The sequence below is a fragment of the Mycobacterium syngnathidarum genome (genome assembly GCF_001942625.1).
GTDB classification, from domain to species: Bacteria; Actinomycetota; Actinomycetes; order Mycobacteriales; family Mycobacteriaceae; genus Mycobacterium; species Mycobacterium syngnathidarum.
On sequence record NZ_MLCL01000086.1, the window covers coordinates 227,811 to 328,331 of the forward strand.

Here is a 100,521-nt window from a genome sequence, read left to right on the forward strand (position 1 = left end):
ACTCAGCGTCGAAACGCATGCCGAACAACAGGGCCGCCCGCGCCACCTGTGGGCCGACGCCTCTCTGCAACATCCACGTCGCACCGCCGCCGGGATGAATGCCCAGCTTCTGGAACCGCGGGTCGAACAGTGCATTCGGGCCGGCGATGCGGATGTCGGCGGCCAGCGCCAGGTTCAGGCCCGCGCCTACGGCGGCGCCGTTGACCGCAGCGATCGTCGGCAGCGTGCAGTCGGCGACCGCGAGGAACCCGTCGTAGATCTTGCGCAGTCCGTCCTCGGTGGCCTCGCCGAGCGCGGTGAGGTCGGCACCGGCGCAGAACGCCTTGCCGGCACCGGTGACGATCACCGCGTGCACATCGGGGTTGGCCTCGGCGGCCTCGACCGCGGCACGGAGGGCCGCCGACATCTCGAACGTCACCGCATTGCGGCGTTCGGGATCGTTGACGGTGATGACTGCGATGTGATCGTCGACGCTGACCAACACTGAATCTGCCACCAGGTCACCCTAGCTGTTTCGGCATCCCGCCGATGGGTGTCACGCCGGAGTGGCCGCCGAGCGCGGGCGCCACTTTGGCGTGACACTCGAGGGTGTGGCGGAAGTGGGCGCAGGCGCTGTCTCGGGGCTGGGCTTCAGGAATTCGAGCCCTCGTCCGGGCACTGCACGTCCACATACACCGTCACCGAGGATTTCGGCAGGGGCGGGACTCCACGGTTGGGGTTGTGGATCGAATTGACCCGACAGCGGTCCAGCGACAATGTGCTGGTTCCGCCGACCCAGTTGATCGCCACGTTGTAGCCCTCGGAGCTCAGCGCTGAGATGGTCTGATCGGCCGGCTGTCCGCTGCCCGCGGTCGGCTCCGCAATGGCCAACGGTGCGCATCCGATGGCGATGGCCGACATGGTCATGACAAATCCGGTGAGCTTTGGATATCGCATGTACGCCGGCATCCCGACCCTCCTGGCGGTCGGATCTCATGTTGTCGCACTCACGGAAAGCGCCGCCCGCCATCCGTCAGTGTATTCCAGGTGGACATCAAGTGAACGGAAAGTTGCCAGAGTCTGTCTGGCTGATGCGGAGGGCAGAAAAAATCGGGCAGCGTCCGGGGTGGACGCTGCCCGACGGGCTCGGTGTTACGGAGCGGGGGGTGCGGGGACGGGAGGTAACGGAGCTCCCGGCGCCGGCGACGCTGCTGCCGGATCCGGGAGATTCTCACCGAGGCCCTGCGGAATATTCGTTCCCGGCGGTGGCACGGTTCCCGGAAGTGGTTCGCCGAGTTGCTCTTTGGGTACCTGGCCCAGCAGCGAGCCGCGCAGGTTTCCATTGCGGTACAACGTGTGCATCTGTCGCACCCAGTCGAGCCCGGAGATATCCGCGTTCTCCTGGCCCGGTGCGACGCCGACGATGGTGCCCTCACCGGGCGCCGACGGTTTCTCGTTCTGCGGGAAGAAGTTTCCGTTGTTGAACGCCCTGAGGTTGGGTGCCTCCGTCGGTGGTGGCACACCCGGCGCGGACGGATTTTCGTACTGCCCGAGCAGGGCGCCGGGACTCATGTCGACCCCGTTCGGGACGCCGAGCCTGCCCGGCGCGGTCTCGGTGCCGGTCTGTCCCAGAACCGACAGCCCGCCGGGACCGAGTGGTGCGCCCACCAGCGGTACCTCGGGCCCGGGTGGCGGTGGCGGCTCCGGTGCCGGTGCGGCGACCGCGGGTGCACCCGGAACCTCTGGCGGTGCCGGATCGGCGGCGGCGGTTGCCGAGCAGGCAACCGCCGCGCCGATCACGAACAGCCCGGCGGCGGCGAGGGTGGCCATCGCATTCCTGCCTGCGAATGGACTGTCCGAGTTCTCGCTCATACCTTCGTGTTTCGCTGTCACAGCCAGTCCGTCAGACTGCCTTGGTGACGCCATAGTAGGCCACCACATCGTCGGTGTCGGTGGTGGAGCTGGTCAGCGTCGCATAGGACCGCAGGAAGGACTGGCCGACGCAGCCGTCGATCTTGATGTGAACATCCTTCACGGTGACGCGCACGGGCGCGGCCTTGAACGACTTCTTGTTCACCGAGACATTGGTGACGGTTCCGGGCTTTGCGTGGATCTCGATGGTGCCCGAGATCGGCATGCTCACCCCGGTGGGGATGATGCCGGCCAGGGTCGAGCCCGAGGTGCTCAGACCGATCGACCCGATCAGGCGGACCTGTCCCAGCTCGATGCCGCAACCGATCTGGTAGCCGGTATCCAATGTGCCACCGGTCAGTGACGTGGCTCCGCTGCCGGTGACGGTGCCGGTGAAGGTGGCTCCCACCATGTACTCGCGTGACGAGGCAGCGGTGGTCAGAGGTGCCACCGGCAGCTGGCTCTCGTCTTTCGCCGAGACGGTGAGCGTCCAGCCGTCCGGGGTGGTGACGACGCCCGGCTCGGCGGATGCGACGAGTCCGTTGTCCGGTGGGGGGGGCCGGCATCGACAGGTTGTGCGGCCGGTTCCACCGGTGGCGGTGGTGGATCCGCCGACGCGAGGGGCGGCAACGCAACCGGGGCGAGCAGGCAGGCAGCAGCCAAGATGGCGAAACGATTCAACATGTGGGAACTTGTGCCTCTCGTGGGGTTCGAATCCGAGGGATCGGCGTGGTGATCAGTGCGGATCATGGTCGGTGTGTTTTCGGAGGAGGGTCAGACGACCTTGGTGACACCGAGGTAGGTGATGACGTCATCGGTGTTGTCGGTTGAGCTGGTCAGCGTCGCGTAGGTGCGGATGAACGACTGGCCGGCGCACTGATCGAACTTGATGCGGACACCCGTGATGGTGACGCGGGTGCCGGTGCCCTTGAACGACTTCTTGTCGATCGGAACGATGGTGACGGTGCCCGGCTTCAGGTACACCTTGCCCTGCAAGCTGATTCCGGTGCCGAGGCTGGCGTCGCCGGCGGAGCCGGTGAACGGAATCTTGATGCCCGGCGAGAAGCTGAGGCCGGGGTTTATCTCGGTTTCGTCGCTGACGATGCCGCAGCCGATCTGGGCGCCGGCCTCCAGTGTGCCGCCGGTGAGCTTGGTCTTGCCGCCGCCCGAGACTTTCCCGGTGAAGGTGCCGCCGACAAGGTATTCCCGGGATGACACCGCGGTGGTCAGCGGCGCGACCGGCAGCAGGGTCTCGTTGGAGCCTGCCACTGTCACGTGCCAGCCATCCGGGGTGTCCAAGACGCCGGGAGGAGAAGACGGCACCGCGCCGGTATCCGGTGGGGGCGGTGCCGGCGCGGCGGCCGCTGCAGCTGCGGCCGGGTCCGGCGGCGGATCTGCGGATGCAAGGGGCGCAATCCCTACGGGGGCCAACATGCAGACTGCAGCCAGGGGGGCAAAACGACTGAACATGCGTGAACTTGCGCCTCTCGTGGGACTGGCCCCTGTCGTCCTGCGACACGTCGTGGTCGCCAGAACCCAACGGGGCCAAGGAATCTGTCGCGACGAATCATGAACCTATTGCGTTTCGGTTCGGTGAACAATGCCCCAACAGTCGCCGCCGCATTCCCGTCCGGCTGGGGGTTCGCTCAGCTGTGAAGTTGCTGGGAAATCCCCTGTGCTGCAGCGCATTCCACAATTGAGGAAAGCGGGGCGCCAGCGGCACGCGATGGACGACGTGTGGAGGGGGCAGATTGGCAGGCTGTTCACTTTCTGGACATGTGAACCCTCAACGGTGTGGTGACTCGGAGGTACGGCGAAAGCGCCGGAACTGCCACCGACTGAAGGAGGAATCGTTGAGGTCGTTTCAGGTGTACCAGCGAGGGCTGGTATCGCTGATCGTTGCCTTCAGCATCGGTTTCGCTGCCACGCCGATGGCTGTCGCCGAACCTGGTGATGAGGCCGGTGCTCCCGGCCCCGTGCTGCCCGAGTTGCCCCCGGTGCCGGCCGCCGGTCCGGTACCGGTGCCGGTCGCCGGCACCGATGACCCCGGTGTACCTGCGGTTGCGGCCTGCTCGACGTTCGCCGACGCGCTCGATTCGGCGTCGACGTTCTACGGCGACTTCGCTGATTCGATCGAGGGTGTGGAGCGGCCCGACTACCGGGATCCGACCATCAGCACGACGAACACGAGCGGTCGGACCGCGCTGCGCGAAGCGGCCGCGTCGGCACTGAACGCTGCCGGCACGCCGGGACTGCCGCCCGATATCGCAAACCCCATGCGGGCATGGTCCTTCGGCGCCACCAAGCTGCTCTTGAAGATGGGGCTGCGCAGCGGCGGTCAGTCGCTCAATGACACCGCCACCCAACTCAACAACGATGCCACCAATGCGCAGATGGCTTGCGCCGCAGCGGGAACCCACGCCTGATGCGCGTGGTCACACCGTGCTGTAAGCAGAGGACTACCATGCTCCGCGTTGTGTTTTCGTTGATCATGCTCGTGCTGCCGGCCACCAGCTGTGCCGACAACGGCGACAAGGCTCAGGGGCCGCCGGAAGAAGTGCCCAAGTCGGCCCTCGAGAGGCTGCTGCTCACCACCGGTCAGGTCAACGCCATGATGACGACCGTTGGGATGGTGGCACATCCGCCGGTCACCGAGATGAGCGACCATCGCAACCTGCTGCCCAATCTGAACTGCCTGGGCGCGTGGCAGGTGAACGAGTCCGCCATCTACGGCGACCGTTGGACCGCCATGCGCCAGGTGCTGCTACGCGGCCCCGACAGGGACAACTGGGACAACCTGCTGGTGCAGTCGGTGGTGATCTTCCCTTCGACACAAGAAGCCGCCGGCTTTCTCGATCAGTCGGCCGATCGCTGGTCGAACTGCACCAACCACAATGTGAACATCACGCTCAACGGGAGGCCGCTGCCCAGGTGGCGCAGCGGCGATCTGACCGAGACGGATTCGGAACTCATCTTGCCGTTCACCCGTACTGACGGGGACCAGACCCGCGCCTGCCAGCGTGCGCTGGCGGTGGCCGCCAACCTTGTGATGGATATACAAGCGTGTAAGCCGGGAGGGTCCTCGGTGACCCAGGCCGCTGAGGTGGTGGACAAGATCAAGGCCGCGATGGCGCGCTGACCGGTACCCGCGGCAGTGCGGCGGGTAGTCTGAGGCGCGCAGCTGGTTTGTCGGTACCGGGGTGTTTGCAGTGCCGACATCGAGCGCCGCAGGCTGACTGAGATGCGACGTGAGAGGGAACCCGGTGAGAATCCGGGACTGTCCCGCAGCGGTATGCAGGAACGACCGCCGTCATCAGCACTGGCACGCAGGGATCTGCGGCTGGGAAGCGACGGCCAGTAGGTGCACGGTCCACGTGCGTGCCTGTGAGTCCGAAGACCTGCCAGCCGTACCGGGCGCGCCGCGCCCGGTGGTTCATCGCCTCGCGGAATGGGCAGTGGCCGAATGCGGTTCACTCGTGGTGGATGGCTGCGTTCGGTTCGATGTCTCCTGGCGGTGGCCATCCCCGTATGTCGAAGGACGTCGTCATGAGCACAACCGCAGTACCCTTCACCTCCACCATCCTCGGATCGCCCCGGATCGGACCGAATCGCGAACTCAAACGCGCCGTAGAGAAGTACTGGGCCGGCCGCATCGATCGCGACGAACTCGAATCCGTGGCCGCCGGCCTGCGTCGCGACACGTGGGCGTCGCTGGTCGCAGCCGGGCTGGACTCGGTCCCGGTCAACACCTTCTCGTACTACGACCAGATGCTCGACACCGCAGTTCTTGTCGGCGCACTGCCGCCCAGGGTGGCCGATGTGCCCGACGACTTGGACCGCTATTTTGCCGCGGCGCGAGGCAACGATGACATCGCGCCGCTGGAGATGACCAAGTGGTTCGACACGAACTACCACTACATCGTGCCGGAGATCGGGCCAGAGGCCACCTTTACCCTCAACCCGGACAAGGTGTTGGGGGAGTTGGAAGAGGCACGTGCACAGGGGATTACGGCGCGACCGGTGGTTGTCGGCCCCATCACCTTTCTGACGCTGTCGAAGGCCGTCGACGGTGCGGACGCGCCACTGGCTCGCCTCGATGATCTCATCGATGTCTATTCCGAACTGCTGGGATTGCTGGCAGATAGGGGAATCGAGTGGGTCCAGCTCGACGAGCCGGTGTTGGTGACCGACATCGTCGACAATGCGGCCGAACTCGCCGAGCGGACCTACAACCGTCTCGGTGGACTGGCCAAGAGACCTTCCGTCTTCGTCGCAACCTACTTCGGTGAGCTGAGCGATGCGCTGCCCGCGCTGGCGCGCACGCCGGTCGAGGCCATCGGCGTCGATCTGGTTGCGGGAACTGGTGCTGCCCTGGGCGCAGTGCCGGAGCTCGCGGACAAGCTCCTGGTGGCGGGTGTGGTCGACGGGCGCAACATCTGGCGCACCGACCTGGAGGCCGCTCTGGGCACCTTGTCCGCGCTGCGGGAAGCGGCCGCGGCGATCGTCGTTTCTACGTCGTGCTCGACACTGCATGTGCCCTACGCCCTCGATGCCGAGGACGACCTCGACCCGGCGCTGCGCAGCTGGCTGGCCTTCGGTTTCGAGAAGGTCACTGAAGTGGTGGCGCTGGCACGTGGTCTCAAGGACGGACGCGACGCCATCTCGGCGGAGATCGCTGCGTCCCATGCGGCCATCGAGTCGCGCAAATCCGATCCGCGACTGAACAACAGCCGAGTCCGGGAACGGATCTCGGCGATCGTCGCCTCGGGCGCCAAGCGTGGATCGGCCGATCACCGTCGCGCTGCACAGCAGGACCGGCTGAAGCTGCCTGCTCTGCCCACCACCACGATCGGGTCATACCCGCAAACCTCGGCCATTCGCATCGCCCGTGCCGACCTCAGGTCGGGCAAGATCGCCGCCGCGGAGTACGAGCGCAGGATGAAGGCCGAGATCGCCGAGGTGATCAAGCTGCAGGAGCAGCTGGGCCTGGACGTGCTGGTGCACGGTGAACCCGAGCGCAACGACATGGTGCAGTACTTCGCCGAGCAGCTCGACGGGTTCTTCGCCACACAGAACGGCTGGGTGCAGTCCTATGGCAGCCGCTGCGTGCGACCGCCGATCCTCTACGGGGACGTGACGCGGCCGAAGCCGATGACGGTGGAGTGGATCATGTACGCGCAGTCACTCACGGACAAGCCCGTCAAGGGCATGCTCACCGGTCCTGTCACCATCCTGGCCTGGTCGTTCGTCCGCGATGATCAGCCGTTGGCGGATACGGCTGCGCAGGTGGCCCTGGCGATTCGGGACGAGACCGTCGATCTGCAGTCTGCCGGCATCGCGATCATCCAGGTCGACGAGCCGGCTCTGCGCGAGCTGCTGCCGTTGCGCTCGAAAGACAAAGCGGCATACCTGAACTGGGCGGTGGACGCGTTCCGGTTGTCCACCTCCGGAGTGGAGGATTCGACGCAGATCCACACCCATCTCTGTTATTCGGAGTTCGGCGAGGTGATCGGCGCGATCGCGGATCTCGATGCCGACGTCACCTCGATCGAAGCGGCTAGGTCGCACATGGAAGTGCTCGGCGATCTGAACGCTGTGGGGTTCTCCAACAGCGTCGGCCCGGGTGTGTACGACATCCACTCGCCGAGGGTCCCCGGAGTCGAGGAGATCGCCACATCGTTGCGGGAGGCACTCGATGCGGTTCCGGCCGAACGACTCTGGGTCAACCCGGATTGCGGCTTGAAGACCCGTACCACCGACGAGGTGACCGAGTCGCTCAAGCACCTGGTCGCCGCGGCCGCCGAGGTTCGCGGGCGATAGCGGTCAGCTCGTGGCGGCCTGAGCATCCAGCCAGGCCGCCAACGAGCGCCCGGCCTCCAGGACGTGGCGTTCGGCGATGGCCCGGGCAGCCTCGGCGTTCTTGGCCTCCAAGGCATCCAGCAGCTCCTCATGTTCGTCGAGCGAGTGCTCCTCATGCTCGGGAAACACGGTCAGGAAGTTGGACGGCACCACCCGCGCGGCCTGCCTGATCTGGGTCAGCAACCGGGGGGAGTGCGCGGCCCGGTGGATCTCCTGATGGAACAGCCAGTTGGCCTCGCCGATGCTGTCCTCGCCTGACCGCTGCGCGACATCGGCTGCGAGTTCGCGCAACCGGCCGAGTTCGTCGGCGGTGATCCGCTCGGCAGCCCAGGCGGCGGCCTGGCCGGTGAGGACGCCGAGGATGGTGAAGCTGTCGGTGACGTCGTCCGAGTTGACGCCGATGACGGTGATCCCGCTGCGGGGAGCGACCCGCACCAGCCCTTCGAACGAGAGTTCCAGGAGAGCTTCGCGGACCGGTGTGCGACTGGTCGCGAACTCTTCGGTGATGGCGTCCAGGTCGATGCGGCTTCCCGGGGCCAAAGTGCCGGTGATGATGCGGTCGCGCAGTTCGCGCGCCGCGCGTTCGCGCACGGTGCCCGCGATGTCCAACGGCGACGTCATCCGTGCAGCGTACCTGTATGACGTACGGTATCCTTGATATCTAATATATCAGATGTTAGATTCCAATCATGCGTACCGATCAGATGTCTCTCGTGGCGTTCATGCAGGCAGGAAGCACTTCGGTGTACGCCGGCTCGTGGCGCCACCCCGCGACCGAACACAGCTACCTCGACGCGTCGTACTACGCGAAGATCGGCCGCCAGCTCGAGGAGGGTTGCTTCGACCTGATGTTCTTCGATGACCGGCTGGCCATGCCTGGGATCTACGGGGGTTCGGTGGCGGAGGCCGTGCGTTACGGGGCCCGCCCGGTCAAGCTCGACCTGAGCGTCATCCTCGGAGTGCTGGCGCAGACCACCTCGCACATCGGCCTCGGCGCCACGTACTCGACCACCTACTACGCGCCGTTCCATGTGGCCCGAACCTTCGCGACCCTGGATCACCTTTCCCGCGGCCGCGCGGCCTGGAACGTGGTCACTTCGGTCAACGACAGCGAGGCGCAGAATTTCGGCCTGGACACCCACCTTGGACATGACGAGCGCTACAACCGCGCCGATGAGTTTCTCGACGTGGTCGCCGGCCTCTGGGACACCTGGGAGGACGACGCGATTCAGCACAATCGAGCTTCCGGGCAGTACGCCGACCCCAGCAAGGTTCATGAGCTCGGCCATGTCGGTCAATACTTCTCGTCGCGTGGCCCGCTGACCGTGCCGCGCACGCCGCAGGGCCGACCCGTCATTCTCCAGGCCGGATCGTCGGGGCGTGGCCGTGAATTCGCCTCGCGTTGGGCTGATCTCATCTTCACCGGTGATCCCGGCATCGATGTGGCACGGTCGCACTATCTGGATCAGAAGGCGCGCATCGCCGATGCCGGCCGCGATCCGGCTTCGGTGCGGATCTGCCCGATGGCCTATGCCGTGGTGGGGGAGAGCGAGTCTCATGCCAAAGAACGCGAAGACATGTTCCTCAACGATCTGGTGGACCCGATGGCCTCCCTGACCCTGCTCTCGGAGCTGATGAACTACGACTTCGCTCAGCACGACCTCGACGATCCGGTCACCGATGAGCTCATCGCCTCGGTTTCGGGAATCCGGGGACTGGTGCAGAACCTGCGCAGCCATATCGGTGGGGACACGGTGACAGTGCGCGACCTGGCGGGGCACCGTGCCACTCTGCTGCAAGGCCCCCGCTTCGTCGGTACCGGCAGGCAGGTGGCCGACCAGATGGAGGAGTGGTTCACCAGCGGTGCCTGTGACGGATTTGTCATGGCTGCAACGCATTCCCCGGGGGCCTACGAGGACTTCGTGCGGATGGTGGTGCCTGAGTTGCAGCACCGTGGTTTGTTCCGTACCTCCTACACCGGAACCACTTTGCGCGATCATCTCGGGCTGGACCGCCCGGCTCCCAGCTTCGCCAGTTCGGCCTCGTAGATGGTCGGCATGCTCAGCGGCATCCGGGTGCTCGACCTGGCCACGCTGGCCGCAGCGCCCTTGGCCGCCACCTATCTCGGTGAGTTCGGCGCCGACGTCATCAAGGTCGAGCAGCCTGGTCAGGGGGATCCGATCCGAACCTGGGGCAACCAGCGCGACGGCGTCGGGCTGATGTGGAAGTCGGTGTCCCGCAACAAGAAATCCGTCACTGCGAACCTGCGGGTGGCCGAAGGGCAGGACCTGGTTCGGCGGCTGGTCGAGAAGTCGGATGTCGTCATCGTCAACACCCGGCCGCAGACGCTGGCCAAATGGGGCTTGGACTACGAGTCGTTGCGGGCCCTCAACGACCGCATCGTGATGCTGCACATCACCGGTTACGGGCTGACCGGACCCAAGAGTGCGCGGCCAGGGTTCGGGACGCTGGGTGAGGCGATGAGCGGGTTCGCCCACGTGACAGGCGATGCGGAGGGGCCGCCGACGCTGCCACCGTTCATGCTGGCCGATGGGGTGGCCTCGCTCAACGCCGCCTATGCCGTGATGATGGCGCTCTATCACCGCGACGTGCACGGGGCCGGCGGGCAGTTGATCGACATCAATCTGATCGACCCGTTGGCGCGATTACTGGAACAGAACCTGCTGGGGTATGACCAGCTGGGTATCGTTGCGCGCCGGGCCGGCAATCGCTGGGACATCTCAGCTCCCCGCAACACCTATCAAACCTCCGACGGACGCTGGCTGGCGATGTCCGGCAGCTCACCGGCGTTGGCGCTGAGGGTGTTTCGGGCCATTGGACGCGACGATCTGGTGTCCGATGCCGATTTCTCCGATCCGCAACGCCGGCTGGCGCGTGCGGCCGAGGTCGATGCGGTGGTGGCGGAATGGGTTGCCGCGCACACCTTGTCGGAGGCGATGGCGGTGCTCGATGCCGCCGAGGTGGCCGCGGCACCTGTCTACGACATCACTCAACTGGTGGACGACGAACAACTGCGCCACCGCGAAGTGTTCGTCTCGGTGTCCGACAGCGAGCTCGGCGCGATGACGGTGCAGGCACCGGTCCCGCGGTTCTCGGGCGACGCCGGGAAGGTGGACTCGCTGGGCCCCCGCCTCGGTGAACACAACGCCGAGGTCTACCACCAGCTGCTTGGCCTCACAGCTGAGGAAATCGATGATCTGCGCGCCAGTGGCGTGCTGTAACACTCAGTGATGCAAAGGAATACAAATACGATGACAAACCTCGTTCGCCGCTCTGAGCTCGCCCTCCCCGCCTGCAACGACCACATGTTCGTCAAGGGAGTCACCTGCGGTGCTGACCTGGTGTTCCTCGACCTCGAGGACGCCACCCCGGTAGGGCTCAAGGTGGAATCCCGTGCCAAGGCCATTCGGGCGCTGACCGAACTCGACTGGGGACGGACTGCGCGGGCAGTCCGGATCAACGGTCTCGACACGCCGTGGTGCCACGACGACATCATCGACGTCGTCACCCACGCTGGTTCCCGACTCGACACCGTCGTGATCCCCAAAGCGCGCACCGCCAAAGATGTCTGGTGGGTCGACGTGCTGCTTACCCAGCTGGAAGAAAAACTCGGACTCGACCGCAAGATTCGGCTGGAGGTGCTGATCGAGGAGGTCGAGGGGCTGGCCAACGCCGAGGAGATCGTGCGGGCAAGTCCGCGCTTGGACGCGGTGATCTTCGGCGTCGGAGACTTCTCGTTGTCCCAGGGGGCGCGGGTGGACACCAACTTCGTGCCGATGGGTGAGTATCCGGGTGACTTCTGGGCATACGCCCGCAACAAGATCATGGTCGCGGCGCGGATCGCCGGCATCGACGCCATCGACTCGCCCTACCCGGACTACGCGGATGTCGCGGGCTACGAGGCAGAAGCGCGCCGATCATCGCTGTACGGGTATACCGGCAAATGGGCCATCCATCCCAGTCAGGTCCCGATTGCCAATGAGGTCTTCGCGCCTACCGCCGAGGAGATCGCGCTTGCACAACGCAACGTCGCGGCGTACCGGGAGGCCGAGGCGGCGGGCCGCGGCGCTGTCGGCGTCGAGGGGGTACTCGTCGACGCCGCACACGTGAAGAAAGCCGAAGAGGTGTTGGCGCGGGCCGCGCTGATCGGTGTCGGCTAAGGCGGCTGTGGTTCCTGGGCGTCAGCCGAAGTCGACGACGTTGGTCGGTGCGCGGAAACGTTGTAGCGAAGGCGACCGATACACGAGTGCGGCTACACGCGACAAGACCCGGCCCCTGCCCGTCGGCATGTCAAGTTCGTGCACCGCGAGAACCCCTGGAATAGCGCGCAACTCGTCGTAGCGGTCGGCAGTGAACGAAAACGGCATCGGCGGTGCGGTGTAGTGCCTGCTGAGCCGGATGCCGCGGCGTTGCGAGTACCAGCTCAGAATGCGCGGGACGCTGTCGAAGATCAGCTGCCCGCCGGGGAACCTGGCGGCGCAGGCGGCAATGAGGTCCAACACCGCGTCGTGCTCCAGATACTGAAACAGACCCTCGGCGGTGATCAGCACACCGTTGGTGGCATCTACCTCATCCATCCACGAGTGATCCAGTGCCGACTGCGCCAGGTGGCGCAGTCGGCCCGAGGTCGGAAGCAACTGCTCGCGAATCTGTACGACAGGCTCCAGATCAACTGAAAGCCAGTTGATCTCGCCGTTGTCAAGGCGCCAGAAGCTGGTCTGCAATCCCTCGGCCAGGGCGACCACGCTGGCCCGCGGCTGCATCTGCAGATAGCGGCCGGTGGCATTGTCGAACGCGACGGCCCGCAGGGCGGTGGCCTGGTGGGTCCGGCCGAAACGGCGGTAGTCGTAGCCGAGGCTGTCGCGCAACGTGACCGCCAGCGGGTCCTCGATGATTCCGTCGGGCCGGGCCGCCTCGGTGGCTCTCTGGTGCAGAGTCAACAGCGCGGTTTCGGATATCGCGGTCAGATGACGGGCGTCGACGACTGGCATGGCACGACCGTACCTGTCAGCCGATTCCCGCCGCACCCGCACGCCGGCACCGAGAGTCGTTGCCCCGGTTCAGGCATCACCTTGGCCACACCGGGAACTTTCTGGCGACCGTGACCGACCAGCACTAAGACAGGGCGACGTATGCCCGTCCGCGCGGTGCCCGTCGATGCTCATGCGAGGAGGTGATGACGTGACCGTCCCGTACTGGCTGGCGGTACCCCCAGAGGTACATTCTGCGCAGCTGAGCACGGGGCCGGGGCCTGGATCTCTTCTTGCCGCAGCCGCTCAGTGGGAAGCGCTGAGTATTCAATACAGTTCGGTGGCAGCCGAACTCACACAGATCCTGACTGACGTGCAGGCAAGCAGCTGGGAAGGGCCCAGCGCAGCACAGTACGTGGCTGCCCATGGCCCCTACCTGGCTTGGCTGGAAAAGGCGTCAGCCGACAGTGCCGTCACAGCCGCACAGCACGAGACCGTCGCAGCCGCATATGTCAGTGCTCTGGCGAGCATGCCCACCCTGGTCGAACTCGCCGCCAACCACGTCACTCACGGTGTGCTCGTGGCCACCAACTTCTTCGGTGTCAACACCATACCGATCGCGCTCAACGAAGCCGACTACGTGCGGATGTGGCTGCAAGCCGCCGAGGTGATGATGGCCTACCAGGGGGCCGCGGTGAGTGCCTCCGCGGCGACGCCGACGCCACAGCCGGCGCCCTCGATCCTGGCGCCGGGAGGCGAAGGGCAAAGCGGGCAACAGAACACGTCGAGCTCAACCCCGGGCAGTCAACCACCCAGCGATATCTGGCGGCTGATCTCCGACCTCATATCGGGTGCCGGCAATCCAGCACAACTCCTCGAGACGTTTCAACAGCTGTTCGGGCAACTGGGGTTCAACCCGGCGGAGGCCGCCATACTCGCCGCCATCGCGCTGGTGCTGTACGACATGCTCTGGTACCCGTACTACGCCTCGTATTCGCTGCTCCTGTTGCCATTCTTGGCGCCTGCGCTCAGTGCCCTCAGCGCGCTGAGCGCATTGGCGCTCCTGCAGCCCAAGGGGCCACCGTCGGGTATGGCAGCCGTTCCCGTCCAGGTCGACACCGACCACCGCGTCGCCTCGACTTTCGGCACCGGCACGGCATTGGGCCCGTCGGGAGTATCCAGCCCGGTGTCACAGGCCGGGGGTTTGGGCTCTGGCACGCCCGCGGGCAGTAGTGCAACGAGCTCGGCTTCCTCACCGTCGGCCGGCTACGCCGTCCCCGGTCTGGATCCGCCCGCGGTGGCATCGGGACCGAGATCGGACGCGAAAACCCCTGATGGCATGGCAGATATCCTCGGCACCGTTGCCGCGGCAAGAGCGGCTGTTGTCGCTCGCAACCGTCGAAGAAAGACGGGCCGCAGACCAGACCATGCCCGAAGCTACCGGTACGAGTTTCTGGTCTCTACCGACGGCGCGGACGCCACCATCGACGACGCGGACCTGAATCGATCCCCGTCGCCGAGCGACACGGGGGCCACCACCATCCTTGGTTTCTCCGGGGCTGCGCCGGTCGCCACGAGTGCGTCTGCCGCTGGAATGGTCCGGCATGGGCGTGCCGGTGCCGGGGAATCAGTCCCGATGCTTCCCGGTACCTGGATGTGCGATTCAGATGAGCGACGTGGATAGCGGGAACTTTCAACCAATTTGAATCGACCAATGCTTCAGTCGCACAACGGCGCAGCGCAGTGCCGCACGAGGAGAGGTCATGACGCTGAATGTGAAAGGGGAGGGGCTCGGGGCGCAAGTCACGGGAATCGACCCCAAGAATCTCGACGACATCACGCGGAAAGAGATCCGGGAGATCGTCTATCAGCACAAGCTGGTCGTTCTGAAAGACGTCCATCCGGCTCCCGACGAATTTCTCCGGCTGGGGCGCATCGTCGGCGATGTTGTGACGTACTACGAGCCGATCTACCACCACAAAGACCACCCGGAAATCTTCGTCTCTTCGACAGAGGAAGGGCACGGCGTGCCTCGTACCGGGGCCTTCTGGCACATCGACTACATGTTCATGCCGGAACCGTTCGCATTTTCGATGGTGGTACCGCTGGCAGTGCCCGGAAGCGACCGCGGGACATACTTCATCGACCTCAACAAGGTGTGGGAGGCCCTTCCAGAGACCGTACGGGAGCCGGTCCGGGGTACGTTCGCGACCCATGACCCGCGGCGTCACATCAAGATTCGCCCACACGACGTCTACAAGCCGATCGGTGAGGTCTGGGACGAGGTATCCAGGACCACGCCTCCGATCAAATGGCCGACGGTGATCAGGCACCCGAAGACCGGTCAGGAAATCCTCTACATCTGCGCGTCAGGCACCACCAAGATCGAGGACGGGCGCGGGAACGCGCTGGATCCTGCCGTGCTGCGACAACTCATGACTGCCACCGGACAACTCGACCCGGATTTCACATCGCCGTTCATCCACACCCAACACTATGAGGTCGGCGATGTTGTGTTGTGGGACAACCGGGTTCTGATGCACCGGGCGAAACACGGCACCACGCCGGGCACGTTGACGACTCATCGGCTGACCATGCTGGACGGCCTCACGACACCGGGATATGGGGTATGACCATGAGCACCGCCGAGATGCTGTCTGTCGCGACCAGTGGGGACGGCGTCACACAGATGGCGCCGATTCCCGAAGATCTGCTGGTGAAGGTGCTGGAGCCGTACTCCTACAAAGGGTGCCGCTATCTGCTCGACGCGGAGTACGAGGCCACCGCGAACTCTGTGTCGGCGCTCGGGAACTTCAGCATCAAAGAGCCCGCATACATTCGCGACACCGGGCACTTCAACGCCGCCGAATGGGTCCTGTGCTTCAACCAACTCGCCTACAGCGCGTTCGCACCGGCGATCCTCAACGAGGTGATACCCGAATTCCGGGGCTGGTCGATCGAGGACTACTTCAATTATCAACTCCCCAGCATGCTGATCAAGACCACGACATCACGGTTCAAGCGCCCGATCAAGTCCCACAAGTTCTCGGCACGATTGCTGTGCAAGGACTTCGAGGTCATCGATCGGACGATTCGGTATCTCAAGATTCCCTGCACGGTCGAATTCTGGGATGAGGACGGTGGGTCCGCATCCGGTGAAGTCGAACTGGCAGCACTCAACATCCCCTGACATCGGTAGAAGAGAACGGCTTCACACCTATGGCACACCCGCCATTCACAGTGCTGGAACGCATCGGCGCGACCGCGAGGCAGCGTCCCGGGGCGATCGCTCTACGTCGCTGTGACGGATCCAGCGTCGTTCTGTACCGAGATCTCATGGCCGAAGCGGACAGGCTGGCAGCCGATCTCGGCTCCCAGTCGGTCACTCGAGGAAGCCGTGTCCTCGTCATATCGGACAACGGTCCCGAGACCTATCTGGCGGTGTTGGCCTGCGCGAGAGTCGGGGCCATCGCAGTCATGGTCGACGGCGGGATGCCCGCTGCGACCATGAACCGCTTCGGGGAGATCACCACTCCCGCTGCAATTCTGGTGGCACCGACTTGCCGGCTGCACACCGCTGAGCTCTCGGAGGCGCTCCGGTCGATTCCTGCCTTCACGGTTGAGATCGGTGATGGCTCTGCCGACCGCACCGGCGATTCGACATCAGATCCATTGCCCGCCTTACCTGTTGGGGGTGCGGACGATCCGCTGGCGATGATCTTCACCAGCGGCACCACAGGCCAGCCGAAAGCTGTCCTGCTGCCCAATCGAACGTTCTACTCGGTTGCCGACATTCTTCAGCACGAGAAATTGACCTGGGTCGATTGGGTCGTCGGCGAGACAACCTACTCACCGCTGCCCGCGACCCACATCGGCGGACTGTGGTGGATCCTCAACTGCCTGATGCAAGGCGGATTGTGCATCACCGGCGGCGAGACGACATCGTCCGTCGCGGAGATCCTCAGTGCCAATGACGTCGCGACGACATGCCTGGTCCCCACTCTGCTGACCCGGGTGGTGAACGAACTTCAGTCGACTGGAAAGCCGGTCCCGCCGTCTCTGCGCATGGTGGGTTATGGCGGATCCCGCGCAGTCGCCGCCGATGTCAGATTTGTCGAGTCCGCGGGTGTCCGTACTGCGCAGGTCTATGGACTCAGCGAAACGGGCTGTACCGCACTGTGTCTGCCCACAGACTCCGGGTCGATCTCGAGAATCGAAGCCGGTGCGGTGGGCCGGCCGTATCCCGGCGTGGAGGTCCATCTGGATGGCAACGGCAGCGGCCCACCAACACGTTCCGGTGCGAATTCAGCCGCGTCAGGCACACTGTGGATAAAATCGCCGGCGAACATGCTCGGGTATTGGGGAAATCCCGAGCGGACTGCCGAAGTCCTGGTGGATGGATGGGTGAACACCGGAGACCTTCTCGACCGTCATGACGACGGCTTCTTCTACATCCGGGGCAGGTCGTCAGAGATGATCATTTCCGGTGGTGTGAACATCGCGCCCGACGAGGTCGACCGAATCGCTGAGGGCGTGGTCGGTGTACGGGAAGCCGCCTGCTACGAGATCCCCGACGAGGAGTTCGGTGCGCTGGTGGGGCTGGCCGTGGTCGCCTCGACCACGCTGGATGAATCAGCAGCCAGGAAGCTCCAACACGCGATTGCCGCGCGCTTCCGGCAAGAGTCGGAGCCGATGGCCAGGCCGTCGACCATCGGGTTCGTGCAGCAGATCCCACGAACCCGGTCCGGCAAGATCATGCGGACGTCGCTGGGTGCAGCAACCAGTGGCTGAGACGCTGCGGAACCGAATCCTGGCTGCGCTCTCGGAGGTGCTCTATGTCGACGAGTCGGATTTCCTCGACGGAGATGCGACAGACCTGAGGGACCTCGGGCTGGATTCGGTTCGATTCGTGCTGCTAATGAAGCAACTCGGCATCGATCGGGAATCGGAATTGCCGCGGCGGTTGGCGGACAACTTGTCCGTCGCGGGCTGGGTCCGGGAGTTGGAAGAGGTGGGTCATTCTGCCTGAAGCCCCTGATACCCAAACTATTACGCTGAGCCGGTCACAGCAGAACATCTACAACGGCGTGTCTGCACACGACGACCCCCAGTTGTATCTGATCGGCAGGCGCTACCGGTTCCGGCCGCTGGCGCAGACAGAATTCCTGGCCGCTTTGCGGAAGACCATCCTCGCCACGCCCATTCAATTGTGCGTTCTGGAGGCGCCGTCGGAGCCCGGTGGTCGCCCCGGTCTGGTAGCCCGACTCGACATCGATGACATCGTGCAGCTGTTCGGTGACGAGGACCGGGCAGAGCTGGCCGAGGAGTGGGAATCAGGGCTTCTCGCAAAACCGTTGGTGCGCTACACCGTTTATGTCGACGCCGGTGGCCTGGTGTGTGGCCTCGACGCCCAAGCCCACCACATCCTGCTCGACGGGGGCGCGATCAGTGTCATCGAAGCCCATTTGGGTCGGTTCCTCGTGGGCGGTGGCTCGGGCGAGACCCCCTGTGCCCACGACGGCCTGGCCGCCGTCGCGACCGCGCACCGTCGCGAGGCGTACCGCGTCGACGAATCACTCGAGCGGCTCGCCTCTGTGGTGCAGACAGAACTCACCGCGGCGGCCGAGGAGGGCGGACACGGACATCCCGCCGCCGACGCGCAGCCGACGGTCGCACAGGGCACTCTCATCGAGTCCGCCGTGATCCTCGGCGAAGATTACGAACAGATCGTAGATCTGGCCGGCCGCGAGAACGTCCCGCTCAACGTGCTCGTCGCGGCGGCGGCATTGGCGGTGGACGCGAGCATTCATCGCACCACCGAGCGCCTGCTGGTACATGCGGTCGACAACCGCTTCGGTGACCCCGACCTCGGCGCCGCGACGTGCCTGGTCAATTCGATGGCGCAGCCGGTCCGGTTCTCACCGTACGCATCAGTGGCAGAGGTGGTGCGCGGGGTGGATCGGGGTTATGTCAAGGCCGGTCGTCGCCGCTGGTTGCGTGAAGAGCGTTACCGCCGAATGTATCTGGCGATCAATCGGACCACCTCCGTGCAGACCTTGACGCTCAATTTTCTGCGTGAACCCTGTGCGCCCGAGCTCGTGCCGTTCTTGGACGAGGCGCCCGTGACGTCGAATATCGGCCCGGTCGAGGGTACGACCGTGGCGGCTGTGCTCGACGGGCAACGGCGCGCGCTCACCGTAAACATCTGGAACCGACCTGATCTGTCGCGGCAGAACAGCACCGGCATGGCGGGCCGCGTCGCGGGGGCCCTGAAATCCATGGTGAGCATGTGGGATTCCCCGATCGCGATGACCGTCGGTGAATGGTGCGCGATCGCCGATGACGGTTCCTTGGGCGCTGTTCCGGTGAAGCGCGACCCCGAGGACCCAGTGGCTCGCGCGTGGTTTGTCGATCGGCCCGAATCCGTCGCGCAATGTCGTCGCCGTCCTCACGTCGATTCCTGGATCGCGTGGCTCGTTGAAATCAACGTGGCACCAGGCGATGTGGTGGTGTTCACCGACGACGGCTCCGACAAGACGATCGCGCTCTTGATCGCCTGCCATCTGGCGGGCTGTGGCTACAGCGTCTGCGACCGCGATGATCAGGTGACGGTGCGGGCCCAACGAATCAAGGAACCCGACAACGGCATCTCAGTACACACCGTCGATGTCGAGTCGGCGAACATCCCGCGAAGCCTCGGCGCGCACCATCGGCGTCTGGTGGATGTTCGTGTCGAACAAACGGTGGCTGACCCGCAGCTTCGGGGCAGGACCGCCTACGTGATGCCCACGTCCGGATCGACCGGAGAACCAAAACTCGTGCACGTCACCCATGGCTCGCTTGCGGCGTTCTGTGTCGGCATGGTCCGGGCCTATGGCTGGGGACCGGACGACACCGTCCTTCAATGCGCGCCGCTGACATCCGACATCAGCGTCGAAGAAGTCTTCGGCGCCGCCTTCAGCGGGGCCGCGCTGACCCGCTCGACGGCAGTGAAAACCGGTGATCTGCAGGCGCTTGCCGGGGACCTGGTGGCATCCGGCGCGACTGTGGTGGATCTGCCCACCGCGGTGTGGCATCTGTGGTGCGAGGACGTCGACGCGGTCACCCGCGTCGGGCGCTCTCAGGTGCGGCAGATCGTGATCGGTGGAGAGCCCGTGCGTCCCGGTGCCGTCGACAAGTGGGTCGATACCGTTGGCACCGAGAACATCTCGTTGGTGTCGAGCTATGGCCCGACAGAGACCACTGTCGTGGTGACCTACCTACCGATCATCGATCGCGGACGGGTGGTGGAACACGGTGCGCGCCTTCGGCTGGGCAGGCCGCTGGTGCCGGACACGGTGGTGATCGCATTCGGCGAAGTCGTGGTGGTGGGGGACATGGTGTCCGACGGCTACCTGGATGCGGACAGTACCGGTTTCGGGCTGGTCACCACAGCCGACGGTCGACGGCAGCGCGCGTTTGCGACTGCCGACCGGGTGACGATGGACGGTGCCGGGCACCCGATCTTCGCGGGCCGTAAGGACGCCATCGTCAAGATCGCCGGCAAGCGGGTAGACACCGCCGCGATCACTCGACGCGCGGCAGCAGACCCGGCTGTGGTCGACGTCGCCGTCGAGCTGCACAACGGCGGATTGGGGGTCTGGTTCGAGACCCAGCGGACTCGTGGTGGTCACGAAGATCTCGATACGGCAGCACGCATCAGCAATGTCCTGGTGGATTCGCGGGTCCCGTCGTTCGTCGTTTCGGGTGTGGCGAACATCCCCAGAAAGCCCAATGGGAAGACCGACACCGCAAGACTGACAACATCGCTCGGTTCCGGGCCGGGACAAAGGACGGGCCCCGGAGGCGAAGATCGCGCGGCCGGCCTCGCCGGAATGTGGAGCACCCACCTCGGCCGGGTGATCACACCGGCCACGTCTCTGCTGCACGAAGGTATCGGCTCGCTGGACCTCGTCCGAATCCTGCCCGATACGCGCAGATATCTCGGCCGGCAGGTGTCGATTCTGGACCTGATCGGTGCCGATACCGCGGCGAACCTCGTGGATGACGTGGCGACGAGCGACGGGTGGATGGACAACGGCACCGCAGCGGAGATCGAACGTGACGTCAGCGTGCTGACCACGCCGAGCCCACGCGCGGCGGTGACCCCGAAGCGACCCTTGGCTACCCGAGATGCCGGACCGATTCTGGTGGTAGGTGCGTCGGGGGTCCTGGGATCCGGGTTCGCGGAGGCGATCCTGACCGGTGATGGTGCACAACGCCCGGATGTGGTGTTGGCCATGAGGTCGGTGCCGCCCGTCGACCCGGTCTGGACGGAGCTCCGGAACACGCCGGGGGTGCGGATCGAGCGTCTCGTCCCCGGGTTCGGGCCGGTCGAGCTGAGCGCGCTGATCCGGGAAACCGGAGCCCGGACCCTCGTCAACTGCATCGGCAACACCAACGTGGTGGTCCCGTATCGCGAAATCCGTTCAGCCAATGTGGAAATGGTGGCCGCCATGGCGCAGGCGTGCGCGGCTTCCGGCACCAGGATGGTGCACCTCTCGACGTATGTCGTCAGTGGGGATGTCATCGCGCCAGAAGTGGTCGACCCACGTCAGGCCCCATACCCGTATGCGGCCTCCAAAGCCCTCGGCGAATTGGCGGTGTGCCGTGCCGACCGGGAGCTCGACTTCACGGTCGTACGCCTGCCCCGGGTCCTGGGCACCCCCGACCAGCTACGGCGGTCTGCCGACATCTTGGTGTCGATTGTCGATGCCTGCCGGTCGCTGAATTGCTGTCCGGCAGTGGAACTGACCGAAGAGGTGACCATCGGACGCGCGGCGGCCGACAGCATTCTGCGCCGATTGCCGGAGTTCGGCGGCCCCGGCGAACTCGGTTGCGGGATCGAGGTGTTGCGGGGCCGGACAGTGGCGTATCAGGAAGTGCTCGGCGCGGTCGCCGACAACCGGGTCGGCATCGAGGACTGGAAGCGCCGTCTGGATGAGAGTGATTGGGCGAAGGCCAATGCGCGGCGGTGGTCGGTGATCGACGCCTGGATCGGTTTGGGACGTCGGCTCGGGGGACGCTCCTATGCGGAATACCTGGCCGAGTTTCCAGTCCTCCCGCTTCCGGTGCGCGCCGTCGGCGAGCTCGTCGCGCCTCCGCCGTCGTTGTCGGCGCTGATCTGTCCGGAACAGGCGGGAACTGGATGTGGTCGCACGACGACCAATCAACAAGACAGCACCAGACAGTGAGGTATGGCAGTGACAGACCTAACGGCACACAGTGCCAGGCAGATCCGACTCGACGTGACCGGTATGTCCTGCGGAGCGTGTTCACGCCGGGTCGAGAGCAAGCTGAACAAAATCGACGGAGTACACGCTTCGGTCGACATTTCCAGCAAGATCGCGACCATCGAAGCCCGCCAGGACATCACCGTCGCCGACCTCTGTGAGGCCGTTGAGCAGGCCGGCTACCACGCCGAAGAGCGCGCCGCCGGCAACGACGACCAATCCTCACCGGACTCGCCGGCCCAGAAAAGCCCGTCGATGGTGGCGAGGGCGATCCGCTGGATCACCGTCGGGCACATGGGCGGCTGAAACAGCCGAACATCTTTCGGGAACCGTCGAGGCGGCGCGAACGACCACTCTTATCGAGGACCGTTCGATCACTGAGGAGCCATGGGCGAGAACCCGTCGACAGCCACCGATGCGAGCGCGACGCCGGAGTCGCCGCCTTCGCCCCCGGTGGCAGCCACGCACTACCGCGCATTCCTGCAGCGGCTGCATTTCTATGCAGGGCTCTTCGTCGGGCCGTTCCTGCTGATCGCTGCGATCAGCGGTGGCCTGTACGCCATCGCACCCACCATCGAGCAATTCGCCTATCGAGATCAGCTTCAGACCCACAGCACCGGCGACATGCTGGCGGTCACCGAACAGGTTCGGGCCGCCCAGGCACAGCGTCCCGACCTGACGGTCACCGCGGTGCGTCCCGCGACCGGTCCCGGTGAAACCACCCGGGTGATGTTCGACGATCCGTCGTTGGGTGAGTCCGAACGCCACACCGTGTTCATCAATCCCGTGACGGCGTCCGCACAAGGCGAGCTGACGGTGTACGGCAGCAGCGGTGCGCTCCCACTGCGAACCTGGGTCGATCAGTTGCACCGCAGCCTGCATCTCGGTGAGCCCGGGCGCCTGTACAGCGAACTCGCGGCGTCGTGGCTGTGGGTGATCGCGCTGGCCGGGGTGTTCCTGTGGTGGGGAAGATTCCGGCGCGCCGCACGGCACGAAAATGCGAACGCCAGACTGCTGACGCTCGACCGCTCGAGCCGGGGCCGGGCCCGGACCGTGAACTGGCATGGGGCGGTGGGGATGTGGATCGCCGTCGGGCTCCTGTTCCTGTCGGCGACCGGACTCACGTGGTCACGGTTCGCCGGTGACAACATCACCGATCTGCGGACGGCGTTGGACTGGACGACCCCGACCGTGTCGACCGCGATCGACAGCACACCTGGAGCCGGCAAGGCCGGCCCCACGCCCGGCCACCACGGGCATCACAGCGCCGTGGATGCGACTGCGGCCGGTACGGGCGAGGCCTCGTCGGTGCTCGACATCGATCGGGTGCTGAAGGCAGCTCGCGATGCCGGTGTCGCAGGCAAGGTCGAGGTCAGCATTCCCGCGCGCGCCGGCACTGCGTTCGTGGTGGCGCAGACCCGCCAACCGTGGGTGATGTCGAACAACGCGGTGGCCGTCGACGGGGCCACGGCCACGGTGACCGATACCTCGTGGTTCGCCGATTGGCCTTTGGCGGCAAAGCTTTCCGCGTGGGGCATCCAGCTGCATATGGGGCTGCTGTTCGGGTTGGCCAACCAGCTCCTGCTGCTGGGGCTGGCGCTGGCGTTGGCCACGGTGATCGTGCGTGGGTACCGGATGTGGTGGCAGCGTCGGCCCACCGTCGGCCGGCGCCCGGTGGGCAGGGCGCCGCGTCGCGGGGTCCTCACCGATCTGCCACCGGCCCTCGCGGTGGCAGTGGTCGTCGTGGCGGCCGCCGTCGGCTGGTTCGTTCCGTTGCTGGGAGCCAGCCTGGTCATCTTCGTCGCGGTCGACGTCGCCCTGGGATGGCGGCAAGACCGCCGGCAGCAGCGGCTGCGCTAACCGGTCAGATCGTCGCGCTCGGTTGCGGCAATCAGATCCTCGCGGGCGCGTGCCACCCGGGAACGGATCGTGCCGACCGGGCAGCCGCACACCTCGGCCGCCTCGGCATAGGACAAGCCCAGCACCTGGGTCAGCAGCAGGGCATGCCGCCGGTCGGGGTCCAGGCCGTCCAGCAGGAGGCGGATCTCCACCATCTTCTCGAACCCACCGACCGGGCGGTAGCTCTCGAGGACCTGCTCGACATCCACTCCGTGCTGGGTCCGCGGCCGGCTCTGCTTGTGCCGGATCTGGTCCACCACCACACGCCGGGCGATCGACAGCAGCCAGGTGCGGGCGGACGATCGGCCACTGAACCGGGGCAGCGCCGTGATGGCGCGCATGAACGTCTCTTGTGTGAGGTCATCGGCGGAACCGGCATCACCGAGGTAGGCGACGGTTCGCCAGACGTCGGTCTGGGTGGCCCGGACGAATTGCTCGAGCGCCGCTGAATCACCGCGGCCGGCGGCGAAGGCCAGCCGCGTAACGTGGTCCTCGCCGCGTTCGGTAGTCACGGTCCTCGACATTATTCGATGCCGCCCGGGAACTCGGCATCGGGCCGGAGCGACTATCTCTTCGGTGACGTATGCCACCGACGTGGTGAGCGAGCAATTGGAGTAGTGGTGACCACAGCAACTGTCCCCGACAACGCGGCGACCCAGCGCATTGCGCTCGACGTCACAGGGATGTCGTGTGGGGCCTGCGCTGCCCGCGTGGAGAACAAGCTCAACAAGGTCGACGGGGTGCGCGCGTCAGTGAACTTCGCCACACGCGTCGCCACCGTGGAAGCCACCCCGGACGTCGGCGTCGAGCAGCTGTGTGCGGTCATCGAGCGGGCCGGCTACCAGGCGGCACCACGAGTCGAGCGTGCCACGACCGACGTCGACCCCGATGCCGACCACGCCCGCAGCCTGCTGCTGCGCCTCGCGATCGCCGCCGTGTTGTTCATCCCCCTGGCCGATCTGTCGGTGATGTTTGCCGTGGTACCCGACACCAGATTCACCGGATGGCAGTGGGTGCTCACCGCGCTGGCCGCACCGATCGTCACCTGGGCCGCCTGGCCGTTCCATCGCGCGGCCCTGCGCAATGCCCGGCACGGAACCTCCACCATGGAGACCCTGATCTCCATCGGCGTCACCGCTGCCACCGTCTGGTCGATGTACACGATCTTCTTCGATCACCAGACCTACCACGCCGCGGGCGTGTGGCAGGCGCTGCTGGGCAGCGACGCCATCTATCTTGAGGTCGCTGCCGGGGTAACGGTTTTCGTGCTTGCCGGCCGGTACTTCGAGGCTCGGGCCCGCTCGCGCGCCGGGGGAGCCCTGCGGGCCCTTGCGGCGCTCGGGGCCAAATCGGTGACCGTGCTGCTGGCCGACGGCGGCGAACTCGTGCTTCCCGCCGACGAACTCAAAGAAGGACAGCGATTCGTCGTTCGCCCGGGTGAGGCCATCGCCGCCGACGGCCTTGTGGTCTCCGGATCGGCCGCCGTCGACGTCAGCGCGATGACCGGGGAATCGAAACCGGTACAGACGCACGAAGGTTCGAGCGTGGTGGGCGGTACCGTCGTTCTCGACGGCAGGTTGATCGTCGAGGCAGCCGCGGTGGGCTCCGACACCCGGTTCGCCGGGATGGTCCGCCTCGTCGAGCAGGCGCAGGCACAAAAGGCTGACGCACAACGCCTCGCCGACCGCATCGCCTCGGTGTTCGTGCCATGTGTGCTCGTGATCGCGGCGGCAACCGCGATCGGTTGGCTGCTGTTCGACGGCGACATCAATCGAGCCGTCTCGGCCGCGCTGGCGGTCCTGGTGATCGCCTGCCCGTGCGCGCTGGGGCTGGCGACCCCGACGGCGATGATGGTGGCCTCGGGGCGCGGTGCCCAGCTGGGGATCTTCCTCAAGGGGCACCGGGCCTTGGAGGCGATCCGCGCGGTCGACACCGTGGTGTTCGACAAGACCGGCACCCTGACCACCGGCCAGCCTCAGGTCATCACCGTCACCTCGGCCGACGGATGGACCGAGGACGACGTTCTCGCACACGCGGCGGCCGTCGAGTCGGCATCCGAACATCCCGTCGCGCACGCGATCGTCACTGCTCGCGCCGGACGTGAGGGCACCGCCGTCGAGGACTTCCAGGCGTTCGCGGGGCACGGGGTGTCCGGCTCGGTGGACGGCGTGGCCGTGGTGGTCGGACGGCCGGCCTGGGTGACCCGCGACCGCGTGGTGCCGGCCGGCCTGGCTGCCGCCCGCAAGGCGGGTGAGTCACAGGGCCAGACAGTCGTGTTCGTCGCGTACGGTGACACCGTCTGCGGCGCCATCTGCATCGCTGACGCCGTCAAGGAGTCGGCTGCCGGTGCCATCGCACGACTTCACGCCGAGGGCATGAAAACCATGCTGTTGACCGGTGACAACGCCGCGACGGCCGCCGCGATCGGGGCGGCCGTGGGCATCGACGACGTGGTTGCCGAGGTGCTGCCCGAGGACAAGGTCGGCGCGATCGAGAAACTGCGGGATCAGGGCCGGGTGGTGGCCATGGTCGGTGACGGGATCAATGACGGTCCCGCCCTGGCGTGCGCTGACCTGGGCCTCGCCATCGGCCGCGGGACCGACGTCGCCATCGGCGCAGCCGACATCATCCTGGTCCGCGACAACCTGGATTCGGTCCCGCAGGCGCTCGGCCTGGCCCGCGCGACGATGCGGACCATTCAGGTCAACATGATCTGGGCTTTCGGCTACAACGTCGCGGCCATACCGATCGCCGCGGCGGGCTTGCTGAACCCGTTGATCGCGGGCGCGGCGATGGCGGTGTCATCGTTCCTGGTGGTGTCGAACAGTCTGCGGTTGCGCAATTACGGTACGGCCCAACCGAATGCGTTCGGCGATGCTCAACCGGAAGTGCGGCCCGCGGCCCGCATGTCCGGCTGAGACGAGTCCAGCGGGGCCAGGCACACCCCCAGCCATCCCGCTGTCAGTGCCGCAACGGTGAGCGTGCCGAGTGCCGCCGGAACCCACGAGGTGGTGTGCGCGGTGTGATGCCACCAGAATGACCCGGCGCCGCCCACAGTGGCGACAGCCGATGTGCAGGTCGCCATGCAGCACCACCGAAACCGGCGACGTACCAGGGCGAAAGCCGATGCCACCGACGCCAGGGCGAACAGCGAGATCGCGACCAGCGATATCCAGTGCCCGTTGCGGGTGGGGCCGGCGGGAATGTCGCCGGTGACGCGCAACGCGATGGCCGCCCCCGCCACCGCGATGGCAAGTGCTGTCAGCACTCGGGCTCGCGCGGCGCCGATCCAGACATCCTCCAACACCCGGCGCTCGATGGCCCGCAGTTCGGCCTCGACCGTCGCGGCCATCTCCTGAGGAGTCACTGAAAATACCTTTCGGACAGCCGGTGTGGTGTGGATCTCGATGGCCCCTTTTGATTGGTCGGCGGCACGCCGGGATTAGTTCCGTTGCGGCCTGATCAGCAGGTATCGGGCGTAACCTCATATGCATGACCAGCAATGAAACAGCCGGATCGACGAAGTGTGACAACCCGAACTGTACGTGCGAGAACTGCACCTGCGGGAGCAACTGCACCTGCGGTTCCGACCAATCCGACTGATCGCGTAGCCTCGCGCATCCGGTGAACTGCGATTTCAGCGCCGGGTGCGGGAGAGTTCGCGAAGCATCGCGTTGTAGGCGTCGAGTTCGTCGTCGTACCCGCGGTCGCTGTGGCGGTCCTCGCGGGCTCCCGCCCGGCGGTCCTGACGTGCCCACTGGGCTACCAGCGCGACCACCACGATGATCACCGGCACCTCGCTCGAACCCCACGCGATGGCGCCGCCCATGTGCTGGTCGTCCGAGATGCTCTGCAACCAAGGCAGATTGACGGATCGGTAGAAGCTCTCGCCCAGAGAGGACGTCATCGTCATCGTCGCGATGCCAAAGAAAGCATGGAAGGGCATCACGGCGAACAGCAGGCCGAGCCGCCCCAGGAAAGGCAGCCGCCGCGGCCCGGGATCGATACCGATGATTCCCCAGTAATACAGATAGCCGGTGAGCAGGAAGTGCACGGTCATGAACTCGTGGCCCCAGTGATACCGGATCAAGGTGTCGAACAGGGGCGTGAAGTAGACGAGGTACAGCGACCCGACGAACAAGACGAACGCCGTCACCGGGTGCGACACGAATCGCGTCACAGGTGAATGCACGAACCAGATCAGCCACTCGCGAGGGCCCGGAGCCGCATCTTTCGGCGCGGACGGCAGCACCCGCAGGGCCAGGGTCACCGGTGCGCCGAGCACCAGAAGCACGGGGACGAACATGTTCAGCGCCATGTGTTCGCCCATGTGCACGCTGAACATCGCCGATCCGTAGGCGCGTACTCCGGAACTGGTGGTGATCAGCAGGGCCGCGCACCCCAGTGTCCAGGCAATCGTGCGTCCTACCGGCCAGTGGTCGCCGCGCCGCCGCAGTCTTGCGGCGGCGACCAGATAGCCCAGTGCGACCACGATGGCTGCCGTACCGATCAGTGGATCGAACCGCCATGCGGTGATCAAGCTGAGCGGGCTCGGAGGCGCATCGAGTTGGTAACCCAAAAAGACGTCCCACGTGGAGAACGGGTGAACCGTGAACCGGGGCGGCACGCTGTTCGCGGCCAGTGCCACCGCAGCGGATGCGACGATCATCGCGGCGGCAGACATGGTGTTCGCCAGGCGTGAGGGCTGTCGGTGCTTCAGCAGAAGTACGCCGTCGCCTATCCAGGTCAGCGTGAGCAGTGTCCCGGCGGCCAGTACGGCCACCCCGTACGTCGATCCCAGGACCGGTGTCCCGCCCAACATCAGTGTCGCCAGCGCAGCGCCGTAAACAACGGTCACCGCCCCGCAAGCGACATGCATCATCTGGACGCGACGGCCGAGCGCGGCGTCGGGAAGCCCGGCGGCGACGATCTTGGTCCCCGCCCACACCGCGACGGCGACGGCGAAGACGATCACCGCGCTGGTGGCGATGTCATGATCCGGACCCTGCCCGGCATTTCCGGTCACCGGAACGGCGAGTACTGCGATCAAGGCGGGCAACAGCGCCACGCAGTGGCCGATCCAGCGCAGTGTGAACCGCACGCCGACGGCCAGCACCAGTGCGCAGATCGCAGCCACGCACCACCCGCGCGCGACCTCGGACGCCGCGATGGTGCTGCCGAGGCCGGGACCGGTGACGAGGCGGGTGACGGGGATTCCCGCGTCGGCCGATGCGGAGATGACCACCATGGCGCTCGCGCAACAGGCCCAGAGGACCGCGGCGCGCTCGACCAGGAGGTGCGCTGAAAAGGATCCGGCGTCGATGCATCCGTCGTCACGCGGTGTGGCGGTCGTCACGATCCAGACCAGCGCCCCGGTGCACACGGCCGCGGCCAACGTCGCGGTCCAGTGGCCGAGCAGCCGGGCTGCGCTCGTGGCCGTTCCCGGATCGGCGATTCCCGCGACGGCGAGTCGTTGTGCGCCCAGCTGGACCGCACACAAAAACAGCGCCACCGCGCAGGCGGCGACGGTGGCGAACAGCGCCGAGCGAGCCCGCCACACGCCGGTGCCACCGGGTATTTGCACACGCGCCATAGTCGAACCGGCCTTCCGCCGCGGAACACAAACATCGCGGCCAGGCGAGTCTACGACAACATGTCGTAGTGCTGATGGGTGCGGGAACTTTGGCGCAGGCGCCCGCGACCAACAGAGGAACGGCCGCACCCCGACACTCTCACGGACAGGACTCTGGATGATCGCCGATCTCACGCTCCGGTGGGTGGTAACGGTGTTGTTCGCTCTGAGCGCTGCTGAATACACGTATGCGTGTGTGCGCTCTCGTGGCCGGTTGGGCATTGCGGCGAGCGAGGTGCTCCACCTGGCAATGGCCGTAGCGATGCTGGCGATGGCCTGGCCGCGCGGCGCACAGCTGCCGACAGTGGCGCCCATGTTGTTCTTTTCGGCCGCCGCCGTCTGGTTCCTTGTCCGCCTGGCGCGGTCCGCCGCGACGCACAGCCGCCTGCTCGACGGCTATCACGCCGCGATGATGCTGGCGATGGGGTGGATGTATGCCGCGATGAACGGCAGGCTGCTTCCACGCGCCACCGAAACGATGTCCGACGGTGACCATGCCATGTCCACGATGCACATCCACCACGACGGCGGTGCGGCGAGCGCCATGGAGCCCATGTCGGTGCAGCCGCAGTGGATCCCTGCGATCAGCTGGCTGCTGGCGATCGGATTCGGGACCGCCGCAGTGGGCTGGCTGTACCACTACTTCTCGGCGCGTCACCGGTCCGGAACATCGTCGTTCTCGCATTTCGCCACGTTGTGCCGGGCGATGATGGCTGCCGGCATGGCGATCATGTTCGGCGTCATGGTGTAGCGGTTCAGGCAGCGGGATCGTCGGCCGCGCGCAGATGGCGGCCGGCCGGGGAGGCCGGTCCCGAATTCTCATCGTCACCCTGGGCTGTGGGTGACGGATCGTGCGGGCGTCCGGTGCGCGACGCCCAGACCGAGACGATCGCCGCCAACGCCACAGGCAGGTGACTGAGTACCCGGATGGGGGTCACGAGGCCCGCAAGCGCGTCCGACACCACGTAATAGGCGAGGAATCCGCAGTAGATCACCAGCACGCAGGCGAGACCGGATGCGATCCGACGGCGAAAGGCCATGGCAATCGTCGCGATTCCCAGCGCCGCCGACCACGCCGTGGACTCGTTCAGCAGGTGAGCTCCGCTGGCCGACCCGTGATGTGCGGCAACCATTCCGAAATTGATGCCGACTGCCTGTGCGATCGCCAAACCCACCTGGGCGACTCCGGCGACGACAATCGCGGTGGCCAGCAGGTGCCGGTTCAGCCGCACCCAGAGGCCGGCGAACGCACTCGTCCCGCGGCTCGGGCGGCCACTCACCGCGCCCATCAATCCGGTGTTGGCCAGATCGCGCAGTTGCAGGGCTTGAACGCCGGCCCGGTCATACCAGTCGGCGCATTCCCGGCAGTCGCGCAGATGCTCGTCGACGCGCGCGGAGGGGACCGGCTCACGCTCCCCATCGAGGCGCGCCGAAAGCGCCTCTCGTGCCACCACGCAGTCCACCGGGCCATTGTCCCGCATCGACCGCGGGGATCGCACACCTGCTCAGGCTGTCGGAGAGTAGGGCAGATTGCTGCTGGTCCGCGGGTCGACGTGGACTGGCCTGCCGACATACGGGAAGGCGCGTTGCGGGCAGGCCGGGCGGTCGCAGATCCGGCAACCCGCCCCGATGGGCACCGTGGCTTCGGGGTCGCCCAGGTCGATGCCCACCGAGTACACCAGCTTGTCGGCGTGGCTCAGGTCGCAACCCAGCCCGATGGCGAAGCTCTTCGGCGTACCCAGGTACCGGCTCGGTACCGAGCCCGACGTCCTCGCGACCCAGAAATAGCTGCGGCCGTCGGGCATCTGAGCCACCTGGGTCAGGAACTCGCCGGGGCGAGAGAACGCCTGGTGCACCACCCAGAGCGGGCAGTTTCCGCCCACCCGAGAGAAGTGAAAAGCTGTGGCGGACTGGCGCTTCGAGATGTTTCCCGCACTGTCGGTGCGGACGAAGATGAACGGGATTCCGCGCGCATCCGGGCGCTGCAGGGTCGACAGACGGTGGCAGATCGTCTCGAAGCCCATCTCGAAACGCCGGGCCAGTTGGTCGATGTCGTAGCGTAGATCCTCGGCGGCCGACAGGAACATCCGGTAGGGGAGCAGCAGGGCGCCGGCGAAGTAGTTGGCCAGCCCGATGCGGGCCACATCCCTTGCCTCTGAGCTCAATTGGTCATCGGTGGCGACGATCGAGTCGATCAGTTTGGAATGCAGTAACAAGGCGATCTGGGTGGCGAGTTGGAACGCGCGCTGCCCGGGCAACAACCAGCGCGCCACGTGAAGCGTCCCAGCTTCGGGCTGGTACCGACGTTTCACGTTGGCACCCAACACATCTCCGTCGTCCACGATCACCGAAATGCCGAATTCGGTGGACAGCAGATCGGCCAATTGCCGGTCGAGGCCGCCGATCTGCAGTCGGTACCGGGTGAAGAGATCCTCGGCGGCGCGGTCAAGCGCGTCGACGTAGTTGCGCCGGTCGTAGAAGAAATCGCGCACTTCCTCGAACGGCATCGGCTGCTGCGCGCCCGACTGGGCGTCCAGGTTGGCGCGTCCGTGAACCGCCTCCAGTTCGGCGGTGGCATCGTGCAGCCGGCGGTGCATGCTCACCATGGTCTGACCGACCTCGGGCATACGGGCGACAAGTTCCTCGATCTGCGAGCTGGTGGCGCTGTCGGCCAGGATCTCGCGCAGGTCCGACACCAACCGTGCGTCAGCATCGGGGGCGAAGTACTGGGTCGGCAGATCGAAGCGATCGGACAGAGCCAGCAACACGGGGACCGTGATCGGCCGCTGGTCGTTCTCCAGTTGGTTGACGTAGCTGGTCGACAGTCCCAGGGCACGCGCCAGCGCGACCTGTGTCAGGCCTCTCTCATCGCGTAGCCGTCGCAGACGGGCGCCGGCGAATGTCTTGGTCACCGCTGACGAGATTACGCCCATCCGCTTTCGCAACATTCGCAAAAAATGCCGCATAGAGGACACGAAAGTACGCATTTACAGGTACTACCGCTGGTCAATCGCTGTGCGTACCGTGCGGATCATGCTTGAACACGAGGTCAAAACCCGACGCAGCGCCGAGGACTTCCCGCGTAGCGAGCACCTGGCTTGGAAGATCGCCGAGATCGCTGCCGATCCGGTCGCCGTACTGCCCGAGACCGAGGCGATGGTGGTCAACCGGATAATCGACAACGCCGCGGTGTCGGCGGCGTCGGTGATTCGCCGTCCGGTGACGGTCGCCCGGGCGCAGGCGCTCGCGCACAAGACGCCGCGGGGTGCTTCCGTGTTCGGCGTCGAGGGCACGGTCTCGCCCGAATGGGCGGCGTGGGCCAACGGTGTGGCAGTGCGGGAACTGGATTTCCACGACACGTTCCTGGCCGCCGAATACTCCCACCCGGGCGACAACATCCCGGCTCTGGTCGCGGTGGCGCAGCAGCTCGGCGTCGGCGGAGCAGACCTGATCCGCGGTATCGCGACCGCCTACGAGGTGCAGGTCGACCTGGTCAAGGGCATCTGCCTGCACGAGCACAAGATCGACCATGTTGCGCACCTGGGGCCTTCGGTCGCAGCCGGATTGGGCACCATGCTGCGGCTCGATCCCGAAACCATCTATGCCGCAATCGGTCAGGCCCTGCACCTGACTACCGCCACCCGGCAGTCGCGCAAGGGACTGATCTCCAGCTGGAAGGCCTACGCGCCGGCCTGGGCCGGCAAGGTGGCCATCGAGGCCGTCGACCGGGCGATGCGCGGCGAGGGATCGCCTGCGCCGATCTGGGAGGGCGAGGACGGTGTGATCGCCTGGCTGCTGTCCGGTCCGAACCACACCTACCAGGTCCCGCTGCCCGGGCCGGGTGAGCCCAAGCGCGCCATCCTCGACACCTACACCAAGGAGCATTCGGCGGAGTACCAGAGCCAGGCGCCGATCGACCTGGCCCGCCGGATGCGCGAACGCATCGGTGACCTGGACCAGATCGCCACGATCGTGCTGCACACCAGCCATCACACCCACGTGGTGATCGGCACCGGATCCAACGACCCGCAGAAGTTCGATCCCGACGCGTCCCGCGAAACGCTCGACCACTCGGTGATGTACATCTTCGCCGTCGCGCTGCAGGACGGCACCTGGCACCACGAACGGTCCTACGCCCCAGAACGAGCACACCGGCCCGACACCATCGAGCTGTGGCGCAAGATCTCCACGGTCGAGGATCCCGAGTGGACCCGGCGCTACCACTCGAACGATCCGGCCGAGAAGGCGTTCGGCGCCAAGGCCGTGATCACCCTCAAGAGCGGCGAGACCATCGTCGACGAGCTCGCGGTCGCCGACGCTCACCCACTGGGCGCCCGGCCTTTCGAGCGCGAGCAATATGTCGCCAAGTTCGCCGAACTGGCCGAGGGTGTCGTGGAAGCCGAAGAGCAGAAGCGTTTCCTGACTGCGGTCGAGAACATCTCGGCGACCAAGGGTGGCGGCCTGGCCGGCCTCAACGTTCGGGTGGATCAGCGGGTGTTGGACAAGGCGCCGACGATTCCCTCGGGGATTTTCCGATGAGTGGGGGCGGGTTACTCGGCTCCACCACCCCGGCCGCGGAGAAGCGCCGGAAGCTGCGCCGCGGGCTGGAATCCGGTCGGCTCCTGCGCTTTCCGGGGGCATTCTCGCCGCTGGTGGCCAAGCTTGTTGCCGAGATCGGCTTCGACGGCGTCTACGTCTCGGGTGCGGTCTTGTCCGCGGACTTGGGCCTGCCCGACATCGGCTTGACCACGTTGACCGAGGTGACGGGGCGTGGCGCCCAAATCGCTTCGGCCACCGATCTTCCGACGCTGATCGATGCCGATACCGGGTTCGGCGAACCGATGAGCGCGGCCCGTACCGTAACGTTGCTCGAAGACGCGGGCCTGGCCGGGCTTCACCTGGAAGACCAGGTGAACCCGAAGCGGTGCGGCCATCTCGACGGGAAGGCCGTGGTGGAGACCGCCGAGATGGTCAAGCGACTCCGTGCCGCTGTCTCGGCCCGCCGTGATCCCAATTTCATCATCTGCGCCCGCACGGACGCCGCCGGGATCGAGGGGATCCCCGCGGCGATCGACCGGGCCAAGGCCTACGCGGATGCCGGCGCCGATCTGATCTTCACCGAGGCTCTGTACACCCCGGCGGATTTCGAACAGTTCCGGGAGGCGGTCGACGTTCCGCTGCTGGCCAACATGACCGAGTTCGGAAAGTCTGAACTGCTCACGACGCAGCAGTTGTCCGAGATCGGCTACAACATGGTGATCTACCCGGTGACTACGCTGCGGCTGGCGATGCACGCCGTCGAGGTGGGACTACGTGAGATTTCCTCGGCAGGAACACAATCCGGTCTTCTTGGTCAGATGCAGCATCGAAGCCGGCTGTACGAGCTCCTGCGTTACAACGACTACAACCAGTTCGACTCGGATATCTACAATTTCTCGCTGCAAGGGGCGACACGATGACCGCTATCGCGAACGACACGATCAAGCCGAGCATTCACAAGGGCCTGGCGGGCGTGGTGGTCGACACCACCGCGATCTCCAAGGTGGTGCCGGAAACCAACTCGCTCACCTACCGGGGTTACGCCGTTCAGGATCTGGCCGTGCACTGCAGTTTCGAGCAGGTGGCCTACCTGCTGTGGCACGGGGAACTCCCCACGGATCAGGAACTGGCCCTGTTCTCCCAGCGTGAACGGGCGTCCCGGCGTATCGACCGGTCGATGCAGTCACTGTTGGCCAAGATCCCCGACAACTGCCATCCGATGGACGTGGTCCGTACCGCGATCAGCTATCTGGGCGCCGAAGACCCGGAGGAGGACGACAGCGCCCCGTCGGCCAACTTCGCCAAGTCGCTGCGGATGTTTGCTGTACTACCGACCATCGTTGCCGCCGATATGCGCCGGCGCCGGGGCCTGGAACCGATCGCCCCGCACAGCCACATGGGCTATGCGGAGAACTTTCTGAACATGTGCTTCGGCGAGGTGCCGGATCCGGTGATCGTCAAGGCCTTCGAGCAGTCCATGGTCCTCTACGCGGAGCACAGCTTCAACGCCTCCACGTTCGCGGCCCGCGTGGTCACCTCGACGCAATCCGATATCTACAGCGCGGTCACGGCCGCCATCGGTGCCTTGAAGGGCTCGCTGCACGGTGGTGCCAACGAGGCAGTCATGCACGACATGCTCGAGATCGGCAGCGCCGACAATGCCGCGGAATGGTTGCACGGCAAGTTGTCCCGCAAGGACAAGGTGATGGGCTTCGGACACCGGGTCTACAAGAACGGCGATTCCCGGGTGCCCACCATGAAGGCGGCTCTGCAAGACGTTGCGGCTGCGCGCGATGGTCAGCGCTGGTTGGACATCTACAACGTGCTGGAAAGCGCGATGTTCGCGGCCACCAAGATCAAGCCGAACCTGGATTTTCCGACCGGGCCGGCCTACTACCTGATGGGATTCGACATCCCCAGCTTCACACCGCTTTTCGTGATGAGCCGGATCACCGGCTGGACGGCACACATCATGGAGCAGGCGGCATCGAACGCCCTCATCCGGCCGCTCAGCGACTACAGCGGTCATCCGCAACGGGCTCTGGCTTAGCTTGCGTTTTTCCGACGAGCAGATGCGTAGGTACCCGGAAAGCACCCCGGATGGGGTACCCAGGGGACTGCTCGCGGGATAGGAAAGGAAACAGTGGTCGACAAGGTTCTGGTCGCCAACCGAGGTGAGATCGCCATCCGCGCGTTTCGCGCGGCATACGAGCTCGGACTCTCGACGGTGGCCGTCTACCCGTACGAGGATCGAAATTCTCAGCACCGGCTGAAGGCCGACGAGTCCTACCAGATCGGTGAGGAAGGACATCCGGTCCGCGCCTACCTCTCGGTCGAAGAGATCATCCGGGTGGCCAGGGAGGCCGGCGCGGACGCGATCTACCCCGGGTACGGCTTTCTTTCCGAGAATCCGGATCTGGCGAGAGCGTGTGAGCACGCGGGGATCACGTTCGTGGGGCCGTCGGCTGATGTGCTGGAGCTGACCGGCAACAAAGCCCGCGCCATCGCCGCCGCCCGCACGGCCGGCCTGCCGGTGCTGGCTTCCTCGGCCCCCTCGAGCTCGGTCTCAGAGCTGCTGGCCGCAGCCGAATCGATGAGTTTCCCGGTGTTCGTCAAAGCCGTTGCCGGTGGCGGCGGCCGAGGGATGCGGCGGGTCAACGAGCCGACGGAGCTGAAGGAGGCGATCGAGGCCGCCAGTCGGGAAGCGCAGTCCGCCTTCGGGGATCCCACGGTATTTCTTGAGCAGGCAGTGATCAACCCGCGTCATATCGAGGTGCAGATCCTGGCAGACACGCAGGGCAACGTGATCCACCTGTTCGAGCGGGACTGCAGTGTGCAGCGCCGTCACCAGAAGGTCATCGAGCTCGCCCCGGCGCCGAATCTGGATCCCGATCTGCGGGAACGGATTTGCGCTGACGCTGTGGCATTCGCCCGGCAGATCGGGTATTCCTGTGCCGGCACGGTGGAATTCCTACTCGATGAGCGGGGCCGGCACGTGTTCATCGAGTGCAACCCTCGGATTCAGGTCGAGCACACGGTGACCGAGGAGATCACCGATGTCGACCTGGTGTCGAGTCAGCTGCGCATCGCGGGCGGGGAATCACTGTCCGATCTCGGCCTCGCGCAGGACGCGTTGAAGATTCGCGGTGCTGCCTTGCAGTGCCGGATCACCACCGAGGACCCCTCCAACGGCTTCCGTCCCGACACCGGCCGCATCACCGCATATCGCTCCCCAGGCGGCGCCGGCGTCCGACTGGATGGTGGGACCAACCTCGGGGCCGAGGTGTCGGCGCATTTCGATTCGATGCTGGTCAAGCTGACCTGCCGCGGTCGCGACTTCTCGACGGCGGTAGCGCGGGCGCGACGCGCGGTCGCCGAATTTCGGATTCGCGGAGTCTCGACCAACATCCCGTTCCTGGCCGCAGTTCTGGACGATCCCGACTTCGTCGCGGGGCGGGTCACGACATCGTTCATCGAGCAGCGACCCCAGCTGCTCACCGCGCGCGGCAGCGCCGACCGCGGTACCAGGATCCTCAACTACCTGGCCGATGTCACCGTCAACCAGCCGCATGGCCCGCGGCCGTCGGCGGTGTATCCCCGCGACAAGCTGCCCGAGTGCGATCTGAGCATCGCCCCGCCCCCGGGCTCCAAGCAGCGCCTGACCGAATTGGGGCCCGAAGGGTTCGCTGCGTGGTTACGCGACAGCAGGGCAATCGGCATCACCGACACCACCTTTCGCGATGCTCATCAATCGCTGCTGGCTACCCGGCTGCGGACCAGCGGACTGCTGCGCGTCGCGCCGTACATCGCCAGGACGATGCCGCAACTGCTCTCCGTCGAGTGCTGGGGCGGCGCGACCTACGACGTCTCGCTACGGTTCCTCAAACAGGACCCATGGGAGCGGTTGGCGGCGCTGCGCGAAGCGCTGCCCAACATCTGCCTGCAGATGTTGTTGCGGGGACGGAATACGGTGGGCTACACGCCGTATCCGGAGACGGTGACACGTGCGTTCATCGATGAGGCGGCGGCGACCGGTGTCGATATCTTCCGGATCTTCGACGCACTCAACAATGTGGATTCGATGCGTCCGGCGATCGACGCGGTCCGCCACACCGGTACGACGGTCGCGGAAGTCGCGATGTCTTATACCGGAGACCTGTCCGACCCGCGTGAGTCGCTTTACACGTTGGACTACTACCTGCGGTTGGCCGAGCAGATCGTCGAGGCCGGAGCACATGTGCTCGCGATCAAGGACATGGCCGGCTTGCTGCGGGCACCCGCGGCCGCGAGGCTGGTGTCCGCCCTGAAGTCGCGGTTCGACCTCCCGGTGCACGTGCACACCCACGACACTCCGGGTGGGCAGCTGGCCACCTATGTGGCAGCGTGGATGGCCGGTGCCGACGCCGTCGACGGTGCCGCAGCTCCGTTGGCGGGCACGACAAGTCAGCCGGCACTGTCCTCGATCGTGGCCGCCGCCGCGCACACCGAATACGACACCGGACTGTCGCTCGATGCGGTATGTGACCTTGAGCCGTATTGGGAGGCACTGCGCAAGGTCTATGCGCCTTTCGACGTTGCGGCGTCGAGTCCTCCGTCTCCGACGGGTCGGGTCTATGCCCACGAGATTCCCGGCGGTCAGCTGAGTAATCTTCGTCAGCAGGCCATCGCCCTCGGACTCGGTGACCGCTTCGAGGACATCGAGGCGAACTACGCTGCCGCAGACCGGATGTTGGGCCGGCTGGTGAAGGTCACCCCATCGAGCAAGGTGGTGGGAGACCTGGCACTGGCCCTGGTCGGGGCGGGCGTCGATGCCGATGACTTCGCCGCGAATCCGGCTCGCTACGACATCCCCGACAGTGTGATCGGATTCCTGCGTGGCGAACTCGGGGATCCTCCGGGCGGCTGGCCGGAACCGTTGCGCACCAAGGCCCTCGACGGCCGGGCGCCGGCCAGGCCGGTCGAAGAGTTGACCGCGGAGGACGAAACCGTACTGGCCGCGCCGGGACCGAAACGCCAGGCAACTCTCAACAGGTTGCTGTTCCCGGGCCCCACAGCCGAATTCGAGGCCCACCGCGACGCGTACGGCGACACCTCACGGCTGAGCGCCAACCAGTTCTTCTACGGCCTGCGTCACGGCGAGGAGCACCGGGTCAAACTGGATCCCGGTGTCGAGCTGCTGATCGGACTGGAGGCGATCTCAGAACCCGACGAGCGGGGAATGCGCACGGTGATGTGCATCCTCAACGGCCAGCTACGGCCGATCGTGGTGGCCGACCGCAGTATCGCCGGCGAGGTTCCGGTTGCCGAGAAGGCCGACCGGGCCAACCCGGCACACATCGGCGCTCCGTTCGCCGGTGTGGTCACGGTCAACGTCGCCGAGGGGGACACCGTCGAAGCAGGCCAATCGATCGCCACCATCGAGGCGATGAAGATGGAAGCGGCGATCACCGCGCCCGAATCGGGCACGGTCGGCAGAATCGCGGTCGCGCGGACCGCTCAAGTCGAAGGCGGCGACCTCCTCGTCGTTGTCGGTCAGTAGGTAGTTGTGGCCATGAATACCGTTGCGCTCGAATTGGTCCCACCGAACCTCGAACGCGGAGTAGGCGCCGCCGTGCAGGAAGCGCAGAAGGTGGCGCGGCTGTCCGTCGAGAGCGGTGTGGGAGAGCGTCTCGGGCACGTGATGATCCCGGCGATGATCGCCGAAGACGGCGATCGGCCGATCGAGATGAAGCCCAAGATGGACGTGCTCGAGTACTGGTCGGTGATCCAGCCCGAGCTGCCGGGCGTGCGTGGGTTGTGCACCCAGGTCACCTCGTTCTCCGATGAAACGGTATTGCGCGATCGATTGACCGGTTTGACTGCGGCCGGGTTCGACGGCGTGATTTTCGTCGGTGTGCCGCGCACCATGAACGACGGCGACGGTACGGGTGTCGCACCGGCCGACGCATTGTCGAAATTCGACGGCCTGGTCGCGAACCGCGGGGTGATCCTAATCCCGACCCGCACGGGCGAACAGGGCCGGTTCGCCTTCAAGTGCGACAAGGGCGCCACCTTTGCCATGACCCAGTTGTTGTATTCGGACACCGTGGTCGACTTCCTGCGCGAGTTCGCCCGGGAAAGCGATCACAGGCCCGAAATTCTCTTGTCCTTCGGGTTTGTACCCAAGGTGGAGAGCAGAGTTGGCCTCATCGACTGGCTGATCCAGGATCCGGGCAACGAGGCCGTCGCGCGAGAACAGGCTTTCGTCACATCGCTGGCAGCCCGCGAGCCCGCCGTCAAACGGCGGCAACTGGTCGATCTCTACAAGAAGGTCATCGACGGCGTGGCCGACCTCGGATATCCATTGAGCCTGCATTTCGAAGCGCCGTACGGTGTTTCCCGGCCGGCGTTCGAGACGTTCGCCGAGATGTTGGCGTATTGGTCGCCGGAACAGGCGTCCTGATCGGACCGAGATGAACGCACGGTCCAGTCCCACCCAGATGCGGGTGATGGGCGTGTTGAATGCCACCTCCGATTCTTTTTGGGTTGACAGCAGATTCGATGTCACTGCACTCGCGATTGCGGCGGGACGCCGCATGTTCGAGGCCGGCGCGTGGGCGGTGGACGTCGGGGGCGAATCCACTCGACCGGGCGCCGTCCCGGTATCGGTCGACGAGGAACTCGCCCGCGTGCTCCCCGTTGTCGCCGGGCTGGCGCACCTGGGCACGGTGTCAGTGGACACTCGCAATCGGGAAGTGGCCGAGGCGGCCGTACCGGCCGGTGCGCAAATCATCAACGATGTCTCGGGCAAACTCTATGACGTGGCCGGGCAACTCGGCGCCGGGTATGTGAGCATGCACTCGCACACGGTGCCCGTCCTGGCAGGAGTGTTCCCGCAGTACGACGACGTGGTGAGCGAGGTCACCAGCTTTGTCACAGGCGTCGCGCAGACAGCTATCGCCGGTGGTGCGCACCCCGTGTGGATCGACCCCGGTATCGGGTTCGGAAAATCGGCCGACCACAACTTGGAGTTGCTGCGTCACCTTCCGGCGATCTGCAGCGGGCGCTTCCCGGTGCTGCTGGGTGTCAGCCGAAAGTCATTCATCGGGCACGTCACCGGCCGCGGAGTCGAGCACCGGCTGGCCGGATCGTTGGCCGCGGTCGCGCCCGCCTGGGCCGCCGGCGTCGATGTCATCCGGGTTCACGATGTCGTGGAGACACTGGACACCATCGCGATGCTGCAGGCGATCTGGGGCTGACCACCGCCGCACGAATCGGCCCTCGACGATTGTTTTCTGAACCGAGACCGTCGTGGGCGCCGGTCTGCGTCCGCAGGCTTGGCTGTGACGAGCCGTTCGGTGCCGAAAGCCGACGACAACCACCCTGGCTGCCGCGCAGTGCCGTTCGCCATGATCCACAGGCCGCACGGCAATGACCCTCACAGCCAATTCACAGATAGCAACGTCGGCAGGAAGCCTGAGGGTGCCTTTCCTGGGGCGCGAAAAGCACTGTTGTGCTGCAGTTTTGGAAATTGACGCCGAATATTGACGGTGGTTTTGAACTGAACCGGGCATCGCCACGGGTCCCGAAAGGGGCGCCCCACCAACGGAAAAGTTTTGGTTAGTGTCACCCTCGCTGATCTGAGGAAGCCGCGGGTCCGGGGTGGCGCACACACAAGGTGGCGCCTCCCGGACCTGTGCGGGAGACAGGGGGATGGGCAGTTGGCGTGGGTGTCATCGCGGGAGGGCTTCCCGGTCCTGCCGCGGGAACTGAAGAACGTCTCCGACGCCGTGCGCCTCACGCCGGGACCGCCCGTACCGCAGCTGTTGCGACCGAGCAAGATTCGAGTGGCAACCGATGGCGATGCCGCGATGATCGCCGAGTGGATGAACCGGCCGCACCTCGCCAAGGCCTGGGAGTACGACTGGCCGGTGGAGCGCTGGCGTAAGCATCTGAATGCCCAAGTGGAAGGCGACTATTCACTGCCGCTCGTGCTGAGCATCGGTGGAGTGGATCGTGGCTATCTCGAAATCTACCGCGCTGCGAAGGATTCCATTGCCGACCGGTATGACAGCGAGCCCCACGATCTCGGTCTGCACGGCGCGATCGCCGACGAGGAGTTGGTCAACCGGGGTCTCGGCCCGATGCTCTTGCCCAAGATCGTCGCCAGTGTCCTGACCGCCGATCCCCAATGCCAGAGAATCATGTTCGACCCCGACCACCGCAACACCACAGTACGTGGGTTGTGCGAGTTCGCTGGTTGCCGGTTCCTCGGCGAGCATGAGATGTCCAACCGCAGGATGGCGCTCTACCAACTCGACCGGGACACCGCCCGGAAATGGATGGCTTGAGCCAAGTCATGTCAATCCGGCTGCCTGACAGTCGGTTCCAACGCAGTCAATTGATCCTTCCCGGAAATGAAAGGTGTGGCTGGGGCGTCTCGACCAGCCGGATGTTCACATATGACCGCTACCAATTCATCGACATCGACCACTGTGAGCGACGGACTGGTGTCCGTCTTGCGTGACGATCTCGAACTGCCATGTCAGTCGCTGAGCGCAGGTACACGTCTGGTGGACGACCTCGGCATGGATTCGGTCTCGTTCGCAGTCGGCCTGGTCGCGATCGAGGAGAAGTTCGGCGTGCAACTCAACGAGGAAGACCTCATTGCCTGCCGCACGGTGGGTGATCTGCAGTTCGCCATCGACGGCAGGAGTGCGGCATGAACCCGCTCGCAGGCGCCCTGCGGGAGGCGATGGTCAGCTCGCCGCATGACCTGGTGGTGCTCGATCGCGACACCGACACCTGGCAGCGCCGGCCCTGGCCCGAGGTACACGGCATCGCTGAACACATCGCGGCCTACCTACTGGGTCGGGAACACCCCGGCGCGGTCGGGCTGGTCGGTGAGCCGACCGTGGAAATGATTGCCGCCATTCAGGGTTCGTGGCTCGCCGGCGCAGCGGTATCGATCCTTCCACGGCCGCAGCGGCGCGCCGAGCCGTCGGAATGGGCGCACGCCACGCTGTCCCGGTTTGCCGGTATCGGAGTGACGACGGTGTTCAGCCATGGCAGCGCCCTGCACCTGCTGCAGGCCGCGGACTCCCCGCTGACGGTGTGCGACACCGCCGACGCCGCACGCACACCCATGTCGGCCCAGCTGCGGTATCCCGACCATGCCGACGTCGCGATCCTGCAGGGCACGGCCGGCTCCACCGGGTCGCCGCGTACCGCGACCTTGGCGCCGGAGGCCGTGCTCAACAATGTCCTGGCGGTCACGCAGCGATTGTCGCTGAGCCGCAACGATGTCGGCTGTTCCTGGTTGCCGATCTATCACGACATGGGCCTGGCGATGGTGTTGGCGTCGACGATGTCCGGGATGCCGCTGTGGCTGGCACCGACCGGTGCCTTCTCGGCGGCGCCGCTGCGGTGGGCAGAATGGCTGTCCGAATCGTCGGCGACTTTCACCGCTGGGCCGAACTTCGGATACTCGGTGCTCGGCCGCTTCGCCAACCGCGTATCCGACGTCGACCTGGGCGCGGTGCGGATCGCGATCAACGGTGGCGAGCCCGTCGACTGTGCCGGCGTCGATCGCTTCACCATCGGCATGAGCCGGTTCGGCTTCGACGCGGCAGCGATGGCGCCCGCCTATGGGATGGCCGAGTCGACGTGCGCGGTCACCATCCCCGCCCCGGGGGAGGGTCTGCGCATCGACATTCCGGATGCCGCTGACACCGACCGGCGTTTTGCATTGCTGGGTCGTCCGGTACCGGGTATGGAGGTCCGAATCGTGCCATCGGCGCACGACGAGTCCGGCGCGGCCGGCGAAGTCGAGATCCGCGGCTCGTCGATGATGACGTCGTACCTGGGGGATGCCCCCGTCGACGCGGGCAGCAACGGCCAGTGGTTCCCGACCGGCGACATCGGCTATCTCGTCGACGGCGCGCTGGTGATCTGCGGGCGCTCCAAGGAGATGATCACCATCGCCGGACGCAACATCTTCCCCACCGAGATCGAGCAGGTCGCGGGTGAAGTGGACGGTGTGCGAGAAGGTGCGGTCGTCGCGGTGGGCACGGAATCCGGTGCCGCGCAGTCGCGGCTGCTGGTGGCAGCGGAGTTCGTCGGTACCGAGCAGGACACCACTCGCAGTGCGGTGATCCGGCGAATCGTATCGGTGTGCGGCGTGACGCCTGCCGACGTCGTGTTGATGTCGCCGGGATCCTTGCCGCGGACGTCGTCCGGAAAGCTCCGGCGGTTGGAGGTCCGTCGCCAACTGGAGGACGCGCGGCCCGTGCGATGAGTTTTACCCTCGTCCCGAGTCAACTCAGCATCCAGTGCTGACCGAACGGGAGAGAACTCGTGGCCCAACTACTCAAAGTCCAGAATTTCAACGTCTCCAGCGACGGATTCGGCGCAGGAGAGAACCAGAGCTTCGAGCGTCCGTTCGGCCATGCCGATCCCGGAACGATGTTCGCCTGGGCCGGCGCCACGGCCAGTTGGCCCAACCGTACGGACCCGGGCGGCAGTCGCGGGCTTGACGACTACCTGACCCGGGACTTTCATCACAACATCGGTGCCGAGATCATGGGCCGTAACAAGTTCAGTCCGTACCGAGGCGCCTGGGAGGACCACGAATGGCAGGGCTGGTGGGGTGACGAACCGCCGTTCCACACCCCGGTTTTCGTGATGACCCACCACGAGCGGCCGTCGTTGACCCTGTCGGACACTACGTTCCACTTCGTCGACGCCGATCCGGCGACGGTGCTCGAACGGGCCCGTATCGCCGCGCGGGGCAAGGATGTCCGGCTGGGCGGGGGAGCGTTCACCATCCGGGAGTTCTTGGACGCCGACCTGATCGACACCCTGCATGTGGCGGTTTCCCCGGGAGAGCTGGGCAGCGGGTCTCGGCTCTGGGAGTCACCCGAGGAGTTGGACGACCGCTTTCACCATGACGTGGTGCCGAGCCCGGGCGGCGCGGTCACTCATCACTTGTTCTGGCGGAGATGAACTTTCAGGGGCGGCAGTAGTCTGACGCGCGTGCGGACACTGTCATGCCGTGGCCGGACACCGAGGTGTCGACATGCAGGTGTCCGTCGGTGGGAATCGGGACGCCGTCGAACAGAATGGTGTCCAGCCGGGCATGGTCGATGAAGTATTCGATATGTCGTAGGTGCGCGGTGGCGGCGGCGACGGGCAGGTGCAGCGCGGGAGCGCAGTGGGCGGAGACCTCAAGGTTGTGGGCAGCCGCCACGGATGCGGCCGACAACCAGCCGGTGTAGCCGCCGCAACGCGTGACGTCGAGTTGAAGGCAGTCGACAACGGGGGCCAAGCGCCGGGCCTCGTAGTTGTCGGAAATGTACTCGCCTGCGGCCACATCACATCGCATCGTGTGCCGCAGCAGGCCGAGTGAATCGGTGTCGTCGCTGCTGACCGGTTCCTCGAACCAGGTGATACCCAGCTCGTCGAGATGATGGCCCATCCGCCGAGCCTGTGCCGGAGTGTAGGCGCCGTTGGCGTCGACCATCAGCTCCGCGCCGTCGCCGGCCAGGTGCCGTAGGTCATTGATGCGCGACAGGTCGCGGGCGATGTCGCTGCCCCATCCCTGGCCTATCTTGATCTTCATTGCGGTGCAACCGGCAGCCTGCCATTGGTCGATCTGTTCGGCGAGCTGTTCGTGGTCGAGGTTGGTGAATCCGCCGGAGCCGTAAATGGGCACGCCCGAACGTGCCGGGCCGATGAGGCTGCCCAACGACTGGCCGTACAGCCGGGCCTTGAGATCCCACAACGCGATGTCGACGGCGCTGAGCGCCTGCATCACCAGGCCCCGGGTGCCGTAGTTTCGGCAAGCCCGGTGCATCGCGGCCCAGGCGCCGGCAACGTCATCGGGATGTCGGCCGAGCACCACGTTCCGTAAGTGGTGCGTGACGACACCGGCCGCAGCCGGTGAACTGTAGGTCCAGCCGGTGCCGGTTTCTCCGGCGGCCCGGACCTGCACGACAACCGCGCTGGTGGCATCCCAGGTCAGGGTCCCGTCTGACTCCGGCCCGGGGGTGGGGACGGTGTAGGTGGTGGCCTCGAGCCGTGCGATCGAAGTGGAATTCATTGGTGTGCATACCTTTTGCGGAAGCAGGTTCAGGATTTTGCGGCGTGTTCGACCATGATGTCGGCGGCCCGCGCGGCCAGCGCCATGATGGTCAGGGCGGGGTTTGCCGCGCCCTGAGTGGGCATCACGCTGCCGTCTACCACGTAGAGGCGCTGCACGCCGAAGACTCGATGCTCGCGATCGATGACTCCGCCCTCGGGCCGGGCGGCCATCCGGGCGCCGCCCACCAGATGCGCGTAGCGCTCGATGGAGATGACTTCCTGCGCTCCGGCGGCGCGCAGCATGTCGGACATCACCTCGGTGGCGGCGGCGATGAGCAGTTTGTCGTTGTCGCACTGGCTGTAGCTGAAGTGCGCCACCGGAAGGCCGTGCCGGTCCTTCTCGTCAGCCAGCGTCACCCGGTTCTCGGGTTGCGGCAACAGTTCGCACAGCGCGCCGAGGGTCGCCCAGTGCACGTAATCGCGCATGTACTCGCGCAGTGTCTGTCCCCAGTGCCCCTGTGCAGCCACATGTTCAGACCAGGTGATCGGCAACGGGCTGACGTTCTGAACGGAGAACCCCCGTCGATAGCGTTTGGTGGGATCGGTTTCGTAGAACTGCTCGGTGCTGGCCTCTGGCGGCGGAGCCTTGTACATCCGGATCTCGTCCTCGAACCGTCCGGCCACCTGCGGGGCGCCCTGCACCATGATGTGGCGCCCGAGCTGATCGTGGTCGTTGCCCAGTCCGTCCGGATAGGCGTTCGTGGCCGAAAGCAGCAGCAGCCGGGGGGTTTCGATGGCATATCCGGCGACCACCACGGCACGCGCGCGCTGCCGGTACAGGGTCCCCTTGTGTAGGTATTCCACGCCCGTGGCCTGTCGGCGATCGTCATCGACAAGGACTCGGGTCACGTGGCTGTCGGGCCGGACCTCGGCGCCGTGGGCCAGCGCGTCTGGGATGTGGGTGATCAACGGGCTGGCCTTGGCGTTGACCTTGCACCCCTGGATGCAGAAGCCGCGATAGATGCAGTGAGGACGGTTCCCGAAGCGCCCGTTGGGGATCGCCACCGGTCCGACGCGCATGTCGATGCCCAGCGCCTGGGCGCCGCGCAACGCCACCAGTCCATTTCCGCTGACCGGGTGGGGGCGGTGCGGGTAGGTGTGCGGATCGCCCCAAGGCCAGTCCTGCCCGGCGACTGGCAACTCTGCCTCGATCTGTTCGTAGTAGTGGCGTAGGTCCTGGTAGGCGATGGGCCAGTCCGCCCCGACCCCGTCGACGCTGTAGGTATGGAAGTCCGAGGGGTGGAACCTGGGCGTGTAGCCGGCGTAGTGCACCATCGAACCGCCGACGCCGCGTCCGGAGTTGTTGGACCCCAAGGGAACCGGATTCGTACCACCGATCTGGCGTGGCTCCGTCCAGTACAGACCGTGGGACGCTCGCTCGTCGCTGACCCAATCGGAATCTGGACTCCAGAACGGGCCGGCATCGATGAGCACCACGCTCCAGCCGGCCCGCGTCAACCGCTGACCGAGAGTCGCGCCCCCGGCACCGGCCCCGACGATCACCGCATCGACCTCATCGTCGTTGCGGTAGCGGCGCATGTCGGCTCTCAGCCGGTGGTTGGTCCGAGAACCGTCGTTGGGGATGAGCCACGCCGAGGCATTGCGGTGCCGTACCGCGCGCGGGCTATCCATCGGTGTCCTTTTCGGGCAGGTCGTCGTCGTGCCGGCGGGCTCGCTCGACGCGGCGGGCGAACGGGACCGGGTCGGCGGCCCGTTGGTCGCCCACTTCGAAGGACTCCCGCGCATTGACGCCGGGATTGAGGTATCCCCGCGGATAAGCCGGCCCGGGGAAGCCCATCTCATTCCACGCCCACGGATGCGAATAGAACGCGGTACAGGCGTAGCGAGTCCACAAGCCCCACACACGGCCGGCCGTCACCCCGTGCCAATCGTCGCCGCGGCCGGCCAGGTCTTGGACGTCTTGCAGGAGCCGGGCCTGCCGGCGCTCGTCGAGTTCGGCATAGCCGCGGCCGTAATGCGCATGGGCGTCGGCGTCGAGGCCGGCCAGGCTGTCCCGCCAGGCCTGCCCGTCCTCAGGCATGTCGTCGTAGTGCCAGCCGTCGGTCTCGAAGGTGGCCAACCGCTCGTCGATGAGCGCCAGCACCGGCACTCGCGGCTCGCTGTCCTGGGCCAGCATCAGATCCAGCATGGGGCTCGCCACCGCCACTTCTGCCGGGGTGAAAAAGGACAGGCCCGGCGGAAGCGTCAACCGGGCCAGCACTGCTCCCGCGGTCACCTGGTCCCACTGGTCGGCCCGGGCCAGCACATCGAAACCGGCGAATCTCCCTCGCCCTTGCGGGGTGATGCCCTGCTGTCCGGGAGCGCGAAACCGCATCAGTCCGAACGTCCTTCACCCAGTGGGTTCTCCCGGCGCAGGACCGCGGCGAGCAAACCCATGCCGCCCACCAGTGAGGCCAACAGGGGAGCGAAGGTGGGAGGGCCGGATTCCATGTTGTATTTGGTGATCCCACCGGGGCGCTGCCGTACGCCCCGGAGGTGCAGATAGGTTCCCTGCAGTCCGTTGGCGACGATCAGGATGCTGGCGGCGGGTAGCACCGTGTGCGCGGCACGGGGTGAGAAGAATGCCGCCAGCCCGGCAGGTACCGCCGCGGGCACGATGACGATCGGCCAGTACATCATCCGGTTGCCGAAGCTGGCCGCATCGTGCGACAGATAGATCTCGGCGGTCGTGATGGCTGCGCCGGCAGCGGTGAGTGCCGAGAGCGTCCGCTCGAACCGGCCCGTCCGGATTGCCCGTACGGCAGCTCCGACGGGGTTCATGACCGGTCCTGCTTTTCGTTCGGAAGGTACTGCTGCAGTTTCTGTTTGATGCCTTGCTTGACGAAACCCTTGGTGTCCTCGTCTCCGCCGATCACCGCCTGCACCAGGGACTTTGCCTGTTCGTAGGTGGCGTGCGGCGGGATCGGCGGCACGTCGGGGTCGCACCGCACATCGAGTACGGTGGGTCGATCGGCCGCCAGAGCCTGGTCCCAGGCCGGCCCGAGTGCCTCGGGATCGTCGATGTTGGCGCCGTGCAGGCCGAGACTGCGGGCGAAAGCGGCATAGTCCACATCCGGAAGATTCTGGGATTCCGGGAATTTGGGGGAGTTCTCCATGGCCCGCATCTCCCAGGTGACCTGGTTGAGATCGTTGTTGTGCAGTACGGCGATGATCAGCCGCGGGTCCGACCACTGCTGCCAATATTTGGCGATGGTGATCAACTCGGCCAGACCGTTCATCTGCATGGCGCCGTCGCCGGCGAACGCGATGGCGGGCCGGTCGGGGTGGGCCCATTTTGCGCCGATCACATACGGCACACCCGGGCCCATGGTGGCCAGGGTCCCCGAGAGTGACCCTCGTACTCCGGCAGGGAACTTGAGATGACGGGCGTACCAGTTCGCCGCGGATCCGGAATCGGCGGTGACGATGGCGTCAGCCGGAATGCGTTGGGAGAGCTCCCAGAAGATGCGCATCGGATTGATCGGGTCGGCCCCTGTCATCGCGGTGCGCTGAACCGTGGTCCACCAGCTGCTGACCTGTTCCTCCACGTGTTCCCGCCATGATCGGTCGGATTTGCGGTGTAGCAACGGGATCAAGGCCCTCAAGGTGGCTTTGGCGTCGCCGACGAGGTTGAGCTCGTAGGGGTACCGCATGCCGATCCACGCCCCCGAGCGATCGATCTGCACCGCCCGGGCCTGGTCCAGATCGGGAAGGAACTGGGTGTAGGGGAAGTTCGATCCGACCGTGAGAAGCGTGTCGCAACGCGACATGAGATGCCAGCTGGCGGTGGTGCCCAGCAACCCGATGGATCCGGTCACCCAGGGCAGGTCGTCGGGAAGAACATCCTTGCCCAGCAGTGCTTTCGCGGCGCCGGCACCGAGCAGGTCCGCCACCTCCGCCAGCTCGGCTTCGCAGCCTCGTGCGCCCTGGCCCACCAGCATCGCCACCTTGCTGCCCGAGTTGAGCAGATCGGCGGCCTTGCGCACCGCGTCCTCGTCGGGAACGACCCGCGATCCGGACATGCCCATGCTGGACGGGACCTGCTTGAAGGCGTGCGCGGGCGGCTGGTACTCGAGGTCGAAAACGTCGGAGGGCACGATGATGCCGGTCGGGGCATGCGAGCTGGCCGCGATACGGATCGCCCGATCGATCAGGTTGGGCAATTGTTGGGGAACGGTGCACATCTGGATGTAGTCGCTGCACACGTCCTTGTAAAGGCTCAGCAGATCGATCTCCTGTTGGTAGGACCCGCCCATCGCCGATCGTTCGGTCTGGCCCACGATGGCGACCACGGGCACGTGGTCGAGTTTGGCGTCGTAGAGACCGTTGAGCAGGTGCACCGCACCGGGCCCGCTGGTCGCGACGCAGACTCCCACCTGACCGGAGAACTTGGCGAAGCCGACGGCCTCGAATGCGGCCATCTCTTCGTGGCGCGCCTGCACGAACTGCGGTTGGTCACCGGCCCGCTGCCAGGCCGCCAGGAGCCCGTTGATGCCGTCGCCGGGATAGCCGAATACCTGCGAGACGCCCCAGTCCCGTAACCGGGCCAACAGGACGTCGCCGACTGTGTCTGACATGTTTTTCTCCTTCGGTGATCAGGGGCGGCGAATAGACCAACCCGCCACTGCTGCGGTGGCGGCCGCGCCGGCGGCCACAGCGCTCAGCGAACCGGCGTGCTGGGCCACCCACTGTTGCGGCGAATGGTTGTGCGATTGTTCGTCGAACCGGCCGTGGGCGCCGTGGTCGGTGCCGGAGTCCTCATCGCGCGGTGCGAACAGGTTGTCGACGCGGTCTTCGTCGGCGGGTTGGCTGGTTTGCTGGCTGGAGTATCCGGTTCTGGCCAGGTATCGATCCAGGACGGCCGGCATCAGCCGCTGTCCCAAGGTGGTCGCGACGGTGCTGGCGCCTACCCAATACTGTTTGCGTCGCGGATGATCGGCTGCGAACAGGATTGCCCTGGCACCGATTTCGGGTTGATAGATCGGAGGAACCGGTTGCGGTCGATGCGGGAGCCGCGACCGTACCCACGAGAATTGGGGAGTGTTCAGTGCCGGCATCTGTACGACGGTGACATGTACGTTGCTGCGCTCGTGGAGCAGCTCGGTGCGCAGTGACTCGGTGAAACCGTTGATGGCGTGCTTTGCACCGCAATACGCCGACTGCAAGGGAATCGCCCGGGTGCCCAGCGCGGAACCGACTTGCACGATCGTTCCCGCGTCGCGGCGACGCATGCGAGACAGTGCGGTCATGGTGCCGTATACGTAGCCGAGGTAGGTGACCTCGGTGACCCGGCGGAATTCCTCGGGGGTCACGGTGGCGAACGGTGCGAAAACCGAACAGAACGCGACGTTGACCCAGATGTCGATCGGCCCGAAGGCTTCCTCGACCCGGTCGGCGGCCGCCTCTACCTGCGCGGGGTCGGACACGTCGGTGGGCAGGCAAAGTGCTTGTCCGCCAGCCTGTTCGACATCGTTGGCCGCCCCGGACAAGCCGGCGGCACCACGGGCCAGCAAGGCCACGTGATCACGCCGGGCTCCGAACGCGCGCGCTGCGGCACGCCCGACGCCCGCGCTGGCGCCGGTGATCACGACGGTGCGAGGCGATCCAGCAGATGTGGTGGACACGGCGGCTCCTCTCTGTAGGTGGTGGACGGACTGTCGGCCAGCCGTAGTGAGGCCTCGACGAGCAATGCGTGGGTGAATGCCTGCGGGATGTTGCCCCGAAGCTGGTGCTCCTCGACGTCGTATTCCTCGCACAACAGCATGGGTGGCCCGCAGGCGGTGCGGTTGCGTTCGAAGTAGCGGACCGCCGCGACGGGATTGCCCTGCTGCTGGTGTGCCAGGGCGCTCCAGAAGCCGCACAGCACAAACGCGCCCTCGGCGGCGGCCAGCGGACGGTCGTCGTGCCGGAACCGGTAGACGAAGCCGTCGTCGGCGAGCTCGGACTCGACCGCGCGCAGGGTGGCGATACTGCGCGGGTCATCGGCCGGCACCGCGCCACGGATCGCCGGCAGTAGCAGCGCCGCGTCCACCCGCCGGTCGTCGGGTGCGCGCTGCCAGCGCCCGGACGGGTGTACGCAGTCGGCGGTCCCGGCCAGGATCGTGTCGGCAAGCGACTCGGCCGCAGCCGCACGGTTACCGGGCAGATAGGCCGCAATGGCGCGTAATCCCGCCACGCAGGTGAGCCGCGAATGGGTCCACTGGCGCTGTTCGAGTTCCCAGAGCCCAGCACCGCGCTGTTGCCAACGGGATTCGATGGCGGCGACCGCGACCCTGATGGCATGGTCCAGCTCGGTGTCGAGGTGATCGTGGCGGGCTGCTGCGGCGAACAGCTGCAGCGCCTCACCGAAGACGTCCAGCTGGAACTGGCGATGCGCCCGGTTGCCGAGTACGTCGTTGCCTCCGGGATACCCGGGCAGCCGTAGTGATCGTTCGCCGGGCACCGGGCCTCCGGCGACCGTGTACGCGGGTTTGAGATCGGGACCGTCGGCGAGCACCCGCTGCGCGATGAAACCGGCCGCATCGTCGAGTAGGGGATGCGGGCCGTCGGCAGCCATCGCCTGCCCGACATAGCACTGGTCGCGGATCCACACGTAGCGGTAGTCGTAATTGCGCCCGGTGTCGGCGTGTTCGGGCAGGCTCATCGTCGCCGCGGCGACGGTGCCCCCGCCAGGCGGGGTCATGCCTCTGAGTACCGCATAAGAGTGTCGGGCATCGTGGGGCGCGATACTGGTGTCCAGGGAGGGAACCGCGGCGCGCCAATGGGTTTCGGTGCGTTCCCACAGTTTCCCCGCATCCGGCAGCGGATCTGACGGGGCGGCCACCGATAGTTCGACGACGATGTCGAGGAACCCACCTTCGGGAACGGTGAGGCCGGCGCGCAATGCGAGGCCATCCTCGCGCGACACCGAGGCGTGCGGCACGCCGGCCAGCCGCAATCGCAAATCGCCGACATAGGCATGCCAACAGCCCTGATCATCGCGTGCGAGGTGGGCCATCGTGCGACGGTCGAACTCAGCGGTCGGTGACAACACCAGCTGCACATCGGCGTCTCCGCGGACTGCCAGGAGGCGGCGGAGCAGGATTGCCCGTTGCGGGTCACCGGGAAAGGTCAGCGCTTCCCGACATTCGATGATGCCGTCGTTGGTCACCCAGCGAGAGCGCCAGATCAAGCTGCCCTCTTCGTAATGCCCTCCCCAGACGAACCGCTGGGTGGGGGTGATCGCGAAGACGCTTCGTCCGCCGATCAACGATGCGAAGACCGCGTCGTCATCCCAGCGCGGCGCACACATCCAGCACACGTCTCCGCGCGGTCCGATGAGTGCACCGCGATGCCCGTCGGCGAGCAGTGCGTACTCACGCAACACATGTGGTTCGTAGATGGACTCGGTCATGTTCGATGTCCAGAGGCGCCGCGCGGCGTGCGGGACGTGTTCCGACGCGGAATCCAGGCTGGGCCGCCGATGCGGTCCGGCACCAACCACATTCCGACCGCAAGGTGATAGCAGAACAGCAGTGCCCACAACAGGATGGCCGCGTTGGTCAAGGCCAGAGGGCCCGGCTGATGGTGCGCCGCGGCAACCGCCGAGATGATCACCAAGAACAATGACGCAGTGGCCAGCGTGGCGCTGAAGACCAGAGCTACGCGCCGCCACACCGAGGCGAGCGCGGCCGCCACCCCGATGCCGAGCAGCGTTGCGCTCAACGCGGGAGTCAGTGGCAGCCACGGCGTTCCGTCGTACGCGTCGACGAGGCCGACCACACCGATCACCATGGCCGGGACCGCCTCGATGCGCAGCATCCATCTCGCCTGATGCCAATGGGAAGGATTCAGGCTCACCCGGCGCAGACCGCCCTGTTCTGACGTCTTGCTGCGAGCACCTCGCGCCATAGCCCTCCGCTCTGATCACTGCTGGGATGGGGATAGCGCAAGGGTTTCCACTGAGGGATAGGTCCAAACCGGCAAGTTTTGCGAGCCGCACAATGTGCATATCGCAACTACACTGGCCTGATCGTGAAAACCGACTCATCGATGAGCGCGGGCGACACCGACGGGTATGCCGCCCAGCTCGAACGTGCCACCCGCGGCCTGCTCGCGCTCAACGTCATCGCATTGGAGCACTTCGAGAAACGCATCGGGCTGTCGTCGCTGCGCGCCCTGCAGTCGTTGGGTCGGATCGGTCCCTGTTTGGTGAGCGCGCTGGCTCAGGACCTACAGGTGGCGGTGTCGACCGCCAGCCGGCTGGCCGACCGGCTCGCCGAGGCCGGGCTGATCACCCGCTCCGTATACCCGCAGAACCGCCGGGCCACCCTGCTGGATCTGACCGATGACGGCCGGGCCATCCTGGACGATCTGGTGGCGTATCGCGTCGAGCTGTTCGAGGGCGTGACCGCGGCCCTCGGACGCGCCGAGCGCAACAACCTTCTCCGCGGAGCTACAGCGTTCACCGCGGCATACCGCGCCCTGTCCGACGGTGGCAAACCGGGCGCCCCGTAGTTCGTTGCGCAGCTAGTCGCGGCAACGCATCCCGCGCTCGAAGGTGCGGATGACGGCGGGAGCGGCGGCGTGTTGGGGCATGAGGCCGTTCTTGGAGTCCTGGCAGGCCCACATGACCAACCCGTAGAGCGCGTGTTCGAGCCACTGCGTGCTGGATTCGGGATCGAACACGCCTTCGGCCTGGCCGCGTTCGATCAGACTCGTGAGATAGGTGTTGTCGGGCATCGCCTCGGCCGGCAGGTCACGGAGCACATTGGGGTCGTCGAAAAGAAACAACAGCCGGTTGCCGACCGAGATCATCGCGTTGATGACGCGACGCATGGCATCGACCGGGCAACCGTCTTCGGGCGCGGCGGCCGCCACCGCGTCGGACACGACTCGCACCGAGTCGACGATCGTGGCGTTGACCAGGCTTTCCCGGTCGGGAAAGTACCGATGCACCGTGGTACGGCCGACGCCGGCGGCCTTGGCGATGTCCGGCAGTGTCGCGGTGCGGTCATCGGCCAACACGGCGGCGGCGGCTTCGATGATCGCGGCGCGGGTACGCGCCTGGGTGGCCGAGAGCTCGCCGGTGCTCATCCGTCGATGGTATCGGCGACCGTCACGACGGTCGTGCCACCGGTATCGGCCTGGTCCGGTCCGAAAGGAAACGTGCCGGACGTTGCCGGACCGGCAGCGGCCACCAGAACCACCGCCCGAGGATCGCGGCGATCGTCGGAGTCATCAGCGAGCGCACCACCAGGGTGTCGAACAACAGGCCCAGGCCGATCGTCGTACCGCCCTGGCCGATCGCGATCAGATCGCTGGTGGCCATCGAGGCCATCGTGAAGGCGAACACCAGGCCCGCTGCGGTGACCACACCGCCCGTGGCCCCCATGGCTCGGATGATGCCGGTGTTGATCCCGGCGCTGACCTCTTCCTTCATCCGGGACACCACCAGCAGGTTGTAGTCCGATCCGACGGCCAGCAGGATGATGACCGAGAACGCCAAGGTCATCCAGTGCAGGTCGATTCCGAGCAGGTACTGCCACACCAGGACCGACAGGCCGAACGATGCGGCCAGCGACAGGATCACCGTGCCCACGATCACGAACGACGCGATCAGCGCGCGGGTGATCAACAGCATCACGATGAAGATCAACGTGATCGCGCCGCAGGCTGAGATCAGCAGATCCCATTGCGCGCCGACCTGGATGTCCTTGTACGTGGCCGCGGTGCCGCCGAGGTATATCTTGGCGTCGGCCAACGGCGTCGTCTTGACCGCCTCGCGAGCAGTCTTCAGGATCGGGTCGACGTGCGAGATGCCTTCGGAGGTAGCCGGATCCACGTCGTGAGTGATGATGAACTGGGCCGCCTGACCGTCCGGTGAGACCATCAGCTCCAGCCCGCGTTTGAAGTCCGGGTTGTCGAACGCCTCGGGCGGCAGGTAGAACGAATCGTCATTGCGGGCCTCGTCGAACGCCTGGCCCATCACCGACGCGGTGTCGGTCATCTTGCCGATCTGGTCGACCAGGCCGTTGAACGTGCTGAACATCGTTTTCATGGTGCCCTGCATGGACTTCGAGATGGCGATCATCGGCGGCAGTTGCGCCACCAACTGCGGCATCAGCTGATCCATGTCGTTCATGTTCTTCACCGATTCCGAGAGGGTCTCGGTCATGGTGTCGATACCGTCGAGCCCGTCGAACATCGAGCGCATCGAATGACACATCGGGATGTCGTAGCAGTGCGGCTCCCAGTACAGGTAGTTGCGGAGCGGGCGCATGAAATCGTCGAAATCAGCCATGTGATCCCGCATTTCGTTGGTGCTGGCCTGCATCTCGTTCATGCTCGCCGTGAGTTCGTGGGTGATGTCGGTCATCCGGTTCATCAGGCCCAGCATGTTCTCCATGATGGCGATCATCCGGCCCAGATCATCGGTGAGCGTGTTCATGTCGCCCATGCGTTCCCGCAGGAACTGCAGGTTCTCGGTCATCGACACCGACTGCATGCTCACCTGGAAGGGCACCGAGCTGTGTGCGATCGGGCGGCCCAGCGGGCGGGTGATGCTCTGTACGCGCGCGACGCCGGGCACGCGGATCAGCTCGCGGGCGATCTTGTCCAGCACGATCATGTCGGCCGGGTTTCGCAGGTCCCGGCCCGCGTCGACGAGCAATAGATCCGGATTCATGCGGGCGGCGGTGAAATGTCGTTCAGCGGCGGCATATCCGACGTTGGAGGGCAGATCCTTGGGGATGTAGAGCCGCTCGTTGTAAGACGTCTGGTATCCGGGCAGGGCCAGCAGGCCGACGAGTGCCACCGCGATGGCCGCCGCCAGGATCGGGACCGGCCAGCGCACCACCGAGGTGCCCAGGCGGCGCCAACCGCGGGAACGGATCTCGCGTTTGGCATCGAACCGGCCGAATCTGCTGCCGACGACCAGCATGGCCGGCGCCAATGTGAGTGAGGCCAGGACCACCACCGACATCCCGATGGCGCTCGGGATTCCCATCGAGCTGAAGTAGTTCAAACGGGTGAAGTGCAGGCACAGCATGGCGCCGGCGACGGTGAGACCTGAGCCGAGGATGACGTGCCCGACACCGTGAAATGCGGTGTAGTAGGCGTCTTCTCGTTCCTGCCCCTTCTGGCGGGCCTCTTGGTACCGGCCGACGAGGAAGATGGCGTAATCGGTTCCGGCCGCGATGGCCAACGATGTCAGCAGGCTCACCGAGAAGGTCGACAAGCCGAGCAGGCCGGCGTGGCCGATAGCGGCGACCACACCGCGGGCAGCTGACATCTCCAGCAGCACCACGATGAGCATCAGCAACATCGTGGCGAACGACCGGTAGACCACGATCAGCATCACCGCGATCACGGCGATGGTGACGAAGGTGATTTTGACCATGCTCTTGTCGCCGGCTTCGTTCATGTCCGTAGTGAGCGGACCTTGGCCGGTGACATAGGCTTTCACGCCCGCGGGCGGGTGGGACTCGTCGATGATCTTGCGGACCGCGGCGACCGATTCGTTGGCCAAGGTCTCGCCCTGGTTGCCGGCGAGGTTGACCTGAACGTAGGCGGCCTTGCCGTCGGTGCTCTGCGAGCCCGCCGCGGTGATCAGATCGCCCCAGTAATTCTGCACGTGCTGAACGTGTTCGGTATCCGCCTGCAGTGTGCGGACCAGTTCGTCGTAGTACCGATGGGCCTCGGTGCCGAGCGGCTGATCACCCTCCAGCACGACCATCGCGATCGTGTCGGAGTCGAACTGATCGAAGCGCTCACCGATCTTCTTCATCGCCACCAGTGCCGGCGCATCCTGCGGTGACAGGGAAACGGCGTGCTCGTGCCCGACGACCTCGAGCTGGGGGATCAGGGCGTTCAGGACGACCACGAGCGCGACCCACAGCAGGATGATCGGGATCGCGGCGACACGGATGACACGGGCGACGCCGTTGTGGCCAGGAGTGGCACTGTGGTTGCTCATCACGCGGCCTTGTCCAAGCAGAACGCCTGGGCGTTGTGCTGGTTCACGGTCTGGTCGTCACGGACCTCACCGTTGACGATGATCCGGCAGCTGATCACTTCGCTATCTCCTTGGGCGACCACGTTGGCGAACACCGTGGGCAGGGTGGTGACCACTTCGTGCCGCCACGGCAGCGAGCTGAAGCTCTCGGTGTGGGGCTGGGCATCGGCGTCCAGGTAGCTGACGTGGCCACTGGTGCCGCTGGGTCCCTCGATCTCGTAGATGACGCGCTTCGGGTTGAACTCGACGATGTCGTCGCCGGCGGACGGGCCCGGCTCGGTGTCGATATGGGTGCCGAAGATCCCGTGCATCCGGCTCATCGTGAAACCGCTGACGGCAAGGGCGGCTACCAAGACCAAAGGGATCCAGAAGCGTTTGGCGAGCCGAAATAGCGTAGCCACGGCAAAATCCACCTCTCCGGTTCGGCGCATACCGACGGAAACCCCATCCGACCGCGATTTGATCGGCTGAACGTAACAGTCCCTTAGTGGATCCTCAACGTTCCATTAAGGGATTTTGAGATACCTCACAGTTGTTTGCGAGGTGGAATTTTTTGGTGACCTATCCAGTGAGCAGACGCACCGGGGAACCCGTGCAGTACGCGGCGATGTCCTCGACGATGTCGCGGTAGAAGATCGACATCACGGTCTGGGTGACATAGCCGAGGTGCGGGGTCAGCAGTGTGTTGGGCAGGGTGGCCAACGGGTGTCCCGAGGGCAGGGGTTCGTGCTGATACACATCGAGTGCCGCGCCGCGAATCTTCCTGCCGCGCAGGGCGTCCACCAGCGCCTCCTCGTTGATGAGACCGCCTCGTGAGGTGTTCACCAGGATCGCCGAGGGCTTCATCGCGGCCAATTCGACGGCACCGATCAGGCCACGGGTGGAGTCGGCGAGCACCATGTGCAACGACACCACATCGGCGTCGGCGAACAGCGTCTCCCGCTCCACGCGGACCACGCCGGCCTTGCCGGCGCGCTCGTCGGTAAGGTTCGGACTCCACGCGATGACGTTCATGCCGAACGCCTTGCCGATCGCGGCGATCCGGCTGCCGATCCGGCCGACCCCGACCAGGCCCAGCGTCGCGCCGTGCAGATCGCTGCCGATGGTGCTCTGCCACTGCCCATTCCGGATGCGTTGGTCCTCGGTGACCAGGTGCCGCTGCAGGCCCAGGATCAACGCCCAGGTGTGCTCCACGGTCGGGGTGACGGCGCCGCCCGTGCCCGACACCGTGATACCGAGGCGGTGCGCGGCGGCGATGTCGATGGCGGCGTTGAACGGGCCGGTGGTAACCAGCAGCTTCAGGGCGGGCAGCTGGGACAGCAGGGTCGCGTCGAGCGGGGTGCGCTCGCGCATCGCGACCACGACCTCGTACTCGGCCAGGGCTTCGACCAGGGCGGGGCCGGGTCCGATGTGGTCACGCAGTGCGGTGATCTCGGTGGTGCGGGGGATCGATGACCAATCGACCGTAGCGGCGATGCCCTGGTAATCGTCGAGGACGGCGATGCGAAGCGGTTCGGCCATCGCTCAGTAGGCGTTCGGGTCGGTCTGCACGGCCGCGGGCACCGGATGCTGATAGAGGCGGGAGGCGTTCTCCCAGGTGATCTTGCGGATCGCGTCGGCCGGCAGGCCGTGAATCTGTTCGTGGATCGTGCGCTGGGTGTGCGGCCAGGTCGAATCGCAGTGCGGGTAGTCGGCTTCGAGCAGGATGTTGTCGGTTCCGATCCGCTCGTGCTGGATGAACGACGACTGGTCTTCGACCGCGCAGAACCAGAAGTTCCTCGCGAATACCTCGGCGGGGGAGAGCGTTTCACCCAACGCCTTCCAGGTTCCGTACATCTGGTGGTAACTGAGCATGTGGTCGAGTCGGTCGAGCAGACCTGCCACCCAACCGATTCCGCCCTCGGACAGACAGATCTTGAGATCCGGGTACCGGCTGGGCAGTCCCGAGTACAACCAGTCGACCGCGGCGGTGATGGCGTAGGCGAAAAACAGCACACCTTGAACATCCGGTGGGGCGTCATCGGTGGTGGACGGAGCCGAGCCCGAGGATCCGATGTGCAGATTGACCACTGTGCCCGTCTCGGCACACGCCGCCATCATCGGTTCCCAGTAGCCCGAGTGAATGGTCGGCAGGCCGAGCATGGCGGGGTTCTCACTGAAAGTCACAGCGTGGAAACCGCGTTCGGCATTCTCGTAGATCATCTGCGCACCGACCTCAGGGTCGAGCAGCCAGGGCAGCTGGCACGGAATGATCCGATCGGGGTAGGCCCCGGCCCACGCCTCCAGGTGCCAGTCGTTCCAGGCCCGCACCGCAGCCATCGCCAGATCCCGGTCTTTGGTCACCTGCTGCAGCCGCTGACCGGCGAACCCGGGCAGGAACGACGGGAAGTTCAACGATGCGTACACGCCGTTGAGGTCCATGTCCCTGACACGCTCGTGAATGTCCCAGGCGCCGCGGCGCATCTCGTCGAACCGCGCAGGCTCGAAACCGTATTCGGAGACCGGGCGCCCGACGACAGCGTTGAAGCCGACGTTGGGCAGCGACTGTCCGTCGTACATCCAGGTTTGACCACCGTTGTCGGTGTCGACGACCTTGGGGGCACGGTCGGCGAACTTGCGCGGCACCCGGTCGGTGAAGGTGTCCGGTGGTTCGACGATGTGATCGTCGACGGAGATCACGGTGTAGACCCGTTCGGCCCGTTCGGGTTCCGGCAGGAAGGTCACCTTCCGGTCGGCGCCCTTGTTCGCGGTGGTGAAGTCGAGATTGCCGGCGAGCTCGTCGATGGACTTCATGAGGCAGTCTCCTTCTAGGTCAGCACGTCGGGGTCGGCCTTGATGGTCATGCGGGCCGCCCCGGCCCAGTACACGTCGGCCGCCCGTTCGATGAGAGAGGCCTTCATGCCGTACATGTCGGAGCGGTTCATCGCCGTGGGCTCACGGCCGGTGAGCATCACCTGGTACGCCAGCTTGCAGACCCGGTCGATCGAGGCGGCCCGGTACACGGCCTCGGCCACGGTGCCCCCGGTGGTGATCACTCCGTGGTTGGCCAGGATGGTGAGGTTGGCCGTACCGATCCGCTCCGCCAGCTCGCCGGCCCGCGGTGCCGAATCGACCTCGCCGTCATAGGTTTCGACGAAACACATGTCATCGAGAAACAGCGAGCCGGTCTGGTGGACGAGCTCCGGCAGCTTCCCCAACGCCGCGATGAGACTCACGTAGTACGGGTGATTGTGGATGACGACGCGGGCATCGTCGCGCACACGATGCAGTTCGGTGTGGATGTGGATGGCCGGGGTGACATCCCAGCGTCCGCGAACCACCGCGGCGTTCTCGTCGACCACACAGATGTCGGATGCCGTGAGCTCCTGCCACCACAGGCCCCACGGATTGACCAGCATCTCGGTGCGGCCCTCGGGTTGCCAGGTGATGTGGCCGGCCATGTTCTCGGCGAACCCGATGGCGGCCAGGTGCCGGAACGCCACCGCCAGTGCCTGCTCTTCGGTCAGGTCGACGCCGATCGGTGGGGTCACCGACGGCGACCACACCTTCAATCCGCCCTGACGCATCTCACCGACGCTCATAGCCGTCTCCCATCCGCGTCCAGATATCTTCGCGGAGTTGACCTTTGGCGATCTTTCCACCCGAGGACCGGGGTAGCTCGCCGAGCACGATGAGCTTCTCGGGAAGCAGCTCCTTCGACATGCCCTGCGCCAGAAGGTGCTCGACGAGTCCGGGCAGATCGACGTCCTGGCCGTTGGCGCTCTCGACGTAGACGCACACCTTTTCGCCGAACACCGGGTCCGGCATCGCCACGGCCGTCGCCACCGCCACGGCGGGATGCGTCGTCACCGCATCCTCGACCTCGACGGCACTGACGTTCTTGCCGCCGCGGAGAATGAAATCGGAGGTGCGGCCGGTGACGGACAGGTAGCCGTCGGCGTCGACCTCGCAGACGTCACCCATCCGCATCCAGCCGTCAGGCGTGTAGAGCTTGTCGTGGTCCACCCCGCCGAGATAGCCGAGGCTGGTGGCCGGCCCCCGGCAGGCCGGTTGACCACGGCCCGTTGAGGTCACGTCTTCATCGCCGTCGAACAGGCGCACCGCCATCTCCGGCACCAGCTGCCCGGCGGTCCGCAGCCTGCGCTCCCGGGAGTCCCGCAACGTCGTCCCGCTCAACAGGCCGGTTTCGTTGGAGCCGTAGAACTGCAGGATGGTGGCGCCGGTGAGTTCTTCGAAGTCGGCAGCCCGTCGATACGGCAGCGCCTCACCGCCGGTGAACACCACCCGCAGCGAGCTCAGGTCGTTCTCGCGCGATGCCTGGTCGGCCATGATCATCAGCAATTGGGTACTGACACAGCACAACACGCTGACCCGGTGGCGGGCGATCACCTCGCATGCGGCCTTGGCATCGAACTTCTCGAGCAGCACGGTGGTGGCCCCGAGGTAGATCGGCGTGGTGTGGGCGGTCCAGATGCCGAACCCGAACGGGGCAGGGATGACCGGGAGGAACACGTCCTCGGAGCTCAGGGCGCCGTTGGCGACGGCCCGTTGATGGAAGTAGTGCCACCGGTTCTGGGTGTGCACAACGCATTTGGGCAGGCCCGTGGTCCCTGAGGTCGAATTGATCAGGAATACGTCATCGGCACCGACACTCGTTGCCGGTGGCCGCGGCGGGGCATCGGTGTCGAGGGACAAACCGTCGAGCACCAGTGCGCTGACCGCAGGCATCAGTCCGGACACAGTGGTTTGTGCCGACGACCGCCGCGCCGGGTCGGTGATCAGCAGGCGCGGCTGAGTGGTCCGCAGGATCTGGCCGGCCTCGCGGGTACCGGCGCGCGCACCGATCCCGACGACGACGGCGCCGCAGCGTTCGATGGCCACGAACAGCACGTGGATGGCGGCGGTGTCGCCGTGCCACACCGCCACCCGGTCACCCGCGGTGACCCCGGCGCCCGTGAGCTGGGCGGCGAGCAGTGTTGCAGCGGAGTCGAACTCGCTCCAGGTATGCGCGCCGGCGGGGTGGTCGACGTAGGCCGGCTTGTCTGGGTGGGTCAACGCGTGTTCGTTGACCGTCTGCGACAGGGTGCGGTCAGACCACCAGCCGGCTGATCGGTAGCGGGCCGCGTCTTCGGCGTCAATGACGGCGTCGCCGACCTTCATGGCCAAATCATATGAAAATAAGAGGCTGTGTCAACGGTCACAGCGTCCATCGGAGCTCACGGCCTTCGAGGGGTGGTCTGTGCCCAGGTGCGCACCATCGTCGGGTCGACGACACCCTCGACGCCCGGATACTGCTGAGCGTTGACCAGATGTGCCGCGGCCAGATCGCGGGCCCGCTGCGCGTCGCCCATGTCGATCGCGTCGATCACCTGCCGGTGGTCTTCCAGTACCGCGCGGCGCTCCTCGACGGGCACCGTCGAATGATCGGTCACCTGTGCGGACCAGTTTTGCTCGTGGGCGGACCACAGTGCTTCGAGCGCGCCCGCCAGGATGATCATCGTCTCGTTTCCGCAGTGGCGCACCAGCGCCTCGTGATACCGGCGGCTCGCCGAGGTGGCTTGCCGGAGGTCCGATACCGAGAGGACCGATTCTTCATGCAATTCACGGAGAATGGGCACCACCGTGCGCTTGCGGTCTGGGCGCTGGGCGCACAGCGCCGCACACGCCGGCTCGACCTGCAGCAGCGCCGTACCCACATCGGCGAGGCCGACCTGCCCGGCGCCGAGTACCAACCCCATCGTGTAAGCGAGGTTTGCCGCATCGGGGCGGTGCACCACCGCGCCGCCGAGCTTGCCGCGCCGTACCGTCAACAGCCCCTCGGCCTCGAGGATGCGCATCGCCTCACGCAGCGACGGTTTGCTGATCGGATACTCGACGAGCAGTTCGTCTTCCTTGGGCAGGATCGTGCCGTCGGGCAGTTCGCCGGTCAGGATCTGGCGCCGCAACTGATCGGCGACCTGTTCGGCAAGTCGCTGGAACCGGACGTTTGGCTGCGCCACGCATCGAGTCTGCCAGATGGCCGACCGATTGACGGTGCCTGCCGAGCCTTGTTTCCAAATGATTTGTCTCATACGGTGAGCCATGCAGAAGTGGACCATCGGCACGCTGACAGTTCATTCCGTCCTCGAGACGCTGGTGCCGACCCGACCCGACCGGCTGTTTCGCGGGCTTCCGTCGGACCTCCCGAGCTGGCTCCAGCCGCACTATGTCGATGACGCGGGCAACCTGCTGGTGGCCATCCAGTCGTTCTTCATCGAATCTGGTGACGAGCTCGTGGTCGTGGACTGCTGCTTCGGGGAGGGCCACGACCTGCCGTACCAGATCCCGATGGACCCGGACCGGTATGGCCAGTCGCTGGCCGCAGCTGGATTCACCCCCGGCGATGTGACCACCGTCGTGTGCACCCACCTTCACCTCGATCATGCCGGGCGTAACACCACGCGGCACGACGGCGCCTGGATACCCACCTACCCCAACGCGACCTACCTACTGGCCGCCGATGAGTACGCGTCCTGGCGGCAATCCTCGGCGCCGAACCGAGCTGCCGCCGAGACCGTCGAACCGCTTGTCGCACACGATGTTCTGCGGCTCACCGAGATGGACCATGCGATCACCGAAGAGATCCGGCTGATCGCGACACCGGGTCATACACCGGGCCACACGGCGGTGCGGCTCGAATCCGGCGGGGAAGTGGCGGTGATCAGCGGAGACGTCATCCACCACCCGCTGCAGATCACGCATCCGGAGGTGCAGCCGTTGCCCGACGAAGATCCAGGTGCGGCCGCGGTTACGCGCGCGCGGCTGCTGCAGAGTGTCGCCGACGAACAGGCCCTCCTTCTCGGAACCCACTTCGCCGCACCCACCGCAGGCACCGTCGTCTCCGACGGCGACCGGCTGATGTGGGTGCCGTTGTAACCTGTGGCGCCTCAGTCCGCGGTGTGCACGATCAGGATGTCGATCTTGACGCGGCGGGCAATGGTGTCGGGCACCGAACCCAGCAGACGTCCGGCGACGGAGTTCAGTCCGATGTCACCGACGACGATCAGATCTGCCTTGACGTCGGTGGCCAGTTTGACGAGTGCCTCGACCGGCGCGCCCTCGATTGCCTTCTCGTTGATGTCGCCGGCACCGGCAGCCTTTGCCCGGTCGCGGGCCACCTGGAGGATCTCGTACACGGGCGCGGCCCCGTGCAGCCGGTAGCCCTCTCCCTTGAGGCTGTCGGCAGCACGCGTGTCGACCACATGGTCGTGCGACGGCGCACGTGACCAGCCGCCCTTCTCCACCACGGGCTGATACGCGCTCGCGATGATCAGCTTGGCGTTCTCCTGCGCGGCGATCTCGCCGGCGCGGTGGACCGCGCGCAACGACGAGTCCGAGCCGTCGGTCCCGACCACGATCGTCCGATACGTGCTCATGTTGTCTCCGAACTGTCGGCTTAGCAGGACGACCAGGACATTAATGCACGTCAATCTTTCGCCGGTGGAGTTTCGGCCGCGTGCCGTGTCGAGGACAACCGAAGCAGGTGTCAACCGTCAGCCGACCTCACACAGATGGAGAGCGGTTCTCGGGCATAAGCGCAGGAAACGGCAACGTCGACGGTCCCTGCCAACTGAAGCCAACCGGAGCTGCTAACGTCACTTAAGCAATAAATGAAGTTACACTGGGTCAGTGACTTCACTTCGGCCCGTCACCTACGAGGACGTCCGCTGGGAGCCGCAGGGCAGGCGGTATGCGAGCACGGCGCCGCCCAGGTACGGCACCTATCATCCCGCGGTCCCAACCAGCATTGCCGACTTGGTCCTAGAACTGCCGTCATCTGTGTTGGCCGACGCTGAGTTGGCCAGTCGCGAGATCGGACGGTTTGACGCCGAACTTGGCGGCGAGATCGCTCCGTTTGCTGCGGTGTTGCTGCGGTCGGAGTCGGCCGCCAGCTCGCAGATAGAGAACTTGACCGCGTCGGCGCGCGCTATCGGTGAGGCTGAGCTGCCCGGTGGCAAGGCTAAGCGCAACGCGGAGGTGATCGTCGCCAACACTGCCGCGATGCAAGCCGCGATTGCTTTGTCCGACGCCGTGGACGCCAACGCCATCCTGACCATGCACCGCGCGTTGATGGTCAATGATCCGCGCCATACCCCAGGCGAATTCCGCACTGAGCCGGTGTGGATCGGCGGTGGGTCCACTCCGATCGGCGCGACGTTTGTCGGTCCGCGCCATGAATTGATCCCTGGGGCGATCGGCGATCTGATCGCGTTCGCGCAGCGCGCCGACATTCCTGCGCTTCCGCAGATCGCAGTAAGCCACGCACAGTTCGAGACCATTCACCCCTTCACCGATGGCAATGGCCGCACGGGCCGTGCGTTGGTACAAGCGATGCTGCGCAACAAAGATATGACCCGTCAGGTCACGGTTCCGGTCTCCGCCGGATTGCTGGCCGACACCGGCGCATACTTCGCGGCGTTGACGAGCTACCGCGACGGAGACGCAGCGCCGATCGTCGAGCGCTTCGCCGAAGCTACCGTTCTGGCTATCGGCAACGGGCGACGACTAGTCACCGATCTGCGCGAAATCCGGGAAACGTGGAACGACGTAATCGCCGCACGGTCCGATTCCGCGGTGTGGAAGGTCGCCGATTTATTGACCCGCCGCCCTGTCGTGAACGCTGCGCTCTTGGCGCAAGAGCTGAGCATCGAATCTACCAACGCGCACCGCTACCTCAACCCACTCGCCGAGGCGGGAATCCTCGTCGAGACAACAAATGGACCGCGCAACCGAGTGTGGCGGTCACCTGAAGTCCTTGCTGCGATTGACGCTTTCGCCGAACGCGCCGGCCGGCGAGGCTAACCTCGAAACGAGCGTGCTCGCTAAGCGTGTCCGCCGATCAGACGAGCTACGTGAGATGCAGGCTCACCTATTGTATTGAGCTTGTTTTGAGCGAGCGCTCGACCGACATGGAGTTGTCGGATGTGCGGGGTCCGGTGCGCTCAAGAACAAGACGCACACGTCAAACGAACGAGCCATGGCACCCCCGACAGGATTCGAACCTGCAACCGACCGGGTAGAAACCGGATGCGCTATCCGTTGCGCCACGGGGGCAAGTCGGACCACCACAATTTACACCGCGTTGGGTGTCGCTACCGAAACGGATGTGCACCACGTGGGCTGCTCGAACCGCAGCCGATGGCGGCCGCCCCGTTTCGCGACCTACCGGACAAACACCTCCCACCGATCGACGAAACCCGTACCTCGGCGTGAAGGGGCGGTGACGCGCGTCGGACGCCCGGCAAAGCCCTACGCGGCCACCGGTGGCGGACTAGCGTGGACGCTGCACTTGGTGGCCAGGGGAGGGGAGAGGGACCACGCTATGAGCGACGTGCCGGAGTTGGACGCGGCCGGACTGCCCGAAGAGCTGAGCGCAGTCGATCAGCTGTTGCATCGGGGTGAGGCAAACCCGCGAACTCGATCCGGGATCCTGGGTGTCGAGATCCTCGACACCACACCGGATTGGGAACGATTCCGCTCCCGGCTCGACCAGGCGTCGCGGAAGGTGCTGCGGCTGCGCCAGAAGGTCGTCATGCCGACCCTGCCCACCGCCGCTCCCCGCTGGGTCGTCGACCCCGACTTCAACCTCCACTACCACGTGCGGCGGGTGCGGGTTCCAGAGCCCGGAACGCTGCGCGACGTGTTCGACCTGGCCGAGGTTGCGCTGCAATCGCCGATGGACATCAGCCGCCCGCTGTGGAGCGCGACCCTCGTCGAAGGGCTGGCCGACGGCCGCGCGGCGACCATCCTGCACCTGAGCCATGCGGTGTCCGACGGCGTCGGCATCGTCGAGATGTTCGCCAACATCTACGACCTCGAACGCGATCCCGAACCGGCTGCGTCCGCGCCACTGCCCATTCCGCAGGATCTCTCGCCCAACGACCTGATGCGTGAGGGCATCAGCCGGCTGCCGGGATCGATCGCCGGCGGCGTGCTCGGTGCGCTCGGGCAAGCGGCCCGCGCGGTGACCAAGGTGGTGCGTGATCCGGTCTCCGCGGTCAACGGTGCGGTCGACTACGCGAGGTCCGGCGCGCGGGTGATGGGGCCTGCTGCCCACCCCTCGCCATTGTTGCGGCGCCGCAGCCTGTCGTCGCGCACAGAAGCGATCGACATCCCGTTCGCCGACTTGCACCGCGCGGCCAAGGCGGCCGGCGGTTCGATCAACGATGCATATCTCGCCGGACTCTGCGGCGCCCTGCGGCTCTACCACGATGCCAAAGGCATCTCGATCGACACGTTGCCGATGGCCGTGCCCGTCAACCTGCGGTCCGAGGACGATCCGGCCGGCGGCAACCGCTTCGCCGGGGTCAACCTCGCCGCACCTGTCGGGATCGTCGACCCCGAGACGCGGATCAAAGCCGTCCGGTCGCAGATGACGAGCAAGCGCGAGGAGCGCGCCATCGACATGGTCGGCTCGATCGCGCCCGTGCTGAGCCTGCTGCCCGACGCCGTGCTGGAGACGGTGGCCGGCTCGGTGGTGAATTCCGACGTGCAGGCAAGCAACGTTCCGGTCTACCCGGGCGATACCTTCATCGCCGGGGCAAAGATATTGCGTCACTATGGGATCGGCCCGTTGCCCGGAGTCGCGATGATGGTGGTGCTGATCTCCAGATCGGGATACATCACGGTCACCACCCGCTACGACCGGGCGGCCATCGCCGACGACAAACTGTTCGCCAAGTGCCTGCTGGACGGCTTCGACGAGGTGCTGGCGCTCGGCGGCGCCGGCCGAGCGGAGCCCGCCTCCTTCAGCAGCGACGCGTCGGCGACGAGCGGGAGTGCTGCACAGTGACTTCGAAGGATTCGGACGCACAGGCAACCCGGCAGATGCGGCTGCCGGGCACCCTCGCCGAGATCGAGGGCAGTCCGGAGGGCCCCGAGATCGGCGCCTTCTTCGACCTGGACGGAACTCTCGTGGCCGGGTTCACCGGCGTGATCATGACCCGGGACCGGTTGCGCCGTGGCCAGATGGGCGTCGGCGAGTTCATCGGCATGGTGCAGGCCGGCCTCAACCATCAGCTGGGGCGCTCGGAGTTCGAGGACCTGATCGGCAAGGGTGCCCGGATGCTGCGCGGCAACTCGCTGAGCGACCTCGACGAGCTGGGCGAGCGACTTTTCGTCCAGCACGTGCAGGGCCGCATGTACCCGGAGATGCGCGCGATGGTGCGTGCCCACATGGCCCGTGGGCACACCGTGGTGTTGAGCTCGTCGGCGCTGACAGTTCAAGTGGAGCCCGTCGCGCGGTTCTTGGGCATCGACAACGTGCTGTGCAACAAGTTCGAGACCGACGAGGACGGTCTGATCACCGGCGAAGTCGAGACGCCGGTGATCTGGGGCCCCGGCAAAGCCCGTGCGGTGCAGAACTTCTCGTCGGCCAACGGAGTGGACCTGACCAAGAGCTACTTCTACGCCGACGGCGACGAAGATGTCGCCCTGATGTACCTGGTGGGCCACCCCCGGCCGACGAATCCGGCCGGCAAGCTGGCGGCCGTGGCCGCCAAGCGCGGCTGGCCCGTGCTGAAGTTCAGCAGCCGCAGCGGCAGCAGTCCCGTTGCGCAGCTGCGGACCCTGGCCAGCCTGGCCACCATTCCGACGGTGGCCGCCGGGGCGATCGGACTCGGGTTGCTCACCCGCAACAAGCGCACTGGTGTCAACTTCTTCACCTCGAACTGGAGCAAGCTGCTCATGCTCACCACGGGCATCGAACTCAACGTTCTAGGCGAGGAAAACCTGACCGCCCAACGCCCCGCGGTGTTCATCTTCAATCACCGCAACCAAGCGGACCCGATGATCGCGGGCAGACTGGTCGGGGTTGATTTCACCGGGGTCGGGAAGAAAGAGCTCGAGCGCAATCCGCTGATGGGTCCGCTGGGCAAGGTCATGGATGCAGCCTTCATCGACCGCGACGATCCGGAGAAGGCTGTCGAAAGCCTGCACAGAGTGGAAGAGCTTGCCCGCAAAGGCCTCTCGATCCTGATCGCGCCCGAGGGTACTCGCCTCGACACCACCGAGGTCGGCCCGTTCAAGAAGGGGCCGTTCCGCATCGCGATGGCCGCCGGTATTCCGATCGTGCCGATCGTGATCCGCAACGCCGAGGTGATCGCGCACCGCGATTCCAGCACGTTCAACCCTGGCAAGGTGGATGTCGCGGTGTACCCGCCGATATCGGTGGCGGACTGGACGGTCGAGAACCTCTCCGACCGCATCGCCGAGGTCCGGCAGATCTACCTCGACACGCTGAAATCCTGGCCGCACGACGAACTGCCCACGTTCGACATCTACTCCCGCGCCACGCCGGCCAAGAAAGCGGCGCCACGCCGAGCCGCCGAGAAAGCACCGGCGAAGAAGGCGCCGGCCAAGAAGTCGCCCACGAAAAAGCCTGCAGCCAAATCGGATACCTCATCGCCGCGGTCGACTCGCAAGGGCCGACCGTGACCGCGGGTATCGAGGATTACCCGAGCTTCAGCACCACCGACGATGCGCTGGTGCTGGCATCGGTGTCGTCACCGGCCGAGCTCGAACTGCTCAACGACTGGCTCAAGGCGCAACGGCGCGAACACCCCGACACCACCGTCGAGGTACTGCAACTGCCCGCCACCGACGAACCCGCCCCCGGTGTGGTGGCCCGCTTGGTCGAGGAGTTGGAATCGGACGAGGACCGCCTGGTGGTGCCGGTCCGGGTGTTCTGGGTGCCGGGCGGGTTACCCACCCGGCTGAAAGTGGTGGGCCTGATCTCCGGGCGGGACACCTACCGGCCTCCGGAAATCCTGCAGCGGCGCATCCTGCGTAAGAACCCGACGCGCGCCCGGATCGTCGCCGGTGAACCGGCCAAGGTATCGGAGCTGCGCAAGCAGTGGAGCGAGACCACGGTCGCCGAAAATCCCAGGGAATTCGCGCGATTCGTCCTTCGCCGGGCGGTGCTGGCGATCGAGCGGGTGGAGCTCCGTCTGCTGGGCCCCGAGTACAAGTCGCCACGGCTGGTCAAACCCGAGATGCTGGACTCGGCACGCTTCCGTCAGGGCCTGGAGCAGATTCCCGGCGCGACGGTGGAAAAGGCCGGGGAGATGCTCGACGAGCTGTCCACCGGATGGAGCCGGTTCTCGGTGGATCTGATCCCGACCATGGGCCGGGCCATCTTCAGCCGTGGCTTCGACCCACGCATCGACTACGACCGCGGCGAGATCGAGTCGATGCGTCATGCCCTCGAACAACATCCGGCGGTGCTGCTGTTTTCCCACCGCTCGTATCTCGACGGGGTCATCGTGCCAGTGGCCATGCAGGAGAACCGTCTTCCGCCGGTCTACACGTTCGCCGGGATCAACCTGTCCTTCGGCCTGATGGGGCCGCTGTTCCGGCATTCCGGCGTCATCTTCCTGCGCCGCAAACTCGACGACCCCTTGTACAAGTACGTGCTGCGCCAATACGTCGGGTACATCGTGGAGAAGCGGTTCAACCTGAACTGGTCCATCGAGGGCACCCGGTCGCGGACCGGAAAGATGTTGCCGCCCAAGCTCGGACTGCTCGCCTATGTCGCCAACGCCTACCTCGACGGGCGCAGCGACGACATCCTGCTGCAGCCGGTGTCGATCAGCTTCGACCAACTGCACGAGACCGCCGAGTACGCCGCCTACGCCCGCGGCGGTGAGAAAACGCCCGAGGGCCTGAGTTGGCTGTACAACTTCATCAAGGCGCAGGGGGAGCGCAACTACGGCAAGATCTATGTCCGCTTCCCCGAGGCGGTTTCGATGCGCGAGCACCTGGGCGAGCCAGGCGGTGAGACGGCCCACGACGAGGCGGCGAAACGCCTGGCCATGCAGAAGATGGCCTTCGAGGTGGCCTGGCGGATTCTGCGGGTCACCCCGGTCAACGCGACCAACCTGGTCTCGGCGCTGCTGCTGGGCGCCCGCGGGGTTGCCCTGACTCTGGATCAGCTGCACCACACGCTGCAGGATTCGCTGGACTACCTGGAGCGCAAGAACACCCCGATGACCAACAGCGCGCTGCGGCTGCGAACCGCCGAGGGCGTGCGCTCGGCGGTCGACGCCCTCTCCGGCGGGCACCCGGTCACGTTGGTGGACAGTGGGCGCGAGCCGGTGTGGCGCATCGCCCCCGAGGACGAGCTGGAGGCGGCGTTCTACCGCAACTCCCTGATCCACGCCTTCCAGGAGACCTCGATCGTCGAACTGGCGCTGGCGTACGCGGCCCGAGTCGCCGGCGACCCGCTGCAGGCGTTCTGGACCCAGGTGATGCGGCTGCGCGACCTGCTCAAGTTCGATTTCTACTTCGCCGATTCGGCGGCGTTCCGCGACAACGTCGCCGAAGAGATGTCCTGGTACGACCGCACAGCGGAAGGACAGGCGGCCGGCGGCTGGGAAGCGAAGGTCTCCGCCGGGGGCGACGATATCTATCAGATGTTGCGCCGCAAACGACCGCTGTTGGTGGGTGCCATGTTGCGGCCGTTCTTCGAGGCCTACGGAATCGTCGCCGACGTATTGCGGGACGCGCCGCCCGAGATCGGTGAGCGGGATCTGACCAAGCGGGCGCTCGGCGTCGGACGTCAGTACGTCGCCCAGGGCAGGGTGGGCAGCAACGAGTCGGTCTCGGCGTTGCTGTTCGCCACCGCGCGGCAGGTGGCCGCGGATCAGGACCTGCTGGTCAACGGCCCCGACCTGCGGGCGCGGCGCAACGCCTTCCGGGACGAACTGCGCGGGATCGTCTCCGACATGGACAAAGTCGACGAGATCGCCCGGGAGCAGTTCTATATCCGGGATAAACAGCTGCGCGCCCAGCGAGACCTTTCCGACTAGCCCACCCGGCTGCCGGCGGGGGCATGGCGGTGTCCACGCCATACCCTTGGACCATGACTTCTGCCGGCCAGGTGGCCGCATCCGGTGTGCGGAACAGCGCGGTGTGGCCCGTATTGGTCGGCGTGGGCGTGCTGGCAGGGGCGGTGGCCGCGGGCATCGGCGCGCTGTCATTGGCCGAAGCGCTGACCGCCACCGGTTTGCCCGATCCCGGCCCGGTCACCACCTACGGCCTGCCGTTCGTGCGGGCCGCCGGCGAGATTGCCGCCGTAATCGCCGTCGGGTCCTTCCTGTTTGCGGCGTTCCTTGCGGCACCCCAGAGCAACGGCGTCCTCGACGTCGCCGGTTACCGGGCACTGCGCCTCGGCTCGGCGGCTTCGGGCGTATGGACGCTGTGCGCCGCGCTGCTGGTTCCGTTGACGGTTTCCGATGTGTCCGGACAGCCGTTGCTCGACCACCTCGGACCGGCCGATGTGTGGTCGGCGTCCGGAATGGTCGATATCGCAGTCGCCTGGCGGTGGACGGCGCTCCTGGCCGCGGCCGTCACCATCGCGAGCCTGCCCGTATTGCGGTGGGGGTGGACACCGGTGCTGCTGGCGGGGTCACTTCTGACGTTGATGCCGCTGGTGCTGACCGGACATTCCTCGGCCGGCGGTGCCCACGATCTGGCCACCAACAGCCTGTTCATCCACCTGGTGGCCGCCGCACTGTGGGCCGGCGGATTGCTGGCGTTGTCGGCCCACGCCCTTCGGGCCGGGGGCGGGTCTGACGGCCCCAACACCGCACTGGCTGCGCGACGCTTCTCTGCGCTGGCCCTGTGGTGCTTCGTCGCGATGGCCATCAGCGGTGTACTCAACGCGCTGGTGCGCATCCAGCTGCCCGACCTGCTGCGTACCAGCTACGGCTGGTTGCTGGTGGCCAAGGTCGTCGCGCTCACCTTGCTCGGCGCACTGGGCTGGCGTCAGCGACGGGTCAGCCTGAGCGCCCTGGCCGCCGACCCCGGCGCCCGCACACCGCTGGTCCGGCTGGCGCTGACCGAGGCCGCACTGTTCGGCGTCACGTTCGGCATCGCGGTCGGGCTGGGGCGCACCCCGCCGCCCCCCGAACCGAGGATCCCCAGCGCCACCGAAGTCGCCATCGGGTACGACTTCGCCGGGCCGCCGACGGTGGCTCGGGTGCTGTTCGACTGGCGATTCGATCTGTTGTTCGGCACCGCGGCGATCGTCGGGGCGGTGGTGTACCTGGCCGCGACGCACCGGCTGCGCCGACGCGGCGACGCCTGGCCGACCGGCCGCACGGTCGCGTGGCTGCTGGGCTGCGCGGTCCTGCTGTTCACGACCTCATCAGGGCTCGGTCGCTACATGCCGGCGATGTTCAGTGTGCACATGATCGCCCACATGCTGCTGTCCATGCTGGTGCCGGTGCTCCTGGTGCTGGGCGCCCCGGTGACCCTGGCGCTGCGCGCCCTGCCCGCCGCGGGCCGCGGATCGCCACCGGGCCCCCGGGAGTGGCTGCTGGCGGCGTTGCACTCCAGGGTGTCGCAGTTCCTGACCCATCCGATCGTCGCGACGGTATTGTTCGTGGCCGGCTTCTACGGCCTGTACTTCGGCGGCATATTCGACTCCGCGGTGAGCAGCCACGCGGCGCACATCCTGATGAACGTGCACTTCCTGCTTTCGGGTTACCTGTTCTATTGGGTGGTCATCGGAGTGGACCCGACCCCCAGGCCCGTTCCGCACCTGGTGAAGATCGGGATGGTGTTCGCCTCGCTGCCGCTGCACGCGTTCTTCGGCGTGGTGATGATGGGCATGGACACCGTCCTCGGCGAAGGCTTCTACCGGTCATTGCACTTGCCGTGGCACACCGACCTCGCCGGGGACCAGCACCTGGGCGGCGCCATCGCCTGGGCGGCCGGAGAGGTTCCGCTGGTCATCGTGATGCTGGCACTGCTGATTCAGTGGCGGCGCAGCGATCAGCGCACCGCCAAGCGGCTGGACCGGGCCGCCGACCGCGACGACGACGCCGATCTGGCGGCCTACAACGCGATGCTCGCCGAGATGGCGCGACGCGACCGTCCTTCCGGCTGACCTCGCGGTTATCCCCAGCCTGAGTTTCATCCACAGCCGACGGGTGCGTCGGGCCCCGGGGCATCGTTCCTGTCGGGCCGCCGACGGTCAATGGCTGCGTAAGGCGGTCGACGCTTCCACATCGGCCGCCGGAGCCAGAGTGAAGCGAAAGGAACCAGAAATGTTCGAGACACCGATCACGATCGTGGGCAACATCATCACCGACCCGGTCCGGCGGCGGTTCGGGGATCAGGAGTTGTACAAGTTCCGGGTGGCCAGCAATTCACGCAGGCGTACCCCCGACGGGACGTGGGAGCACGGCAACACGTTGTACGTCACGGTCAACTGCTGGGGCCACCTGGCCACGGGGGCCAGTGCCTCGCTGATGAAGGGCGACGCGGTCGTGGTGGTCGGCCACATCCACACCAGTGAGTACGACGACAAGGAAGGCGTGCGCCGCTCCTCGGTGGAGGTCCGGGCCACCGCCGTCGGCCCGGACCTGTCGCGCTGCACGGCCAGGGTCGCGCCGCTGCCGAAACCCGCACCGGTCGCTGCCGAGTCCGAGGATGCTCTCGACGACGCCGAAACCGAGCCTGACGAGGGCGACCTGCCACTGTCGGCCTAGCCACATTCGGTCACGCCTAGGATGGGCGCGAGTGAGTTGGGCTTGACGCGACCCTTCGCGCAAGCGCCCATCCGACGTTCCCGAAAGCTTCAGAAAGGCACATCACGGCATGGCCGAATTCATCTACACGATGCGCAAGGTTCGCAAGGCGCACGGCGACAAGGTCATCCTTGACGACGTCAGCCTGAACTTCCTGCCCGGCGCGAAGATCGGCGTCGTCGGTCCCAACGGGGCAGGCAAGTCGAGTGTGCTGAAGATCATGGCCGGCATCGACCAGGCGAACAACGGCGACGCGCTGCTGGCGCCCGGCGCCACCGTCGGCATCCTGATGCAGGAGCCACACCTCGACGAGAGCAAGACCGTCCGGGAGAACGTCGAGGACGGCGTACCGATCAAGGCCAAGCTCAATCGGTACAACGAGGTCGCCGAATTGATGGCCACCGACTACTCCGACGAGCTCATGGAAGAGATGGGCCACCTGCAGGAGGAGTTGGACGCGGCCGACGCCTGGGACATCGACTCCCAGCTCGAGCAGGCCATGGACGCGCTGCGCTGCCCGCCGCCGGACGAGCCGGTCACCCACCTGTCCGGCGGTGAGAAGCGCCGGGTCGCACTGTGCAAGCTGCTGCTGAGCAAGCCGGACCTGCTGCTGCTCGACGAGCCCACCAACCACCTCGACGCCGAGAGCGTGCTGTGGCTGGAGCAGCACCTGGCCAGCTACAAGGGCGCCATCCTGGCGGTCACCCACGATCGCTACTTCCTCGACAACGTCGCCGAGTGGATCCTCGAGCTCGACCGCGGCCGGGCCTACCCGTACGAGGGCAACTACTCGACCTACCTGGAGAAGAAGGCCGAGCGGCTCGAGGTCCAGGGCAAGAAGGACCAGAAGCTGCAGAAGCGGCTCAAAGACGAGCTGGCCTGGGTCCGATCGGGCGCCAAGGCCCGTCAGGCCAAGAACAAGGCCCGCCTCGGCCGCTACGAGGAGATGGTCGCCGAAGCCGAGAAGTCGCGGAAGCTCGACTTCGAGGAGATCCAGATCCCGACCCCGCCGCGGCTGGGCAACGTGGTGGTCGAGGTGGAGCACCTGGACAAGGGTTTCGAAGGCCGCACCCTGATCAAGGACCTGTCCTTCACGCTGCCGCGCAACGGCATCGTCGGTGTCATCGGCCCCAACGGCGTCGGCAAGACCACCTTGTTCAAGACGATCGTCGGGCTGGAACAGCCCGACAGCGGGACGGTCAAGGTCGGCGACACGGTCAAGCTGTCCTACGTCGATCAGAGCCGCGCCGGCATCGACCCCAAGAAGACGGTGTGGGAGGTCGTCTCCGACAAGCTGGATTACATCGAGGTCGGCCAGAACGAGATCCCGTCGCGGGCCTACGTGTCCGCCTTCGGGTTCAAGGGACCGGATCAGCAGAAGCCCGCGGGCGTGCTGTCCGGTGGTGAGCGCAACCGGCTGAACCTGGCGCTGACCCTCAAAGAGGGCGGCAACCTGATCCTGCTCGACGAGCCGACCAACGACCTCGACGTCGAGACGCTGTCGTCGCTGGAGAACGCGCTGGAGCAGTTCCCCGGCTGCGCGGTGGTGATCAGCCACGACCGCTGGTTCCTGGACCGCACCTGCACGCACATCCTGGCGTGGGAGGGCGACGACGACAACGAGGCCAAGTGGTTCTGGTTCGAGGGCAACTTCGGTGCCTACGAGGAGAACAAGATCCAGCGTCTCGGTGCCGAGGCGGCACGGCCGCACCGGGTGACCCACCGGAGACTGACCCGCGACTGACCCGTGACAGGGTAAACGGCGCAGCGGGCTCGATGACGCTACTAATGTCGCAGCTATGCACCAGTGCCGGTGTGTGGGCGTGAGTAGGGAGTGATCCGTATGACGGCCGAACCGGGAGCTGTTAGGGGACAGGGAATTAGCGACCGGGATCGCGCACAGGCACCACCTGAGGTGATCCACCGGCTCGCCAAGGCGTTCCTGTCCACCTACCGGGCTCCGCAGGCCGGTGCGCCGGGGGTGGCCGCCACCGGTCCCCAGGCCGCGGTGGCCGAGCGCCTTGTCTCCGATGGTGTGGTGGCCGCCCACCATGCGTTGGGCGGCCAGCGGGCGCCGGGCGAAACCAAGGTCATCGTGTACCCCGGTGACGCCGACTCCGGCCCGGCCCTGCAGATCGTCACCGAACAGGCGGCGATGCTGGTGGATTCGGTGACGGTGTTGTTGCACCGCCACGGCATCGCCTACCCGGCCATCATGAACCCGGTCTTCCGGGTACACCGCGACGCCGAGGGTGTTCTGCTGGATTTCCAGCCCGCCGCCGAAGCCACCGGCGTCGACGGCGTCGACGAATGCTGGATCCTGGTCCCGGTCCATGGCGCGGCCGACGGACCGGCACTGACCGACGTGGTCGGGCTGGTGCCCCGTGTCCTGGCCGAGGCCCGGCAGATCGGGGTGGACGCCGCGGCCATGGGCGCGGCGCTGCACGGCCTGGCCAACGATGTCGCCACCGATGTCGAGGGCCGGTTTCCCAACACCGACCGCAGGGATGTCGCCGCGCTGTTGCGCTGGCTCTCCGACGGGCATTTCGTGCTGCTGGGCTACCAGCAGTGCTCGATCAGCGACGGGCAGGCCGCAGTCGAACCGTCGAGCCGGCTCGGCGTACTCAAGCTGCGCGAGGACGTCCTTCCGCCGCTGACCGCCGCCGACGATCTGATGGTGCTGGCTCAGGCCACCATGCCGAGCTATGTGCGCTACGGCGCCAACCCGTACATCGTCGTCGTCCGCGAGAGCGGCGGCGAGCGCCGTGATGCCACCGCCACGGAGCATCGTTTCGTCGGCCTGTTCACCGTGGCCGCGATGAACGCCAACGTGCTGGAGATCCCATTGATCTCGCGCCGGGTCGAGGAGGCGCTGGCCATGGCGCGCCGCGACCCCAGCCACCCCGGGCAGCTGCTGCGCGACATCATCCAGACCATCCCGCGCCCCGAACTGTTCGCGTTGAGTTCCAAGCAGCTGCTGGACATGGCACTGACCGTGGTGGATCTGGGCTCGCGGCGCCGTACCCTGCTCTTCCTGCGCGCAGATCAGCTGGCGCATTTCGTGTCCTGCCTGGTGTACCTGCCGCGAGACCGTTACACCACCGCGGTGCGGCTGGAGATGCAGGACATCCTGGTGCGCGAACTCGGTGGCGACAATATCGACTACTCGGCGCGGGTCAGTGAATCACCTTGGGCGGTAGTCCATTTCATCGTGCGGCTGCCCGACGATACCTCTTCGCACTCGGTGGACACCTCCGCGGAGAACGAGAACCGGATCCAGGATCTGCTGACCGAGGCCGCCCGCAACTGGGGGGACCGCATGACCAGCGCCGCAGCGCACGCGGCGTTGAGCCCGGCCGCGGTCGAGCACTATGCCACGGCGCTTCCCGAAGATTACAAACAAGCCGTCGCTCCGGCCGATGCCATCGCCGATATCGCGATCATCGAGGGGCTGCAAGACAATTCGGTGAAGTTGGTTTTCGATGAGGGCGGGGAAGACGGTCCGGCCCAGCTCACCTGGTACCTGGGCGGCCAGTCGGCCTCGCTGAGCGAGCTGCTGCCGATGCTGCAGTCGATGGGTGTGGTGGTTCTCGAGGAGCGTCCGTACACCGTCCGCCGGGCCGACGGCCTGCCGGTGTGGATCTACCAGTTCAAGGTGATGCGGCAACGCGGCATCCCCGACGCGCCGGATGCCGCCGCGCGCGAGGCGACCGCGCAGCGGTTCGCCGATGCGGTCACCGCCATCTGGCACGGGTGGGTCGAGGTGGACCGGTTCAACGAACTGGTGCTGCGTGCCGACCTGACGTGGCAGCAGGTGGTGATCCTGCGCGCATACGCGAAGTACCTGCGCCAGGCCGGTTTCCCGTACAGCCAGTCGCACATCGAATCGGTGGTGAACGAGAACCCGCACACCACACAGTCATTGGTTCAGCTGTTCGAGGCGCTGTTCGATCCGTCCGAGGAGACCGCGGGCTCCCGCGACGCCCAGGGGGCGGCCGCTGCGGTGGCCGCCGACATCGACGCCCTGGTCAGCCTCGACACCGACCGGGTGCTGCGCGCCTTCGCCACCTTGATCCAGGCCACTCTGCGCACGAACTACTTTGTGCAGCAGCCTAATTCGGCCCGGCAACGTGGCGCGGTGGCGATGAAGCTGAACCCCGGCCTGATCAACGAACTGCCGTTGCCGCGGCCCAAGTTCGAGATCTTCGTGTACTCGCCGCGAGTGGAGGGTGTGCATCTCCGGTTCGGGTTCGTGGCCCGCGGCGGGTTGCGCTGGTCGGACCGTCGTGAGGACTTCCGCACCGAGATCCTCGGCCTCGTCAAGGCGCAGGCCGTGAAGAATGCGGTCATCGTGCCGGTCGGGGCCAAGGGCGGGTTCGTGGTGAAGCGACCGCCCGTACCGACCGGCGACGCCGCCGTCGACCGCGAGGCCACCCGGGCCGAAGGCGTTGCGTGCTATCAGCTTTTCATCTCCGGACTGCTCGACGTGACCGACAACGTCGACAAGGGAACCGGTGCCGTCGTCACCCCACCCGATGTGGTGCGGCGGGACGGGGAGGACGCCTACCTGGTGGTCGCGGCCGACAAGGGCACCGCCACGTTCTCCGACATCGCCAACGAGGTCGCGAAGTCCTACGGGTTCTGGCTCGGTGACGCGTTCGCCTCCGGCGGCTCCATCGGCTACGACCACAAGGCCATGGGGATCACCGCCAAGGGCGCCTGGGAATCGGTGAAGCGCCACTTCCGGGAGATGGGCGTGGATACCCAGAGCCAGGACTTCACCGTCGTCGGTGTCGGCGACATGAGCGGCGACGTGTTCGGCAACGGCATGCTGCTGTCGAAGCACATCCGGCTGATCGCCGCTTTCGATCACCGACACATCTTCGTCGATCCCAACCCCGACCCGGCGGTGTCGTGGGTGGAGCGCAAGCGGCTGTTCGAGCTGCCGCGGTCCAGCTGGGAAGACTACGACGCCAAACTGATCAGCGAGGGCGGCGGCGTCTTCAGTCGCCAGCAGAAGTCGATCGCGCTCAGCCCCCAGGCCCGCGCGGCGCTCGGGATCGACAGTAGCGTCGAGGAACTCACCCCGCCGGCGTTGATGAAGGCCGTCCTCAAGGCGCCCGTCGATCTGCTGTGGAACGGCGGGATCGGCACCTATGTCAAGGCCGAGACCGAGGCCGATGTCGGTGATCGGGCCAACGACCAGATCCGGGTGTGCGGTAACGAGGTGCGGGCCAAGGTCATCGGTGAGGGCGGCAACCTCGGAGTGACGTCGCTGGGGCGAATCGAGTTCGACCTGGCCGGCGGTCGGATCAACACCGACGCGCTGGACAACTCGGCGGGCGTGGACTGCTCCGACCACGAAGTCAACATCAAGATCCTGATCGACTCCCTGGTCACCGCGGGCCGGATCGAGCCCAGCCAGCGCACCGATCTGCTGTTGTCGATGACCGATGAGGTCGGCGCCCTGGTGCTGACCGACAACAAGGATCAGAACGACTTGATGGGCACCAGCCGGACCAACTCCGCGAGTATGTTCTCGGTCCACGCCCGGATGATCAAGGAGTTCGCGGCCAACCGTGGGCTCAACCGCGAGCTGGAGGCGTTGCCCTCGGAGAAGGAGGTCCGACGCCGCGCCGATGCTGGAATCGGTTTGACCTCACCCGAATTGGCCACCCTGATGGCCCACGTCAAGCTCAATCTCAAGGATGACGTGCTGGCCAGTGACCTGCCCGATCAGGAGGTGTTCGCGTCCCGGCTGCCGGAGTACTTCCCAGAGAAGCTGCGCGAGCAGTTCACCAGCGAGATCCGGTCGCACCAGCTGCGCCGGGAGATCGTCACCACCATGCTGGTCAACGACCTCGTCGACACGAGTGGCATCAGCTACGCCTACCGGATCACCGAGGATGTCGGCGTCGGCCCCGTCGACGCGGTGCGCAGCTACGTCGCCACCGACGCCATCTTCGGAATCGGCAAGGTATGGCGCGAGATTCGTTCCGCCGGTGACGACGGAGTGCCGGTGGCCGTGACCGACCGCATGACGCTGGATCTGCGCCGGCTGGTCGACCGGGCCGGCCGCTGGCTGCTCAACTACCGTCCGCAGCCGCTGGCCGTCGGCGCCGAGATCAACCGGTTCGCCGCCCAGGTGTCGGCCCTGCGCCCGCAGATGCCGCAGTGGCTGCGTGGTGACGACAAGGCCATCGTCGAAAAGGAGGCGGGTGAGTTCGTCGCGCACGGCGTCCCAGACGACCTGGCATATGCGGTGGCGACCGGTCTTTACCAGTACAGCCTGCTCGACGTGATCGACATCTCCGACATCGTCGACCGCGACGCCGCCGAGGTGGCCGACACCTACTTCGCGCTGATGGACCGCCTGGGCGCCGACGGCCTGCTCAGCGCGGTATCGCGGCTCGGCCGAGATGACCGATGGCATTCCTTGGCACGGTTGGCGATTCGGGACGACATCTACGGTTCTCTTCGCGCGTTGTGCTTCGACGTGCTCGCGGTCGGCGAACCTGACGAGACCGGCGAGGAGAAGATCGCCGAGTGGGAGCTGACCAACAGCTCGCGGGTGGCCCGCGCCCGACGCACGCTGACCGAGATATACCAAGATGGTGAACAGGACCTGGCGACTTTGTCTGTGGCAGCGCGTCAGATCCGCAGCATGACACGAACGAGTGGAACGGGAACGACTGCGTGAGTTTTACAACGCCGGTGCATGTGCGCTGGTCGGACATCGACATGTACCAGCACATCAACCACGCCACCATGGTGACGATCCTCGAAGAGGCCCGGATCCCGTTTCTGCGTGAGCCCTTCGGCGCCACGATCGACACCATCGGCCTACTGATCGCCGACGTGAACATCTCCTACAAGGGGCAGCTGCGGCTGGTTGACTCTCCGCTTCAGGTGACCATGTGGTCCAAGCGGGTGCGTGCCGTCGACTTCACCATCGGTTACGAGGTGCGCTCGGTCAATGCCGCCGCGGACTCCAAGCCTTCGGTGATCGGTGAGACTCAGCTCGCCGCCGTACACATCGCCGAGCAACGACTGGAACGGCTGACCCCTGAGCAGCGTGGCTACCTGGAGAGCCATCTGCGATGACCGCCCCGGAGCGCGGCCTGTGGATCGACGATCCGCGCGACCGTAGGGATCTCGCGACTTTCCTCGACCGTGCATTGCGGCTCGACGATGCTGCGGTGGTGCGGTTGCGGGAGCGTACCGGCGGGCAGGCCGTGGCCTGGGTGGCGACGGGGCTGGAGGTGCTGGCCAGCCGCGTGGTGTCCGGTCGCCTGCGTCCGTCGGATCTGTCCGCGGGGGCCGACGCGCTGGTGAACGGGCTGTCCTCTGCAGCAGAGGGATACGTCGACCCCGGCTTCCCGATGGACTCGGCTTGGCGAGGTGGGTTGCCGCCCGAGGACGGGTTCGTCCACCTCGACGACGTGCCCGCCCGGCTGATGCTCGATCTGGCCCGGCAGGGTGGCGAATTGGCCCGCGAACACGGCAGCGCCCACGGGCCGCCGGCCTCTCTGATGGACCAGGAAGTGATCCAGGTCAGCGCAGGCGATTTCAGCGTCGGGGTGCCGATGCGCTGCGTATTTGCGTTGACCGCCATGGGTTTTCTGCCGCCGACCGGCAATGAGGTCAGTGAGCAGGAGATCGTGCGGGTCCGCGCGCACCCGTCGTGGCTGCGCATCGACGCCCGCTTCGGCTCGGTGTACCGCCGTCGCGAAAGTGCCGCATTGATCCTGGGCTGAGTCCCGCCGTGTCGCGCCAGAGTGGCTCTCGGGCCCGAGCGTCACGCTGGCGTGGCGCCTGCGAGGCTTGGCTTGGCTTCCAGCGCTGCTTTGCCACGCTGGAGTGGCACTGGGAGGCGACGGCCACTCTGGCGTGACCATGCGTAGGGGCGACCATGCGTAGGCGTGACAATGCGTAGGGGCGACGATGCGCCGGTGAACATGCGGCGGACGGCCATGTGCCGAGTCGCTATTGCTAGACCACCCACACGGCGGTGTCGGGGGGCAGTCGCCCATCGATCAGTTCGCCGCTGTTCAGCAGCACCTCGCCGGGCGGTAGCGGCATGGGCACCGCGCCGGTGTTGAGGACACACACCAGGCCGCCTCCGCGCCGCAACGTCAGAACATCGCCGGCGGTGGCCAGCTCGACCCGGCTGCCAGTGAATTCTCCACGGCTGGAACGTAATTCGATCGCCCGCTGGTAGAAATGCAGTGTCGAGGACGGATCGTCCTGTTGGCGCTGCACGGTCAACGGGGCCCAGTCGGCAGGGGCCGGCAGCCAGGTGTCGGTGTTCGAGGAGAACCCGAACGGCGGGGTATCGCCCGACCACGGCATCGGCACCCGGCATCCGTCGCGCCCGCGTTCGGTGTGACCGGAGCGCTCCCACACCGGATCCTGCAGCACCGCATCGGGCAGATCGACATTGGGCAGCCCGAGTTCCTCGCCGTTGTAGACGAACACCGCTCCCGGCAGTGCCAGCATCACCAGGGCCATCGCCCGGGCCCGCGCCAACCCACGGGCGCCGCCACCGTAGCGGGTGACCTCACGTTCCACATCGTGGTTGGACAGCGTCCACGTGGGTGCCGCCCCGGCGAGATCGGCCGCGACGATCGCGTTGTCGATCGCGTCGTGAACCTCGGTGGCGTCGAAATCTGCTTGCACAAGACGGAAATTGAAGCCCAGGTGTAGCTCGTCGGGGCGCAGGTACTTGGCGAAGCGCTCATTGCCGTGCACCCAGACCTCGCCGACGGCGACGGCATCGGGGTAATCGTCGAACACCCTGCGGATGAAGCGATGGATGTCGTGCACGCTGTCGTTGTCGAATCGTGGGTCGTCGTCGCTGTTGCGCAGCAGCGCGCTGTCGGTGACCACCATGTCGGGCAGCTCAGGCGGTTTGGCCATGCCGTGGGCCACGTCGATGCGGAACCCGTCGACTCCGCGGTCCAGCCAGAACCGCAGGGTCTTCTCCAGATCCTCGAACACCTCCGGATGGTTCCAGTTGAGGTCGGGCTGGCCGGGGTCGAACAGGTGCAGATACCACTGGCCCAGCCTGCCGTCGGGTTCGGTGACCCGGGTCCACGCCGGGCCGCCGAACACCGACACCCAGTTGTTGGGTGGCGCGTCGCCGCCTGGGCCGCGGCCGTCACGGAAGATGTAGCGGTCGCGTCGCCGCGGATCGGCCAGCGCCTCGACGAACCAGGGATGCGCCGAGCTGGTGTGGTTGGGCACCAGGTCCATGGTGACCCGGATGCCGCGGGCGTGAGCGGCGTCGAGCAGGCGGTCCAGCGCGGCGATGCCGCCGAACAGCGGATCGACATCGCGCGGGTCGGCGACGTCGTAGCCATGGTCAGCCATCGGCGACACCATGACCGGATTGAGCCACAGGGCGCCCACGCCGAGCGCGGCCAGGTAGTCGAGCCGGGCGCTCACCCCGTCGAGATCACCGACCCCGTCGCCGTCGCTGTCGGCGAACGAGCGGGGATAGACCTGGTAGAACACCGCGTCTGCCCACCACCGGCGCATGTCAGAACGCCGAGTTCACCATCGAGTCTGCGGCCATGTTCAGGTAATCCAGCAGCGCGCGCCGGTGCGGGTCGTCGAGCGTCTCCGAGTCGATCGAGGCCACCGCGGTGTGCATGCAGCGCAGCCAGGCGTCGCGCTCGAGGTAGCCGATCCGGAACGGGGCGTGCCGCATCCGCAGCCGCGGGTGGCCGCGCTGGTCGGAGTACGTCCGGGGCCCACCCCAGTACTGCTCGAGGAACATCCGCAGCCGCTCCTCGGCGCCGTCGATGTCGTCCTCGGGATACAACGGCAGCAGAATCTCGTCCTCGCGGACCAGCTCATAGAACCTTGACACGATCGCTGCGAACGTCTCGTGGCCCCCGACTTCGTCGTAGAAAGATCGCTGCACCTGTGTCACGTCACTCATTGTGGTCCATTGTGGCCCGACGGCACGTCCGGGCCGGTCACGGCACTGTGGTCACCTGGTGTTCATTGGACTGACCTGCGAACACACAAAGAATTTTCGTGCGTATCTCCTTGATCCGTGGTGGACTGTCTCCTCGGAGGCTCCATGGCGCACAGCAAAAAAAGCCATATGCGACGGACCGGCCACATTCCCGGCCCATCGGGACCCCATGTGCCAAATCGGCCCTTGCACAGCGTCGAGGCCCTGCCTACGACCAATCCCGACGCCTCCCTGTGGGGCCGCCGCCGGGTGCTGCTGCTGAACTCCACCTACGAACCGCTGACCGCATTGCCACTGCGGCGGGCGGTGATCATGGTGATGTGCGGCAAGGCCGACGTCGTGCACGACGACCCGTCCGGGCCGGTCATCCACTCGGCCACCCGCACCATCGTGGTGCCCTCGGTGATCCGGCTGCGCACCTACGTGCGGGTGCCGTATCGGGCCCGCATCCCGATGACCCGCGCTGCGCTCATGCACCGTGACCGCTTCCGCTGTGCGTACTGCGGCGGGCGGGCCGACACCGTCGACCACGTCATTCCGCGTAGCCGCGGTGGCGAGCATTCCTGGGAGAACTGCGTCGCGGCGTGCGCGGCGTGCAACCACCGCAAAGCCGACCGGCTGCTGGCCGAACTGGGCTGGACACTGCGGTGTGTGCCGATGCCGCCGAAGGGTCAGCATTGGCGACTGCTGTCCACGATCAAGGAGCTCGACCCGGCCTGGGTGCGCTATCTCGGAGAAGGTGCGGCCTGACGTCGTGTTGCCGGGCACTCTCGGCGCGTCGGCGCATTGCGGCTGATACGGTTTGCGCGTGAGCACAGCACTTACCCATTCCCTCCTCGGAGGGGTTCCGCTGGTGTTGTTCGTGGTCCTGGCGTTGATCTACCTGACCCGCAAGGGACCGCACCCGGCTACCTACAAGATGTCCGAGCCGTGGACCCACGAGCCCATTCTGTGGGCTGCCGAGGAGCCGCAGGATCACGGGCACGGCGGGCATGATTCGCACGGCGTGACGATCGGAGGCGGCGCAAGTGGCAAGTGGTGAAGTGACAACTGCGACCCGGACGTCCTCGGATTTGGACCTGCCCTACGGCTACGCGCTGACCTACAGCGGTCGGATCTCCGGGGTTACCGAGCCCGGTGAGCTCTCGGTGCACTACCCGTTCCCGACGATGGATCTGGTCGTGCTCGACGATGCGCTGAAGTACGGCTCGAGGGCGGCCAAGGCTCGGTTCGCCGTCTACATCGGACCGCTGGGCGCCGACACCGCGGCCACGGCACGCGAGATCCTGGCCAAGGTCCCGACCCCCGACAACGCGGTGCTGCTCGCGGTCTCACCCGACCAGCATGCGATCGAGGTGGTCTACGGCGCCGACGTCAAAGGCCGTGGCATCGAAGAGGCCGCCCCGCTGGGCGTCTCGGCGGCTGCCGCCTCCTTCAAGGAAGGCAACTTGATCGACGGTCTGATCAGCGCCGTACGGGTGCTGTCGGCCGGCGTCTCGCCTGCCTAGTCCTATTCACCTTCACCGCGAGCGCGCGTGTCTGTTGCCCGACACGCCGCTCGCGGTCGGCGTTTTGCGCACGCTCGCGCAGCGCCGCGATCACTGCGCCAGGCCGGCCCGGATCTCCACGTAGCGCGTCAAGAACGCACGCTCGTCGAGCCGTTTGCGCCGCATCCAGGTGCTGACCTCGAAGTTGCACTTGCTGGCGTTGCAGGATGCGCAGGCCGGCACCACGTTGTCCGCCGTGTAGCGCCCACCCCGCGAGATCGCCATCACGCAATCTTTCTGGAACGGCCCGCCGGTGCTGCCGCAGTACGCGCACCCGCCCCAAGCGGCCTTCAGCGTCTCCCACTGGTCGTCGGTGAGATCGTGCACCACGAGATCCATCCGGCGCTTGCGCTTGCGTGCAGCCCGTGCCGCGCGGGTTCGACTGACTGCCATCGGCACAGCGTATGACCGCGAGCGTGCGCAGAATGCTGCTCTGACACGGCGTGTCGTGCAGCAGACGCGCACCCTCGCGGTGCCGGGGAAACTAGCTGACGTCGAAGGCGCGGGCGCACAGGGAACGCTCCACACCGGCACGGCCTTCGACCACCAGGCGGCGCAGCGCCGGCGGCACCTCAGGATCGGACAGGAACGCGTCCGCCGCGTCGAGCCCGTTCTGGCTGATGTCCCAGGACGGGTACAGCCCGATCACCACGGTCTGGGCGACCTCGCTGGACCGCCGCTCCCACACCCCGGAGATCGCCGCGAAGTAGCGCGTGGTGAACGGCGCCAACAACTCTGACTGGCCGGGCTGCACGAAACCGCCCACGATTGCACGGGTGGTGATGTTGGCGATCGTGTCGTCCTCGATGACCTGCTCCCACGCCGCGGACTTCACCTCGTCCTGCGGGCGGGCGGCCGAGGCCGCCGCGGCGTGCCGCTTGCCGGCCGCGGTCGGATCGTTGGAGGCCTCGGCGTCGATGAACGGCGTCTCGGGCCCGTCAGCGTCGATCTCGCCGGTGCGGGCCAGTGCGGTGACGATCCGCCAGCGCAGATCGGTGTCGATCACCAGGCCCGGCAGGTTCACCGCAGCGGGTTCGTTGTCGAGCAGACTCGACAGCACCGCGACGTGGTTCGGTGACAGGACCGAGGCGCACAGCGCGTTGACGAATGCGAGCTGGTGGTCCGAACCCGGCGCGGACGTGCCGGCCAGATCGAGCAGTGCGTCTCCGAATGCGGGCCAGCCGATTTCGGCCGACCAGGAGGGATCGGCGTAGGAACTCAGTGCGGTCTGTGCCTGCATGAGCAGTCGCTGCGCGACACCGACCTCGGTCTCGGCGTGCACTCCGCTCATCACCAGGGCGACGAAGTCACGGGCCTTCATCTCGGCCTCGCGGGTCATCTCCCAGGCCGCCGACCAGGCCAGCGTGCGGGGGAGCGGATCGGCGATGTCGGCAATGCGTGAGAGCACGGTCGACAGCGAGGCCGGATCCAGCCGCAGTGAGCAGTAGGTCAGGTCGTCGTCGTTGACCAGGATCAGCTTTCCGCGCGAAACGCCTACCAGCGCAGGAACTTCGGTGATCGGGCCTTCGACGTCGAGCTCTTCGCGGTGGACGCGCACAAGCTTGCCCGAGCCGGCCGGGTCATCGTCGTAGATCCCGACGGCCAACCGGTGCACCCGGGTCTCCCCGCCGCCCGGAGTCGCACCTGACTGGGCGACGGCGAACCGGGCGAACGCACCCGACTCGTCGACGTCGAAGTCAGCCCGCAGCGTGTTCAAACCGGTTGTCTTGAGCCATTGTCGACCCCAACCCGACAGGTCACGGCCGGATGCCTTTTCCAAGGCGCCCAACAGATCTCCGAACGTGGCATTGGCGAACGCATGGTCGCGGAAGTAGTCCCGCAGCCCGGACAGGAACTCTTCGAGCCCGACGTAGGCCACCAGCTGCTTGAGCACCGAGGCGCCCTTGGCGTAGGTGATGCCGTCGAAGTTGACCTCGACGGCGGCCAGGTCCGGGATGTCGGCGGCCACCGGATGGGTCGAGGGAAGCTGATCCTGCCGGTAGGCCCAGGACTTCTCCACGTTGGCGAATGTGGTCCATGCCGTGTCGTATTCGGTGGCCTCGGCCTGACACAGCACCGACGCGAACGTCGCGAAGGACTCGTTGAGCCACAGGTCGTCCCACCACTGCATGGTGACCAGGTCGCCGAACCACATGTGCGCCATCTCGTGCAGCACGGTCTCGGCGCGGCGCTCGTAGGAAGCCCGGGTCACCTTGGACCGGAAGACATAATCCTCCAGGAAGGTCACCGCACCGGCGTTCTCCATGGCGCCGGCGTTGAACTCGGGCACGAACAACTGGTCGTACTTGCCGAACGCGTACGGTGTGCCGAAATTGGAGTGGTAGAAGCCGAAACCTTGCTTGGTCTCGGTGAAAAGCCGCTCGGCATCCATGAATTCGGCCAGCGAGGCCCGGCAGAAGATACCCAGCGGAATCTCGCCGTGGGTGTCGGAGTAGGAGTCGCGCCACACCGCGTACGGACCGGCGATCAACGCCGCCAGGTAGGTGCTCATCTTCGGGGTGGTGGCGAAGGTGTGCACGGTGCCCGCCCCGGCGGGTTCGGCGCCCACGGTCGCCCCGTTGGAGATCACCTGCCAATGCGACGGTGCGGTGACCTGCACGTCGAACGTGGCTTTGAGGTCGGGCTGGTCGAAGCAGGCGAACATCCGCTTGGCGTCGGCGGTCTCGAACTGCGAGTACAGGTAAACCTCGTCGTCGACGGGGTCGACGAACCGGTGCAGGCCCTCACCGGTGTTCGAGTACAGGCAGTCGGCGTCGACCACCAGAACGTTGTGCGCGGCCAGGCCGGACAGCGCGATGCCCGTCGACTCGTCGTAGCCGGAGACGTCCAGTGCGACGCCGTTGAGCGTTGCGCTGCGAACGGTCTCGGCCGCCAGGTCGATGACGGTGTCGGCGCCGGCGAGTGCGTCGAACGTCACAGTCGTGGTGGACCGAAAAGTGCGTTCGCCGGGGTTGCCGTTGCCGTCGGTGAGGTCGAGCACGACGCGGTAGTTGTCGACAGTGACCAGAGCGGCGCGCTCGACGGCCTGATCGCGAGTGAGATTGGGAAGTGCCACCCGTCCAACCTAGTGGCTGGACGTCGACAAGATCCGGCCTACTGCGGGAAGCCGGCGATCCCGGCGAGTCCGTTCAGCGCGCCGAGGTTGTTCAGGATCGAACCGTCGCTGATCGACGACATCATCTGCGGGCAGTACATCTGGATGGCGATGCCGGTGAAGAATGACGCCATCTGTGGTGACATGCCGCCGTCGCCGCGCATCTGGGAAGCCACCGACGCGAAATCCTTGCCCGGTTCGACCAGCATCGGGCACACGTCCTGGCCCATCTGAACGGCGGCGTTGGGATCGCCGTAATTCACTCCGGCCGTGTTCAGCGCGTCCAGGAACGAGGTGTCGGTCGGATCGACCGGGGCCGGGACGGGATCTGCCTGCGCGGGGATTGCCAGCGCGAGGGCGGCGGCAACGGCGCCTGCGGTCGCCAGGAAGGCACGAGCGGCCATATTGAGCTCCTCAGCTATCACGCAGAACCCTTATATCGCTCTGCTCACTTGGGCAACAGTGGTTTACCAGGGTCACAGGAACAACACGTTTCGATAAAGGTTCACGCACTATGCGTTTCCTGTGCTGCTGCCGTGACTTCGACATGCTCGCCGGCATGTCAGCCACCAATGTTGTCGTAAACCGCCCCCGGATAGTTACTCGTGTCGGGAACATCCCGGTGCGGGTACACAGTTGTGCTGGGTGCAGTTGTGCCCTGAACCACATCGAGAGGACGCATAGATGGCTCAGAACGATGTCGCGGGATTCTGGTTCGACCCGCTGTGCCCGTGGTGCTGGATCACCTCCCGGTGGATCCTCGAAGTCGAGAAGGTCCGCGACATCGACGTGCAGTTCCACGTCATGAGCCTGGCGGTGCTCAACGAGGGCCGCGACCTGCCGGAGAACTATCAGGAACTGATGAAGAAGGCGTGGGGCCCGGTCCGGGTCGCGATCGCCGCCGAGCAGCTCAAGGGACCCGAGATCCTCGGACCGCTCTACACCGCGATGGGCGTCCGGATTCACAACCAGGACAACAAGGACCTCGACCAGGTGATCGCACAGTCGCTCGAGGAGGTCGGCCTGCCCGCCGAGCTGGCCGAGGCCGCCACCACCGACAAATACGACGAGGCGCTGCGCAAGAGCCATCACGAGGGCATGGACGCCGTCGGAGACGACGTCGGCACCCCGACCATCCATGTCAACGGTGTCGCGTTCTTCGGACCGGTGCTCTCGAAGATCCCGCGCGGTGAAGAGGCCGGCAAGCTCTGGGATGCGTCGGTGACGTTCGCGTCGTACCCGCATTTCTGGGAGCTCAAGCGGTCCCGCACGGAGGCACCCCAGTTCGACTGAGGGGTGAACCGCACCCAAAATCGCGATTCCGGTTGCGTAACACCGCGGCTCACGCCACGGTGTACGGATGACAGCGGCTGAGCCCAGTACCGACGGTTCCTACCGCGACCGGATCGCAGCTGTCGAGCCGGGCGGCAACGAGCACATCGCCGAGGCCGACCGGCACGGTAAGCCCAGCCAGTTGTTCTGGACATGGACGTCGCCGAACCTGGAGTTCGCCACGATCTTCCTGGGCGTGCTGGCGGTCTCCGTCTACGGCATGACGTTCTGGCAGGCGGTGGCCGGACTGGGAATCGGCACCGGTCTGGGCGCGCTCGCGCACTACTTCCTGTCCAAGCGCGGGCCCCTGCACGGTGTCCCGCAGATGGTGCTGGGCCGGTTGGCGTTCGGCTTCAGGGGCAACGCCGTGCCCTCGCTGCTGATGACGGTGACCGCGGGCATCGGGTGGTTCGCCACCAACAGTGTCAGTGGCGCATTCGCGCTTTCCACGCTGTTCGGTGTCGCGCCGGTGCTGGCGCTGGTGCTCGTCGTCGTGGTGCAGACCGCGCTGGCGGTGTTCGGGCACAACCTGGTTCAGGCGTTCGAGCGGTGGGCTTTCCCGGTGCTCGCGGTCATTTTCGCGATCACCTCGGTGGTGATCTTGGCCAAGGCCGACCTCGGCGCGCCCGCGGTCACCGGTGGTGTCGGCGGCATGGGTGGCTTCCTGCTGACCGTGGGCACCGCGTTCGGATACGTCGCCGGGTGGGCGCCGTACGCCGCCGACTACACGCGCTACCTGCCGCGGGCCGAGGCCCGGCCAGGCACCGGGTTTTTCGCTGCCGCAGGGCTGTTCGTGTCCTGCATGGTGCTCCAGACCGTGGGTGCGGCCTCGGTGACCATCGGCCCCGCGGTTTCGGACAATCCGACCACGGCATTCACCTCGGAGCTGGCGCCGTGGCTGGCGAGCCTGACCCTGTTGGCGATCGCCATCGGCGCGGTGGCGGCAAATGCGATCAACATCTATTCGGGCGCAATGGCTTTCGTGACCATCGGGATCAAACTGCCGCATCACATCGCCCGGGCCCTGGCGACCGCGTTCTTCGGGGTGGTCGGCTTCCTCATCGCGTGGTGGGCGCTGGCCGACGCCGCCGCGAGCTACGAAGCGTTCCTGCTGATCATCGCGTACTGGATCGGACCGTGGCTGGGCGTGGTGTTCGCCGACGAGTACCTGCGCGGCGATGCGCCGGTCGCGCACTTTCTCTACGACCGGTCCTACACCAACTGGCCGGGTTTGGTGTCGTTCCTCATCGGCCTGGTGGTGTCGGTGACATTGTTCTGCAACCAGGCGAAGTTCGTCGGCTATATCGCGCGGGAGGTTCCGCAGCTCGGCGACATCACATTCTTCGTCGGCTTCCTCATGGCCGGTGCCTGTTACCTCGTGCTGTGCCGGTCGAAACTCACCGCGGAACGGACGGTGGCCGTATGACCCCCGAACAGATGCTCGACATCGCCGTCGAGGAGGCCCGGAAAGGGTTGGCCGAGGGCGGGATTCCGATCGGCGCGGCCCTGTTCAGCTCGGACGGAACCCTGCTGGGCGCCGGTCACAATCGGCGCGTGCAGAACGACGACCCGTCGATCCACGCCGAGACCGACGCTTTCCGCGCGGCCGGCCGTCAGCGCGGCTACCGCACCACGACCATGGTGACGACGCTCTCGCCATGCTGGTACTGCAGCGGGCTGGTGCGCCAGTTCAACATCGGCGCCGTGGTGATCGGCGAAAGCCGGACCTTCACCGGCGGTCACGACTGGCTGGCCGAGCACGGGGTTGCCGTTACCCTGCTCGACGATGAGCGCTGCGTGGCGATGATGGAGGACTTCATCGCCGAGCGGCCGGACCTGTGGGCGGAGGACATCGGGGAATGAGTGCCATTGTCACTGTGGACATGTCGCGCTGGTACGCCGGCGGGGCCGAGGCCGACGCGGTTGCCGCCGAGGTCGACGCCGGGCTGCAGCGCGCCGGGTTCATCGTCGTCACCGGCCACGGCGTGGACCCCGACCTCGCGGCCAAGGTTCGTGCAGCCAGCCGGGAGTTCTTCGCGCTGCCCGACCACATCAAGCAGGGCTACTCGGTACCGGTCGGCGGGCACGGCTGGATCGGGCCGGGGGCCGAGGCCAACGGCTACGCGGAAGGTACCGAGACGCCGCCCGACCTGAAGGAGAGCTACAGCCTGGGCGCCGAAACGACGACGGGTGACCCCGAGGTCGACCGGACCTGGTTCGCGCCCAACGTGTGGCCGGCCGAGGTGCCCGCGCTGCAGGCATTGGTCGACGAGTACACCACCGCGATGCGGAAGCTGTCCGACGACCTACTGGCCTTGTTCGCCCACGCTCTCGGGCTGACCGTCAATCCTTTTGTCGCCCTGGCAGACCGGCCGACCTGGACCATGAACATCAACCACTATCCGCCGGTCAGCGTGGTGGGGGAGCCTGAGCCGGGCCAGTTCCGCATCGGCCCGCACACCGACTTCGGCACGGTGACCGTCCTGGACCGCGAACCGGGGGCCGGCGGACTGCAGGTCTACTCCGAGCAGGAGGGCTGGGAGGACGCGCCGTGGGAGCCCGGATCGCTCACGGTCAACATCGGTGACCTCTTGGAGTATTGGAGTGGACGGCGCTGGCCGTCGGGCCGCCACCGCGTACTGCCGCCGCAGGCGTACGCTCCCGAAGAAGACCTGGTTTCGCTGATCTACTTCTACGAGGCCAACCACGACGCAGTCGTCACCCCGCTGGAGCCGCCCGTCGGCAGGGTCGGCGGCCTGGAGCCCGTGACGTCGTCGGCCTTCATCAAGGAACGCCTGGACGCCATCACCCTCGGTTAGCTCTGGGCGTGCGGTGGCGTCTGCGAGAATGACCGCCATGCGCGTTTATATCGGTGCCGACCACGCCGGATTCGAGTTCAAGCAGACCATCATCGAGCACCTCAAGAAGACCGGTCACGAGCCGATCGACTGTGGTGCCTACACCTACGACGCCGATGACGACTATCCGGCGTTCTGCATCGACGCAGCGGTCAAGACAGTCGCCGATCCGGGCAGCCTGGGCATCGTGCTCGGCGGTTCCGGCAACGGTGAGCAGATCGCCGCCAACAAAGTGCCCGGTGCCCGCTGTGCCCTGGCCTGGAGCGTCGAGACCGCCAAGCTGGCCCGCGAACACAACAACGCGCAACTGATGGGTCTGGGCGGACGTATGCACACCGAGGAAGAGGCGCTGGCGATCGTCGACGCGTTCCTGTCGACGCCGTGGTCGGAGGCCGAGCGCCACCAGCGCCGCATCGACATCCTGGCCGCCTACGAGAAGGATCACGTCGCCCCGCCGGTTCCCGGCGCGCCCGCCTGACCCATGCCCGAAGGGCACACCCTGCACCGGCTGGCCCGGCTGCACCAGAAGCGGTTCGGCCGGGCGCCGGTGGTGGTGTCCAGTCCGCAGGGCCGCTTCACCGACGGTGCGGCCGCGGTCAACGGCCAGGTGTTCAAACAGGCCGACGCCTGGGGCAAGCACCTGTTCCACCACTACGCCGGCGGACACGTCGTGCACATCCATCTCGGTCTGTACGGGACCTTCACCGAGGCACCGATTCCGCTGGGGCTGCCCGTCGGCCAGGTGCGGATGCGGATCGTGGGCAGCGAGTACGGCACCGACCTGCGTGGCCCCACCGTGTGTGAGGTGATCACCGAACCCGAGATCGCCGATGTGGTGGCCCGTCTGGGCCCCGACCCGCTGCGCAAAGATGCCGATCCCGCGCTGGCCTGGAAACGAATCAGCAAGTCGCGCAGGTCAATCGGTGCCCTGTTGATGGACCAGGCGGTGATCGCCGGCGTCGGCAACGTGTACCGCAGCGAGCTGCTGTTCCGGCATCACATCGACCCGTACCGACCGGGCACGCTGTTGGGGCAGGACGAATTCGGCGCCATGTGGACCGATCTCGTCGAGCTGATGAAGGTCGGGGTGCGCCGGGGCAAGATCGTCGTCGTCCGCCCCGAGCACGATCACGGTGCCCCGTCCTACGGTCCGGGCCGGCCCCGCACCTACGTCTATCGCCGGGCGGGCGAGGCCTGCCGGGTGTGCGGCGCGACGGTGCGCACCGCGGAACTGGAGGCCCGCAACCTGTTCTGGTGCCCCGACTGCCAGGTGTGAGCCGGTTGCTCGGCGGAGGTCAGAAACCCCCGAAATCGCCACCGAAGTCGCCGAATCCGCCGCCGTCGAAGCCACCGCCATCCCAACCGCCGGTGTCCGTGCCGCCCCAGTCGCCACCACCGTCAGCGCCGCCATCGAATCCACCCGAGTCCTGACCCGCGGCGAAACCGTCGGAATAGCCGTCGCCGTAACCGCTCTCGAAACCCTGTGCGCCGTAGTCGACTCCGTGCATACCGGAGAACATCGCGTCGAACAGCAGAACCGAGCCCAGACCCCAGGCGCCGGCCACCAGGGCCGGCTTCCACCAGGGTTCGGAATACCAACCGGCGGGCACCGGGCGTCCGGCGACCCGGCCGCCGGGGTAGTAGTTCGGGGTGCGCTGTGACGGGTTCGGCGAGGCCTCGACCTCGCGGCCCTCGAAGTTGATCCGACGGTCCTCGGTCACCGCCCCGGCCGAACGCTGCCCGGTCAACGACTCCAGCTCGGGGCCGGGATCCATGCCCATGGCGGTACGGGCCGCGCGCACATAGTAGAGGCCCTCGATGGCACTCTCCTTGGCCAGCGCGGCCTGCTTGGCGGTGGTGGCCTGATCGATCTGTGAGGACGCCGCGGTGTAACGCTCGGAGGCGTCGGCCAACGCCTGCTTGGACGCATCGTCGGAGCCGGTCAGATTGAGCACCTGGCCGCCGAGACGTTCGATCAGCCTGCGGGCGTCGGCCTTGGCGTCAGCCAGCGACTCCGCGGAGCGACGGCCGTTGGCCTTCGACGAGCTGTAGACAGCGAACGCGATCGCGGCGACGACAAGGATGATGAGTACCAGCAAAATGCTGTTCATGGCGTCCAGCGTACCGACGGAAAACGACGCTGCCGGGCCCTCGTAGAGAACTCAAATTACGCCGAGAGCGGAGTACACCTCGTTGGAAAGCGCGACCGTGCGGGGGTCGGCATTGCACTTGGTGGCGTCGAAATAGTTCATCACGTACGCGTAGCCGATCCGATGCTCCAGGTCCACGAATGCGAACGAGCCGCCAGACCCGCCGTGGCCGAAGATGCCGGTGTTGGGCCCTGCCACACCACGCTGGTTGAGCATGTAGCCCAAACCCCAGCCATGGTCGGCGACCCGTGCACCGAGCACCACATCGGCGTCGAATCCGCCCTGCGAGATCCGGCAGCGCTCCATGTGCTCGCGGGTCAGCAGTTTTTCCTGGGCCAGCGCGTTGTAGAACGTCGCCATGCCGAGCGCGGACACGTGCGCGTTGGTGCTCGGAAACTCCGCCGCGCGCCACGCGTCCAGCGCCTGCACGCCCAATTCGTCGTCCGGCACGAAGTCCATCGACACCGCCCAACCGGCCATCGGATGCTCGTGGAGGGAGGCGGGCGGTCGGTGCACCTGATTGTCGGCCAGCAGGCTGCGTACCGACGGTTTGTTCACCATCTCCGCACACCGGTGGTGCTGCCAGGCGGGTAGGCCGATGTGGATGTCGGCGCCCAGCGGTTCGGCCACCTCGGTGCGCAGATAGTGACCGATCGTGCGGCCCGTCACCCGGCGCACGATCTCGCCGAGGATGAAGCCGAAGGTCACCACCTGGTAGCCCTGCGCGCTGCCCGGCGGCCACCATGGCGTCGCGGCGGCGATCCGGGCGCACACCGCATCCCAGTCCGTGACCTGCTGCCAATTCATCGGTTCGCGTGGGCCGATCACACCGGAACGGTGACCCAACACCATCGCGATGGTGATGTCCTGCTTGCCGGCCTGGCCGAACTCGGGCCAATAGCGCGCTACCGGAGCGTCCAGGTCGATCTCGCCACGGTCGGCCAGAAGGTGGATGCAGGTGCTGGCCAGGCCCTTGGAGCCGGAATAGACGCTGGCCAGGGTGTCTTGCTGCCACGGCCGGGTGCCCGCGGCATCGGCCGATCCGCCCCACAGGTTGACCACCAGATCACCCTCGACCCAGACCGCGACCGCGGCGCCAACCTCCCGGCGGTGGGCGAAGTTGTCCTCGAAGGCATCGCGCACCCGGGTGAACTCCGGCGCGCAGGTGCCTGCGATGACGGTCGTGGCGGGCATTCGTCTCCTGCACAGGTGCGGTGGTATTGCGGCAGCGGTGCGTTGTCTGTCAGATTTGCGCTGCCATCTTCAAGATCGGTCGACAGTCCCCACCTGTTACTCACGGTAGGTGGCCGACACCTGTGAAGCACCCCTCCGGCACGGATCGCAAGCCATTCGAGACGGGGGCGTGATGCTCGGGGGCGTTGCCGGCCGCTGATTTGTCGCCGGTTTCGCCGAGAAGATGGCGAGTCGGCGGGCGGTTCAACGGGCGTTCAGCCGCGCCAGACCGGGACCGCCCAACTCGGATGTAACCGCATGGATGCGCCCGGTCATCGCGAGCAACAGCGCTTCGCCCGGTCCGTGCACCTCAGGCCCGCGGCCGGCCGACCAGTCGAGGTCGGTGGCGACCAGGCGCAGACCCCGGGTACGGCGGGCCCCGCCGATCACCGGGCTGACCCGCGCGAACGTGAGGCAAGCCAGCAGCGCATCGGCCGGAATGAGGCGGGGAAGGCTGAGCGGACGCCGGATGTCCTGCTGGTGGATCACGCATTCGATGAGTGCGACCCGGCAGCCGTAGAGTGCGCCCGCGCCAGAGGGGTCTGCGCCCGCCCGCATCAGGTAGCGAAGTTCGTCAGGTCCGGATCCGGCGTTGGCTCGAAGCGCGCGGTCGTTGATCCGGTTCACCTGTCCCCGCGCGGCCAGCATTGCGGCGGTGAGCTGCAGCCGGGTCTGTCCGAGATATGCAATGGTGTGGGCGGCGACGTCGCGGACAGTCCAGTTCGCGCACAATGTCGGCGCCTGCCACTGCCGAGGGCTCAGTGCGTCCAGCAGATCCGCGAATTCCTGGCGTTCCTTGCGGGCCAGGGCGTGGACACTGATCATCCGGTTACCGGAACCGGCTCGCTTCGGGGGTGAACCCGAAACAAACCGCCTGAGAGCCGGCCGAAGAAGTGTTGCTCGTGACCACTTTGCCGTTGACGCGCGTTTCGCACGTAACGGTGTCCCTGCCTGCAGCGGGGAATGCGTCCAAGATGAGTGCTGTAGCGGTGGCACCCGTGAACGTGAGTTCCTTGGTCCAGGGCAGCTGTACGTCCTCCCGAGTGGTGTTGTCGCCGGGCACCGTGTACCGGACCGTCGCGGACTTGCCCGTCCCGGTGACGTGATATGTCACCGTCGCAGGATGGTTCGCTGTCACGACGATGAATGCGATGCCTCCGCCAACGGCCACGACGATGACCGTCACGAGCGCGAGCAGGACCCACAGCCAAGTCTTTTTCTTCTTGGGCGGTAGCGGCGGCGCGTAGTAGCCGGGCGCGTAAGGCTGCCCGGGATAGGGCTGGGGCGGCATATTTGGTGGCGGCATCTGCTGCCAGTCGTTACCGCCCTGCGGATAGTTCATCGGCGCCCCGTTGCTCGAAAACCTGACTCAGTCAACGAGATCTAACCAGATCGTCGTCGAAGCCGGGGTCCAGGCGCCGGCAATTCCGTCGCATGCGCGGCCGAGAACCGCATATTCGTATTCGCGGGCTGCGGTGCGAATTTCGGGATCCGAGATTGTCTGCGGAAAACCACTTGGAGAATACGTATTTTGCTCGGGCGCGGCGTCTGCATAAGCGACTCCGCCGATCGAGGGGGCGAGATCGGCGGAGTCGGTGGGGTAGTTGTTCAGTGGCCGACGGGTGTGCCGCGTCGTCCTGTCAGCGAGGTGTAGATCGCGATCAGCACAATCGCGACGACCACGCCCACCACGAACGGAATGATCGCGAACCCGCCGTTCGAATTGGTGTATCCGACGACCGCGGTGAGCCACGAACCGATCAGGGCTCCGGCAATGCCGAGCACAACCGTCATGAGTGTGCTGACGTTCTGCCTGCCGGGCATGATGAGCCGCGCCAATGCGCCGATAATCGCGCCCACGATGACTGCGGTGATAATTGCTCCGATCATCTCGTTGCCTTTCGTTCAAACCGACTTCTTGCAAGTGGTGTGATACACATCACTGTCCTCCGATTTTCGATAGTCGGCCACTATTGAGACGTGTGCGATATCCGGCAGTGGCCTACTCGTGGGTAATCCGCCGCGGTGCGCGGCGGGGGCGGGATAATGCGGTGCCATGGACGCCGTGCTGTGGGTACTCGTCGCGGTATTCGCCATCGGCGTCGTCGCCGGTGGGTTATTGCGCATTCGTGCCTGGTTGCAAAAGCCGGTGCCGCCCGAGGTGATCGAGGCGGCACACCGCGATGATGAAAAGGACGGCTAGCGGCGTGAGAACCACGCTCGGAGTAGCCCTCGCCGCAGCCGTGCTGGCGCTCGGGTCGCCGGCCGCCCGCGCCGATCGGGTCGAACCGCCGCCGATATACAAGTCCTACGACTTGTCCATCGACTTCTCGAAGCAGACATTCGATGGAACGCCGACACCGATGAAATCGATGACGGTGCCCGCCGAATTCACCACGCATTGTGACCGGATTCTTGGGCGCAAGCCTCGGACTTCAGTCCGGGGTGAGCCCATCCCGTTTGTCGGCGGGCGTAGCCCGGCGTTCAAGGTGGTCGGGCTTGTCCGTCGATGTATTGCTTGATGATCGACA

At 66.2% G+C, this 100,521-nt stretch carries 86 protein-coding genes, 1 tRNA gene, 1 pseudogene and 1 riboswitch (1 of these 89 cut by a window edge); of the genes and pseudogenes, 48 read left to right on the forward strand and 40 right to left on the reverse strand.

Annotated elements, in window-relative coordinates:
• From BKG60_RS25205 to BKG60_RS25225, 5 genes and pseudogenes are all read right to left on the reverse strand, one after another.
• Positions 1-496: the 5' portion of an enoyl-CoA hydratase gene (locus tag BKG60_RS25205; protein ID WP_070943525.1), read on the reverse strand. 257 nt of this gene lie to the left of the window's left edge; only the first 496 of its 753 coding nucleotides appear in the window; its start codon is at positions 494-496; the stop codon falls past the left edge of the window.
• A 134-nt stretch (positions 497-630) separates the two neighbouring features.
• The gene (locus BKG60_RS25210) at positions 631-948 is read right to left on the reverse strand and encodes a hypothetical protein (protein ID WP_083284058.1); all 318 of its coding nucleotides are present in this window, start codon (positions 946-948) and stop codon (positions 631-633) included.
• A gap of 183 nt (positions 949-1,131) precedes the next feature.
• Entirely contained in the window at positions 1,132-1,809 is a 678-nt protein-coding gene (locus BKG60_RS25215; RefSeq protein WP_070943577.1) for a hypothetical protein, read from the reverse strand.
• A 73-nt stretch (positions 1,810-1,882) separates the two neighbouring features.
• A pseudogene (locus BKG60_RS25220) lies at positions 1,883-2,574 on the reverse strand (MspA family porin).
• Positions 2,575-2,664: 90 nt separating this feature from the next.
• Positions 2,665-3,360, reverse strand: a complete 696-nt coding sequence (locus tag BKG60_RS25225) for an MspA family porin (RefSeq protein WP_070943524.1) — start codon at positions 3,358-3,360, stop codon at positions 2,665-2,667.
• 383 nt (positions 3,361-3,743) lie between these two features.
• Here BKG60_RS25225 and BKG60_RS25230 point away from each other — a divergent pair, with 383 nt between their 5' ends.
• The 3 genes from BKG60_RS25230 (at position 3,744) to metE (ending at position 7,710) form a co-directional block, all read left to right on the forward strand.
• The gene (locus BKG60_RS25230; RefSeq protein WP_234998229.1) at positions 3,744-4,316 is read left to right on the forward strand and encodes a hypothetical protein; all 573 of its coding nucleotides are present in this window, start codon (positions 3,744-3,746) and stop codon (positions 4,314-4,316) included.
• 50 nt (positions 4,317-4,366) lie between these two features.
• On the forward strand, positions 4,367-5,029 hold the full coding sequence (locus tag BKG60_RS25235) for a sensor domain-containing protein (RefSeq protein ID WP_239251586.1): 663 nt from the start codon (positions 4,367-4,369) through the stop codon (positions 5,027-5,029).
• A gap of 73 nt (positions 5,030-5,102) precedes the next feature.
• A riboswitch (cobalamin riboswitch) is annotated at positions 5,103-5,310 on the forward strand.
• Positions 5,311-5,436: 126 nt separating this feature from the next.
• Positions 5,437-7,710 carry a 5-methyltetrahydropteroyltriglutamate--homocysteine S-methyltransferase gene (gene metE, locus BKG60_RS25240; RefSeq protein ID WP_165617716.1) on the forward strand — a complete coding sequence of 758 codons (2,274 nt, stop codon included), beginning with the start codon at positions 5,437-5,439 and terminating at the stop codon, positions 7,708-7,710.
• Between the two features lie 3 nt (positions 7,711-7,713).
• Here metE and BKG60_RS25245 read toward each other — a convergent pair whose 3' ends face one another.
• Entirely contained in the window at positions 7,714-8,370 is a 657-nt protein-coding gene (locus BKG60_RS25245; RefSeq protein WP_070185861.1) for a GntR family transcriptional regulator, read from the reverse strand.
• Between the two features lie 68 nt (positions 8,371-8,438).
• Between BKG60_RS25245 and BKG60_RS25250 the strand changes: the two genes are divergently transcribed.
• The 3 genes from BKG60_RS25250 to BKG60_RS25260 are packed head-to-tail and all read left to right on the forward strand — an operon-like array spanning position 8,439 to position 11,930.
• Positions 8,439-9,797, forward strand: coding sequence for an LLM class flavin-dependent oxidoreductase (locus tag BKG60_RS25250; protein ID WP_070185862.1), 1,359 nt, complete (start codon positions 8,439-8,441; stop codon positions 9,795-9,797).
• Positions 9,798-9,806: 9 nt separating this feature from the next.
• Positions 9,807-10,991, forward strand: a complete 1,185-nt coding sequence (locus BKG60_RS25255; RefSeq protein WP_070185909.1) for a CaiB/BaiF CoA transferase family protein — start codon at positions 9,807-9,809, stop codon at positions 10,989-10,991.
• A 30-nt stretch (positions 10,992-11,021) separates the two neighbouring features.
• On the forward strand, positions 11,022-11,930 hold the full coding sequence (locus BKG60_RS25260) for an HpcH/HpaI aldolase/citrate lyase family protein (RefSeq protein WP_070943522.1): 909 nt from the start codon (positions 11,022-11,024) through the stop codon (positions 11,928-11,930).
• Positions 11,931-11,951: 21 nt separating this feature from the next.
• Here BKG60_RS25260 and BKG60_RS25265 read toward each other — a convergent pair whose 3' ends face one another.
• Positions 11,952-12,761, reverse strand: coding sequence for a class I SAM-dependent methyltransferase (locus tag BKG60_RS25265; protein ID WP_070943521.1), 810 nt, complete (start codon positions 12,759-12,761; stop codon positions 11,952-11,954).
• 190 nt (positions 12,762-12,951) lie between these two features.
• Between BKG60_RS25265 and BKG60_RS25270 the strand changes: the two genes are divergently transcribed.
• The 8 genes from BKG60_RS25270 to BKG60_RS25305 all read left to right on the forward strand — a co-directional run bounded on the left by BKG60_RS25270 (position 12,952) and on the right by BKG60_RS25305 (position 23,872).
• Entirely contained in the window at positions 12,952-14,424 is a 1,473-nt protein-coding gene (locus tag BKG60_RS25270; protein ID WP_070943520.1) for a PPE domain-containing protein, read from the forward strand.
• A gap of 79 nt (positions 14,425-14,503) precedes the next feature.
• Positions 14,504-15,373: a (3R)-3-[(carboxymethyl)amino]fatty acid oxygenase/decarboxylase gene (gene scoE, locus BKG60_RS25275; protein WP_070185866.1), complete on the forward strand. Its 870-nt coding sequence runs from the start codon at positions 14,504-14,506 to the stop codon at positions 15,371-15,373.
• 2 nt (positions 15,374-15,375) lie between these two features.
• Positions 15,376-15,930: an FcoT family thioesterase gene (locus tag BKG60_RS25280; protein WP_070185867.1), complete on the forward strand. Its 555-nt coding sequence runs from the start codon at positions 15,376-15,378 to the stop codon at positions 15,928-15,930.
• Between the two features lie 29 nt (positions 15,931-15,959).
• Positions 15,960-17,531: a fatty acid--CoA ligase FadD10 gene (gene fadD10 / locus BKG60_RS25285; RefSeq protein ID WP_070185868.1), complete on the forward strand. Its 1,572-nt coding sequence runs from the start codon at positions 15,960-15,962 to the stop codon at positions 17,529-17,531.
• Positions 17,532-17,535: 4 nt separating this feature from the next.
• Positions 17,536-17,769, forward strand: a complete 234-nt coding sequence (locus tag BKG60_RS25290) for an acyl carrier protein (protein ID WP_083284068.1) — start codon at positions 17,536-17,538, stop codon at positions 17,767-17,769.
• Positions 17,759-21,973 carry an AMP-binding protein gene (locus BKG60_RS25295; RefSeq protein WP_070943519.1) on the forward strand — a complete coding sequence of 1,405 codons (4,215 nt, stop codon included), beginning with the start codon at positions 17,759-17,761 and terminating at the stop codon, positions 21,971-21,973. Before BKG60_RS25290 ends, BKG60_RS25295 begins: the two co-directional genes overlap by 11 nt.
• A gap of 9 nt (positions 21,974-21,982) precedes the next feature.
• Positions 21,983-22,318: a heavy-metal-associated domain-containing protein gene (locus tag BKG60_RS25300; protein WP_234998233.1), complete on the forward strand. Its 336-nt coding sequence runs from the start codon at positions 21,983-21,985 to the stop codon at positions 22,316-22,318.
• 81 nt (positions 22,319-22,399) lie between these two features.
• Positions 22,400-23,872, forward strand: a complete 1,473-nt coding sequence (locus tag BKG60_RS25305) for a PepSY-associated TM helix domain-containing protein (protein WP_070943518.1) — start codon at positions 22,400-22,402, stop codon at positions 23,870-23,872.
• Here BKG60_RS25305 and sigC read toward each other — a convergent pair.
• Positions 23,869-24,435, reverse strand: a complete 567-nt coding sequence (sigC, locus tag BKG60_RS25310) for an RNA polymerase sigma factor SigC (RefSeq protein WP_070943517.1) — start codon at positions 24,433-24,435, stop codon at positions 23,869-23,871. The genes BKG60_RS25305 and sigC overlap by 4 nt on opposite strands.
• 96 nt (positions 24,436-24,531) lie before the next feature.
• Here sigC and BKG60_RS25315 point away from each other — a divergent pair, with 96 nt between their 5' ends.
• Positions 24,532-26,829, forward strand: coding sequence for a heavy metal translocating P-type ATPase (locus tag BKG60_RS25315; RefSeq protein ID WP_083339173.1), 2,298 nt, complete (start codon positions 24,532-24,534; stop codon positions 26,827-26,829).
• On the opposite strand, the gene BKG60_RS25320 is transcribed toward BKG60_RS25315, so the two are convergent.
• Both BKG60_RS25320 and BKG60_RS25325 read right to left on the reverse strand, forming a co-directional pair.
• A complete protein-coding gene (locus BKG60_RS25320) occupies positions 26,790-27,278 on the reverse strand; it encodes a hypothetical protein (RefSeq protein WP_131823356.1) in 489 nt (162 codons plus the stop codon). The two genes, BKG60_RS25315 and BKG60_RS25320, sit on opposite strands and share 40 nt — an antisense overlap.
• A gap of 270 nt (positions 27,279-27,548) precedes the next feature.
• Entirely contained in the window at positions 27,549-29,504 is a 1,956-nt protein-coding gene (locus BKG60_RS25325) for a cytochrome c oxidase assembly protein (RefSeq protein WP_083339167.1), read from the reverse strand.
• Between the two features lie 157 nt (positions 29,505-29,661).
• Between BKG60_RS25325 and BKG60_RS25330 the strand changes: the two genes are divergently transcribed.
• Positions 29,662-30,294, forward strand: coding sequence for a DUF5134 domain-containing protein (locus BKG60_RS25330; RefSeq protein WP_070943514.1), 633 nt, complete (start codon positions 29,662-29,664; stop codon positions 30,292-30,294).
• Between the two features lie 4 nt (positions 30,295-30,298).
• On the opposite strand, the gene BKG60_RS25335 is transcribed toward BKG60_RS25330, so the two are convergent.
• Both BKG60_RS25335 and BKG60_RS25340 read right to left on the reverse strand, forming a co-directional pair.
• Positions 30,299-31,042, reverse strand: coding sequence for a DUF2275 domain-containing protein (locus BKG60_RS25335; protein ID WP_131823113.1), 744 nt, complete (start codon positions 31,040-31,042; stop codon positions 30,299-30,301).
• 6 nt (positions 31,043-31,048) lie between these two features.
• A complete protein-coding gene (locus BKG60_RS25340) occupies positions 31,049-32,491 on the reverse strand; it encodes a short-chain fatty acyl-CoA regulator family protein (protein WP_374242897.1) in 1,443 nt (480 codons plus the stop codon).
• A gap of 85 nt (positions 32,492-32,576) precedes the next feature.
• On the opposite strand from BKG60_RS25340, the gene prpD reads away from it, so the two are divergent.
• The 10 genes from prpD to BKG60_RS25390 all read left to right on the forward strand — a co-directional run bounded on the left by prpD (position 32,577) and on the right by BKG60_RS25390 (position 45,065).
• Positions 32,577-34,082: a 2-methylcitrate dehydratase PrpD gene (gene prpD / locus BKG60_RS25345; protein ID WP_070943574.1), complete on the forward strand. Its 1,506-nt coding sequence runs from the start codon at positions 32,577-32,579 to the stop codon at positions 34,080-34,082.
• Positions 34,079-35,002: a methylisocitrate lyase gene (gene prpB / locus BKG60_RS25350; protein WP_070185879.1), complete on the forward strand. Its 924-nt coding sequence runs from the start codon at positions 34,079-34,081 to the stop codon at positions 35,000-35,002. Before prpD ends, prpB begins: the two co-directional genes overlap by 4 nt.
• Positions 34,999-36,132: a bifunctional 2-methylcitrate synthase/citrate synthase gene (locus BKG60_RS25355; RefSeq protein ID WP_070185880.1), complete on the forward strand. Its 1,134-nt coding sequence runs from the start codon at positions 34,999-35,001 to the stop codon at positions 36,130-36,132. The genes prpB and BKG60_RS25355 overlap by 4 nt, the downstream gene beginning before the upstream one ends.
• 93 nt (positions 36,133-36,225) lie before the next feature.
• The gene (locus BKG60_RS25360; protein WP_070943513.1) at positions 36,226-39,621 is read left to right on the forward strand and encodes a pyruvate carboxylase; all 3,396 of its coding nucleotides are present in this window, start codon (positions 36,226-36,228) and stop codon (positions 39,619-39,621) included.
• A 6-nt stretch (positions 39,622-39,627) separates the two neighbouring features.
• The gene (locus tag BKG60_RS25365; protein WP_070943512.1) at positions 39,628-40,524 is read left to right on the forward strand and encodes a mycobacterial-type methylenetetrahydrofolate reductase; all 897 of its coding nucleotides are present in this window, start codon (positions 39,628-39,630) and stop codon (positions 40,522-40,524) included.
• A gap of 10 nt (positions 40,525-40,534) precedes the next feature.
• Positions 40,535-41,320 carry a dihydropteroate synthase gene (gene folP / locus BKG60_RS25370; protein ID WP_070943511.1) on the forward strand — a complete coding sequence of 262 codons (786 nt, stop codon included), beginning with the start codon at positions 40,535-40,537 and terminating at the stop codon, positions 41,318-41,320.
• 471 nt (positions 41,321-41,791) lie between these two features.
• A complete protein-coding gene (locus BKG60_RS25375) occupies positions 41,792-42,412 on the forward strand; it encodes a GNAT family N-acetyltransferase (protein ID WP_070943510.1) in 621 nt (206 codons plus the stop codon).
• Between the two features lie 66 nt (positions 42,413-42,478).
• Positions 42,479-42,787 (forward strand): acyl carrier protein, encoded by a 309-nt coding sequence (locus BKG60_RS25380; RefSeq protein ID WP_075910160.1) that lies wholly within the window; start codon positions 42,479-42,481, stop codon positions 42,785-42,787.
• Entirely contained in the window at positions 42,784-44,358 is a 1,575-nt protein-coding gene (mbtM, locus tag BKG60_RS25385; protein ID WP_070943509.1) for a long-chain-fatty acid--ACP ligase MbtM, read from the forward strand. Before BKG60_RS25380 ends, mbtM begins: the two co-directional genes overlap by 4 nt.
• A gap of 59 nt (positions 44,359-44,417) precedes the next feature.
• Positions 44,418-45,065, forward strand: a complete 648-nt coding sequence (locus BKG60_RS25390) for a dihydrofolate reductase family protein (protein WP_070943508.1) — start codon at positions 44,418-44,420, stop codon at positions 45,063-45,065.
• Positions 45,066-45,069: 4 nt separating this feature from the next.
• Here the strand turns inward: BKG60_RS25390 and BKG60_RS25395 are convergent, their stop codons facing one another.
• From BKG60_RS25395 to BKG60_RS25430, 8 genes are all read right to left on the reverse strand, one after another.
• Entirely contained in the window at positions 45,070-46,161 is a 1,092-nt protein-coding gene (locus BKG60_RS25395; RefSeq protein WP_070943507.1) for an enolase C-terminal domain-like protein, read from the reverse strand.
• Positions 46,162-46,190: 29 nt separating this feature from the next.
• Positions 46,191-47,741 carry a GMC family oxidoreductase gene (locus tag BKG60_RS25400; RefSeq protein WP_239251612.1) on the reverse strand — a complete coding sequence of 517 codons (1,551 nt, stop codon included), beginning with the start codon at positions 47,739-47,741 and terminating at the stop codon, positions 46,191-46,193.
• Positions 47,742-47,826: 85 nt separating this feature from the next.
• Complete coding sequence (locus tag BKG60_RS25405) at positions 47,827-48,537, reverse strand: gluconate 2-dehydrogenase subunit 3 family protein (protein WP_070943505.1); 711 nt, start codon at positions 48,535-48,537, stop codon at positions 47,827-47,829.
• Positions 48,537-48,983 (reverse strand): hypothetical protein, encoded by a 447-nt coding sequence (locus tag BKG60_RS25410; protein WP_070943504.1) that lies wholly within the window; start codon positions 48,981-48,983, stop codon positions 48,537-48,539. Before BKG60_RS25410 ends, BKG60_RS25405 begins: the two co-directional genes overlap by 1 nt.
• On the reverse strand, positions 48,980-50,779 hold the full coding sequence (locus BKG60_RS25415) for a thiamine pyrophosphate-requiring protein (RefSeq protein ID WP_070943503.1): 1,800 nt from the start codon (positions 50,777-50,779) through the stop codon (positions 48,980-48,982). The genes BKG60_RS25410 and BKG60_RS25415 overlap by 4 nt, the downstream gene beginning before the upstream one ends.
• Positions 50,780-50,797: 18 nt before the next feature.
• The gene (locus BKG60_RS25420) at positions 50,798-51,826 is read right to left on the reverse strand and encodes an SDR family oxidoreductase (RefSeq protein WP_070943502.1); all 1,029 of its coding nucleotides are present in this window, start codon (positions 51,824-51,826) and stop codon (positions 50,798-50,800) included.
• Complete coding sequence (locus BKG60_RS25425; RefSeq protein ID WP_070943501.1) at positions 51,787-53,595, reverse strand: glycoside hydrolase family 15 protein; 1,809 nt, start codon at positions 53,593-53,595, stop codon at positions 51,787-51,789. The genes BKG60_RS25420 and BKG60_RS25425 overlap by 40 nt, the downstream gene beginning before the upstream one ends.
• The gene (locus BKG60_RS25430) at positions 53,592-54,092 is read right to left on the reverse strand and encodes a hypothetical protein (RefSeq protein ID WP_070943500.1); all 501 of its coding nucleotides are present in this window, start codon (positions 54,090-54,092) and stop codon (positions 53,592-53,594) included. The genes BKG60_RS25425 and BKG60_RS25430 overlap by 4 nt, the downstream gene beginning before the upstream one ends.
• Positions 54,093-54,215: 123 nt before the next feature.
• On the opposite strand from BKG60_RS25430, the gene BKG60_RS25435 reads away from it, so the two are divergent.
• Positions 54,216-54,698, forward strand: coding sequence for a MarR family winged helix-turn-helix transcriptional regulator (locus BKG60_RS25435; protein ID WP_239251581.1), 483 nt, complete (start codon positions 54,216-54,218; stop codon positions 54,696-54,698).
• A 12-nt stretch (positions 54,699-54,710) separates the two neighbouring features.
• Here the strand turns inward: BKG60_RS25435 and BKG60_RS25440 are convergent, their stop codons facing one another.
• From BKG60_RS25440 to BKG60_RS25475, 8 genes are all read right to left on the reverse strand, one after another.
• Positions 54,711-55,277 carry a TetR/AcrR family transcriptional regulator gene (locus tag BKG60_RS25440; protein WP_083339165.1) on the reverse strand — a complete coding sequence of 189 codons (567 nt, stop codon included), beginning with the start codon at positions 55,275-55,277 and terminating at the stop codon, positions 54,711-54,713.
• Between the two features lie 22 nt (positions 55,278-55,299).
• A complete protein-coding gene (locus tag BKG60_RS25445) occupies positions 55,300-58,158 on the reverse strand; it encodes an MMPL/RND family transporter (RefSeq protein ID WP_070943498.1) in 2,859 nt (952 codons plus the stop codon).
• Positions 58,158-58,598, reverse strand: a complete 441-nt coding sequence (locus tag BKG60_RS25450; RefSeq protein WP_374242889.1) for an MmpS family transport accessory protein — start codon at positions 58,596-58,598, stop codon at positions 58,158-58,160. The genes BKG60_RS25445 and BKG60_RS25450 overlap by 1 nt, the downstream gene beginning before the upstream one ends.
• Before the next feature lie 160 nt (positions 58,599-58,758).
• Positions 58,759-59,718 carry a D-2-hydroxyacid dehydrogenase family protein gene (locus BKG60_RS25455; protein ID WP_070943496.1) on the reverse strand — a complete coding sequence of 320 codons (960 nt, stop codon included), beginning with the start codon at positions 59,716-59,718 and terminating at the stop codon, positions 58,759-58,761.
• A gap of 3 nt (positions 59,719-59,721) precedes the next feature.
• Positions 59,722-60,990, reverse strand: a complete 1,269-nt coding sequence (locus BKG60_RS25460; RefSeq protein ID WP_070943495.1) for an amidohydrolase family protein — start codon at positions 60,988-60,990, stop codon at positions 59,722-59,724.
• Between the two features lie 14 nt (positions 60,991-61,004).
• Complete coding sequence (locus BKG60_RS25465) at positions 61,005-61,778, reverse strand: class II aldolase/adducin family protein (protein WP_070185895.1); 774 nt, start codon at positions 61,776-61,778, stop codon at positions 61,005-61,007.
• Positions 61,765-63,357, reverse strand: coding sequence for a class I adenylate-forming enzyme family protein (locus tag BKG60_RS25470; RefSeq protein WP_070943494.1), 1,593 nt, complete (start codon positions 63,355-63,357; stop codon positions 61,765-61,767). Before BKG60_RS25470 ends, BKG60_RS25465 begins: the two co-directional genes overlap by 14 nt.
• Before the next feature lie 56 nt (positions 63,358-63,413).
• Positions 63,414-64,196, reverse strand: a complete 783-nt coding sequence (locus tag BKG60_RS25475; protein WP_070943493.1) for a FadR/GntR family transcriptional regulator — start codon at positions 64,194-64,196, stop codon at positions 63,414-63,416.
• 82 nt (positions 64,197-64,278) lie between these two features.
• Here BKG60_RS25475 and BKG60_RS25480 point away from each other — a divergent pair, with 82 nt between their 5' ends.
• Positions 64,279-65,112, forward strand: coding sequence for an MBL fold metallo-hydrolase (locus BKG60_RS25480; RefSeq protein ID WP_070943492.1), 834 nt, complete (start codon positions 64,279-64,281; stop codon positions 65,110-65,112).
• An 11-nt stretch (positions 65,113-65,123) separates the two neighbouring features.
• Here BKG60_RS25480 and BKG60_RS25485 read toward each other — a convergent pair whose 3' ends face one another.
• Positions 65,124-65,612, reverse strand: coding sequence for a universal stress protein (locus BKG60_RS25485; RefSeq protein ID WP_070185899.1), 489 nt, complete (start codon positions 65,610-65,612; stop codon positions 65,124-65,126).
• A gap of 253 nt (positions 65,613-65,865) precedes the next feature.
• Between BKG60_RS25485 and BKG60_RS25490 the strand changes: the two genes are divergently transcribed.
• Complete coding sequence (locus tag BKG60_RS25490) at positions 65,866-67,038, forward strand: Fic family protein (protein ID WP_070943491.1); 1,173 nt, start codon at positions 65,866-65,868, stop codon at positions 67,036-67,038.
• Between the two features lie 176 nt (positions 67,039-67,214).
• On the opposite strand, the gene BKG60_RS25495 is transcribed toward BKG60_RS25490, so the two are convergent.
• A tRNA-Arg gene (locus tag BKG60_RS25495) sits at positions 67,215-67,290 on the reverse strand.
• A 268-nt stretch (positions 67,291-67,558) separates the two neighbouring features.
• On the opposite strand from BKG60_RS25495, the gene BKG60_RS25500 reads away from it, so the two are divergent.
• The 9 genes from BKG60_RS25500 (at position 67,559) to BKG60_RS25540 (ending at position 83,527) form a co-directional block, all read left to right on the forward strand.
• Positions 67,559-69,028, forward strand: a complete 1,470-nt coding sequence (locus BKG60_RS25500) for a wax ester/triacylglycerol synthase family O-acyltransferase (protein WP_070185901.1) — start codon at positions 67,559-67,561, stop codon at positions 69,026-69,028.
• Between the two features lie 35 nt (positions 69,029-69,063).
• Complete coding sequence (locus tag BKG60_RS25505; protein WP_070943572.1) at positions 69,064-70,671, forward strand: HAD-IB family hydrolase/lysophospholipid acyltransferase family protein; 1,608 nt, start codon at positions 69,064-69,066, stop codon at positions 70,669-70,671.
• Positions 70,668-73,043, forward strand: coding sequence for a glycerol-3-phosphate 1-O-acyltransferase (locus BKG60_RS25510; RefSeq protein WP_070943490.1), 2,376 nt, complete (start codon positions 70,668-70,670; stop codon positions 73,041-73,043). Before BKG60_RS25505 ends, BKG60_RS25510 begins: the two co-directional genes overlap by 4 nt.
• Before the next feature lie 53 nt (positions 73,044-73,096).
• Entirely contained in the window at positions 73,097-75,127 is a 2,031-nt protein-coding gene (locus BKG60_RS25515) for a bifunctional copper resistance protein CopD/cytochrome c oxidase assembly protein (protein WP_070943571.1), read from the forward strand.
• Between the two features lie 160 nt (positions 75,128-75,287).
• Positions 75,288-75,731: a single-stranded DNA-binding protein gene (gene ssb, locus BKG60_RS25520; protein ID WP_070943489.1), complete on the forward strand. Its 444-nt coding sequence runs from the start codon at positions 75,288-75,290 to the stop codon at positions 75,729-75,731.
• A 109-nt stretch (positions 75,732-75,840) separates the two neighbouring features.
• Complete coding sequence (gene ettA / locus BKG60_RS25525; RefSeq protein WP_070185905.1) at positions 75,841-77,514, forward strand: energy-dependent translational throttle protein EttA; 1,674 nt, start codon at positions 75,841-75,843, stop codon at positions 77,512-77,514.
• A gap of 99 nt (positions 77,515-77,613) precedes the next feature.
• A complete protein-coding gene (locus BKG60_RS25530) occupies positions 77,614-82,470 on the forward strand; it encodes an NAD-glutamate dehydrogenase (RefSeq protein ID WP_070943488.1) in 4,857 nt (1,618 codons plus the stop codon).
• On the forward strand, positions 82,467-82,874 hold the full coding sequence (locus BKG60_RS25535; RefSeq protein WP_075910161.1) for an acyl-CoA thioesterase: 408 nt from the start codon (positions 82,467-82,469) through the stop codon (positions 82,872-82,874). Before BKG60_RS25530 ends, BKG60_RS25535 begins: the two co-directional genes overlap by 4 nt.
• Positions 82,871-83,527, forward strand: coding sequence for a DUF8010 domain-containing protein (locus tag BKG60_RS25540; RefSeq protein WP_070943487.1), 657 nt, complete (start codon positions 82,871-82,873; stop codon positions 83,525-83,527). Before BKG60_RS25535 ends, BKG60_RS25540 begins: the two co-directional genes overlap by 4 nt.
• A gap of 235 nt (positions 83,528-83,762) precedes the next feature.
• On the opposite strand, the gene BKG60_RS25545 is transcribed toward BKG60_RS25540, so the two are convergent.
• Both BKG60_RS25545 and BKG60_RS25550 read right to left on the reverse strand, forming a co-directional pair.
• Positions 83,763-85,310, reverse strand: coding sequence for a glycoside hydrolase family 13 protein (locus tag BKG60_RS25545; protein WP_070189003.1), 1,548 nt, complete (start codon positions 85,308-85,310; stop codon positions 83,763-83,765).
• Between the two features lies 1 nt (position 85,311).
• A complete protein-coding gene (locus tag BKG60_RS25550; protein WP_165617723.1) occupies positions 85,312-85,698 on the reverse strand; it encodes a globin in 387 nt (128 codons plus the stop codon).
• Positions 85,699-85,860: 162 nt separating this feature from the next.
• On the opposite strand from BKG60_RS25550, the gene BKG60_RS25555 reads away from it, so the two are divergent.
• The 3 genes from BKG60_RS25555 to BKG60_RS25565 are packed head-to-tail and all read left to right on the forward strand — an operon-like array spanning position 85,861 to position 87,263.
• A complete protein-coding gene (locus BKG60_RS25555; protein ID WP_070189005.1) occupies positions 85,861-86,505 on the forward strand; it encodes an HNH endonuclease in 645 nt (214 codons plus the stop codon).
• Positions 86,506-86,563: 58 nt separating this feature from the next.
• On the forward strand, positions 86,564-86,797 hold the full coding sequence (ctaJ, locus tag BKG60_RS25560; protein ID WP_070189006.1) for an aa3-type cytochrome oxidase subunit CtaJ: 234 nt from the start codon (positions 86,564-86,566) through the stop codon (positions 86,795-86,797).
• Positions 86,784-87,263 carry a DUF5130 domain-containing protein gene (locus tag BKG60_RS25565; protein WP_070189007.1) on the forward strand — a complete coding sequence of 160 codons (480 nt, stop codon included), beginning with the start codon at positions 86,784-86,786 and terminating at the stop codon, positions 87,261-87,263. Before ctaJ ends, BKG60_RS25565 begins: the two co-directional genes overlap by 14 nt.
• A 90-nt stretch (positions 87,264-87,353) precedes the next feature.
• Here the strand turns inward: BKG60_RS25565 and BKG60_RS25570 are convergent, their stop codons facing one another.
• From BKG60_RS25570 to BKG60_RS25580, 3 genes are all read right to left on the reverse strand, one after another.
• Positions 87,354-87,695 (reverse strand): HNH endonuclease, encoded by a 342-nt coding sequence (locus BKG60_RS25570; protein WP_070189008.1) that lies wholly within the window; start codon positions 87,693-87,695, stop codon positions 87,354-87,356.
• Positions 87,696-87,786: 91 nt separating this feature from the next.
• On the reverse strand, positions 87,787-90,378 hold the full coding sequence (gene pepN / locus BKG60_RS25575; protein ID WP_070943486.1) for an aminopeptidase N: 2,592 nt from the start codon (positions 90,376-90,378) through the stop codon (positions 87,787-87,789).
• A gap of 38 nt (positions 90,379-90,416) precedes the next feature.
• Positions 90,417-90,821 (reverse strand): DUF732 domain-containing protein, encoded by a 405-nt coding sequence (locus BKG60_RS25580; protein WP_070189010.1) that lies wholly within the window; start codon positions 90,819-90,821, stop codon positions 90,417-90,419.
• A gap of 280 nt (positions 90,822-91,101) precedes the next feature.
• On the opposite strand from BKG60_RS25580, the gene BKG60_RS25585 reads away from it, so the two are divergent.
• From BKG60_RS25585 to BKG60_RS25610, 6 genes are all read left to right on the forward strand, one after another.
• Positions 91,102-91,710, forward strand: coding sequence for a mycothiol-dependent nitroreductase Rv2466c family protein (locus BKG60_RS25585; RefSeq protein WP_070189011.1), 609 nt, complete (start codon positions 91,102-91,104; stop codon positions 91,708-91,710).
• Positions 91,711-91,777: 67 nt separating this feature from the next.
• Positions 91,778-93,175, forward strand: coding sequence for a purine-cytosine permease family protein (locus BKG60_RS25590; protein ID WP_070189012.1), 1,398 nt, complete (start codon positions 91,778-91,780; stop codon positions 93,173-93,175).
• Positions 93,172-93,612: a nucleoside deaminase gene (locus BKG60_RS25595; protein ID WP_070189013.1), complete on the forward strand. Its 441-nt coding sequence runs from the start codon at positions 93,172-93,174 to the stop codon at positions 93,610-93,612. The genes BKG60_RS25590 and BKG60_RS25595 overlap by 4 nt, the downstream gene beginning before the upstream one ends.
• The gene (locus tag BKG60_RS25600; RefSeq protein WP_070189014.1) at positions 93,609-94,568 is read left to right on the forward strand and encodes an isopenicillin N synthase family dioxygenase; all 960 of its coding nucleotides are present in this window, start codon (positions 93,609-93,611) and stop codon (positions 94,566-94,568) included. Before BKG60_RS25595 ends, BKG60_RS25600 begins: the two co-directional genes overlap by 4 nt.
• A 37-nt stretch (positions 94,569-94,605) precedes the next feature.
• On the forward strand, positions 94,606-95,085 hold the full coding sequence (locus tag BKG60_RS25605) for a ribose-5-phosphate isomerase (protein ID WP_019348553.1): 480 nt from the start codon (positions 94,606-94,608) through the stop codon (positions 95,083-95,085).
• Between the two features lie 3 nt (positions 95,086-95,088).
• A complete protein-coding gene (locus tag BKG60_RS25610; protein WP_070189015.1) occupies positions 95,089-95,883 on the forward strand; it encodes an Fpg/Nei family DNA glycosylase in 795 nt (264 codons plus the stop codon).
• 19 nt (positions 95,884-95,902) lie between these two features.
• Here BKG60_RS25610 and BKG60_RS25615 read toward each other — a convergent pair whose 3' ends face one another.
• From BKG60_RS25615 to BKG60_RS25635, 5 genes are all read right to left on the reverse strand, one after another.
• Positions 95,903-96,718: a hypothetical protein gene (locus BKG60_RS25615; RefSeq protein WP_070189016.1), complete on the reverse strand. Its 816-nt coding sequence runs from the start codon at positions 96,716-96,718 to the stop codon at positions 95,903-95,905.
• Between the two features lie 51 nt (positions 96,719-96,769).
• Positions 96,770-97,951: a serine hydrolase domain-containing protein gene (locus tag BKG60_RS25620; protein ID WP_070189017.1), complete on the reverse strand. Its 1,182-nt coding sequence runs from the start codon at positions 97,949-97,951 to the stop codon at positions 96,770-96,772.
• Between the two features lie 243 nt (positions 97,952-98,194).
• Positions 98,195-98,815: a maleylpyruvate isomerase family mycothiol-dependent enzyme gene (locus BKG60_RS25625; RefSeq protein ID WP_070943485.1), complete on the reverse strand. Its 621-nt coding sequence runs from the start codon at positions 98,813-98,815 to the stop codon at positions 98,195-98,197.
• 4 nt (positions 98,816-98,819) lie between these two features.
• Positions 98,820-99,332: an MmpS family transport accessory protein gene (locus BKG60_RS25630; protein ID WP_070189019.1), complete on the reverse strand. Its 513-nt coding sequence runs from the start codon at positions 99,330-99,332 to the stop codon at positions 98,820-98,822.
• Between the two features lie 266 nt (positions 99,333-99,598).
• A complete protein-coding gene (locus BKG60_RS25635; RefSeq protein ID WP_070189020.1) occupies positions 99,599-99,880 on the reverse strand; it encodes a GlsB/YeaQ/YmgE family stress response membrane protein in 282 nt (93 codons plus the stop codon).
• A gap of 166 nt (positions 99,881-100,046) precedes the next feature.
• Here BKG60_RS25635 and BKG60_RS32125 point away from each other — a divergent pair, with 166 nt between their 5' ends.
• On the forward strand, positions 100,047-100,193 hold the full coding sequence (locus BKG60_RS32125) for a hypothetical protein (protein ID WP_165617715.1): 147 nt from the start codon (positions 100,047-100,049) through the stop codon (positions 100,191-100,193).
• Positions 100,194-100,521 lie beyond the last annotated feature (328 nt).

Excerpts from the sequence above, each read along its gene's own strand:
- BKG60_RS25415 (WP_070943503.1), bottom strand. The coding sequence starts at position 50,779 with ATGTCAGACACAGTCGGCGACGTCCTGTTGGCCCGGTTACGGGACTGG.
- BKG60_RS25545 (WP_070189003.1), bottom strand. The coding sequence starts at position 85,310 with ATGCGCCGGTGGTGGGCAGACGCGGTGTTCTACCAGGTCTATCCCCGC.
- ssb (WP_070943489.1), top strand. The coding sequence starts at position 75,288 with ATGTTCGAGACACCGATCACGATCGTGGGCAACATCATCACCGACCCG.
- BKG60_RS25250 (WP_070185862.1), top strand. The coding sequence starts at position 8,439 with ATGCGTACCGATCAGATGTCTCTCGTGGCGTTCATGCAGGCAGGAAGC.
- ettA (WP_070185905.1), top strand. The coding sequence starts at position 75,841 with ATGGCCGAATTCATCTACACGATGCGCAAGGTTCGCAAGGCGCACGGC.
- BKG60_RS25570 (WP_070189008.1), bottom strand. The coding sequence starts at position 87,695 with ATGGCAGTCAGTCGAACCCGCGCGGCACGGGCTGCACGCAAGCGCAAG.
- BKG60_RS25610 (WP_070189015.1), top strand. The coding sequence starts at position 95,089 with ATGCCCGAAGGGCACACCCTGCACCGGCTGGCCCGGCTGCACCAGAAG.
- BKG60_RS25625 (WP_070943485.1), bottom strand. The coding sequence starts at position 98,815 with ATGATCAGTGTCCACGCCCTGGCCCGCAAGGAACGCCAGGAATTCGCG.
- BKG60_RS25605 (WP_019348553.1), top strand. The coding sequence starts at position 94,606 with ATGCGCGTTTATATCGGTGCCGACCACGCCGGATTCGAGTTCAAGCAG.
- scoE (WP_070185866.1), top strand. The coding sequence starts at position 14,504 with ATGACGCTGAATGTGAAAGGGGAGGGGCTCGGGGCGCAAGTCACGGGA.
- BKG60_RS25600 (WP_070189014.1), top strand. The coding sequence starts at position 93,609 with ATGAGTGCCATTGTCACTGTGGACATGTCGCGCTGGTACGCCGGCGGG.
- BKG60_RS25460 (WP_070943495.1), bottom strand. The coding sequence starts at position 60,990 with ATGAAGTCCATCGACGAGCTCGCCGGCAATCTCGACTTCACCACCGCG.
- BKG60_RS25355 (WP_070185880.1), top strand. The coding sequence starts at position 34,999 with ATGACCGCTATCGCGAACGACACGATCAAGCCGAGCATTCACAAGGGC.
- BKG60_RS25455 (WP_070943496.1), bottom strand. The coding sequence starts at position 59,718 with ATGGCCGAACCGCTTCGCATCGCCGTCCTCGACGATTACCAGGGCATC.
- BKG60_RS25410 (WP_070943504.1), bottom strand. The coding sequence starts at position 48,983 with ATGAACCCCGTCGGAGCTGCCGTACGGGCAATCCGGACGGGCCGGTTC.
- BKG60_RS25340 (WP_374242897.1), bottom strand. The coding sequence starts at position 32,491 with ATGTTGCGAAAGCGGATGGGCGTAATCTCGTCAGCGGTGACCAAGACA.
- BKG60_RS25555 (WP_070189005.1), top strand. The coding sequence starts at position 85,861 with ATGGCGCACAGCAAAAAAAGCCATATGCGACGGACCGGCCACATTCCC.
- BKG60_RS25485 (WP_070185899.1), bottom strand. The coding sequence starts at position 65,612 with ATGAGCACGTATCGGACGATCGTGGTCGGGACCGACGGCTCGGACTCG.
- folP (WP_070943511.1), top strand. The coding sequence starts at position 40,535 with ATGAACGCACGGTCCAGTCCCACCCAGATGCGGGTGATGGGCGTGTTG.
- BKG60_RS25255 (WP_070185909.1), top strand. The coding sequence starts at position 9,807 with ATGCTCAGCGGCATCCGGGTGCTCGACCTGGCCACGCTGGCCGCAGCG.
- BKG60_RS25325 (WP_083339167.1), bottom strand. The coding sequence starts at position 29,504 with ATGGCGCGTGTGCAAATACCCGGTGGCACCGGCGTGTGGCGGGCTCGC.
- BKG60_RS25425 (WP_070943501.1), bottom strand. The coding sequence starts at position 53,595 with ATGACCGAGTCCATCTACGAACCACATGTGTTGCGTGAGTACGCACTG.
- BKG60_RS25505 (WP_070943572.1), top strand. The coding sequence starts at position 69,064 with ATGCGGCTGCCGGGCACCCTCGCCGAGATCGAGGGCAGTCCGGAGGGC.
- BKG60_RS25260 (WP_070943522.1), top strand. The coding sequence starts at position 11,022 with ATGACAAACCTCGTTCGCCGCTCTGAGCTCGCCCTCCCCGCCTGCAAC.
- BKG60_RS25225 (WP_070943524.1), bottom strand. The coding sequence starts at position 3,360 with ATGTTCAGTCGTTTTGCCCCCCTGGCTGCAGTCTGCATGTTGGCCCCC.
- BKG60_RS25615 (WP_070189016.1), bottom strand. The coding sequence starts at position 96,718 with ATGAACAGCATTTTGCTGGTACTCATCATCCTTGTCGTCGCCGCGATC.
- BKG60_RS25530 (WP_070943488.1), top strand. The coding sequence starts at position 77,614 with ATGACGGCCGAACCGGGAGCTGTTAGGGGACAGGGAATTAGCGACCGG.
- BKG60_RS25500 (WP_070185901.1), top strand. The coding sequence starts at position 67,559 with ATGAGCGACGTGCCGGAGTTGGACGCGGCCGGACTGCCCGAAGAGCTG.
- BKG60_RS25380 (WP_075910160.1), top strand. The coding sequence starts at position 42,479 with ATGAAAGGTGTGGCTGGGGCGTCTCGACCAGCCGGATGTTCACATATG.
- BKG60_RS25445 (WP_070943498.1), bottom strand. The coding sequence starts at position 58,158 with ATGAGCAACCACAGTGCCACTCCTGGCCACAACGGCGTCGCCCGTGTC.
- BKG60_RS25430 (WP_070943500.1), bottom strand. The coding sequence starts at position 54,092 with ATGGCGCGAGGTGCTCGCAGCAAGACGTCAGAACAGGGCGGTCTGCGC.
- BKG60_RS25265 (WP_070943521.1), bottom strand. The coding sequence starts at position 12,761 with ATGCCAGTCGTCGACGCCCGTCATCTGACCGCGATATCCGAAACCGCG.
- BKG60_RS25590 (WP_070189012.1), top strand. The coding sequence starts at position 91,778 with ATGACAGCGGCTGAGCCCAGTACCGACGGTTCCTACCGCGACCGGATC.
- BKG60_RS25635 (WP_070189020.1), bottom strand. The coding sequence starts at position 99,880 with ATGATCGGAGCAATTATCACCGCAGTCATCGTGGGCGCGATTATCGGC.
- sigC (WP_070943517.1), bottom strand. The coding sequence starts at position 24,435 with ATGTCGAGGACCGTGACTACCGAACGCGGCGAGGACCACGTTACGCGG.
- BKG60_RS25585 (WP_070189011.1), top strand. The coding sequence starts at position 91,102 with ATGGCTCAGAACGATGTCGCGGGATTCTGGTTCGACCCGCTGTGCCCG.
- BKG60_RS25405 (WP_070943505.1), bottom strand. The coding sequence starts at position 48,537 with ATGCGGTTTCGCGCTCCCGGACAGCAGGGCATCACCCCGCAAGGGCGA.
- BKG60_RS25580 (WP_070189010.1), bottom strand. The coding sequence starts at position 90,821 with ATGGCCGCTCGTGCCTTCCTGGCGACCGCAGGCGCCGTTGCCGCCGCC.
- BKG60_RS25215 (WP_070943577.1), bottom strand. The coding sequence starts at position 1,809 with ATGGCCACCCTCGCCGCCGCCGGGCTGTTCGTGATCGGCGCGGCGGTT.
- BKG60_RS25630 (WP_070189019.1), bottom strand. The coding sequence starts at position 99,332 with ATGAACTATCCGCAGGGCGGTAACGACTGGCAGCAGATGCCGCCACCA.
- BKG60_RS25245 (WP_070185861.1), bottom strand. The coding sequence starts at position 8,370 with ATGACGTCGCCGTTGGACATCGCGGGCACCGTGCGCGAACGCGCGGCG.
- BKG60_RS25470 (WP_070943494.1), bottom strand. The coding sequence starts at position 63,357 with ATGAAGGTCGGCGACGCCGTCATTGACGCCGAAGACGCGGCCCGCTAC.
- BKG60_RS25330 (WP_070943514.1), top strand. The coding sequence starts at position 29,662 with ATGATCGCCGATCTCACGCTCCGGTGGGTGGTAACGGTGTTGTTCGCT.
- BKG60_RS25515 (WP_070943571.1), top strand. The coding sequence starts at position 73,097 with ATGACTTCTGCCGGCCAGGTGGCCGCATCCGGTGTGCGGAACAGCGCG.
- BKG60_RS25480 (WP_070943492.1), top strand. The coding sequence starts at position 64,279 with ATGCAGAAGTGGACCATCGGCACGCTGACAGTTCATTCCGTCCTCGAG.
- BKG60_RS25400 (WP_239251612.1), bottom strand. The coding sequence starts at position 47,741 with ATGCGCCGCTACCGCAACGACGATGAGGTCGATGCGGTGATCGTCGGG.
- BKG60_RS25210 (WP_083284058.1), bottom strand. The coding sequence starts at position 948 with ATGCCGGCGTACATGCGATATCCAAAGCTCACCGGATTTGTCATGACC.
- BKG60_RS25620 (WP_070189017.1), bottom strand. The coding sequence starts at position 97,951 with ATGCCCGCCACGACCGTCATCGCAGGCACCTGCGCGCCGGAGTTCACC.
- BKG60_RS25395 (WP_070943507.1), bottom strand. The coding sequence starts at position 46,161 with ATGAATTCCACTTCGATCGCACGGCTCGAGGCCACCACCTACACCGTC.
- BKG60_RS25305 (WP_070943518.1), top strand. The coding sequence starts at position 22,400 with ATGGGCGAGAACCCGTCGACAGCCACCGATGCGAGCGCGACGCCGGAG.
- BKG60_RS25440 (WP_083339165.1), bottom strand. The coding sequence starts at position 55,277 with ATGAGCACCGGCGAGCTCTCGGCCACCCAGGCGCGTACCCGCGCCGCG.
- BKG60_RS25280 (WP_070185867.1), top strand. The coding sequence starts at position 15,376 with ATGAGCACCGCCGAGATGCTGTCTGTCGCGACCAGTGGGGACGGCGTC.
- BKG60_RS25540 (WP_070943487.1), top strand. The coding sequence starts at position 82,871 with ATGACCGCCCCGGAGCGCGGCCTGTGGATCGACGATCCGCGCGACCGT.
- metE (WP_165617716.1), top strand. The coding sequence starts at position 5,437 with ATGAGCACAACCGCAGTACCCTTCACCTCCACCATCCTCGGATCGCCC.
- fadD10 (WP_070185868.1), top strand. The coding sequence starts at position 15,960 with ATGGCACACCCGCCATTCACAGTGCTGGAACGCATCGGCGCGACCGCG.
- prpB (WP_070185879.1), top strand. The coding sequence starts at position 34,079 with ATGAGTGGGGGCGGGTTACTCGGCTCCACCACCCCGGCCGCGGAGAAG.
- mbtM (WP_070943509.1), top strand. The coding sequence starts at position 42,784 with ATGAACCCGCTCGCAGGCGCCCTGCGGGAGGCGATGGTCAGCTCGCCG.
- BKG60_RS25465 (WP_070185895.1), bottom strand. The coding sequence starts at position 61,778 with ATGAGCGTCGGTGAGATGCGTCAGGGCGGATTGAAGGTGTGGTCGCCG.
- BKG60_RS32125 (WP_165617715.1), top strand. The coding sequence starts at position 100,047 with ATGGACGCCGTGCTGTGGGTACTCGTCGCGGTATTCGCCATCGGCGTC.
- BKG60_RS25595 (WP_070189013.1), top strand. The coding sequence starts at position 93,172 with ATGACCCCCGAACAGATGCTCGACATCGCCGTCGAGGAGGCCCGGAAA.
- prpD (WP_070943574.1), top strand. The coding sequence starts at position 32,577 with ATGCTTGAACACGAGGTCAAAACCCGACGCAGCGCCGAGGACTTCCCG.